Origin of the sequence: Allobosea sp. 47.2.35 (assembly GCF_024655635.1) — a bacterium.
Taxonomy (GTDB): domain Bacteria; phylum Pseudomonadota; class Alphaproteobacteria; order Rhizobiales; family Beijerinckiaceae; genus Allobosea.
In genome coordinates this window covers 53,542-167,379 of sequence record NZ_JANLGI010000010.1, presented here as the reverse complement: position 1 = coordinate 167,379, position 113,838 = coordinate 53,542, and the positions used below count along the sequence as shown (strand labels likewise).

General features: G+C 66.5%; 96 protein-coding genes, 3 tRNA genes, 1 pseudogene and 1 riboswitch (2 of these 101 cut by a window edge). Of the genes and pseudogenes, 47 read left to right on the top strand and 53 right to left on the bottom strand.

Annotated elements, in window-relative coordinates; translation table 11 throughout:
• Together fhuB and NUV79_RS14495 are read left to right on the top strand one after the other, a co-directional pair.
• Nucleotides 1-337, top strand: the final stretch of a protein-coding gene (gene fhuB, locus NUV79_RS14500) for a Fe(3+)-hydroxamate ABC transporter permease FhuB (RefSeq protein WP_257733796.1). 1,667 nt of this gene lie to the left of the window's left edge; 337 of the gene's 2,004 nt are visible here — the last part of the coding sequence; its start codon lies beyond the left edge, outside the window; the stop codon is at nucleotides 335-337.
• Nucleotides 334-1,143, top strand: a complete 810-nt coding sequence (locus tag NUV79_RS14495; protein ID WP_257733795.1) for a siderophore-interacting protein — start codon at nucleotides 334-336, stop codon at nucleotides 1,141-1,143. The genes fhuB and NUV79_RS14495 overlap by 4 nt, the downstream gene beginning before the upstream one ends.
• A 191-nt stretch (nucleotides 1,144-1,334) precedes the next feature.
• Here the strand turns inward: NUV79_RS14495 and NUV79_RS14490 are convergent, their stop codons facing one another.
• From NUV79_RS14490 to NUV79_RS14475, 4 genes are all read right to left on the bottom strand, one after another.
• Nucleotides 1,335-2,681 carry an HlyD family type I secretion periplasmic adaptor subunit gene (locus NUV79_RS14490; RefSeq protein WP_257733794.1) on the bottom strand — a complete coding sequence of 449 codons (1,347 nt, stop codon included), beginning with the start codon at nucleotides 2,679-2,681 and terminating at the stop codon, nucleotides 1,335-1,337.
• Between the two features lie 44 nt (nucleotides 2,682-2,725).
• A complete protein-coding gene (locus tag NUV79_RS14485; RefSeq protein ID WP_257733793.1) occupies nucleotides 2,726-4,864 on the bottom strand; it encodes a calcium-binding protein in 2,139 nt (712 codons plus the stop codon).
• A complete protein-coding gene (locus tag NUV79_RS14480; protein ID WP_257733792.1) occupies nucleotides 4,861-6,708 on the bottom strand; it encodes a type I secretion system permease/ATPase in 1,848 nt (615 codons plus the stop codon). The genes NUV79_RS14485 and NUV79_RS14480 overlap by 4 nt, the downstream gene beginning before the upstream one ends.
• Before the next feature lie 80 nt (nucleotides 6,709-6,788).
• Nucleotides 6,789-15,809: a peroxidase family protein gene (locus tag NUV79_RS14475; protein ID WP_257733791.1), complete on the bottom strand. Its 9,021-nt coding sequence runs from the start codon at nucleotides 15,807-15,809 to the stop codon at nucleotides 6,789-6,791.
• Nucleotides 15,810-16,138: 329 nt separating this feature from the next.
• Between NUV79_RS14475 and NUV79_RS14470 the strand changes: the two genes are divergently transcribed.
• Nucleotides 16,139-17,485 carry a sensor histidine kinase gene (locus tag NUV79_RS14470; protein ID WP_257733790.1) on the top strand — a complete coding sequence of 449 codons (1,347 nt, stop codon included), beginning with the start codon at nucleotides 16,139-16,141 and terminating at the stop codon, nucleotides 17,483-17,485.
• Between the two features lie 24 nt (nucleotides 17,486-17,509).
• On the opposite strand, the gene NUV79_RS14465 is transcribed toward NUV79_RS14470, so the two are convergent.
• Nucleotides 17,510-18,187 carry a response regulator gene (locus NUV79_RS14465; RefSeq protein ID WP_257733789.1) on the bottom strand — a complete coding sequence of 226 codons (678 nt, stop codon included), beginning with the start codon at nucleotides 18,185-18,187 and terminating at the stop codon, nucleotides 17,510-17,512.
• Between the two features lie 737 nt (nucleotides 18,188-18,924).
• Nucleotides 18,925-19,179, bottom strand: coding sequence for a helix-turn-helix domain-containing protein (locus NUV79_RS14455; RefSeq protein WP_257733788.1), 255 nt, complete (start codon nucleotides 19,177-19,179; stop codon nucleotides 18,925-18,927).
• 169 nt (nucleotides 19,180-19,348) lie between these two features.
• Here NUV79_RS14455 and NUV79_RS14450 point away from each other — a divergent pair, with 169 nt between their 5' ends.
• Both NUV79_RS14450 and NUV79_RS14445 read left to right on the top strand, forming a co-directional pair.
• Nucleotides 19,349-20,215 (top strand): hypothetical protein, encoded by an 867-nt coding sequence (locus NUV79_RS14450; protein WP_257733787.1) that lies wholly within the window; start codon nucleotides 19,349-19,351, stop codon nucleotides 20,213-20,215.
• A gap of 68 nt (nucleotides 20,216-20,283) precedes the next feature.
• A complete protein-coding gene (locus NUV79_RS14445; protein ID WP_257733786.1) occupies nucleotides 20,284-20,604 on the top strand; it encodes a hypothetical protein in 321 nt (106 codons plus the stop codon).
• Nucleotides 20,605-20,651: 47 nt separating this feature from the next.
• Here NUV79_RS14445 and NUV79_RS14440 read toward each other — a convergent pair whose 3' ends face one another.
• On the bottom strand, nucleotides 20,652-20,918 hold the full coding sequence (locus tag NUV79_RS14440; RefSeq protein WP_257733785.1) for a hypothetical protein: 267 nt from the start codon (nucleotides 20,916-20,918) through the stop codon (nucleotides 20,652-20,654).
• 102 nt (nucleotides 20,919-21,020) lie between these two features.
• On the opposite strand from NUV79_RS14440, the gene NUV79_RS14435 reads away from it, so the two are divergent.
• The 5 genes from NUV79_RS14435 (at nucleotide 21,021) to ltaE (ending at nucleotide 27,159) form a co-directional block, all read left to right on the top strand.
• Nucleotides 21,021-21,905, top strand: coding sequence for a DUF2971 domain-containing protein (locus NUV79_RS14435; RefSeq protein WP_257733784.1), 885 nt, complete (start codon nucleotides 21,021-21,023; stop codon nucleotides 21,903-21,905).
• 439 nt (nucleotides 21,906-22,344) lie between these two features.
• The gene (locus tag NUV79_RS14430) at nucleotides 22,345-23,817 is read left to right on the top strand and encodes a protein adenylyltransferase SelO (RefSeq protein WP_257733783.1); all 1,473 of its coding nucleotides are present in this window, start codon (nucleotides 22,345-22,347) and stop codon (nucleotides 23,815-23,817) included.
• On the top strand, nucleotides 23,814-24,473 hold the full coding sequence (locus NUV79_RS14425; protein ID WP_257733816.1) for an alpha/beta hydrolase family protein: 660 nt from the start codon (nucleotides 23,814-23,816) through the stop codon (nucleotides 24,471-24,473). The genes NUV79_RS14430 and NUV79_RS14425 overlap by 4 nt, the downstream gene beginning before the upstream one ends.
• A 195-nt stretch (nucleotides 24,474-24,668) precedes the next feature.
• Complete coding sequence (locus NUV79_RS14420; protein WP_257733782.1) at nucleotides 24,669-26,048, top strand: L-serine ammonia-lyase; 1,380 nt, start codon at nucleotides 24,669-24,671, stop codon at nucleotides 26,046-26,048.
• Between the two features lie 79 nt (nucleotides 26,049-26,127).
• Nucleotides 26,128-27,159, top strand: a complete 1,032-nt coding sequence (gene ltaE / locus NUV79_RS14415) for a low-specificity L-threonine aldolase (RefSeq protein ID WP_257733781.1) — start codon at nucleotides 26,128-26,130, stop codon at nucleotides 27,157-27,159.
• A 4-nt stretch (nucleotides 27,160-27,163) separates the two neighbouring features.
• Here ltaE and NUV79_RS14410 read toward each other — a convergent pair whose 3' ends face one another.
• From NUV79_RS14410 to NUV79_RS14370, 9 genes are all read right to left on the bottom strand, one after another.
• Entirely contained in the window at nucleotides 27,164-27,952 is a 789-nt protein-coding gene (locus NUV79_RS14410) for an ABC transporter ATP-binding protein (RefSeq protein ID WP_257733780.1), read from the bottom strand.
• On the bottom strand, nucleotides 27,949-28,992 hold the full coding sequence (locus NUV79_RS14405) for a FecCD family ABC transporter permease (protein WP_257733779.1): 1,044 nt from the start codon (nucleotides 28,990-28,992) through the stop codon (nucleotides 27,949-27,951). Before NUV79_RS14405 ends, NUV79_RS14410 begins: the two co-directional genes overlap by 4 nt.
• Complete coding sequence (locus NUV79_RS14400; protein WP_257733778.1) at nucleotides 28,989-30,026, bottom strand: ABC transporter substrate-binding protein; 1,038 nt, start codon at nucleotides 30,024-30,026, stop codon at nucleotides 28,989-28,991. Before NUV79_RS14400 ends, NUV79_RS14405 begins: the two co-directional genes overlap by 4 nt.
• A gap of 212 nt (nucleotides 30,027-30,238) precedes the next feature.
• A riboswitch (cobalamin riboswitch) is annotated at nucleotides 30,239-30,450 on the bottom strand.
• A 35-nt stretch (nucleotides 30,451-30,485) separates the two neighbouring features.
• Nucleotides 30,486-31,664 carry a mandelate racemase/muconate lactonizing enzyme family protein gene (locus NUV79_RS14395; protein ID WP_257733777.1) on the bottom strand — a complete coding sequence of 393 codons (1,179 nt, stop codon included), beginning with the start codon at nucleotides 31,662-31,664 and terminating at the stop codon, nucleotides 30,486-30,488.
• A gap of 11 nt (nucleotides 31,665-31,675) precedes the next feature.
• Complete coding sequence (locus NUV79_RS14390) at nucleotides 31,676-33,163, bottom strand: M81 family metallopeptidase (RefSeq protein WP_257733776.1); 1,488 nt, start codon at nucleotides 33,161-33,163, stop codon at nucleotides 31,676-31,678.
• A gap of 10 nt (nucleotides 33,164-33,173) precedes the next feature.
• Nucleotides 33,174-34,022, bottom strand: coding sequence for an ABC transporter permease (locus NUV79_RS14385; RefSeq protein WP_257733775.1), 849 nt, complete (start codon nucleotides 34,020-34,022; stop codon nucleotides 33,174-33,176).
• The gene (locus NUV79_RS14380) at nucleotides 34,022-34,966 is read right to left on the bottom strand and encodes an ABC transporter permease (protein ID WP_257733774.1); all 945 of its coding nucleotides are present in this window, start codon (nucleotides 34,964-34,966) and stop codon (nucleotides 34,022-34,024) included. Before NUV79_RS14380 ends, NUV79_RS14385 begins: the two co-directional genes overlap by 1 nt.
• Before the next feature lie 86 nt (nucleotides 34,967-35,052).
• Complete coding sequence (locus tag NUV79_RS14375; protein ID WP_257733773.1) at nucleotides 35,053-36,591, bottom strand: ABC transporter substrate-binding protein; 1,539 nt, start codon at nucleotides 36,589-36,591, stop codon at nucleotides 35,053-35,055.
• Nucleotides 36,592-36,648: 57 nt separating this feature from the next.
• Nucleotides 36,649-37,680 (bottom strand): succinylglutamate desuccinylase/aspartoacylase family protein, encoded by a 1,032-nt coding sequence (locus NUV79_RS14370; RefSeq protein ID WP_257733772.1) that lies wholly within the window; start codon nucleotides 37,678-37,680, stop codon nucleotides 36,649-36,651.
• A 78-nt stretch (nucleotides 37,681-37,758) separates the two neighbouring features.
• On the opposite strand from NUV79_RS14370, the gene NUV79_RS14365 reads away from it, so the two are divergent.
• On the top strand, nucleotides 37,759-38,517 hold the full coding sequence (locus NUV79_RS14365; protein ID WP_257733771.1) for a GntR family transcriptional regulator: 759 nt from the start codon (nucleotides 37,759-37,761) through the stop codon (nucleotides 38,515-38,517).
• A complete protein-coding gene (locus NUV79_RS14360; protein WP_257733770.1) occupies nucleotides 38,514-39,710 on the top strand; it encodes a mandelate racemase/muconate lactonizing enzyme family protein in 1,197 nt (398 codons plus the stop codon). The genes NUV79_RS14365 and NUV79_RS14360 overlap by 4 nt, the downstream gene beginning before the upstream one ends.
• A gap of 7 nt (nucleotides 39,711-39,717) precedes the next feature.
• On the opposite strand, the gene NUV79_RS14355 is transcribed toward NUV79_RS14360, so the two are convergent.
• Both NUV79_RS14355 and NUV79_RS14350 read right to left on the bottom strand, forming a co-directional pair.
• Nucleotides 39,718-41,085: a sigma-54-dependent transcriptional regulator gene (locus tag NUV79_RS14355; RefSeq protein WP_257733769.1), complete on the bottom strand. Its 1,368-nt coding sequence runs from the start codon at nucleotides 41,083-41,085 to the stop codon at nucleotides 39,718-39,720.
• Entirely contained in the window at nucleotides 41,082-42,902 is a 1,821-nt protein-coding gene (locus NUV79_RS14350; protein WP_257733768.1) for a sensor histidine kinase, read from the bottom strand. The genes NUV79_RS14355 and NUV79_RS14350 overlap by 4 nt, the downstream gene beginning before the upstream one ends.
• A 208-nt stretch (nucleotides 42,903-43,110) precedes the next feature.
• Between NUV79_RS14350 and NUV79_RS14345 the strand changes: the two genes are divergently transcribed.
• Nucleotides 43,111-44,445, top strand: a complete 1,335-nt coding sequence (locus NUV79_RS14345) for a dicarboxylate/amino acid:cation symporter (protein ID WP_257733767.1) — start codon at nucleotides 43,111-43,113, stop codon at nucleotides 44,443-44,445.
• A 73-nt stretch (nucleotides 44,446-44,518) separates the two neighbouring features.
• Here NUV79_RS14345 and NUV79_RS14340 read toward each other — a convergent pair whose 3' ends face one another.
• The 3 genes from NUV79_RS14340 to NUV79_RS14330 all read right to left on the bottom strand — a co-directional run bounded on the left by NUV79_RS14340 (nucleotide 44,519) and on the right by NUV79_RS14330 (nucleotide 47,315).
• Nucleotides 44,519-45,718, bottom strand: coding sequence for a mandelate racemase/muconate lactonizing enzyme family protein (locus NUV79_RS14340; RefSeq protein WP_257733766.1), 1,200 nt, complete (start codon nucleotides 45,716-45,718; stop codon nucleotides 44,519-44,521).
• A 71-nt stretch (nucleotides 45,719-45,789) separates the two neighbouring features.
• Nucleotides 45,790-46,554 (bottom strand): SDR family oxidoreductase, encoded by a 765-nt coding sequence (locus tag NUV79_RS14335; RefSeq protein WP_257733765.1) that lies wholly within the window; start codon nucleotides 46,552-46,554, stop codon nucleotides 45,790-45,792.
• Between the two features lie 11 nt (nucleotides 46,555-46,565).
• On the bottom strand, nucleotides 46,566-47,315 hold the full coding sequence (locus NUV79_RS14330) for a FadR/GntR family transcriptional regulator (protein WP_257733764.1): 750 nt from the start codon (nucleotides 47,313-47,315) through the stop codon (nucleotides 46,566-46,568).
• 132 nt (nucleotides 47,316-47,447) lie between these two features.
• Between NUV79_RS14330 and NUV79_RS14325 the strand changes: the two genes are divergently transcribed.
• The 4 genes from NUV79_RS14325 to NUV79_RS14310 all read left to right on the top strand — a co-directional run bounded on the left by NUV79_RS14325 (nucleotide 47,448) and on the right by NUV79_RS14310 (nucleotide 51,512).
• Nucleotides 47,448-48,458 (top strand): DctP family TRAP transporter solute-binding subunit, encoded by a 1,011-nt coding sequence (locus NUV79_RS14325; RefSeq protein ID WP_257733763.1) that lies wholly within the window; start codon nucleotides 47,448-47,450, stop codon nucleotides 48,456-48,458.
• Nucleotides 48,459-48,553: 95 nt separating this feature from the next.
• A complete protein-coding gene (locus tag NUV79_RS14320) occupies nucleotides 48,554-49,567 on the top strand; it encodes a TRAP transporter substrate-binding protein (protein ID WP_257733762.1) in 1,014 nt (337 codons plus the stop codon).
• A 98-nt stretch (nucleotides 49,568-49,665) separates the two neighbouring features.
• Entirely contained in the window at nucleotides 49,666-50,235 is a 570-nt protein-coding gene (locus NUV79_RS14315) for a TRAP transporter small permease (protein WP_257733761.1), read from the top strand.
• On the top strand, nucleotides 50,232-51,512 hold the full coding sequence (locus tag NUV79_RS14310; protein ID WP_257733760.1) for a TRAP transporter large permease: 1,281 nt from the start codon (nucleotides 50,232-50,234) through the stop codon (nucleotides 51,510-51,512). Before NUV79_RS14315 ends, NUV79_RS14310 begins: the two co-directional genes overlap by 4 nt.
• A 19-nt stretch (nucleotides 51,513-51,531) precedes the next feature.
• On the opposite strand, the gene NUV79_RS14305 is transcribed toward NUV79_RS14310, so the two are convergent.
• The 5 genes from NUV79_RS14305 to NUV79_RS14285 are packed head-to-tail and all read right to left on the bottom strand — an operon-like array spanning nucleotide 51,532 to nucleotide 58,265.
• Nucleotides 51,532-53,823, bottom strand: coding sequence for a glycoside hydrolase family 31 protein (locus NUV79_RS14305; RefSeq protein WP_257733759.1), 2,292 nt, complete (start codon nucleotides 53,821-53,823; stop codon nucleotides 51,532-51,534).
• 20 nt (nucleotides 53,824-53,843) lie between these two features.
• Nucleotides 53,844-54,911 carry an ABC transporter ATP-binding protein gene (locus NUV79_RS14300; RefSeq protein ID WP_257733758.1) on the bottom strand — a complete coding sequence of 356 codons (1,068 nt, stop codon included), beginning with the start codon at nucleotides 54,909-54,911 and terminating at the stop codon, nucleotides 53,844-53,846.
• On the bottom strand, nucleotides 54,911-55,963 hold the full coding sequence (locus tag NUV79_RS14295; RefSeq protein WP_257733757.1) for a carbohydrate ABC transporter permease: 1,053 nt from the start codon (nucleotides 55,961-55,963) through the stop codon (nucleotides 54,911-54,913). Before NUV79_RS14295 ends, NUV79_RS14300 begins: the two co-directional genes overlap by 1 nt.
• Nucleotides 55,960-56,982: a carbohydrate ABC transporter permease gene (locus NUV79_RS14290; RefSeq protein ID WP_257733756.1), complete on the bottom strand. Its 1,023-nt coding sequence runs from the start codon at nucleotides 56,980-56,982 to the stop codon at nucleotides 55,960-55,962. The genes NUV79_RS14295 and NUV79_RS14290 overlap by 4 nt, the downstream gene beginning before the upstream one ends.
• Nucleotides 56,983-56,987: 5 nt before the next feature.
• Entirely contained in the window at nucleotides 56,988-58,265 is a 1,278-nt protein-coding gene (locus NUV79_RS14285; protein WP_257733755.1) for an ABC transporter substrate-binding protein, read from the bottom strand.
• Nucleotides 58,266-58,434: 169 nt separating this feature from the next.
• On the opposite strand from NUV79_RS14285, the gene NUV79_RS14280 reads away from it, so the two are divergent.
• From NUV79_RS14280 to NUV79_RS14230, 11 genes and pseudogenes are all read left to right on the top strand, one after another.
• Nucleotides 58,435-59,472, top strand: coding sequence for a LacI family DNA-binding transcriptional regulator (locus NUV79_RS14280; protein WP_257733754.1), 1,038 nt, complete (start codon nucleotides 58,435-58,437; stop codon nucleotides 59,470-59,472).
• Between the two features lie 158 nt (nucleotides 59,473-59,630).
• A complete protein-coding gene (gene fdnG, locus NUV79_RS14275; protein ID WP_257733753.1) occupies nucleotides 59,631-62,714 on the top strand; it encodes a formate dehydrogenase-N subunit alpha in 3,084 nt (1,027 codons plus the stop codon).
• A gap of 10 nt (nucleotides 62,715-62,724) precedes the next feature.
• Nucleotides 62,725-63,642 carry a formate dehydrogenase subunit beta gene (fdxH, locus tag NUV79_RS14270; protein WP_257733752.1) on the top strand — a complete coding sequence of 306 codons (918 nt, stop codon included), beginning with the start codon at nucleotides 62,725-62,727 and terminating at the stop codon, nucleotides 63,640-63,642.
• Entirely contained in the window at nucleotides 63,626-64,321 is a 696-nt protein-coding gene (locus NUV79_RS14265; RefSeq protein ID WP_257733751.1) for a formate dehydrogenase subunit gamma, read from the top strand. Before fdxH ends, NUV79_RS14265 begins: the two co-directional genes overlap by 17 nt.
• A gap of 70 nt (nucleotides 64,322-64,391) precedes the next feature.
• On the top strand, nucleotides 64,392-65,312 hold the full coding sequence (fdhE, locus tag NUV79_RS14260) for a formate dehydrogenase accessory protein FdhE (protein ID WP_257733750.1): 921 nt from the start codon (nucleotides 64,392-64,394) through the stop codon (nucleotides 65,310-65,312).
• 25 nt (nucleotides 65,313-65,337) lie between these two features.
• Complete coding sequence (gene selA, locus NUV79_RS14255) at nucleotides 65,338-66,744, top strand: L-seryl-tRNA(Sec) selenium transferase (RefSeq protein ID WP_257733749.1); 1,407 nt, start codon at nucleotides 65,338-65,340, stop codon at nucleotides 66,742-66,744.
• On the top strand, nucleotides 66,731-67,480 hold the full coding sequence (locus NUV79_RS14250; RefSeq protein WP_257733748.1) for a tetratricopeptide repeat protein: 750 nt from the start codon (nucleotides 66,731-66,733) through the stop codon (nucleotides 67,478-67,480). Before selA ends, NUV79_RS14250 begins: the two co-directional genes overlap by 14 nt.
• Nucleotides 67,477-69,291 (top strand): annotated as a pseudogene (gene selB / locus NUV79_RS14245) (selenocysteine-specific translation elongation factor); the annotation flags it as partial. The gene NUV79_RS14250 and the pseudogene selB, both read left to right, overlap by 4 nt.
• A 105-nt stretch (nucleotides 69,292-69,396) precedes the next feature.
• Nucleotides 69,397-69,492, top strand: a tRNA-Sec gene (locus NUV79_RS14240).
• A 16-nt stretch (nucleotides 69,493-69,508) separates the two neighbouring features.
• Nucleotides 69,509-69,973 carry a hypothetical protein gene (locus NUV79_RS14235; RefSeq protein ID WP_257733747.1) on the top strand — a complete coding sequence of 155 codons (465 nt, stop codon included), beginning with the start codon at nucleotides 69,509-69,511 and terminating at the stop codon, nucleotides 69,971-69,973.
• Nucleotides 69,960-70,343, top strand: coding sequence for a hypothetical protein (locus NUV79_RS14230; RefSeq protein WP_257733746.1), 384 nt, complete (start codon nucleotides 69,960-69,962; stop codon nucleotides 70,341-70,343). The genes NUV79_RS14235 and NUV79_RS14230 overlap by 14 nt, the downstream gene beginning before the upstream one ends.
• Before the next feature lie 6 nt (nucleotides 70,344-70,349).
• Here NUV79_RS14230 and selD read toward each other — a convergent pair whose 3' ends face one another.
• Nucleotides 70,350-71,423, bottom strand: a complete 1,074-nt coding sequence (gene selD / locus NUV79_RS14225; RefSeq protein ID WP_257733745.1) for a selenide, water dikinase SelD — start codon at nucleotides 71,421-71,423, stop codon at nucleotides 70,350-70,352.
• Nucleotides 71,424-71,869: 446 nt separating this feature from the next.
• Between selD and NUV79_RS14220 the strand changes: the two genes are divergently transcribed.
• Nucleotides 71,870-72,196: a hypothetical protein gene (locus NUV79_RS14220; RefSeq protein WP_257733744.1), complete on the top strand. Its 327-nt coding sequence runs from the start codon at nucleotides 71,870-71,872 to the stop codon at nucleotides 72,194-72,196.
• Nucleotides 72,197-72,363: 167 nt separating this feature from the next.
• Nucleotides 72,364-72,439, top strand: a tRNA-Phe gene (locus NUV79_RS14215).
• A gap of 73 nt (nucleotides 72,440-72,512) precedes the next feature.
• Here NUV79_RS14215 and NUV79_RS14210 read toward each other — a convergent pair.
• The 6 genes from NUV79_RS14210 to NUV79_RS14185 form a co-directional block, all read right to left on the bottom strand.
• Entirely contained in the window at nucleotides 72,513-73,793 is a 1,281-nt protein-coding gene (locus NUV79_RS14210) for an NAD(P)/FAD-dependent oxidoreductase (RefSeq protein WP_257733743.1), read from the bottom strand.
• Nucleotides 73,790-74,596: a family 1 encapsulin nanocompartment shell protein gene (locus tag NUV79_RS14205; protein WP_257733742.1), complete on the bottom strand. Its 807-nt coding sequence runs from the start codon at nucleotides 74,594-74,596 to the stop codon at nucleotides 73,790-73,792. Before NUV79_RS14205 ends, NUV79_RS14210 begins: the two co-directional genes overlap by 4 nt.
• The gene (locus NUV79_RS14200) at nucleotides 74,589-75,641 is read right to left on the bottom strand and encodes a Dyp-type peroxidase (protein ID WP_257733741.1); all 1,053 of its coding nucleotides are present in this window, start codon (nucleotides 75,639-75,641) and stop codon (nucleotides 74,589-74,591) included. Before NUV79_RS14200 ends, NUV79_RS14205 begins: the two co-directional genes overlap by 8 nt.
• A 119-nt stretch (nucleotides 75,642-75,760) precedes the next feature.
• The gene (gene yacG, locus NUV79_RS14195) at nucleotides 75,761-75,967 is read right to left on the bottom strand and encodes a DNA gyrase inhibitor YacG (protein ID WP_257733740.1); all 207 of its coding nucleotides are present in this window, start codon (nucleotides 75,965-75,967) and stop codon (nucleotides 75,761-75,763) included.
• A complete protein-coding gene (locus NUV79_RS14190; protein WP_257733739.1) occupies nucleotides 75,960-76,781 on the bottom strand; it encodes an SDR family NAD(P)-dependent oxidoreductase in 822 nt (273 codons plus the stop codon). The genes yacG and NUV79_RS14190 overlap by 8 nt, the downstream gene beginning before the upstream one ends.
• An 82-nt stretch (nucleotides 76,782-76,863) precedes the next feature.
• On the bottom strand, nucleotides 76,864-77,472 hold the full coding sequence (locus tag NUV79_RS14185) for a Maf-like protein (protein ID WP_257733815.1): 609 nt from the start codon (nucleotides 77,470-77,472) through the stop codon (nucleotides 76,864-76,866).
• A gap of 295 nt (nucleotides 77,473-77,767) precedes the next feature.
• Here NUV79_RS14185 and NUV79_RS14180 point away from each other — a divergent pair, with 295 nt between their 5' ends.
• Nucleotides 77,768-78,151: a hypothetical protein gene (locus NUV79_RS14180; protein ID WP_257733737.1), complete on the top strand. Its 384-nt coding sequence runs from the start codon at nucleotides 77,768-77,770 to the stop codon at nucleotides 78,149-78,151.
• A gap of 14 nt (nucleotides 78,152-78,165) precedes the next feature.
• On the opposite strand, the gene NUV79_RS14175 is transcribed toward NUV79_RS14180, so the two are convergent.
• From NUV79_RS14175 to NUV79_RS14160, 4 genes are all read right to left on the bottom strand, one after another.
• The gene (locus NUV79_RS14175) at nucleotides 78,166-79,008 is read right to left on the bottom strand and encodes a CDP-alcohol phosphatidyltransferase family protein (RefSeq protein WP_257733736.1); all 843 of its coding nucleotides are present in this window, start codon (nucleotides 79,006-79,008) and stop codon (nucleotides 78,166-78,168) included.
• 237 nt (nucleotides 79,009-79,245) lie between these two features.
• Nucleotides 79,246-79,995: a phosphatidylserine decarboxylase gene (locus NUV79_RS14170; RefSeq protein WP_257733735.1), complete on the bottom strand. Its 750-nt coding sequence runs from the start codon at nucleotides 79,993-79,995 to the stop codon at nucleotides 79,246-79,248.
• Between the two features lie 112 nt (nucleotides 79,996-80,107).
• Nucleotides 80,108-80,599 (bottom strand): hypothetical protein, encoded by a 492-nt coding sequence (locus NUV79_RS14165; protein WP_257733734.1) that lies wholly within the window; start codon nucleotides 80,597-80,599, stop codon nucleotides 80,108-80,110.
• Between the two features lie 99 nt (nucleotides 80,600-80,698).
• Nucleotides 80,699-82,609 carry an ABCB family ABC transporter ATP-binding protein/permease gene (locus NUV79_RS14160; protein ID WP_257733733.1) on the bottom strand — a complete coding sequence of 637 codons (1,911 nt, stop codon included), beginning with the start codon at nucleotides 82,607-82,609 and terminating at the stop codon, nucleotides 80,699-80,701.
• Between the two features lie 176 nt (nucleotides 82,610-82,785).
• On the opposite strand from NUV79_RS14160, the gene NUV79_RS14155 reads away from it, so the two are divergent.
• On the top strand, nucleotides 82,786-83,124 hold the full coding sequence (locus NUV79_RS14155) for a hypothetical protein (protein WP_257733732.1): 339 nt from the start codon (nucleotides 82,786-82,788) through the stop codon (nucleotides 83,122-83,124).
• Between the two features lie 38 nt (nucleotides 83,125-83,162).
• Here the strand turns inward: NUV79_RS14155 and cimA are convergent, their stop codons facing one another.
• Complete coding sequence (gene cimA / locus NUV79_RS14150) at nucleotides 83,163-84,761, bottom strand: citramalate synthase (protein ID WP_257733731.1); 1,599 nt, start codon at nucleotides 84,759-84,761, stop codon at nucleotides 83,163-83,165.
• A gap of 103 nt (nucleotides 84,762-84,864) precedes the next feature.
• The gene (cysS, locus tag NUV79_RS14145) at nucleotides 84,865-86,325 is read right to left on the bottom strand and encodes a cysteine--tRNA ligase (RefSeq protein ID WP_257733730.1); all 1,461 of its coding nucleotides are present in this window, start codon (nucleotides 86,323-86,325) and stop codon (nucleotides 84,865-84,867) included.
• 329 nt (nucleotides 86,326-86,654) lie between these two features.
• Between cysS and NUV79_RS14140 the strand changes: the two genes are divergently transcribed.
• Complete coding sequence (locus NUV79_RS14140; RefSeq protein WP_257733729.1) at nucleotides 86,655-86,984, top strand: hypothetical protein; 330 nt, start codon at nucleotides 86,655-86,657, stop codon at nucleotides 86,982-86,984.
• A 9-nt stretch (nucleotides 86,985-86,993) separates the two neighbouring features.
• Here NUV79_RS14140 and NUV79_RS14135 read toward each other — a convergent pair whose 3' ends face one another.
• Entirely contained in the window at nucleotides 86,994-87,509 is a 516-nt protein-coding gene (locus tag NUV79_RS14135; protein WP_257733728.1) for a CreA family protein, read from the bottom strand.
• A gap of 102 nt (nucleotides 87,510-87,611) precedes the next feature.
• On the opposite strand from NUV79_RS14135, the gene NUV79_RS14130 reads away from it, so the two are divergent.
• Nucleotides 87,612-88,184, top strand: coding sequence for a GNAT family N-acetyltransferase (locus NUV79_RS14130; RefSeq protein ID WP_257733727.1), 573 nt, complete (start codon nucleotides 87,612-87,614; stop codon nucleotides 88,182-88,184).
• Here NUV79_RS14130 and NUV79_RS14125 read toward each other — a convergent pair.
• Nucleotides 88,165-88,698 carry a hypothetical protein gene (locus NUV79_RS14125; RefSeq protein ID WP_257733726.1) on the bottom strand — a complete coding sequence of 178 codons (534 nt, stop codon included), beginning with the start codon at nucleotides 88,696-88,698 and terminating at the stop codon, nucleotides 88,165-88,167. The genes NUV79_RS14130 and NUV79_RS14125 overlap by 20 nt on opposite strands.
• An 85-nt stretch (nucleotides 88,699-88,783) precedes the next feature.
• Nucleotides 88,784-89,794, bottom strand: a complete 1,011-nt coding sequence (locus NUV79_RS14120; protein ID WP_257733725.1) for a fumarylacetoacetate hydrolase family protein — start codon at nucleotides 89,792-89,794, stop codon at nucleotides 88,784-88,786.
• A gap of 70 nt (nucleotides 89,795-89,864) precedes the next feature.
• On the opposite strand from NUV79_RS14120, the gene NUV79_RS14115 reads away from it, so the two are divergent.
• The gene (locus NUV79_RS14115; RefSeq protein WP_257733724.1) at nucleotides 89,865-90,950 is read left to right on the top strand and encodes a TRAP transporter substrate-binding protein; all 1,086 of its coding nucleotides are present in this window, start codon (nucleotides 89,865-89,867) and stop codon (nucleotides 90,948-90,950) included.
• A gap of 20 nt (nucleotides 90,951-90,970) precedes the next feature.
• Nucleotides 90,971-91,468, top strand: coding sequence for a MarR family winged helix-turn-helix transcriptional regulator (locus NUV79_RS14110; RefSeq protein WP_257733723.1), 498 nt, complete (start codon nucleotides 90,971-90,973; stop codon nucleotides 91,466-91,468).
• A 12-nt stretch (nucleotides 91,469-91,480) separates the two neighbouring features.
• Here NUV79_RS14110 and NUV79_RS14105 read toward each other — a convergent pair whose 3' ends face one another.
• A complete protein-coding gene (locus NUV79_RS14105) occupies nucleotides 91,481-92,431 on the bottom strand; it encodes a phosphoribosylaminoimidazolesuccinocarboxamide synthase (RefSeq protein ID WP_257733722.1) in 951 nt (316 codons plus the stop codon).
• Between the two features lie 278 nt (nucleotides 92,432-92,709).
• Here NUV79_RS14105 and NUV79_RS14100 point away from each other — a divergent pair, with 278 nt between their 5' ends.
• Nucleotides 92,710-93,861 (top strand): DUF2865 domain-containing protein, encoded by a 1,152-nt coding sequence (locus NUV79_RS14100; RefSeq protein ID WP_257733721.1) that lies wholly within the window; start codon nucleotides 92,710-92,712, stop codon nucleotides 93,859-93,861.
• 83 nt (nucleotides 93,862-93,944) lie between these two features.
• Here NUV79_RS14100 and gltX read toward each other — a convergent pair whose 3' ends face one another.
• The gene (gene gltX / locus NUV79_RS14095; RefSeq protein WP_257733720.1) at nucleotides 93,945-95,285 is read right to left on the bottom strand and encodes a glutamate--tRNA ligase; all 1,341 of its coding nucleotides are present in this window, start codon (nucleotides 95,283-95,285) and stop codon (nucleotides 93,945-93,947) included.
• A gap of 89 nt (nucleotides 95,286-95,374) precedes the next feature.
• Nucleotides 95,375-95,881, bottom strand: a complete 507-nt coding sequence (locus NUV79_RS14090; protein WP_257733719.1) for a hypothetical protein — start codon at nucleotides 95,879-95,881, stop codon at nucleotides 95,375-95,377.
• A gap of 231 nt (nucleotides 95,882-96,112) precedes the next feature.
• On the opposite strand from NUV79_RS14090, the gene NUV79_RS14085 reads away from it, so the two are divergent.
• Nucleotides 96,113-96,946: an outer membrane protein gene (locus NUV79_RS14085; RefSeq protein ID WP_257733718.1), complete on the top strand. Its 834-nt coding sequence runs from the start codon at nucleotides 96,113-96,115 to the stop codon at nucleotides 96,944-96,946.
• A 79-nt stretch (nucleotides 96,947-97,025) separates the two neighbouring features.
• On the opposite strand, the gene NUV79_RS14080 is transcribed toward NUV79_RS14085, so the two are convergent.
• From NUV79_RS14080 to NUV79_RS14070, 3 genes are all read right to left on the bottom strand, one after another.
• Complete coding sequence (locus NUV79_RS14080; protein WP_257733717.1) at nucleotides 97,026-98,411, bottom strand: class II 3-deoxy-7-phosphoheptulonate synthase; 1,386 nt, start codon at nucleotides 98,409-98,411, stop codon at nucleotides 97,026-97,028.
• 253 nt (nucleotides 98,412-98,664) lie between these two features.
• Entirely contained in the window at nucleotides 98,665-100,035 is a 1,371-nt protein-coding gene (gene gor, locus NUV79_RS14075; protein ID WP_257733716.1) for a glutathione-disulfide reductase, read from the bottom strand.
• Between the two features lie 9 nt (nucleotides 100,036-100,044).
• Nucleotides 100,045-101,229, bottom strand: a complete 1,185-nt coding sequence (locus NUV79_RS14070) for an O-antigen ligase family protein (protein ID WP_257733715.1) — start codon at nucleotides 101,227-101,229, stop codon at nucleotides 100,045-100,047.
• Between the two features lie 296 nt (nucleotides 101,230-101,525).
• Between NUV79_RS14070 and NUV79_RS14065 the strand changes: the two genes are divergently transcribed.
• The 3 genes from NUV79_RS14065 to NUV79_RS14055 all read left to right on the top strand — a co-directional run bounded on the left by NUV79_RS14065 (nucleotide 101,526) and on the right by NUV79_RS14055 (nucleotide 104,583).
• On the top strand, nucleotides 101,526-102,491 hold the full coding sequence (locus NUV79_RS14065) for a Bug family tripartite tricarboxylate transporter substrate binding protein (protein WP_257733714.1): 966 nt from the start codon (nucleotides 101,526-101,528) through the stop codon (nucleotides 102,489-102,491).
• Between the two features lie 99 nt (nucleotides 102,492-102,590).
• Nucleotides 102,591-103,070, top strand: coding sequence for a tripartite tricarboxylate transporter TctB family protein (locus tag NUV79_RS14060; RefSeq protein WP_257733713.1), 480 nt, complete (start codon nucleotides 102,591-102,593; stop codon nucleotides 103,068-103,070).
• Between the two features lie 13 nt (nucleotides 103,071-103,083).
• Entirely contained in the window at nucleotides 103,084-104,583 is a 1,500-nt protein-coding gene (locus NUV79_RS14055; RefSeq protein WP_257733712.1) for a tripartite tricarboxylate transporter permease, read from the top strand.
• On the opposite strand, the gene NUV79_RS14050 is transcribed toward NUV79_RS14055, so the two are convergent.
• On the bottom strand, nucleotides 104,564-105,607 hold the full coding sequence (locus tag NUV79_RS14050; protein ID WP_257733710.1) for an SDR family oxidoreductase: 1,044 nt from the start codon (nucleotides 105,605-105,607) through the stop codon (nucleotides 104,564-104,566). The genes NUV79_RS14055 and NUV79_RS14050 overlap by 20 nt on opposite strands.
• A 174-nt stretch (nucleotides 105,608-105,781) precedes the next feature.
• On the opposite strand from NUV79_RS14050, the gene NUV79_RS14045 reads away from it, so the two are divergent.
• Nucleotides 105,782-107,212 (top strand): APC family permease, encoded by a 1,431-nt coding sequence (locus tag NUV79_RS14045; protein WP_257733709.1) that lies wholly within the window; start codon nucleotides 105,782-105,784, stop codon nucleotides 107,210-107,212.
• A gap of 87 nt (nucleotides 107,213-107,299) precedes the next feature.
• Here the strand turns inward: NUV79_RS14045 and NUV79_RS14040 are convergent, their stop codons facing one another.
• From NUV79_RS14040 to NUV79_RS14030, 3 genes are all read right to left on the bottom strand, one after another.
• Nucleotides 107,300-107,797 (bottom strand): DUF2059 domain-containing protein, encoded by a 498-nt coding sequence (locus NUV79_RS14040; protein ID WP_257733708.1) that lies wholly within the window; start codon nucleotides 107,795-107,797, stop codon nucleotides 107,300-107,302.
• Nucleotides 107,798-107,893: 96 nt separating this feature from the next.
• Nucleotides 107,894-108,595, bottom strand: a complete 702-nt coding sequence (gene rpiA / locus NUV79_RS14035) for a ribose-5-phosphate isomerase RpiA (protein WP_257733707.1) — start codon at nucleotides 108,593-108,595, stop codon at nucleotides 107,894-107,896.
• 109 nt (nucleotides 108,596-108,704) lie between these two features.
• The gene (locus NUV79_RS14030; protein ID WP_374679273.1) at nucleotides 108,705-109,079 is read right to left on the bottom strand and encodes a hypothetical protein; all 375 of its coding nucleotides are present in this window, start codon (nucleotides 109,077-109,079) and stop codon (nucleotides 108,705-108,707) included.
• 156 nt (nucleotides 109,080-109,235) lie between these two features.
• On the opposite strand from NUV79_RS14030, the gene gph reads away from it, so the two are divergent.
• The gene (gene gph, locus NUV79_RS14025; RefSeq protein WP_257733706.1) at nucleotides 109,236-109,934 is read left to right on the top strand and encodes a phosphoglycolate phosphatase; all 699 of its coding nucleotides are present in this window, start codon (nucleotides 109,236-109,238) and stop codon (nucleotides 109,932-109,934) included.
• A 28-nt stretch (nucleotides 109,935-109,962) separates the two neighbouring features.
• A tRNA-Val gene (locus NUV79_RS14020) sits at nucleotides 109,963-110,037 on the top strand.
• Between the two features lie 333 nt (nucleotides 110,038-110,370).
• Here NUV79_RS14020 and NUV79_RS14015 read toward each other — a convergent pair.
• Nucleotides 110,371-111,429: a hypothetical protein gene (locus NUV79_RS14015; protein WP_257733705.1), complete on the bottom strand. Its 1,059-nt coding sequence runs from the start codon at nucleotides 111,427-111,429 to the stop codon at nucleotides 110,371-110,373.
• A 155-nt stretch (nucleotides 111,430-111,584) separates the two neighbouring features.
• On the opposite strand from NUV79_RS14015, the gene NUV79_RS14010 reads away from it, so the two are divergent.
• The 3 genes from NUV79_RS14010 to kynU all read left to right on the top strand — a co-directional run.
• Entirely contained in the window at nucleotides 111,585-112,517 is a 933-nt protein-coding gene (locus tag NUV79_RS14010; RefSeq protein WP_257733704.1) for a lytic transglycosylase domain-containing protein, read from the top strand.
• A 178-nt stretch (nucleotides 112,518-112,695) separates the two neighbouring features.
• On the top strand, nucleotides 112,696-113,274 hold the full coding sequence (locus NUV79_RS14005) for a L,D-transpeptidase (protein ID WP_257733703.1): 579 nt from the start codon (nucleotides 112,696-112,698) through the stop codon (nucleotides 113,272-113,274).
• A 156-nt stretch (nucleotides 113,275-113,430) separates the two neighbouring features.
• Nucleotides 113,431-113,838, top strand: the start of a protein-coding gene (gene kynU, locus NUV79_RS14000; protein WP_257733702.1) for a kynureninase. 855 nt of this gene lie beyond the right edge of the window; the window shows 408 of its 1,263 coding nt (coding positions 1-408); its start codon is at nucleotides 113,431-113,433; its stop codon lies off the right edge, out of view.

The window sequence follows — 113,838 nt, the reverse complement described above, 5'->3', positions numbered from 1 at the left end:
GCTGGGATTGGCGACGGCAGGCGCTATCGGGGTGTCCGCAAGGCCCGCCCGTGCGCTCATCCTCACCTATTGCGCCGTCGCCACCGCAGCCGCGACCCTGCTGATCGGGCCGCTCGGCTTCGTCGGCCTGATGGCGCCGCATATCGCCAAGCGCTTCGGCTTCACAGCACCAAGCAGCCAGTTCCTCGGCGCTGTGCTTGTTGGGGCCGCGTTGCTCGTCGTCTCCGACTGGATCGGGCGCGTCGCGATCTTCCCCTGGGAGATCCCGGCCGGGCTTGTCTCTGCCTTCGTCGGTGGACCTTACTTCATCTGGTTGATGCAGAGGCGCGGGCCATGACGAGCTTCGGCATAACCCACAACCCCGGCCGCGGGACATTCCGGAGGCTGCAGGTGCTGCGCGCCTGGCGTGTTACACCGAACATGCGCCGGATCGTCCTTACCGGCCCGGAGCTGGCGGGCTTTGCGTTCTACCGGCAGGGCCTCGGACCCTATGTGAAGCTGCTCGTGCCCCCCGCCAATTTCAAGGATCCGGGCTGGCCGCGCTTCGACGCCACCGGAGCGATCGAAGGCGCTACGGATCAGCGGCCGGTCGTGCGGACCTACACGGTTCGGGATTTCGACGAGGCTCTGCAGGAACTTACCATCGATTTCGTGCTGCATGGCGACCGCGGCCCAGCCTCGCGCTGGGCCATCCTGGCGGAGCCCGGCGACAGCATCGCACTCCTCGAACGCGGCTTCTCACAACCCCATGGCGTGGACCGCTATATCTTCATCGGCGACCATACGGCGCTGCCGGCCATTGCCCAGAGCCTGGAGAGCCTGCCGGACGACAGCAAGGGACAAGCGATCATCTACCTGCATGATGCAGCCGACAAGCAACCGCTTTGCGTCCCGCCCGGGATGTCGCTGACCTGGCTGATCGACGAGAGGCCGGTCGGCTTCGCTGCCGTGATGCAGGCATTGTTACGCCCCCTCAACGTCACCGACGAACGTCTATTCCTTTGGGTCGGGGCCGAGGCCGGCCTCGCGAGATCGCTGCTGGCCCACGCGAAGAATGAGCTCGGGCTGCCCCGGGATCAGCACTCGATCCTCAACTACTGGCGCCAGGGATTTGCGGAGGGAGCATTCGAGCGCGGCAGCTAGATTGCCCATGTTGTGGTTGATCAATCCTCCCGACATTCCGCTCGCAGCCGGCTCAGGCGGGAAGTACAGATCGATATGCGCCATTTGCCGACGTTAGCCGCGTGCCTGGAACCCGACATCCGCGCTCGGCACGAAAGCGATTTCTTGTTGGCCATGCCGGGATGGGGGGAGGTTCGATCGCCTGATCGTCCCTACCTTTCGCGGAAGACGCGCTCGGCGTGGTCCATGAGCGGCTTGACGAGATAGGACAGCGCCGTGCGCTCATCGGTCGAGATGAAGACCTCGACGGGCATGCCGGGCAGCAGGCGACGCTCGCCGAGCGCGATGGCGGCTTCCTCGATCTGGACCTCGCCGACATAGAAATTCTGGCCGCTAACGGGGTCCTTGGTGGTCGCCGGCGAGATATGGGTCAGCTTGCCGGAGACCTCGGGAGTGGTGTTGCGATTGAAGGCGGAGAAGCGCATCCGCGCCGTCTGCCCGAGATGGACCTGATCGATATCGTTGGGCGCAATGCGGACTTCGACGACCAGCTTCGCGCTCTGCGGCACGATCGTGGCTAGCCGTGCCGCAGGCGTTATGACGCCGCCGACAGTGAAGATCATCAGCTCGTTGACCGTGCCGGCGATCGGGGCGCGGATTTCCATGCGTGCGAGCCTGTCCTCGTTGGCGACGCGGCGGTCGCTCAGCTCGGAAACCTTGGCCTCGACCTGGCGCAATTCGCGCTGGGCCTCGGTCCGGGCCGTCTCGTCGATGGCGATGATCTGTAGGCGGGCGTCGCTGATACGCAGCTTCGCGCGCGCCAGCGTCGCGTCAATCTCGCCGCGCTCGCCCAGCAGCCGCGCCCATTCGCGGTTGATGTTGAAGACCTTGACGCCGTCGATGAAGCCTTTCTGGAAGAGGCTGAGATATTTGGCGCGCTCGAGATCGACGAGCCTGAGTTCCTCGACCTTCGCGACCTGCCGCGATTCCAGCCCGCGCATCTCCTCGCCCGACTGGACGATCGAAATCTCCAGCTGCTCCTTGCGACTGTCGCGATTGGCCTTGTTGCCCGTGAAGAGACGGGTCTCGCCTTCGTGGATATGGTCGACCTCGTCGGACAGCGCCGTGAGCTCAGCCGGGAAGGTGACGCTTGCCAGATTGTCGCGCTCGGCGATGAGCCTGGCCTTGCGGCCGAGATTCTCGGCAAGCTGGGAGCGGATGATCGACAGTTCGGCCCGGGTCTGGACATCGTCGAGCCGGAAAAGCACCTGACCTTCCTCGACGCGGTCGCCCTGGCGGACGGCGATCGACTGGACGATGCCGCCGTCGCGGTGCTGCACTTCCTTAAGGTTCTGGTCGATCTTGACGGCGCCCTGCGTGACGACGGCGCCATTCAGCGCGGCATTCGCCGCCCAGCCGCCGAAGCCGAGAACCAGCAGGAGAGCGATCGTGGCACCGGCGACGACGTGGCCGCGCAGGCTGAAATTCACCTGGCGGGCTCGGGCCTTCTTGCCGAACTTTCCCGAAGTGGCGGCGAAATCATGATTGTGGGCGTTCATCGGCATTATCCCCTCGCCGGCCGTTCATGCAGCCGGTCCCTGCCTCAGACGTAATAGAGCTTGTGGTTGCCGTAGATCTCGACCGAGAAGTCCGTGGCGTCGCTCTCCTCGACATAGACGTCGACATAGGTGCGTTCGTCCTCGCCGATCTTCTCGATGCGGAAGCGGAACGGGCGATCATCGCCGCTGTCGCCATAGGCGCGCTCGAAGCCGTCGGAATCTTCGCCCTCGTCGCCGTCATCATCATCATCATCGTCGCGCGAACGGAGCTGGTATTGCTTGATGACGATACGATCGCCGGCCTCCAGATCGAGGATCTGATGGACGAGGTCGTCGGTGCGCGTGGCATCGTCATCCACGGCGAAGACGAAGCGGTCATTGCCGCCGCCGCCGGTGAGCGCCGTGGCCTTCTCTCCGACGATGAGGCAATCATCGCCGCTGCCGCCGAGGATGGCCTCGAAATCGATCACGGTGTCATCGCCGATCTCGATGCCGACGGCCTTGCCGCGCTTCAGGTCGACGATGACGCCATGCTCGGTCGCCGAGAGGTCGAGCGTGTCCTGTCCCTCGCCGCCATCGTAGCAGTCGGCCGCGACATCGCTCGTCGCCACGATCCAGTCGTTGCCCTCCCCGCCAAAGACGCGGTCGCTGTCGGCACCGCCGTCGAGCACGTCGTTGCCGGCCTCGCCGTATAGCTCGTCACAGCCCGCATCGCCGAAGACACGGTCGGCTCCAGCGCCGGCCCTGACTTGATCGTTGCCTGCCCCGGCCGCGACGACGTCATTGCCGGCGCCCAGGTCGATATGGTCGTCGCCCGTGCCGGCGAGGACGGTATTGTCGCCGTCGTCGGCCTTGACGATGTCGTCGCCGTCACCGGCATCGACGATGTTGTTGCCGGGGCCGGCATGGATGACATCATTCCCCGGTCCGGCATCGACGATGTCGTCGCCGGGGCCAGCGTCGATGAAGTCGTCGCCAGCCTCGCCGTAGATCGTGTCGTTCCCGCCGCCGCCGTACAGACTGTCATGGCCGGCGCCGCCGCGGATGACGTCGTTGCCGGCGCCGCCGAAGACGATGTCGTTGCCGGCGCCGGCGTCGATTTGGTCGTTGCCGGCCCCACCGACGATGTGGTCGTTACCGGCTCCGGTCACGACGATGTCGTTGCCGCCCCGCGCATCGACCACGTCGTCGCCGCCGAGGCCCGCGATGCGGTCGTTGCATTCGCTGCCGAGCAGCATGTCATCGCCGGGCGTGCCGGTAACGTCGAGGAATTCCAGCACGCGCAGCGTCGCCGTCTGGCGCACGAGAGCCTCGCCGTCGCTGATCCAGTAGGTCAGCGTCACCGTGCCGTGCCAGCCGCTCTGCGGCTTGAAGACCCAGCCGCCCTCGGTTGCGGTCAACTGACCATGGGATGCCTGAACCCCGACGATGGAGAGCGGGTCGGCATCGGCATCGGTCGCGCCGGCCAGCAGGGCGAGGCTGGCGATCATCAGCGTCTGGCAGCCACCGATATCGACGAGCTGGACGGGGCCGGAGACACGCGGGGCGCGGTTGCGCGGCTCTTGCGGCGTTTCGTCGTCATCGTCATCGTCGCCCGGCCCGCCGGGCTCGTTCCCGCCACTCGGGCCGGAACCCGTCGACGAGCCGCCATCGGATGCGCCGCCCGAAACCGCGGTGAAGGAAAAGCCACGCCCACCATTATCGTTGTTGGCCGAGAAGCCCAGCCCCGCCTCAAAGATCGGCGAGGTGTAGCGCGGAAGGGGCAGCTGTTCGTAGTCGATCAGCCGCGAGTCGATGTTCAGGAAATCCGGCAGTCCCTGAACGCCAGGGCCGGGGCCTCCCGTGCCGATGGCCTTGGCCGCGGCAGGCTCCTTGTTCACGGAACCGGTCTCGTCGACGTCCTTCTCCCCGTCCGGCCGCTGCTCCTCGCCTTCGGCGACATTCGGCTTGCGGGGGGCTTCCCCGGCCTGGGCGGTGTCCTCTGCGGCGGGGGGCGCCGACGCATCGGTCTTCGCCTGGCCGGGGAACAGGCTTTTGAGGTAGAGCACGACCGCCGTGAAGGCGAGGGCGAACACGCCCGGCCAGCGCGGCGCCGAGGCCGGTTCATCCTGGAGCTTGCGGTAGATCTGCGCGGCGTCGGGAAGCTGCGGCTCCGCAGGTTTGGTTGCCTTGATCGTGATCATGCCGGCACCCGACGATTAAGGACGCCCGGATATTCGCCAAGGCCGATGGCGCGTGGCATGGAGACGCCGCGGTTGCCGTCAGAGGGAGGCGAAGCCGCAGGGGGAGCAGCCGGGGCCGCCGGATTCGGCGCGGACGCGGCTCCAGCTCGATGTTGGGCCGGCGCGAGGATCTTGTCGCGGGGGCCGAAGGCGACGAGCCTGCCACCCTGGATCAGGCCGACATCGTCGACCGCCTGCAGCGCGCTGGGGCGGTGCGCAACGATGAGGACGATACCGCCGCGTGCCTTGACCTGCTCGATCGCGGCCGTGAGCGCTGCCTCTCCCTCGCCGTCGAGATTGGAGTTGGGCTCGTCCATGATGAGGAGGAAGGGATTGCCGTAGAGCGCCCGCGCCAGGCCGATCCGCTGGCGCTGGCCGGCAGAGAGGGCCGTGCCTTGCGGCCCGAGCTGGGTCTTGTAGCCCAGCGGCAGGCGCAGGATCATCTCATGAATGCCGGCGGCGGTGGCCGCCTCGACGACCTTGGCGGGATCGGAGGTCTCGGCCAGGCGCGAGATATTCTCCTCGACCGTGGCGTCAAGCAGCGCGACCTCCTGCGGGAGATAGCCGAGATGGCGCCCGATCGTCTCCTCCGGCCACTGCTCCAGCTCCGCGCCATCGAGCCGGACGGCGCCGCGCAGGATCGGCCAGATGCCGGTGATCGCCCGGACGAGCGTGGTCTTGCCGCCGCCGCTCGGCCCGATGATGCCGACCGCCTTGCCGGCCTGAACGTCGAAGCTCGCATCGCTCAGCAGCACCTGGCCGCTGCCCGGCGCGGCGACCGTGATCTTGTCGATCTTCAGCGACTGGCGTGGCGCCGGCAGCTCCATCGGCTCGACTGCCTTGCTCAAGGCCGTCATCGTCTCGCGCAGGCGCTGGAAGGCCATGCGCGCCGCGACGAAGGGCTTCCAGTTGGCGATCGCCTGATCGACCGGCGCCAGCGCGCGCGAGGAGGCGACGGAAGCCGCGATGATCGCGCCGGCCGAAAGCTCGCCTTTGATGGTGAGATAGGCGCCAAGCCCCAGCGTCGCCGATTGCAGGATCATGCGCAGCACGCGCGAAATAGCGCCGAAGGTGCCTCCGAGATCGCTGGAGCGGGTCTGAAGGGCGAGGTGCTCGCGATTGACCTCGTCGAAGCGCGCGACCGCGCGCGGCGCGAAGCCCATCGCCTTCAACACCTCGGCGTTGCGGGCGTTGCTGTCGGCGATGGCGCCGCGCGCGACGGCCGCTTGCCGCGTCTCGCTGTTGATGCGGCGGGTCAGGACTTCGCTGAGTAGCGTCAGCGCGGTCAGCACGACCGCGCCGGCCAGCGTCAATCCGCCGAGCCACGGGTGCAGGAAGTAGACGAAGGCGAGATAGAGCGGAATCCAGGGCAGGTCGAACAGGGCGCCCGGACCCTGGCCGCCGAGAAAGCTGCGGACGGTATCGACATCGCGGCCGCGTTCCATCGCCTCCGCCGTCGAGAAGCCCAGGCGCGGCATGTCGATGGTGACGCGATGCGCGATCGGCGCGATCTGGTCGTCGAAGCGCGCGCCGACGCGAACGAGAACCTGCGAGCGAATGACGTCGAAGCAGCCCTGGAACAGATAGAGGCCGATGGCGAGCGCCGAGAGCGCCGCCAGGGTCTGGATGCTGCCGCTCGTCAGGGCGCGGTCGTAGACCTGCATCATGTAGAACGAGCCGGTCAGGGCCAGCAGGTTGATGAGGCCGGAGACCACGAACAGGAAGATGGCGATGCCGCGCAGGCCGCGCGTCAGCCTGGCGGCGTCGCGCTTGCGGGCGGAGAGAAGCGTCTTGGACGGTGCCATTCTGGCCCCCGTAAAATGCTGGTGATGGAGATGGATCGGGTGGGCGGCCCCCTCGGTCCGCCCACCCGCCGCCGGTTCGATCAGACGATGAAGCTGTTGGCCGTCAGGTTGTGACTGCCCTTCAGGTTGATCTGGAACTCGGCATCCGTCGCCGCATCGACATTGCCCTTGACGATGGTGTACTCGCCGTCGGCCCGGGTCTCGTAGGTGACCGTCAGCTGGCCTGCCGTGGTGAAGCTTCCGCCATTGGCCAGAGTGAAGCTCTGGTTGCCGGCCTGGCTGGCATCCGCGTCGACGGCGCTCAGGTCGAGGCGATCGCCCGGCTGGAAGTCGAGGATGGTGTCGCCATCCGCGCCGACCGTGCTGAGGAAGCGGAAGGTATCGTTGCCGGTACCGCCCTCCATCACGTTCACCGCGTCGCTCGCCGTGATCACGTCGCTGCCTGAGCCGGTCGCGACATTCTCGATGCTCCACAATGTGTCGCTGCCGCTCTGGCTGCTCGCCGCGCTGCCGCGCCCGCCGAGGCCGTTGCCGAGGTCGACGGTGAGGTTGGCCGTGATCGCCGAGTAGTCGAGCGTATCGATGCCGTTGCCGCCGTCGATCTCGTCACCGAAATAGGTGTCGTCTCCGTCGCCAGCCGCCGCGACCATGAGATCGTCGCCGCCGCCTGCAACCACCGTGTCGTTGCCGGTGCCGGCATCGATCAGATCGTTGCCCGCGCCGCCGAAGATCCGGTCGTTGCCGGCCTCGCCGTAGAGCATGTCGACCCCGCCGCCGCCGAAGACCTGATCGTCGCCAGCTCCGGCGAAGACGACGTCGCGCCCGTCGCCGGCATCGATGAAGTCCGCTCCCTCGCCAGCCGAGATCGCGTCGGCACCTGCATCGCCGATCAGGGTGTCGTCGCCGGCAAGGCCGATGAGGTTGTCGGCATTGGCCGTGCCGATCAGGACGTCCGCTGCGGCCGTGCCGGTGCGCAGGGCGCCGCCGGTCGACGGGTTCGGGTTGGGTGCCGGCGTGCCGGGGCTGTCATCGTCGTCATCGTCGTCGCAGCCGCAGGACGGATCATCATCGTCCTCGTCGTCGTCACCCTCATCGTCGTCATCGTCATCGTCATCGTCATCGTCGTCGTCGTCTTCGTCGTCGTCTTCGTCGTCATCGCCGGGATTGGTCGGCGTGTCGTCGTCGTCCTCATCGTCATCGTCGTCATCCTCGCCGCCGTTGCCGGCGTCGTCCTCGTCATCCACCTCGAAGATGTGCTCGGCCAGGTCGGTCAGGCCGGTATTGCGGGCGACGATGTCGGAGAATTCCTGACCGTCGATGAAGGCCTCGTAGAAGTCGAAGGCCTCCAGCCGGTCCTTGTAATAGAACCGATCGGCTTCCTGCAGGCGGTCGAACTGCTCGTGCAGGACGACCCAGAAGGTCTGGCCGACGATGCCGCCATTGACGTGCTGCTCGGCGAGGCCGCCCAGCCAGAAATCGACCCGGTCAATGCCCTTCACGGTGTTGCCGTTGACGAGCTGGATGTCCGGGTTGGCGCCGACGAAGGCTGCCAGCTTCTCCGGCGTGTCGAGTACGAGGTCGGGATAGGCCTGCTTGAACTGGGCGATGACCGCATCGCTGAGGCCGTTGCGCTGCTGGAAGTCTTCCCAGGACTGGTAGGCCGACATGTTGCCGGCGAACCCGACCGCTTCCCGGACATAGGAGTTCGTCGAGGTCGCGAGGTCGTTGCGGATCTGATTCAGCGTTCCCAGGCCGACATCGCGGCCCCGGGCCAGGTTGAAGGAGAACAGGTCGGCCTGGATGCGGACGAGGTCGTTGCGGACAGCGTCGACGATGTTGAAGTCGACATCCTCGGCCGGCTGCGTCGCGACCCCCTGCAGGATCGCCCCGACGCCATACTGCGCGTAGCCGGGCTGCGGAACGTAGCCGGGAGGCAGCGGGTTCGGGAAGGCCGAGGCGTCGTTGGTCGGGTTCAGGAAGGCGTCGACAAGGCTGACCTGCTTGGGCTGGCCGTTGGCGTCCATCACCGTCAGGGTCTGGCCGATCAGCGAATGGCCGAAGCGGAAGGCCGCCGCAGCGAACTCGTGGCTGACGCCGGCATCGGCATCGGCATTGTAGCCGTCATGGCCGTGGTCGCCGCCGCTGCCGTCGCGAGACCGCAATCCGCCGAGCAGGGTGTCGGCGTATTCGTTGAACACAACGCGCTGGTACTCGGCTTCGTTGATGATCTTGGCCGCGTCGAAGAGCTCCTGCGCCGTACCCTCGAAGCCTGCGGCTTCGAGCTGGTCGGCATGGAAGTTGTGGTTCCGCGCCCAGATCGTGTGCATCGAGGTCAGCGCGAAGTTCTCGTTGGTGCGGCCGTCGCCGGCCACATAATGGTCGAGCAGGCTGATGAAGGGGTTGCTGTCGAGCAGCAGGGCCTGGCCCGAGCCCATGAAGTCGGACGACACCGACTGGACCATGGCCGGGTTGATGGCGCCGCCGCCATCGACCAGCCCGGCGAAATAGTCGCGGAATGCGATCTGGCCGCCGGGCAGGGACGGGTCGTGGAAGACGGTGTTGTTTGCCCAGTGATGCTGAATCGCCTCGCGCAGCGTCGGCAGCAGGCTGAAGGTCGGGTTCGACGGGTCGGGCACGCCCTTCAACAGATGCGAGGTCAGGCCGCCATTGCCGTCGCCTTCGCGCAGGAACTGCGTGACGAGGTTATGCGAGCCATAGGCCTGATTCTGGTCGACATAGGCAGAGGTCTTGTTGAGGTGTTGCGGCACGCCGCCCTCGATGGCGTAGACCTCGCCACGTGTCAGGTCGGCCGGGTTGCCCTGGCCGGGATGGCCGGTGCCGGGCGCACCGATCTGGATCGTGCCGTTGGCGGCGCTCTTCGGCAGGAAGTCGAGGCCGTGATCGACATATTGGCCGAAGGCCATGAAGAAGATGTTGGCGTCGTTGCCGGCATGCGGCAGGCCTGCTTCCTGGGCACCCAGGATGTTCGAGATCGCCCGGGGGTCGAGCCCGTCATAGATCGGGTTGAGGCCGCGGTTGCCGATCGCGGCGTCGGCCGCGCCGTAGCGCGTATCGGTGAGCCGGATGAAGGGCGTGTCGGCCTGTCCGAAGGACGGGTTCTCCTCGTTGTTGCCGTTGCCGGAGACCTCGCGCGGTCCAAGCGCGCCTTCGGCATCGTCGTCGTCGGGGAAGGGCAATTGGCCGTTGACCAGCTTCTTCAGCCCCTCCAGGTCGCGCGCGGTCATCTCGAAGGCGCCGCGCGGCGTGCCGTCCGGCTCTTCGCCGATCGTCGGTGTTCCCGCCGTCGCGTAGGTGATCGAGTGCGTGCCGTTCGACAGCGTCGTCGTACCGTTCGCATTCACCGTCGCGACATAGTCGGCGAGGTTCGTGCCGTCGGCGACCTGGATCTCGTCCTGCGTGCGCAGCGTGCCCAGGATGGTGTCGTTGCCGCCGTTGGACTTGAAGACGACGCGATGGGCCGAGAGCAGCGAGGACACATCGACCTGATCGTCGCCGGCGCCGCCCTCGATCGTGATCGTGCTGGTCAGCAGGCTGGTTCCGGCGAAGGTGCCGATCGGGATGAAGGTGTCGCCGCCGCCCAGGCCATTGACTACGATCTCCTCGATATTGTCGAGCTCGGCGATGATCGAGGCGTTGTTCGTGCCGTTCCGGGTGATAACGATCTCGGTATTCGCATTGAGACCGGTGATGCCGGCGTTGGTCGCCTCAGTACGGGAATAGATCCGGAATATCTCGGCCGTGGCGTCGCCCATGATGTGGACGGTGTCGACCGTCCCGGCGATGTTGGCAGCGGCAGTGTCCCCATTGATGATGTCGCGGCCATCTCCGACACGCCAGAGTATGAGGTCGTTGCCTGCACCACCGCTGATCGTGTCGTTGCCTGCGCCGCCGACGAGGATGTCGTTGCCGCCGGCGCCGTTGAGGGTATCGGTGCCGCCATGCCCCAGGAGGATATCGGCGCCTGCGGTGCCGTTGGATGTAGCGGCGCCGTTCGTGCCGTTAACCAGAGCGTAGGTTGTACCAGCAAAGCGGAGTTGCTCGATAGTGGTCAGCGTGTCGATGCCTTCGTTGTTAACGCCGGCCACGAGGTCGGTAATGACGAGTTGTCCGGCGCCGTTGAGGCCGAAACCGAAGCTGCGGGCCGTGCCGGCATAGGCGGCGATGTCGCCGTTGCCTGCGCCGCCATCGAGGCGATCGTTACCCGTGCCGCCATTCAGAGTGTCGTTACCGCCATCGCCATTCAGCGTGTCGTCGCCGCCGTTGCCGTTGAGGGTCTCGGCCGCGCCGATCCCGAGGATGCCGTTGCTGCCGGTGGCGATGTCGTCGCCCTCGGTGCCGTTGAAGGTCGCGCCTGTCAGGAGGCTGCGGTTCCACACGTCGCCGACAACGCCGGTGGGGGCCGAGAAAACCGTCTCGAGATTTCCGGCACCGTCAGTGAAGCTGACGGCGACGCGGAGGCGGTCGCCAACCTGCCCGAGACCCAGGAGGTCCACCGGCGTGAAGGTCGGTCCGGTCGCGAGCAGGATGTTGGCCCAGGTCGTGCCGCCGTCCTCGGATACCTGCCACTGAAACGTGAAGGCACTTGCGATGCCGTTGCCGTCCGAGATGCCGCCTGCGGAAGCCGTCAGGGCCTGGCCCTCGGTCGGCGTCAGGTCGTTGATCGTCGGCACGCCCACGGGAAGCTCGTTGAAAAGCTGGCTGATGGCGAACTCGACGGTGCCGCCATCGCCGTCGGAGAAGCGCAGCCGCTCGATGTTCCAGAGCTTGTCGAGGCCGTCGGAGACGAAGTTGGCGCCGTCAGGGACGTTAGCCTGGTCGAAGCCGGTATGCTCGACGAGATAGGAGCCGTCCGCTCCGCGGGTGAAGGTATAGTTGTCGACCACGTCCCAATAGACCGCGACGTCGGTCCCCAGGGCAGCATTGGGACCGCCGGTGCCGTGGTCGAGGATTTCGCGGACGATGTTGAGCTGGACCGGCTTGATGGCGCCGCTCACCATCAACTCGCTGAGCGCCTTGCCGTTCCACTGGTTGTAGAACGGGTGGCCGGTCGGCAAGGAGATTGCCTGCGCCAGGCTGTCGACGGTGGCGAGCTCGTTCCCGGCCGTATCCCTGATACTGATGCGGACATTGAGCCAGGCGTCGCCATCGATGATGTCGTCGCCGCCGCGACCCTCGATCACGTCGCTGCCCTTGCCGCCGAGCAGGATGTTGCCGCGGTCGAAGGCTACGCCGCCCTCGAAGGCTGTCGTGACGGTGGGATCGGCGAAACCGCCGATGATCGGGCGCAGGCCCGTGATCCGATCGACGCCGCCATGTGTCAGCTCATGGCCGGTCATGGTGTTCTCGGCGCCGGCGAGGGCGGGAACCGCCTCGATTTCGCCCGCACTGATATCGCCGCGATTGTCGCCTTTCAGCGAGTCGTTCTTGTCCCAGCCGGAGAGCGCCTCGACCGCGTCGAAGCGGTCACGCAGGATGTCCTGCGCGTCGGTCGTGAAGATCGGGACGAGGAGGTCCGAATCCGCGGCCTGCGGGTTGCCCTTGTGGATCGCCCAGTCGAAGCCGAGCATACCCTCGTTGCGCATCACGCTCTCGCCCTGGACCATGATGTCGTCGCCGGACTCGGCGTCGAAATCATGCTCGTCGGTGCCGGCGAACATCACGTCGTGGCCAAGGATGGTCGAGTTGAAGAACAGCTCGGAATTGTCGCCGGCCGTCGTGTCGAAGCCGCCGCCGCCCTCGATCCAGTCGTCGCCCTCGTTGCCGAGCAGGAAGTCGACGCCCTCGCCGCCGAGGATGAAGTCGTCACCGAGCCCGCCGAAGGCTTCCTTGCCGTCCGGACCGGTGATCAGGACGTCCTTGCCCTCGTTGCCGAAGATCAGCGCCATGCCGCTGCCGCCGTGGATGACGTCGTCGCCGGCCTCGCCATGCAGCATATCGACTTCGCCGATATCGGTGCCGCTATTGGTGATGATGTCGTCGCCGTCGCCACCATGGATCTTGTCGACGCCGTAGCCCGCCTCGATCCGATCGTCGCCGCCGCGGCCCCAGACGGAGTCGTCGCCGCCGCCGGCCACGATGATGTCGTTGTCCATCGTGCCCTGGATCAGGACATGATCGGCCGTGTTGACGCGCACCGAGCGTGCGATCTGCCCGGAGCCGAGGCTGCCGACGGCGAGTACAGCGTTGCCGGCGGCATCCTTGACGAAGGTGCCGTCCGGGTTGCGCTGGTATTCGATGAGGTTGCCGTTGGCGTCGCGGCGCTCGACGAAGGCCGAGAGCGCCTGGAGGAACGGGTCCTCGTGAACGGCCTCGGGCACCCCGAACTTCGCCTGGTCGCGAGCATCCATATAGATGATGTGGTCAGGAACCGAGAAGATATCGCCCGGCAAGGCGTAACCCGTCGCGCCGAGATCGGTGTTGTTCAGCACCATCTTGGCGAAGGAATTGTTCTCGAGTTCGTTGAGGAAGTTCAAGCCCTGGACGCGCGACAGGTAGTAGAAGCGGTCGCCATTCTGCAGGTTCTCGAGCTGCAACTCGAACACGAAGGAGAAGGTCGAGCCGAGCATGCCGCCGAAGGGCATCTTCTTCTCGGCAAGGCCACCGACCCAGAGATCGACGTCGTTCAGGCCGCCGAGCTTCGCGGCGTATTGCCCACGGCCGTTCAGGAAGTCCTGCCGGTCAACCTCGTTCAGCGACGCGTCGCCGAAGACGAGCTTCATCGCCGCGTCGCGCTTTGCGTCCGAGGTCGTCGCGTTCGTGATCGTCTCATGCGTGCCATAGGCCGCGATGAAGTTCACGACGGAGGCGGGGTTCTTCAGGTTGAGGGCGAAGTCGGTCCAGCTCGTATAGGGGTCGAGCTGGCTGTCGCCGTTGGCGATCGCCTTGAACTGCGCGCGCGCCTCGTTCAGCGAGGGGATGCCGGTGTCGCGACCGCGGGCGATATTGATCGCGGCGAGGTCGAGCGGGATGCCGACGAGCTGGTTGCGCAGGACATGCGTGACGAACTCATCGATTTCGTTGCCGACCTGGCTGGTCATGCCGCGCACGATGGCACCGGCCGCCTGGTCGTGATCGAGCACGATCGGCTGACCGTTCGCGCCGAGGATCGGGGTTCCGTTCGCGTCGCGCTGCACGCCGCCGAAGGCGAGCGGATTGAGGAATGCGTCGAACAGGGCGAGGTCGCCCGTCGTGCCGTCGGCATAGGTCTGGGCGACGTCCTCGCGCAGCATAGAATGGCCGAAGCGATAAATGACATGCGCGAACTCGGCGAAAATCGCCGGGTTGATGTCGGTCGAGGGATTGAAGACGAAGGCGTCGATATCCGGCTGGACCTTGCGGGCGAACTCCTCGAAGACGAGGTGCTGGTACTGCATCTCGGTCGTGAAGCGGGCCGCCTGGAACAGGCGCTCGCCGTCCCATTGCAAGGCGGCGATCTCGGCCTGGGTCGCCGGAAGCGCGGTCACGTCGACGCGCAGCCACTCGTTCAGGAAGGTGCGGTCGTTCGCCTCGAGCGCCCTTTGCTTGATCTGCTCGACCATGTGGTTGTGTTCCGAATGGAACACGTGGTGGACCGCCGAGAGGCCGATATTCTCGTTGCCGCGCCCGTCGCCGGTGACGTAATGCGCATCGAGCAGCTCGTCATCATAGGTGAGAGCCACGCCAGCGGCGTTGGGTATGATGGCGTTGCCGGCGACATCGTCTTCGTCGGGTAGCTGCATCACGGAATTGGGCGTGCCGGGATTCCGATCGGGATCGACGAGGCCCTTGAAGACGGCGTTGTGGGCGATGTCGTCGATGAAGGCGTGGCCGGTGCGCAGCGCTCCGGTCGTCGGAACGAGCAGGAGGGGGTTACCCTCGACGAGGACATCGTCGCCGCCACCGAAGGCGCCGTCGCCGCCCAGCCCCATGACGATCTGCGGGAAACCGTTGGCCCCACGCAGAAACTCGCCATACTCGTCCATGGCGAAGAGCGGGATGTTGCCGACATCGGCATCGGTCAGCTCGAAACCGAGCAGCTTCGCCTGATCCTTGACGTCCTTCCAGGTCGCTAGCCCGCTCTCGCCGGAGAGCAGCTTGCCAGTCGCGAGCGGCACGCCCGTCGAGAAATCATACTCGCGCATGAACAGCTGCTTCGACGCCGTCGAGCTGTAGGTCTGGTTCTGGTCGACGAAGGGCGTCGTCAGGTTGTCGGCGCCGGGTGTGGTGCGCGTCAGAACCATGAAGTTGGTCTGGGGCGAGGCCGGGTTGTAGAGCGGGTCGTCCGGGCTCAGCGGGATGTAGATCGTGCCACCCTGCTTGGCGACCAGATCGAGGCCGTGGTCGAAGAACTGGCCGAACAGCGTGAACCAGGAATTGAAGGGCGCCGACAGGCCTTCGTCCGGCGCAACGTTCGGCAGGATGATGGTGTGGGTCGTCTCCTCCATCTCGATACCATAGCCGGCGACAAGGGTCAGAATCCCCGGCATAGCGACGGAGGCAGCTGCCTCGGCGGCGTCGGCCGCGGCATCGAGCGTGGCATCGTTGGGCGCTGCATTGGCCGCCGCCCGCGCGGCCGCTGCGTCCTTGACCGGCTGGTAGGCAGTGTTGATCGCGGACAGCGCCAGGCTGAGCGCGTTGCCGCTCAGGCCGGCATGCGCGAGGGCGGCGTAGACGGCTGCGGGATTGCCGAGGGTCTGATCGACGATCAGGTTCGAGATCAGCCGCGGATCGGCGTCGACGACGGAACCGGAGGAACCATAGTTCGTGTTGGTGAGGAGCGGGCCATTCTGGCCGAGAGGAATGCTGTCACCGTCCAGGTCGTTGCGATAGGATGGGTCGGTCAGGTGGACGAAAGGATTGTCGGCCGCGCCCCATTGGTCGCGGCCCGCGACCATGTTGTTGTAGCTGCCGTCGATAGTCCGCAAGCCGAAGGGTGCGAGCGGGTGGCTGATGGCCAGGACGGATCCAGGAGTCCCCTGAGGCACGACATTGCCGCTGGCGTCGACGTAGACCTGGTCGAGCGGAGTTCCGCCCGAATGCGCCTCTGCGATCTTGATCTGGCGCAGGATGAACTCGAGATCGTGCCTGACGATATTGACCATAGCCTTGATCCTCAAAAATCGACGCACAAAGACTGGCCACGGAAATCATTTCCCGCAGCGATGTCGTGAAGACAATCGACAAAAGATTCTGTATTGATGCCTTTCAGGCGGCATCTAGCCTTGCGTAGTCAGTGCGTAATGATGACGGCGGTTCCCCGGTTTAATCATTCGTTAATCATCAGAGTGCCTGCGCCATGCCAACCGCGGTAGATGGAAAGGTCGAGGAAGAATCAGCGGCAAAAGACAGGGCTGCCGCATCGACCTTGGGCTGGGCCGGATACGGACCAAGGTCGGTACGCTTCCTTGACGGCTTACGGGCGCGCTGGGCTGTGCAGAGCCTGGAGCGCCGCTTCACCATCGCCGCATCGCTCGTCGTCGGGCTGTCGATGCTCACGCTGGGGTACTGGGTCGAGCGCCGCATCCGCATCGGCTGGGAACAGGGCATGGCCGAGATCGGCGCCCATTATCTCCAGGCTCTCCTGGCTCCGCATGTCCTCGAACTCGAACATGCCGATACGCTGTCGGAGGACAGCAAGAACAGGATCAAGGCGCAGATCACGGATAGCCGCCTCGGCCAGCGCGTTACAAAGATCAAGATCTGGAGCCGGACGGGAAAGCTGATCTACAGCACCGACAAGGCGAAGGAGGGCGCGCAGCTTCAGCCGTCGCGGCTCGAACAGCTATCTCGAGGGCAGGTCGTCGTCTCTCCGCATGGCAACAGTCATGACGATGAGGAGCCCGGCCAGCACTCGCTGGAAACCTATGCACCTATCCACAAGCCGGGCACAAACACGATTCTCGGCTTCGGCGAGTTCTATGAAGTCAGCCTTTCGCTCGACCGTGAGATTCAGCAACTGCGCTATGCGACCTGGTTCCTGATCCTCAATGTCGCGATCATCATTGGATTCCTGCTCTATCTGACGATCCGCCGCGCCAGCCACATCATCAGCTCCCAGCAAGCAGAGCTTGAGGCCAACCTCGCACGCGCATCGGCGCTGGCAAAGCGCAACAACACGCTGCGACGCGCGGCCGATCGGGCCCGGCTCGATGCCGCCGTCTCGAACGAGATCTATCTCGCCCGCATCGGAGCCGACCTGCATGATGGCCCCATCCAGATGCTGAGCCTGCTGATGCTGCGGCTTCCCGACGAGCCGGCGGAACTCCGAGGCCAGCTGGAGCGGCTGATCCAGCAGACCTTGGCCGAGCTGCGCAATCTCTCGGCCGGCCTGGTTCTGCCCGAGATCCGGGATCTCTCGCCATCCGACACGATCGAGGCCGCGATCAAGCGGCATGAGCAGCAGACCGGGACGGGCGTTATGCGCAGCATCGGCATCTTGCCGGACCAGATGCCCGAAGCGATCCGTTTCTGCGCGTTTCGCGTCGTCCAGGAGGCGTTGATGAACGCCTACAAGCATGCGCACGGCCGTGGCCAGCATGTCGCGACCCGCTTTGCCGCAGAGACGCTGGAGATTCTCGTTTCGGATGACGGCCCGGGAGGCGAGGCAGCGCCGCCGGACGTGCCGCAGCCGCGGCCGCGCCTGGGTCTTCGGGGTCTGGAGACCCGCGTGAAGGCCTTGCGCGGCAGCCTGACGATCACGCAACAACCGCAGGGCGGTTTACTCCTCACAGTGTCGCTGCCCGTGCGCCGTCGCTCTCTGCGGACGAAGGTGGAGTGAGCTGTACTTTCGGCAGCGCCTGTTTCAGCGGCCGGTGGAGGAGAAGTCGGTCGGCTTCAGTTTCTGTGCGGCGATGACGACTTCAAGCCGGTTGCGAGCGCGGAGCTTGGTCATCAGGTTGGTCATATAGCTTTTGACCGTCTTCTCGCTGAGATCGAGGCTGTGCGCGATCTCGCGGTTCTGCTTGCCGCAGAGCAGCAGACGAACGATCTGCTCCTCGCGGACGCTCAGCTTCGTGCTGATAACCGCTTGCTTTTCCGTCGCCTTGTTGTTGAGGGCGCCGATCACCTTCGCGGCGAAGGATGGCGTGATGTAGACTTCGCCGCGCAGCACCGCATCGACCGCCTCGATCAATTCGCCGGCGCTGCTTCCCTTCAGCACGTAACCGGCTGCCCCGGCGCCGAGCGCCTTGACGGCATGCTCCGTTTCGGTCGAGGCAGTGAAGACCACTACCCTGCAGGCTGGCGCAGTTTCCCGCAACTCCGCGATCGCGGCGAAGACGTCGCCGGGCATGTTCAAATCGGCGATCATGACGTCGCAAATCCGCCGGACGGGAATACCGGCGACATCCGCGGCGCTTACGCCGGTTTCGACAACAGTATAGTTGCTGCGGCGCAACAAAACTGTTGCGATCCCTTCCGCTAGGAGCGGGTGGTCATCAACGATAGCGATGCTGATATGATGGCCGCTTACACCTTTCATACCCTAAACGTCACTCATATTAGAACTTGAGTAAATACACGTCTTAAGGAATAGTTAATAAACAGGGACCTGTCGATCAGCATGCGCTTGAGACCGTAAGCTGTGATGATGCGGGCCGAGCTGGCTCGGAAAGTTGGACAGTCCGGATACGTGGAGCTTCTGCCTGAGGGCGGCATGATGGCCGCGACAGGAGAGCCCATTGCGAAACAACCGCGGCGAAGCCACACGCTAGCCTTCAAGGCGAAGGTAGCCCTTGCAGCGTGAGAGGCGAGAAGACGATCGTTGAGCTGGCGTAACAGTTTGACGCGCCCCCGAACCAGATCACGCAATGGCGCAATCAGCTTCTCGAACGCCTCTGGAAATCAGTGGAATACGAGGAGGTCTATCTAAGCGCCTGCGCCAACGTTTCGGAGCCTGTACCTCGATTGGCCGGTGTCTCGAATTCTTCAACACCCTTAGGTCTCACCAGGGCCTGGGACGCCGGACGCCCGGCCAAGCTTGCTTCAACGCGCTGCTGCAATCCCGGCGGCGGCATAACCAAGTAGGAAACCTGTTTAGCGACAGCGCCAAAACTGTTCAGATCACCCGATCCGGCTCTGCAGGGCCCGCCTAGGCGAGAGGATGCGCTCTGATTGCTCCAGTGCATGTCGCGCGCTCCTAGGCTGCTGTGCTCATTGCCCAACAGCGGACGCTCCAGACGTCAGGAATGGGCCAAGATCGGACGCTATAGACGTTGGCTAGGGACCATTTTTAGCGGCTGGGCCGCTGTTGCGCCCGGTCGAGCGTATTAAGCGCAGAAGTTCGCTGGGCTCGACACTCAAGGCGTCCGCGATGCGGCCAAGGATCGTAACGCTCACAGAAACGTCTGCTCGCTCAACAGCTCCGACGTAGCGGCTACTGATCGCTGCTCGTTCGGCGAGTTCCTCCTGCGTCAACCGCCGTTCATGCCGCAGGCGGCGCAGATTCGCGGCCAGGACGTCTTTGAGATCCATGCCACCACAAGCGGCGCGCAGGAACGATCGATCTAGGAACGATCATTCCTATTCGCCGTTCGGCATGATATTCCTTTTGATCAGCGATCTTCCAACGCTCGACCGCGGACGCAGTACCTCATGACGAGTTGCCTCTATCGGAACAGCAAAGGACTGCCTGGAGAGTGATGTGGCATTGAATGGCTGGCACCGCCTTGGGATCGTCATGGCGATCGGATGGGTGATCGGCGTGATTAGCTTCGCCATGCTGGAGCATAACGGCACGCAGGGTGAGCTCCGCGATGGCTTCTTCACATGCGGGGACCCCATCCGCCCGCCAATGCCACCCACATTACGCTATTGGGATCGCGACTGCGGCCTATTTCCGCGAAAATGGGTGGCCACGGATCTGTTCGATGGTCTGCCTCCCTATCAACGGCACCTAAATTTCTCACGTTTCCTGCTGGTATTGCTTGGCCCAATCGTCTTCGTCAGTCTATGCATCGCGGCGGTTTGCTGGATCGCGAGCGGCTTCCGATTGGAAGCCATGAGAAGCGACGGTTCTGAGCCGAAGGCCGCGAGCCGGCCGCAGCTGGCGGCTCAGTCGGAACTGCCTTCGCTGAGCCATACCGACCGATGGCTTCATCAATTGCGCCGACGGTGGGCGCGCAATGTCGCGATCGGTGGAGGAGCGCTGGCGGCACTCTCGATTGTGCCCCTGCTATCGACAAGTGATGCTTCCTCTACCGCGCTCATGCTGGTCGGGCTTGCCGTGGTCGCGCTCGGTACCGCCGGAACGGGATACGTCTGTGGCCGATGGGCGCGTTACAGCCTGAAGGCCCCGTTCCTGTTGAGCCCGACATCTGCGGTCACTCGGATAATGCCGAATTGGCTGACCGGGGCCATCCTGCTCGGGGCGATCGTCCTCGCCTCGGACGTCCTGTTCGGTTGGCGGAGGACCGACTTGAAGAGAAGAAGCGGCGCCGGGCGCGGGGGCTCAAGGATTGAGCTGGACGCCATGCCAAGCGCGCATGGCCGTCAACCGCTCCTTGTCTGAATTGCCTACGACCGCCCGCCAATAAGATCGGTGTCAGCACCTTCGCTGACGGAAAGAGAGACGCTCAGGTGCCCCACAATCTCAAGACGAACATCGCCTACATCGAGAACGACCGCTTCCACGCTCTGGTCGAAGCCCTGAAGAAGATCGACGAGAACGACGACGAGCCCCGCGACAAGGCCATTGCGAATGCCTTGGTTGAGATCGGTGGTGTTACTCCGGCTAGCTGGAAGCCGATGCACGAAGCGAGCCGGAGGGCTTACCCCGGCCATGAAGCCGCTTCGAATGTCATTCCCCTTCGCGACGCCGCGTCCCGAATGAGCTTCGAAGAGGCGGAAGCTGAGCTTCAGCGGCTTGAGGCGGAAGCGGCGACGCAGCACACCGCCTGAGGCCCAGGGCGATTTGCGACAATGGCCCGCCGAGGAGATCGGCGGGCTTATTCGTCTTCGTCGCGGTCGGGGCGGTCGAATGCGTTCAAGCTGACTTCACGCAGATACTCGCCCTCCCGCAAGCCCAGCGCTTTAAGAGGGGCCGGATCGTTCCCACGGTCGAAACTGACAAAATAGCCGTAGTGCGCCCCATCATGCCCATCGCGGCTCTGAAGCTCCCAGTGAGCGGAGTTTAGGAGATCGACTTCAACGCCCCATTCCTTGGCGATGGCGTCAGCCTCATCCTCGCCGTCATACATCGCCTCGCCACCCATTATTTCCTCCCGGTGCAGCCCATTCGGCCCCATCGCCGATCCATCTAGCGGCCGAATCGCTGTATTTCTCCAGCCGAAGCAGGTGATTTGATGGATCGGATCATGGCGCTTCCGCCTCTCTACAAGTATTTTGATGCGCGCGGGGCCAAGCTCACACTCGGCAACGGTCGATTCAGGCACGCGAAGCCGTCAGACTTCAACGACATTGAAGACTTTACGATCCGCAGCCTATTTTCAGAGCCCCTAGAGGAGGCAGGGCGAATATCGCAGAATTTCCACGAGATTCTTTATGAGAATAGGCACCGGGAAATTCGGGCCGATAACGCGACGCTGCGTAAGGCGGCAGTTATACAACACGCATTTCGTGTTATCCTCGACGCAATAAGGGTCTTGAGGGAAGAACTTGTCAATGTAGACGAAGTCGCGCTCGAATTAGATAGAATGTCTGCATTTGCTCAGGCTCAAGTGGACGATTTCAATCGTCAACTTCAAGGATACAGAGCTCTTTATGTCACCACAGAATTCAACTCAAAATACATGTGGGACAATTACGCAGCAAAAAACACTGGAGCCATGGTAAGAATTTCCCCGTTATACGAGAAAGACTCAAAGTTCAAGCTTTTCAAACCAGTTAAGTATTCAGAACGACACCCGTCCCTTTACGATCACGCTGATCAATTCGTATTTGACGCCCTATTCGGAGATAGGGAAAATACAATGTCTGAGATACTTGATCGAGCAATTTATTCTAAAACCAACGAATGGAAGTTCGAGTCGGAGTACCGATTGGCGATACCGATATTCGAGCATGAGGAGGCATGGGATACTCTGCCGTTTCACCCTGAAGAAGTCGATCAGCTCTACCTAGGGCACGCGATGACAGCCGCAGATGCGGAGGAGATAATCGCCAAGGCCATACGACTCAATCCAGCGATCGAGATTTATCGCCCCAATGCAAATGGGAACGGCGACTTCAACCGCGTCTAACTGCCTTCGAAGCCGAACAGCGCGCCGTGAAGCCTATCGAAGCTGATAGCCACCGCCGATGTTACCCTTATGGGGTTACACTGCTGTTACACCTTGTCTACCCCATACCATTATAAGATGATGATATTGCTAAGATATTTTTCGTGTCGCGGTTTCCCTACCGTCTCCGCCACTTCCCCTCTTGGCATTCTGAATCCGATCGAATGTCCAAAGGCTTAGGCTCGCGCAGCCGCGCTCTCGGCTCTCGGCTCTCGGCTCTCGGCCATATCCGGCCTGCCACTGACCTGAGGCAATGTGAACCCACGGCAAGGCGCAACTCCAAAAACCAAGAGAATCGCCCCCACCCTTGTCGCATTTCGCCGGGCCTGCTGCCTGGGCTCGCCGCTTGCCTCAATCTCGTCCGTGTTGCGCCTGGGCCGGCCGGGTATATCTATGGCCGATGGTCGCGATCCCCTTCGATAATTCCTATGCGCGCCTGCCTGAGCGCTTCTACGCCACGGTCGCCCCAACGCGGGTTCCGGCGCCGCGTCTGCTGCGGCAGAACGAGCCGCTGGCCGCGCAGCTCGGGCTCGACGCGGATTGGCTGAAAAGCCCGGACGGCATGGCGATGCTGGCCGGCAATGACGTGCCCGCCGGTGCCGCCTCGATCGCCACGGCCTATGCCGGCCACCAGTTCGGCGGGTTCAGCCCCCAGCTCGGCGACGGCCGCGCCATCCTGCTCGGAGAAATCCTCGACCGGGACGGCAGGCGCCAGGATATCCAGCTCAAGGGCGCGGGCCCGACGCCGTTCTCGCGCCGGGGCGATGGCCGCGCCGCGCTCGGCCCGGTGCTGCGCGAATATATCGTCAGCGAGGCAATGGCGGCGCTCGGCATCCCGACCACGCGCGCGCTGGCCGCCGTCCTGACGGGCGATTGGGTCCGGCGCGAGACGCTGCTGCCCGGCGCCATCCTCACCCGCGTCGCCTCCAGCCATATCCGGATCGGAACCTTCCAGTTCTTCGCCGCGCGGGGCGATCACGAGGGCCTGCGCCTGCTCGCCGACCATGTCATCAGCAGGCATTATCCAGCCTGCACCGGCGACGCGCGCTATCTGGCCCTTCTGGAGGCGGTGATCGCCGCGCAGGCCGCGCTCGTCGCGCAATGGATGACGATCGGCTTCATCCATGGCGTGATGAACACCGACAACATGTCGATCGCCGGCGAGACCATCGATTACGGCCCCTGCGCCTTCATGGATACCTATCACCCGACGACGGTGTTCAGCTCGATCGACGAACGCGGGCGCTATGCCTATGCCAACCAGCCGCCGATCGCCCGCTGGAACCTGACCCGCTTCGCCGAGACGCTGCTGCCGCTGCTGGCCGAGGACCAGGACAATGCCGTTGCGATCGCGCAGGAGGCGATCGACCGGTTCGACCCGCAATTCCAGGCCCGTCTGATCGCCGGATTCCGCCGGAAGCTCGGCCTTGCGAGCGAGGAAGCGGAAGATGTCGATCTCATCAGGACGCTGCTCGAGGCGATGCAGCAGGGCGAAGCCGATTTCACGTTGGTCTTCCGCCGGCTGAGCGAGGCGGCCGGGTCGGCGAACAATTCCGATGCCTGCCGCAGCCTTTTCGGCAGTCCTTCCGCCTTCGATGCCTGGGAAGAGCGGTGGCGCCAGCGCCTGCTGCGAGAGGCGGAGCCTCCCAAGGCGCGGCAAGATGCGATGCTGCGCGCCAACCCCTTGTTCATAGCGCGTAACCACCAGGTCGAGGCGGTGATCGAGGCCGCCGTCGAACGCAACGATCTCGCGCCGTTCGAGACGCTTCTGGAGGTCCTCGCCCGGCCCTTCGACGCGCAACCCGGCCGTGAGGACTATGCGCGCCCGCCGGCCCTGCATGAGCGCGTGCTGGCGACGTTCTGCGGGACCTGAAGCCGATGTTTCTGTTCGATGGCCCCGAGCAGGCCGAAGTCACGATCCTGCTGGCGCATGGAGCCGGCGCGCCGATGGACTCGGCATCGATGACCGCGGCGGTCAAAGCGCTGGCCGGGGCCGGCTTTCGCGTCGCCCGCTTCGAGTTCGACTACATGGCGGCGAGGCGAACCGGAACGGCGCGCACACCGCCGCCAAAGGCCGAGAAGCTCAATCCGGAATATCTCGCCGCGATCGAGGCGCTCGGTGCCAAGGGCACGCTTGTCATCGGCGGCAAGTCGATGGGCGGGCGCGTCGCCAGCATGGTGGCCGATTCCCTGTTCGAGGCCGGACGCGTCCAGGGCCTGCTCTGCCTCGGCTATCCCTTCCACCCGCCCGGCAAACCCGCGCAACTGCGCACCGCGCATCTCGCCAACCTGAAGACACCGGCGCTGATCGTGCAGGGCACACGGGACGAATTCGGCACGCGCGAAGAGGTCTCGGCCTACACGCTTTCACCGGCGATCGCGCTACTCTGGCTGGAAGATGGCGATCACGACCTGAAGCCACGCAAGCGGGTATCCGGCTTTTCGGCCGCCGACCATCTCAAGACCGTGGCCGAGGCCGTCTCCAGCTGGGTCGGAAAGCTCGGTGCTCACCCGACTGGCAGTGCGTGAAGCGGCGACACAGCGCCCCGGCAAAAGAGATATGACGACAAAGCCCCTGCCCGGACATTCCCTTTCACCGCCCGTCATGCCATCGGAGTCGGTGATGGCCCGCGCGCGGATGCAGGCAATCCAAAGCGTAACGGCGTGACGAATTCCCTACGGGATTCGAACCCCGCATAAGAAACGATTCGACAGGGGGCGGGGATGTTCCTGAGCGTATTCGACGTCTTCAAGATCGGCATCGGTCCGTCGTCCTCGCATACGATGGGGCCGATGACGGCGGCGGGGCACTTCCTCGAACTGCTGCGACAGGCCTCGTCGCGCGACCGCGCCGCGGCGATCCGCGCGACGCTCTACGGTTCGCTCGCCTTCACCGGAAAGGGCCACGCCACCGACCGCGCGGTGGCGCTCGGCCTGCTCGGCTGGACGCCGGCCGCCTTCGATTTCGACGCGGCCGAACGTGGGCTCGACGAGCTCGGCCGCAGCCATCTCCTGCGCCATGACGGCCTGCCGCCGCTGGTCTTCGACCCCGCGACCGACATCGTCTTCGACTACGGGCCGCCCCTGCCCGGCCATGCCAACGGGCTTGTCTTCAGCGCCCGCGATTCCGCCGGGGCGGAGCTTCTCTCCGAGACCTATTATTCGATCGGCGGCGGCTTCGTGGTGACAGCGCAGGAGCGCGAGGCGCCGGCCACCGCGACCGAGGCGGCGTCCTGGCCCTATCCGTTCGCCAATGCGGCGGCGATGCTGCGCATGGCCCGGGAAAGCGGCCTCTCCATCGCGGAGATGAAGCGCGCCAACGAGGTCCATCGCCTGTCGCCGGAAGAGGTCGATAGCGGCCTCGCGCGGCTCTGGTCGGTGATGAACGACTGCATCGAGCGCGGCATGAGCCAGGAGGGCGAGCTGCCCGGCGGCCTGCGCGTGCGGCGCCGGGCGGCGCGCATCCATCAGCAGCTGGCGGCGGAGAAGCTTGCCAATCGCGCCCAGCCCCATGCCTCGACGGACTGGCTCAGCGTCTATGCCATGGCGGTGAACGAGGAGAACGCGGCCGGCGGCCGGGTGGTGACCTCGCCGACAAACGGCGCGGCCGGCGTCGTGCCTGCCGTGCTGCGCTATTATCTCGACCATTGCACCGGCGCGGAGCCGGAGAAGGTCGCCGATTTCCTGCTGACCGCTGCGGCGATCGGCGGGTTGATCAAGCACAATGCCTCGATCTCCGGGGCCGAGGCCGGCTGCCAGGGCGAGGTCGGCTCCGCCGCCGCCATGGCCGCGGCCGGGCTCTGCGCCGTGCTCGGCGGCACCCCCGCCCAGATCGAGAATGCCGCGGAAATCGCGCTGGAGCACCATCTCGGCATGACCTGCGATCCCGCGGCGGGCCTCGTCCAGGTGCCCTGCATCGAGCGCAACGGCATCGGCGCGATCAAGGCGGTGGCGGCCGCATCGCTGGCGCTGCGCGGCGACGGCTCGCATTTCATGCCGCTGGATAATTGCATAGAGGCGATGCGCCAGACCGGCGAAGCCATGAATGAGCGCTTCAAGGAGACCAGCCTTGGTGGGCTCGCGGTCAACCTGCCGGAATGCTGAGCCCTCCCCCGTCAATTTTGCATGATGGCTCGGGCAAGTGCCGGATAGTGTGGCCGCATAGCCCGCAAGGATCGGATCGATGATCGTGGATGATTTCCGCTCGGATACGGTGACGCGCCCCGGCGAAGGGATGCGCGCCGCCATGGCGGCAGCGGAGGTCGGCGACGCCGTCTATGACGATTGCCAGACGACCAAGCGGCTGGAAGCCATGACCGCCGAGCGGCTCGGCAAGGAAGCCGCCCTGTTCTTCCCCACCGGCACGCAGGCCAATCTCGCCGGGCTGATGGCCCATTGCGAGCGCGGCGAGGAGTACATCGTCGGCCAGATGGCTCATACCTATCGGCTGGAAGGCGGCGGCGCGGCCGTGCTCGGCTCGATCCAGCCGCAGCCTTTACCCAACGAGCCGGACGGCACGATCGCGCTCGACGCCATTGCCAATGCGATCAAGCCGAACGATTTCCATTTCGCGATGACGCGCCTGCTGGCGCTGGAGAACACCTTCAACGGCCTCGTCCTGCCCGATGCCTATCTGGAGGCCGCGACCGGGCTCGCCCGTTCGCGCGGGCTCGCCACCCATCTCGACGGTGCCCGCCTGATGAATGCGGCTGCGGCGAGTAACCGCGACGCGGCCTGGATCGCCGGGCAGTTCGACACGGTATCACTCTGCCTGTCCAAGGGGCTGGGTGCGCCGATCGGCTCCATCCTCGTCGGCCCGAAGGACTTCATCGCGAAGGCCCGCCGCATCCGCAAGATGCTCGGCGGCGGAATGCGTCAGACCGGTGTGATCGCGGCGGCGGCGATCTACGCGCTGGAGCATAATGTCATCAGGCTTGGCGAGGATCACCGGCGAGCCACGGCGCTCGCCGAGGTGCTCGGGCGTTTCCCGGAGCTTGGTGCCGGGCCAGCTCGCACGAACATGGTGTTCATGTCGCCGAAGGCGCTCGATACCGCAGCGTTCGCCGCCTTCCTGCGCGAGCGCGGCATCTCCGTCAGCGGGCGCTACGGCACCTTGCGCTGGGTGACCCATCTCGACGTGAACGACGCCTCCGTGGCGCGCGTCGCCGAGGCGTGCGAGCGCTTCTTCGACAAGCGGCAACAGGCTGCGGAGTAGCGCCTTAAACTGAAGCGCCTTTCCGCGGCTCGGCCTCGATCAGGTATTCGATGTGACGCCGTCCGGAGGCTCCCGGGCGGATCGAGACCGCGACGCCGAAGATGCGCTGGATCGCTTCGGCCGTCAGGACATCCTCCGGCGCACCGGCTGCCTGTAGGCGTCCGTCATGCAATAGCGCGATCTCGTCGCAGAACATGGCGGCGAGGTTGAGATCGTGCAGCGCCATGATGCAGGTGATGCCGAGGCGGCGGACGAGGCTCAGGATCGAGAGCTGATGCTGGATGTCGAGATGATTGGTCGGCTCGTCGAGGATCAGCTCGCTCGGCTCCTGCGCGAGCGCACGTGCGATATGGACACGCTGGCGCTCGCCGCCTGAGAGCGTGTGCCAGAACTGGTCGTGGCGCTCGGTGAGGCCGACCCGCGCCAGCGCTTCGTTGACCGCGGCTTCGTCGGCATCGTTCCAGGAGGCTAGCGCGGCGCGGTGCGGCGTGCGGCCGAGGCGAACGACATCGCAGACGGAGAGCTGGATGTCCGTCGTCGCCTGCTGCTCGACGAAAGCGAGGCGGCGGGCGAGCTCGCGGCGCGGCACGGCGGCGATGTCGTTGCCGTCGAGCGTGACGACACCGCTCGCGACATTGCGCAACCGGCAGAGCAACCGGAGCAGGCTCGACTTCCCGGAGCCGTTGGGGCCAATCAGGCCGAGCACCCGGCCGGGCGCGGCTTCCAGCGTCACGCCATCGACGATCATCCGGCCGCCGGCACCCCAGCGAACCTCGCGGGTCGCGAGCGTCATGCCGGCCTCCGGGCGCGATAGAGGATGAGCGCGAAGACCGGCGCGCCGAACAGGGCCGTGACCACGCCGATCGGCAGGATCTGCTGCGGGATCAGGATGCGGGAGAGGATGTCGGCGAGGATCATGAAGATCGCGCCGATCACGAGGCACGCCGGCAGCAGGCGGGCATGGCCGGAGCCGACGAGGAAGCGCGCCGCATGGGGAATGATCAGCCCGACGAAGCCGACCGTGCCGACGATCGAGACCATCACCGCCGTCATCACCGCCGTCGTCGCGAAGAGCACGACCTTCACCCGCTTCACCGCGACGCCGAGCGAGGCCGCGGCATCGACGCCGAAGGCGAAGGCGTCGAGCGCCTTGGCGTGCAGCATGCAGATGCCGAAGCCGATGAAGGCGACCGGGGCCGCCATCCAGATGTCGGGCCAGCGCACGCCACCGAAATTGCCTAGAAGCCAGAACATGACGCCGCGCGCCTGCTCGGCACTGGCAAGCGTGGTCACGATCGTCGCGGTCGCGGCGTTGAAGAGCTGCGAGGTGGCGACACCGGCGAGAATGACGCGATCGCTTGCTCCGCCCGCCCCTGCCGCCAGCAGGGCGACGACGACGAGCGCGGCGCAGGAGCCGATGAAGGCGCCGGCCGAGACCGAGAGCACCGCGCCGCCGATGCTGATACCGAGGATCAGCACCGCGACGGCGCCGGTCGAGGCGCCGGCCGAGATGCCGAGGATATAGGGCTCGGCCAGCGGATTGCGCAGCAGCGCCTGCAGGATCGCCCCCGACAGGGCGAGCGCACCGCCACACAGGCCCGCCATCAGCGCGCGGCTCAGGCGATAATCGAAGATCACGCCCTGCTGGATCGCGCTGACGGGAAAGTCGAGATCGAACAGCCCGTTGCCGAGCGCCTTCAGGGCCGTGCCGAACGGGATGCGCATCTCGCCGATCGTCACCGCCAGCGCGACCGAGACGATCAGCGCCAGCAGCGAGGCCAGCGCGATACCGATCCGCGCCGGCCAGTTCGGCCCATGGGCGGCGTGGCTCAACGCGAGATCCCGAAGCCGGCGATCGCCTTGGCCAGGGTCTCGATGCCGTCGACCGTGTCGAGCCCGGCGCGGGTCGCGCCCACATCCAGGATGACGACGCGGTTGTTCCTGACCGCATCGAGCTTGCTGGCGACCGGGTCGGTCTTGAGGAATTCCAGCTTCTTCTCGATATCGTCAGCCGGGAAGCGGCGGCGGTCCATCTTCACGGTGACGATCACGGCCGGGTTGGCGGCGGCGATGCTCTCCCAGCCGACCAGCGGCCATTCCTCATTGGTCGCGATGATGTTGCGGGCGCCGAGCTTGGACAGGATATAGGCGGGCACGCCGTTCTTGCCGGCCATGAAGCCGTCGCCCTTGATGTCCTTGCTGGAGAACCAGACGACGACCGGCACGTCCTGCGCCTTGAGCTTCGCGACCTGCTCGACGGCCTTGTCCTCGCGCGCCTTGAGCTCGGCGACGAGCTTCTCGGCCCGGTCGGCGACGTCGAAGATTTCGCCGAACTCGCGGATGTTGCGATAGACCAGATCCATCGTGAACATCTGGGTGCGCACGCCGTCGCCGGCACCGGAGTTGTCCTTGCCGACGCAATCGGTCGGGGAGACGTAAGCCGGCACCTTCACCTTGGCGAACTGATCGCGCTTGCCGACGATGCCGTTCGGTCCGACATGCCATTCGAACATCGCGGTGACGAGGTCGGGCTCCTGCGCCAGCACCGCCTCGAAACTCGGATCGTTGTCGGCGAGGCGCTTCACCTTGGCATTGACAGCCTCATAAGGCTTGGCCACCGGCGAGAACCAGACCGCCGTGCCGACGAGGCGGTCGCCGAGGCCGAGCGCGTAGAGGATTTCCGTCTGGGTCTGACCGATCGCGACGACGCGCTTGGGCGCGGCGTTGAAGGTGATCGTCTCGCGGCAATTCTCAAGGGTCAGCGGATATTTGGTTGGCGCCGCAGTGGCCGTGCCGGCGGCGAGAGCGCCGAACAGCGCGGCGGCCGAGAGGCGAAGCAGGGAATTGAACGGGCGCGCAGCCGGCATCGAGGCCATCCGAAATGTAACAATGTTGCATTTCTGATAGAGTGTGCGACAGGCGGCCGTCAAGCCGCCCCGAGCGGCCTGTGTGTTGGTCTTCGTGAACATGGGTTTCATCGCTCCCCGAGATGACGGCCGGGGCAGCTTTGGGCATGTGAGGCGGACAAGCGGCGCAGGGCCGCCATCGACACACAGCTTCGGAACACCCCGTCCGAAAGACGTCTTCGACGACCGGGGCAGGTCTCCTGGCTCGCGGGTCAATGCCGCTTCCGCCCGGCCTTCCCGGCGCGTCGGGCGCCAGTGGACGATGGGTGGAGAGCTCGCCGCTTACAGTTGCGGGGGCAGCCTCGGCTTTGATGCGGGTCGCATCTCACCGAATTCCCTCTTAGCTCCGGGAGCAAACCGGAGAACCTCGATCGGCGCACACCCTATAAGGGCGCGGCGCGCCGTCAAGCGGACATCGCGTCAGAGGCTCGGCGTGCTGTAGAGCCGCTTGCCGCCGACCGAAATCTCGACCTCCTGCAGATAGCCATGCAGCGCCGTGGTCGCGACCGCGATGCCGAGGCCGGGAGCATCGGGCGCCGCGACCTGCCCATTCGCGTCGCGCTCCAGATGATTAGCGGAGATCGCGGTCGCGAGCGGCTTCGGCATCGCCGGATATTCGCAGATCTCATGGCCGGCCAAGCCGGCATAGGGCTGGAGCGAAGCCGACAGCGCCAGATGCGAGGTGAAGGTGTGGTTGACGAAGGTCACGCCCTTCGCGACCGCGTAATCCGCCACGGCCTTGGACGGGCCGATGCCGCCGATCCGGCCGCAATCGATCTGGACATAGCCGATGCCGCCATAATCGATGAGCTGCCGGGCCATGGATTCGTTATGCGCGCCCTCCCCGCCGGCCAGCCGAACCTTGGGGCTGCGTTTGGCGAGCGTGCCATAGGCTTCGAGCGCGCTGGCGTGGAACGGCTCCTCGAACCAGAGCACATTGGCCTTTTCCATCGCGGGCAAGCGGGCGGCGGCGCGCGCGACATCCTCGATGAAGATCTGGCCGGTATCGACCAGCAGGATACCGTCCTGCCCCAGCCCTTCGCGGGCCGCGACGAAATGCTCGGCATCGGCTTCGACGCTGCCGCGGCCGATCGGCCCCCAACCGAACTTGGCGGCGCGGAAGCTGCGCTTTCGGGCATCGCGGGCGCGTTCGAGGGTTTCCTGCGCCGTGTCCCCGAAGAGCACCGAGGCATAGGGCGTCTTGGGATGGCTCTTGCCGTAGCCGAGCAGATGCCAGACCGGCTCGGAGCGCATCTTGCCGAGGATATCCCACAGCGCCATCTCGACACCCGAGAAGGTATGCGGCGCCTGCAGCAGGTCCATCGAGTTATAGGCGACGGCGGCAGCGATGCGAGCGATGTCCTCAGGGCTTTCCAGAGTCTGGCCGAGCACGGAATCGGCCACCGGCCGGCAGACGCCATGCGACATCGGGCAGATGAACGCGGCGATGGAGGGCAGCGGCGCCGCCTCGCATTCGCCCCAGCCGACATGGCCGCCAGCGGCGACCCTGACCAGCAGCGCATCCTGGCTGCCATCGGCCTCGTCGGTGACGACGGGCATGGCGAGATAGAAGAAATCGACGGCCTCGATCCTGGGCACAGGTCCTCTCCTCACAGTTCGTAGATCGTGGCGAGGGGCGTGAAGGTGACGCCTTCGTCGAGCGGGTAGATCGGCCGGGCGCAGATGGTGTGGCCGAGGCTTTTCAGGTTCGCGGAGGTCGCGCCGGGCGCGTCAATATTGAAGTTCCGCGCGCACCACTGGTCGAACATGTGGAACTCGGTGTGCGGCGACTTCACCACGATCAGGTCGAAATCGGTCGGGTCGATGCCGTTGGCGTAGTACATCGCGCGGTCGAACAGGCTGACCGAACGGCTCATCACGACGACGGTGACGTTGTCCCAGGTCAGCACCGCGGTCGGCCCGGCTCTCAAGGGCGCCTTCATCGTCTCCAGCGCGGCCTCGCCATCGGAGAGCAGCTTGACCTTGGCTGTCACCTTCATCGGCGGGAAGCGGGCGGGATCGATCGAGCCGCCGAGCGTGACCGAGATCGTCGCACCGACCCCGGCCTTGTGCGCGGCGGCGGCAGCCGGTGCGTCGACGATCTGGGCCAGCACCCGCTTGCCGTAGCCGGCCGCGCGCAAGGCCGCGAGGATCACGTTGCTGTCGCCGGAGGCGCCGGAGGAGGTCGCGTCGGCGGCGTCGGTGAAGATCACCGGGCCGTCGATGCTGCGGGCCTGCGCGATGGCACGATCGAGCGGCACGAGCTTGCCCTGCATGCGGAAGCGTAAGGGCCAGAATTCCTCGGCCAGCCGGATCGCCTCGCGCTCGGCCGTCGCCTTGTCGCCATCGGTGAGGATCAGCACCTGCGAGCACAGCTCGGGCACATCGGTGAAGGGGTTGCCGATCATGATGCCGGCCGCGAGCGCCCGCCCCTCCTCCTCCAGCCGGCGGCATTCGGCCAGAAGCTCGCCGTAGCAGCCGGTCTTGGTGATCAGTTCGTCGCCGCGCACCAGAGCGGGAATGACGACGCGGGCGGCAACGGGCTTGATCCCGCCGGCCATCAGCTTCAGCAGCAGTTCGGCTGCGCGCCGGCCTGTATCGGCGAAATCGACATGCGGATAGGTCCAGTAGATCGCGAAACCGTCGACGTTTCGGAGCATGCGGTCGGTCAGGATGCCGTGCAGGTCGAGCGAGATGACGATCGGCATGTCCGGGCCTACATGCTGGCGCAGCCTCTCCAGCAGGTAACCTTCCGGATCGAGTTCGCCATCGGCGCCCATCGCGCCATGCAGCGAGACATAGATGCCGTCGATGCAGTCGAGCTTCGCGAAGATCGCGGCGAGGATTTCTTCGGAGAGCTTCTTCCAGCCTGCCGCCGAGAGCGGGCCGGCGCTGCCGGAGCGTGCGCAGATCGTCGGCACGATCTCGATATCGGGCCTCGCCTCGAAGACGGCGAGCGCGCCGCCCAGTTCCTGGTTCTGGCCGCGCTGGACGTAGAGCCCGTCGCCATGGTGGATCAGGAAGTTCTCGTAATGCGACGGCAGCGGATTGAAGGAGGAGATCTCCTGCTTGCAGTCGGCGATCAGGATTCGCTTCATCGGGAGGCTCCTAGAATTTCAGGCGGGGGTCGAGCACGTCGCGCAGGCCGTCGCCGAGCAGGTTGAGGCCGAGCACGCAGGCGATGATCCCAAGGCCCGGAAACACCGTGATCCACGGGGCTTCGCGCATGAAGTCGCGCCCCTGGGCGATGATCGAGCCGAAGGAGGCCGCCGGCGGCGGCGGACCGGCGCCGACGAAGGAGAGCGCGGCCTCGGCCAGAACCGCGATGGCGAAGACATAGGTCAGGCGCACGATCAGCGGGCCGGCGACATTGCGCAGCACATGCTTGAACAGGATGGTCCATTCGCCGACGCCGATGGAGCGGGCGGCGGCGATGTATTCCTGCTCCTTTTCGAGGAGGACCGAGGCGCGGACGATGCGGGCGGTGTGCGGCGTCGTGGCGATGGCGAGCGCGATGACGACATTGGTGAGCGAGGCGCCGAGCACCGCCGAGACGACCATGGCGAGCACGATCGAGGGGAAGGCCATCAGAGCGTCCATGATCCGCATGATCGGCTGGTCAAGATGGTAGAAATAGCCGGCGATGGCACCGCTCAGCGTGCCGGCGATGCCGGCCAGCACCACCGTGAAAGCACCGATCGCGAGCGAGATGCGGGCGCCGATCATGACGCGGGAGAGGATGTCGCGGCCGAAATGGTCGGTGCCGAACCAGTGCACGGCGCTGGGCGCCGCGAGCCGGGCGCGGACATTGCTCTTCAGCGGATCGAAGGGCGTGAGCCAGTCGGCCGCGAGCGCGACCGCGACCATGAGCAGAACCAGCACGGCCCCGATCACGAAGGAGCGGTTGCGCAGCAGTCGCGCCCAGACGGCGCGACCGATGAGTGGCGTGCCCTGCATCAGGCCAGCCTCACCCGCGGATCGACCACGGCGTAGAGGATATCGACGACGAGATTGATCGCGAGATAGACGACCGCGAGGAAGAGCAAGCCGCCCTGCAGCACCGGGAAATCGCGCGAGGCGATGGCGCCAACGATCAGGCGGCCAATGCCGGGGATCGAGAAGACCTGCTCGACGATGACGGCGCCGCCGAGCAGAGCGCCGGAGACGATGCCGATGACGGTGAGGATCGGGATCATCGCGTTCGGCAACGCATGGCGCAGGACGACATGGAGCTTGGCCAGCCCCTTGGCATCGGCCGTACGGACATAGTCCTGCGAGAGCGTATCCAGCATCGAAGCGCGCGCCATACGGGCGATGAAGCCGACCTGCACCAGCCCCAGCGTCAATGCCGGCAGGACCATGCCGCGCAGCCATTCGGTGGGCGATTGCAGGAAAGGCGTGAAGCCGCCGCTCGGCAGCCAGCCGAGCGAAACCGCGAAGACCAGCACCATGACGAGTCCGAGCCAGAAATCCGGCACCGAGAGGCCGAGCAGAGCCGTGGTCATCACCGCCTGATCGGGCCAGCGGTTGTGATTGACCGCCGCGACGATGCCGGCCGCGACGCCGAAGAACACGGCGAAGGCCAGCGCCAGCGCAGCCAGCGAGAGCGTGACCGGCAAGCGCTCGATCAGGGCTGCGGTGACTGAACGGTTGAGCAGGATCGACTGGCCGAGATCGCCGCTGAGGATGCGACCATACCAGCCGAACATCTGTTGCGGCAGCGAGAGGTCGAGGCCGAGCGCGCTGCGCAGCTTGGCGACCTGATCGGGGGTCGCCGAGGCATCGAGGAATGCCGCCGCCGGATCGCCCGGCACCAGCCAGATCAACGCGAAGGACATCAGCGAGACCAGGACGAGCACGAGAAAGGCGCCCGCGAGCCGGCGGATCAGGAAATGTCCCATGCCGCTCCTCGTCGAGTGAAAGGTGAAGGCGCCGCCGCCGGACGGCCCGCAGGATCAGACCCGCGGGCCGGGTTTCGCCTCTGGGCTCAAGGGTCCAGCCAGACACCCCACATGCGGGGGATACGGTAGGGCTTGAAGTTCTTGAGCTTGGCCGTGGAAGCCTGGAAGATGCCGTAATTGCCGGCCTTCATCGCCACCGCCGCATCGTACATATGCTTCTGGAAGGCTTCGAAGAGGGCCTTGCGCTTGGCTTCGTCCATCTCGGCATTGAAGGCGGCAGCGATGCGGTCGATCTCCGGGTCCTTCGCCTGCTGCGAGAGACCGTTGACCCAGGGCGCCATCACCGAACCCGGCCCCTCATAGGGCTCGATGCCGAAGCCATGCGTCCAGAAGGTCCAGCCGGTGGGCGTGAAGCCGATCTTCGAGACGGTCGGCCAGTCGGCGACTGAGATATCAACCTCGACGCCGATCTCCTTCAGCTTCTGCTGGACCAGCGTCGCAGTGTCGACATTGGGGCGCAGGTTGTCGGTGATGAAGGTGATCTTGCCGCCCTTGTAAGAGGATTTGGCGAGCAGCTCCTTGGCGAGCTTGATGTCGGACTTGTTGTACTTGTCGCTGCCGACGGTCGAGTGGAAGGCCGCGCCCGGATAGAGCCAGCTCGGGTCCATCTGGTAGATATCGGCATAGGAGATCGCCATGATCTCCTCCATGTCGAGCGCCGCCTGGACGGCGAGGCGGAAGTTCACGTCATTGGCCGGGGCCTGAGCCTGGTTGAACTTGATGACCTGCAGGCCGAACGGCACCATCTTGTGGATGGTGAAGCGGTTGTCGGTGCCGAGCCGCTTCGCGGTCGGGCCGTCGACGGTCTCGTTGAACTGGATCTGGCCTGCTTCGAGCGCCGCCGTGCGGGCGCCGCCCTCCGGCATGAAGCGGAAGGTCACGGTGTCCAGGAAGGCTTCCTTCTTGCCGGCGAAGCCGTCGCGGCCGGTGCCCTTCGGATTGGGGGCGTAGCCGTCATAGCGCGCCAGCTTGACGTGACTGTCGGGCCTGTACTCGACGAATTTGTAGGGGCCGGTGCCGATGACCTCGATCTTGCCGGCTTCCTTGGCGGCCTCGCTCGCCGGATAGATCGCGATCGGCGCACGCGGCGAGGAGAGATTGTCGAGGAAGGTCGATTGCGCCTGCTTCAGCGTGACCGTGACCTCGTGCTCGCCGCTCGCCTTGATCGTGTCGATGGCGGCGACCAGAGCCGGCGAGGCGCCGATCTTGCGGTAGCGCTCCAGCGAGGCGACGACATCGGCCGCATCGAGCTTCTTGCCGTTATGGAAGGTCACGTCCTTGCGGATCGGGAAGACATAGGTCTTGCCGTCGGGCGAGACGGTCACGCCCTCGGCCAGTTCCGGCACGGGCTTGGCGTTCTCGTCGCGGGCGTAGAGCGTCTCGAAGATATGAAGCGTGACGTTGCGCGAGGCCTGCGCCGAGGTGATCTGCGCATCGAGCGAGGGCGGCGCCTGGCTGATGCCGATGACGACGTCGCCGCCCTTGCGCTGGGCCAGCGCGGACTGCGCTCCTCCCAGCATGAGCGCCGCCGCGAGCGCGGCGCCGAAGATGATGTGCTTTGCCATGTTCTTGTCCCCTCAGGATTGATGGTCAGGCACGTTGTGGTTCAGGCGTAAGCTTGGTCAGGCGGCAGCGCGCACCGCGTCGTAATCCTCCATCAGCACGGCAACCGCGTCGCCGCGCTGGACGCGGCCGGGGCCGGCGGACATCCAGAGCACACCGTCGCGGCGGTAGCGCACCTCCAGCGGGTCGCGGTCGATGTCCTCGACGAAATGCAGGTAGCCGGCGAGATCGCCCGCCCGGCAGATGTCGCCGACGACGTTGCGCGGCTCGAACAAGCCGCCGGCCGGCGCGAAGGAATAGCCGTCGGCATCGCGCACCATCATGTGGCGGGTGCCGGGCGAGCCGTCGCGCTGCGTCGTGTCCGGCTTGCCGTCCATCAGGCCGCAATGCTTGAGGATGTTGGTCAGCGCCCGATCGGCGATGCGCACGCCCTCGACATTGACCCTCCCCCAGCCGCCGAGCTCGGTGCCGAGCGAGAGAATGCCACGTCGCTCGACCGAGGATGTCAGGGTCGCGCCCTCGTCGACACCCCAGAACACGACATTGTAGGGCGCCCCGAAGGCGGCCGCCGCCGCCATGGTGCGCTCGCGCAATTTGGCGTCGGCGACGTAGTGCATGTTGGTCGAGAGCGCCGAGTCGCCGGAATGCCCGGCGGTGTGGAGATCGACGGAGACATCGACCAGCGGCAACACCACCGTATCGACGAAATGCGCCAGCATCTCCGAGAAGGTGCCGCGCGGATTGCCGGGGAAGCAGCGGTTCATATCGCGGTTGTCGACCGGCGAGAGCCTGGTGTCGTTGAGCACCGCCGGCATGTTGAGCGCCGGGATCATGATCACCCTGCCCTGCACCTTGGCCGGATCGAGGCTGCGGGCGAGGCGCGAGACGGCGATCTGGCCCTCGTATTCGTCGCCATGCACGCCGCCGGTGAACAGGATCGTCGGGCCGGAGCCGTTCTTCACGCTGATGACGGGGATTTCGACGACGCCCCAGCCGGAGGTGTTGCGCGACAAGGGCGCCCGCAGATAGCCGGCCTGCCGCCCCGCTGCCTCGAAGTCGATCTCGCACCGAACCCGACTTTCCGACGCCATGGCGAACCCCTCTCGCTCTTGCGTTTCGTATGGTTGTATACGATCATACGACCTGTCAAGCGAAGGGCAGAGAGCCGGATGACGGATACGGGCGAGCGAGTGCGGGCAACCGAAGCAGTGGCGCAGGAGCGGGCAAAAGGCTCGGGGCCCGACTGGCAGCCCTTGCAGCCGCAGACGCTCGTCGACCATGCCATCGAGGCGATCATCGCCGGCGCCGCGGCGGGGCTGATCCTGCCAGGAGACCGGATCGTCGAGGTCGATCTCGCCCGCAAGCTCGGCGTCAGCCGCGTGCCCGTGCGCGAGGCGTTGCGCCTGCTGGAAAGCCAGGGCGTCGTGGTCAGCGAACCCTATAAGGGCATTCGGCTCCGCCCCGTGACGAACGAACGCGTCTCGGACCTGATCGAGGCGCGCATCGCGCTCGAAGCCAGCGCCGTCGTGCGTGCCGTCGCCGCCGGGCGCAACCGCGGCGCCCATCTCGACGAGTTACGCGCGGCCGTGGCGGAGATGGAGCTGATGGCGGCGCGCGGCAGCGCCTATGGCGTCGCCGTCGCCGATACCGGCTTCCACCGCGCGCTCTGCCGGCTCGGCGGCAACAGCGTCACCTTCGACCTGTGGGAGACGCTGGCCCCGCAATGCACGATCATCTTCGGCCTCGCCACGTTCGGCAAGCCGATGGCCGGCGTGGTCGAGGAGCATGTCGACCTGCTCGCAGCCTTCGAGGCCGGTGATATCGCGGTGATCACGCGCACGCTCGACGAGCACATCACCGTCATGAACCACGCGATGGATTACGAGGCCATCGTCACCCAGCGCCGCAGGGAAAGGGACATGCCGTGAACGATCAGCCCATCCAGACACGCGCGGCCGGCCGCGCGGCGGGGTTGCCGCCCTTCCGCATCACCCGCATCGAGGCCGCTCCCCTCTTCGGCGAAAGCCCGAAGGGCGGCTGGTCGGCCGAGATCCGGCCGGAGGATTCGATCCATGCGCTGATCGCGGTGCATACCGACCAGGGCCTGACCGGCTATGGCAGCGTCTTCACCGATGGCCGCCTCGTCCAGGCGGGCCTCAAGGTGCTGGAGCCGCTCTTCCTCGGGGCCGATGCGCTCTCGCCCGATTTCGTCAGTGAGAAGCTTCATCAGAACACCTTTTGGATGGGCCGCGGCGGCACGCTGACCCATACGATCAGCGGCATCGACATCGCGCTCTGGGACATTCTCGGCCAGGCGACAGGCTTGAGCGTCGGGCGGCTGCTCGGCGGACGCTATCGCGAGCGCGTGCAGCCCTATTGCTCGCTGCTGATGGAAGAGCCGGCGGCGATGAAGGATGTCGTCGCGAGCTACCGCGACAAGGGCTTCAGCGCCTTCAAGATCGGCTGGGGGCCGTTCGGTCGGGCGCTCGACGTCAAGCTCGACGAGGCGATCGTGCGAGCCGCGCGCGAGGCGGCGGGCGAGAAATCCAGGCTCTTCGTCGATGCCGGCGCCAGCGATGCGCTCTGGCCACATGGGCTGAAATGGGCCAAGCGCACAGCCGAGATGCTGGCCGATTACGAGGTCGGCTGGTTCGAGGAGCCGGTCAGGCCCGATGCCATCGACGATTATCGCGAGTTGCGTCGCTCCTCGCCGGTGCCGATCGCCGGCTGCGAGGTCCTGACCCGGCGCCAGAGCTTCATTCCCTGGCTGACGACCGGCGCGCTCGACATCGTCCAGCCCGACGTCACCAAAGTCGGCGGCATCTCCGAGCAGCGTCGCATCGCCTGGATGGCCTATGATCTCGGCATCAAATATGTCGGCCATGGCTGGAACACGGCGCTCGGCCTCGCCGCCGACCTGCAGATGGCCGCAGCCTTCCCGGATGCCGATCTCGTCGAGTTCATCGGCGGCAGCCCCTATGTCGACGGCATCCTGGCCAGCCCCTTCGCGCTCGATGCCGAGGGCTGGCTGACGATTCCGGACCTGCCGGGGCTCGGCGTCACGATCGATCGCGACAAGCTGGGGCGGTATACCCCTGATCCGCAGGCGTTGTTCGGGTGAGCCTCGCTCACTCCGCTATCGCATAGGCGGCCCGATCGATGCCGTGGCGGGTGAGCTTGTCGTAGAAGGTCTTGCGGGGGATGCCGAGCATCTCCAGCGTCGCGCGGACATCGCCGCGATTGGCCTCCAGCGCCTCGCGGATCAGGTTGGCCTCGATCGCATTGAGGCGGTCGGGCAAGCTTGCTACCGGGGCATCCGCGCGGGCCGATTGCGCCGGCAGATCACTGGACAGGCCGAGCGCGACACGTTCGGCGAAATGGACGAGTTCGCGGACATTGCCCGGCCAATCGTTCTCGACCAGATGGCGTTCGACGGCCCGATCCAGCGCGGGTACCGGCCTGCGATATTTCTCGGCTGCGCGTGCCAGGAAACGGGTGAACAACAGCGGGATATCGCGGCGGCGCTCGCGCAGGGGCGGGATGCGCAGCGTCACGACGTTGAGTCGATAATAGAGGTCTTCGCGAAAGTCGCGGCGCTGGGCGGGGTCGCCGAGATCGGCCTTGGTCGCGGCCACGACCCTGAGATCGACGCGGCGCAGGTCGTTCGAGCCGAGCGGCGCGATCTCGCGCATTTCCAGCACGCGCAAGAGCTTGACCTGGGCGGAAAGCGGCATGCTCTCCAATTCGTCGAGGAAAAGCGTGCCGCCGCTGGAATGCTCGATGCGGCCGATCCGCTTCTTCTGCGCGCCGGTGAAGGCGCCGGGCTCGTAGCCGAACAATTCGCTCTCGATCACGCTGTCGGGCAGCGCGCCGCAGTTCAGCGCGACGAAGGGCTTTTCACGGCGACGCCCGAGCCGGTGCAGCAGGCCGGCGACGACCTCCTTGCCGGTCCCGGTCTCGCCGAGCACGAGCACGTCGACATCGACATCGGCAAGCTCGCGGATCGTCTGGCGCAGGCGCGTGATCGCGGCGGTCTCGCCGATCAGCGCGGTCTCCTCCACACCCTGCCCGGCCAGCGCCCGCAGACGCCGGTTCTCGAGAACGAGCGCACGCTTTTCGGCCGCACGCCTCAAGGTCTCGACGAGGCGCTCGCCGGCATAGGGCTTGGCGATGAAGTCATAGGCGCCCTCGCTCATCGCGCCGACGGCGGTGGCGATATCGGCATGGCCGGAGATCATGATCACCGGGATGTCGGGATCGAGCGCCCGCAGGCGCCGGAACAGTTCGATCCCGTCCATGCCGGGCATGCGAATATCGGTGACGACGATGCCGGCGTAATCCGGCCCGATCCGCTCCAATGCCGCCTCCCCCGACGGCAACGCCGCCGCCCGGAAGCCGGCGAGGCGCAAAGCCTGGACATTGGCGTCGCGCAGGTCAGGATCGTCATCGACGAAGGAGACCTCGATTGCGGCGATGGAGTCTGCGGAATCGCTCATGCCGCCGCCCTTTCGAGAGTGATGACGAAGCTGGCGCCGGCGCCGGGGACGCTCGTCGCGGTCAAGGTACCGCCGAAGGAGACGATCATGTCCTGCGAGATCACCAGCCCGAGGCCGAGCCCCTTGGGCTTCGAGGTGCTGAACGGAACGAAGAGCTGCGCCAGCGCCTGTTCCGACAGGCCGGGGCCGCGATCCTTGATCGCGATCTCGACGCGCTCGTCGCTTGGCGTGACCGTGATAGCCAGCGCAGGCTCGCCACCTTGCCCGCCCTCCATCAGCGCCTCGATGGCATTGCGCAACAGGTTGACGAAGACCTGCTCCAGCTCGATCGGACGGGCGATGACATGGACCGGCTCCGGCGGAACGGTGACGAGCGGCGTCACGCCGGCCTGATGCAAGGGGCCTTCGAGCAAGGTCAGTGCGCCGTCGATGATCGTACCGATCGGAACCGGGGCGGGCGGTTCCTTGCTGCGGCGGGCGAAACCGCGCAAAGCCTCGGTGATCGCGCCGATCCGGTCCGTCAGCGAGACGATGCGGACCAGCGCCCCGTCGGCATCCGCAGGCTCGCCGCGCTTGAGGAAGGTGCGGGCGTTCTCGGTATAGGTGCGTAAGGCAGCGAGCGGCTGGTTCACTTCATGCGCGACGCCGGCCGTGATCTGGCCGAGCGTCGCGAGGCGGTTGGCCTTGGCCAGTTCCTCACGGAGATTGGACAGCCGCTCCTGCGCGCGGGTGCGCTTCGCCATCTCGGCGACGAGGCGCTCGTTGGCGCCGGCCAGTTCCGCGGTGCGCTCGGCGACGCGCTCCTCAAGCTCGGCCTTGGAGCGGGCGTCGGCCTCCTGCCGGACGAGATTGCGTTGGCGGCGATAGAGCGCGAAGCCGGCCAGCGCCGCCCCCGGCATGAGAAGTAACGCGGCCAGCGCCTGCGATTGCGAGCGCCCCGCCGTGATCGCGGGATCGACAGGCTGGAGCACTTCCAAAAGCCAGTCAGTCGTCGCGACAGGCTGGCGGATGCGGACGTAGCGGCCGGCGAAGGCGCCTGTGCCCTGAACAAGATCGCCGCGTTCCTGCAAAGGCAGCATGGTCAGCGGCGCGGTGCCGAACTGGAGCGAATCCCGGATCGTGGCTATGGTGGCCGGATCGAGCGGCGTCTCGACGCGGAAGCGCCAATCCTCGACCGTCGAGAGCAGCACGACGCCGCGCTTGTCGATGACATAGGTCTGGCCGCCGAGCGCGCGCCAACCCGCCTCGACACGGTCGAACTCGGCCTTGACGACGACGACGCCGAGGCTGCGGCCGCCCTCCTCGATCCGCCGGGTGATGTAGAGACCGGGGCGCTGGCTGACCGTGCCAAGCGCGAACTGCTCGGCCGCACCATTGGCGACGGCGCCCCTGAAATATTCGCGGAAGCTGTAGTCGCTGCCGACGAAGCTCGTCGGCTCGCTCCAGTTGCTGGCCGCGATCGCGACGCCGTCCGGGCCGAGCAGATAGATCACGGCCGTGCGGGCTTCCTTCGCGATCGCCTCCAGCTTGAGGTCGAGCCCGTGGCGGCTGCCGCCGGTCAGCGCCTGCCGCACGTCAGGATCGCGGGCCAGGATGACCGGCAGCGCGCGCTGCTTCTCCAGCTCGCCACGCAGGATAGCGAGCGCCAGCGTGCCGCCATCGGTCGCACGGCTTTCGGTCGCGGCGACGGCGCGGCTGCGGCCGATCTCACCGGCGGCGAAAAGCGAGGCGACAGCCAGCGCCGCCACGACCAGCCCGAAGACCAGCCAGCGCTGCGTCGCGGCATTCTTCCATGGATCACTCCCGGAACGGCTCATCTCCGAAGTCGTTGTGCGGAATTCCGCACAAGTCAAGAGGCAGCGTGCGGAATTCCGCCCGACACGTTCGCAAACTGATTCAGCTGGGAATCGCAACTCATTGGTTTCGTTTGATTTCTGTAGTTCCGGCCGGTTGGCACGCCGGTTGCGAAAGAGGGGCAGCGGTTTCGAACAAAACCAAGACGACCGCCGACCCAAGGAGCAGAACATGGCGACCCCGATCGACATCGCGCCCGCTCAGCCGGCGCGCCCGAAGAAGTTTTACCAGCATCTCTATGTGCAGGTGCTGTTCGCCATCGCGGCGGGCATCCTGCTCGGCCATTTCTGGCCGGAACAGGGCGCCGCCCTGAAGCCGCTCGGCGATTCCTTCATCAGGCTGGTGAAGATGATCATCGCGCCGGTGATCTTCCTGACGGTCTCGACCGGCATCGCCGGCATGACCGACATGAAGAAGGTCGGGCGCGTCGCCGGCAAGGCAATGATCTATTTCCTGTGCTTCTCGACGCTGGCGCTGATCGTTGGCCTCGTCATCGGCAACCTGATCCAGCCCGGCGCCGGCCTGCACATCAATCCCGCCAGCCTCGACGCCAAGGCCGTGCAGGGCTATGCCGCCAAGGCGCATGACACCAGCATCGTCGGCTTCCTGCAGAACATCATCCCGGAGACGATCGTCGGCGCCTTCGCCTCGGGCGACATCCTGCAGGTGCTGTTCTTCTCGGTGCTGTTCGGCCTGTCGCTGGCGATGGTCGGCGAGCGCGGCAAGCCGGTGCTCGACTTCCTGCAGGCGCTCTCGACCCCGATCTTCAAGCTGGTGGCGATCCTGATGAAGGCCGCCCCCATCGGCGCCTTCGGCGCGATGGCCTTCACCATCGGCCGCTACGGCATCGGCTCGGTCGCCAATCTCGCCTTCCTGATCCTGACCTTCTACATCACGGCGGCGGTCTTCGTGCTGGTCGTGCTCGGCGCCGTCGCCCGCTACAACGGCTTCTCGATCCTGGCGCTGATCCGCTACATCAAGGACGAGATTCTCCTCGTCATCGGCACCTCCTCCTCGGAAGCGGCGCTGCCGAGCCTAATGGAGAAGATGGAAGCCGCCGGCTGCAAGCGCTCAGTCGTCGGGCTCGTCATTCCGACCGGCTATTCCTTCAACCTCGATGGCACCAATATCTACATGACGCTGGCGGCGCTGTTCATCGCCCAGGCGATGGATATCCATTTGCCGCTCGGCGACCAGATCCTGCTGCTGCTGGTCGCGATGCTGTCCTCGAAGGGCGCGGCCGGCATCACCGGCGCGGGCTTCATCACGCTCGCCGCCACGCTCTCGGTCGTCCCGGCCGTGCCGGTCGCCGGCATGGCGCTGATCCTCGGCATCGATCGCTTCATGTCGGAATGCCGCGCGGTCACCAACTTCATCGGCAATGCCGTCGCCACGATCGTGGTTGCGCGCTGGGAAGGCGAGCTTGACGAGAACCGGCTGAAGGCCGCGCTCGCCGGCGAATTGCCGGATTTCCTCGACGAGCCCCTGATGGCCCCGGCCGAATAAGCCGGACAGCACCAAACAGAAAGCCGCCGCCGGCATCCCGGCGGCGGCACTTGTGTTTCCGAACGCTGCGTTTTCAGAGCGTCGAGCGGCGCACGGTCAGGTCGGAGCGCTCGTAGACGGCCGGCAGCAGGTCGATGCCGAGGCCCGGCGCCTCCATCGGATAGACATAGCCGCCCTCGATGCGCGGCATCTCGGTGACCAGTTCCAGATACCAGCCGCGATAGAAGGCGCGCACCGATTCCTGGATCAGCGTGTTCGGCTGGCTGAAGGAGGTATGGACCGCCGCGACGAAGCCGACCGGGCCGATGCAGTCATGCGGGGCGAAGGGGCGGTGCCAGGTCTCGGCCAACGCCGCGATCTTGCGGCCTTCGGTCAGGCCGCCGGTCCAGCAGAGATCGACCATCACGACATGGGCGGCGTCGCGCTCCAGCATGTCCTTGTAGGGCCAGCGCGAGCCGAGCGTCTCGCTGGCGCAGACCCAGACATCGGTCGAGCGGGCGTATTCGGCCAGCGCCTGCGGCGAGTTCATCCGGATCGGATCCTCGTACCAGGTCGGCTTGTAGGGCTCGAGCACGCGGGCGATCTGCTTGGCGGTCGGCAGGTTCCAGAGCGAGTGGAACTCGACCATGATCTCCATCTTGTCGCCGACGGCCTTGCGAATCTTTTCAAAGGGCTCGACCGCCTTCTTCATCTGCTCGGCGGTGATGTAGAGGCCCTGGTTCTCGATCGCGGGCGGATCGAACGGCCAGATCTTCATCGCGGTGATGCCCTGCTCCAGCAGGTTCTCGGCCAGCGCGTCGGCGCGGTTCATGAAGCCGTCGAGATCCTCATAGGGGCTGCCCTCGTCGCCCAGGCTCCAGTTCGAGACCGGTTTGATGTTGCTGGAGCGCACGTAACGGGTGCCGGCGCAGGTGTTGTAGATGCGCTGCTTGTCGCGGCAGAGCCCGCCCAACATCTGGTGCACCGGCAGGCCGCAGACCTTGCCGAAATGGTCCCAGAGCGCGATGTCGATCGCCGAGGTCGCGCGGGATTCAGCCCCCGTCGAGGACTGCGCCATCGGCAGGTTGGTCATCTCGCGATGCAACGCCTCGATATGCAGCGGGTTCTTTCCGAGCAGGCGCCCGGCCAGCGTGTCATGGATATGCGCCTCGACGGATGCAGCGCCGTAGAAGGTCTCGCCGAGCCCGATATGGCCGGAATCGGTGTGGACGCGGACCCAGAGCACGTTGCCGAACTCCTCGGCGCGCAGGGTTTCGATGGCGGTGATCTTCATGGCGTTTCGTCCTGTTCAATCTGTTCGGGCGCGGGCGCGAAGCCCCCTCGCCGCTTGTTGGTTCTTGGGGCTCACAGCACCGAGATCATGCCGCCATCGACATAGATGATCTGGCCGCTGACATAGTCGGACGCCGAGGAGGCGAGATAGACGCAGGTGCCGGCGAGCTCGCCCGGGCGGCCCCAGCGGCGGGCCGGCGTGCGGCCCTTCACCCAGGCATCGAAGCTCGGGTTCTCGATCAGCGCCTGGTTCATGTCGGTGAGCATGTAGCCGGGGCCGATCGCATTGGCCTGGATGCCGAGCTCGCCCCATTCGGCCGCCATGGCCTTGGTCAGCATCTTGATGCCGCCTTTCGCCACCGTATAGGGCGCGACGGTCGCACGGGCGAGTTCGCTGGTCAGCGAGCCGATATTGATGACCTTGCCATGGCCGCGCTTCGCCATGCGGCGGGCGGCCTCGCGGCCGACCATGAAGGCACTGGTCAGGTTGGTGTCGAGCACGCGGCGCCAGTCGGCCGTCTCCAGCTCCAGCATCGGCTTGCGGAACTGGATGCCGGCATTGTTGACGAGAATGTCGACCGCGACGCCCTCGGCATCGAGCGCGGCAAATGCGGCGACGACCGCCTGCTCATCCGTCACGTCGAAGTTGAGGCCGCGTGCGGTATGGCCGGCCGCGCTCATCGCCGCGACGGCCTCGGTGAGGCGGCCGGCGTCGGCGCCGTTGAGGATGATGCTCGCGCCCGCGGCCGCGAGCCCTTCGGCCATGGCACGGCCGAGCCCGCGCGAGGAACCGGTCACGAGCGCGGTGCGCCCCGAGAGATCGAAGGGAGAGGTCAAGCTTGAAGGTCCTATTTCGGCGTGGACTGAAGGGCCGGATGGGCCGGCATCGTGCCGCTCGCGGCAAGCTGAGCGGCGTAGCGGCGATAGGATTCGCCGATATGCTTGCGCATCGCCTCGCCGGCGCCGGCCGGGTCGCGGGCGCGGATACGGCCGAGGATGGCGGCATGGTCGGCGCGGCGGATCGCGATGTTGGAATCCTCGCCGCGATCCTTGTCGCGCATGCTGCGGATCGAGTTGAGCAGCGGGCTCGATACGAACTGGAGCACGGTCAGGAAGAGCGGGTTGTGCGCGGCCGTGGCGATGGCGAGATGGAGCGCGAGATCATGGGCGGCGCTGTCCTCCCCCGCATCATCGGCGGCGTTGAGCGCGGCCTCGGCCGCGTTCATCCGGGCGAGGTCCTCCGGTGTATGGCGTAGCGAGGCCAGTTGCGCGGCCTCGACCTCAAGCCCGAGGCGGAATTCCAGGAATTGCAGGATCGACTGCTCGGAGGCGGCGATCTCGGCGCGGCGCAGCCGCAGGGAATCCTGCTGGTTGACGAAGAGCCCGAGGCCGCGCCGGCTTTCGACGATGCCGTCGGCCTTGAGATAGGCGATCGCCTCGCGCACCACCGGCCGGCTGACGCCGAGCTGGCGGGCCAACTCCGTCTCCGAGGGCAGCCGCGCGCCCGGCTGCAAGGCGCCCGAACGGATCGAGGTCGCCAGCGCGGTGGCGGCATCGCTCGCGAGATTGGGCCGTGATCCGATGGATGAGAGCTGCATGGCGGGTTCCTGCTGGGTCATCATTGTCACGTTGTCAGTTGTTTGACAACCTGACTTCTACCGCGTTATGGGTGCCGCAACGGCGCCCGCCCCCAGAGCGACACAATGCGCCAAGCACAGGGAAGGCTCGATATGTTCAACGGAACCCGCCGGACGCTGCTCGCTGCCGGAGCGGCGCTTGCCGCCACAGGCCTTGCGCCCGCAAGCGCGCAGGGCGTGAAGACCGCCAAGCTCGGCCACTCCTTCGCCGATTCCCATCCCCGCGCCACCGCGATGCGCCGCTTCGCGGAAGAGGTCGCCAAGGCGACGAATGGCAGCGTCAAGATCGACGTCTTCGCCAATGCCGCGCTCGGCTCCGAGGAGAAGATGCTGATCGCGACGCAGGCCGGCACGATCGACTTCTACATGGGCGCGCTCTCGCCGATCGCGGCGCGCAAGAAAGAGCTGCAGATCTTCGATTTCCCGTTCCTGTTCGCGACCGATGCCGAGGCTGCCGCCGTGCTCGACGGTCCCGCCGGCAAGCGCCTGCTGGACGGGCTCGCCGACATGAACCTGCAGGGCCTCGCCTGGTCGGGCGGCGCCTTCCGCAATCTCTCGAACAGCAAGAGGCCGATCGCGTCGCTCGCCGACATGAAGGGCCTCAAGGTCCGCGTCATGCAGAGCCCGATGGCGCTGGCGAGCTTCAACGCGATGGGCATGAACGCCGTGCCGATGGCGTTTACCGAGGTCTACACGGCTCTGGAGACAAAGGCGCTCGACGGCTACGAGCACCCGTTCGTCGACATGTACGCGAACAAGATGTTCGAGGTGCAGAAGTACCTGACCGTCACCAACCACGTCTACACGCCGGTCGCGCTGGTGGCCTCGAGGAAGTTCTGGGCCTCGCTTTCGCCCGAGCAGCAGGCGGCCGTGCAGAAGGCGGCCGAGACGACCCGCGCGTTCCAGCGCGAGGCGGAGCTGCGCGAGGCGGGCGAGGTGCTCGGCGAGCTCAAGGCCAAGGGCATGGCGACCACCGAGATGCCGGCAGCCGAACTCGACGCCATCCGCAAGGCGATCCAGCCGGTGATCGAGAAGAATACAGAGACGATCGGCGCCGCCTTCGTCAACGACTTCTACGCCGAGATCAAAAAGAACCGGAAATGAGCCCCTGCCCTCGGCGGTGGAAAACGCCGCCGAGCGGTTGAGCCTGCCTTCGTTCGATGACACATCCCGCAGCAACTGTTCCGGAGACGAGTATCGTGACCAAGACCCATCCGACACGCTTCGCTTTCATCGCCGCGCTGACAGCAGCCCTTCTGGGCTCGACGGTGGCCATGGCCGAGGTCAAGGCCAAGATCGGCCATGCCATGCCGGACACGCATCCGCAGGCGACCGCCGTCGCCAAGTTCGCGGAGCTCGCCGGCACCTACACCAATGGCAACGTCAAGATTCAGGCGTTCCACTCGGCCATGCTCGGCAGCGACGAGAAGCAGCTCCAGGCGACCCAGGCCGGCACGCAGGAATTCTACATCGGCACGCTGGCGCCGCTCTCGACCCGCGTGAAGGAAGTCCAGGTCTGGGACCTGCCCTTCCTGTTCCAGAACGAGAAGGAGGTCTACGCGGTCCTCGACGGCGCCTCGGTCAAGAAGATCTTCGACAAGATCGAGCCGAGCGGCCTCGTCGGCCTGACCTGGACCGGCATGGGCTTCCGCAACCTCTCGAACAGCCGCCGCGCCGTGAAGACGGCCGAGGACGTGAACGGCCTGAAGCTGCGCGTGATGGCGAACCCGGTCGCGCTCGACACCTGGAAGTCGATCGGCGCCAACGCCGTGCCGATGGCCTTCTCGGAGGTGTTCACCGCGCTCGAGGTCAAGGCTCTCGACGGGCAGGAGAACCCGCTCCAGCACATGTGGGCGAACAAGATGCAGGAAGTGCAGAAGCACATCTCCATCACCAACCACGTCTACACGCCGGTGGCGCTCGTCGCCTCCAAGAAGTTCTGGGACTCGCTCTCGGCCGCTGACAAGGCCGGCGTCCAGAAGGCCGCGACCGAGGCTGGCCTGCTGCAGCGCAAGCTGCTCGACGAGGGCGACCGCGACGTCATCACCAAGTTCAAGGCTGCCGGCGTGTCGGTGGACGAGGTCTCGGCCGACGACCTGCGCAAGGTGCAGGCCAAGGTTCAGCCGGTGGTCGACAAGTTCAAGGGCCAGATCGGCGAGGAGTTTGTGAACGGCTTCGTCGCCGAGATCGAGAAGGCACGCGCCGCCAAGTAAGGCACGCGACGGCAGCCGGCCCCAGCGGCCGGCTGCCTTTTTCGTCTACCGGCGCCGAGCCGGCGTTCCCCTTCACAATGCCGCCGGCGAGGTGACCGATGACCAGCCTGCTCAAGATCGCGACGGACGGTTTCTACCGTCTGATCGAGATCATCCTCGTGATCTGCATGGCCGTGATGCTGGTCATGGTCTTCGGCAACGTGATGCTGCGGATATTCTTCAACACCGGCATCGACCTCTCCGAGGAAATCCCGCGCTTCGCCTTCGTCTGGATGACCTTCCTCGGCGGCATCATCGGCCTGCACCGGCGCAGCCATCTCGGCGTCGACATGGTGGTCCAGGCGCTGCCCATCCTCGGCCGCAAGGTCTGCTGGGCGATCAGCCAGGTCATCATGCTGATCTGCGCGCTGCTCATCTTCTACGGCACTTACCTTCAGCACGACATCATCGCCGGCAATTCCTCGCCGGTCGCGCAGCTCAGCATGATCTGGGTCTATGGCGTGAGCTATGTCACCGGCGCCGCGATCGCGCTGATCTGCCTGTCGAACCTGATCCGCCTCGCGCTGGGGCAGGTTGCCGACGACGAGCTGATCGACGTGCATGAAGAGGGAATGACTGAGGGCCTCGAAGCCGAGCGCGACATGAAGGCGCAGGGAGCCAAGCCGTGATCGTTTTCGTCTTCATCACGTCGCTGCTCGGCCTGATGGCGCTGGGCATGCCGGTCGCCTTCGCTCTGATCGGCTGCGGCCTCGCCATGATGCTCTACATGGGCATCTCGGACCCGCAGATCATCATCCAGAACATGTGGGACGGCGCCAATTCCTTCCCGCTGCTGGCCGTGCCCTTCTTCATGCTGGCCGGCGAATTGATGAATGCCGGCGGAATGACACGCCGGATCATCACCATGGCGATGGCCTGGATCGGCCATATCCGCGGCGGCCTCGGCTATGTCGCGGTCATCGCCGCAGTCATCATGGCCTCGCTCTCGGGCTCTGCCGTCGCCGACACGGCCGCGCTCGCCTCGGTGCTCGTGCCGCTGATGCGCAATGCCGGCTACGACATCAATCGCTCCTGCGGCCTGATCGCCTGCGGCGGCATCATCGCGCCGGTGATCCCGCCTTCGATCGGCATGATCATCTTCGGCGTCACCGGCGGCGTCTCGATCACGAAGCTGTTCATCGCCGGCATCGTGCCGGGCGTGATGATGGGTATCGCGATCATGCTGGCCTGGCGCTGGAGCATCAAGCGCGACAATCCTCGCGTCGAGCCCAAGCGCAGCATGCGCGAGCGGCTGGTCGAAACCCGCAATGCCGGCTGGGCGCTGGTGCTGCCCGTGGTCATCATCGGCGGCCTCAAGGTCGGCTGGTTCACCCCGACAGAAGCGGCGGTCATCGCTGCCGCCTATTCGCTTTTCGTCGGCGTCTTCATCTACCGCGAGATCAAGATCCCCGACCTGTTCGGCCTGATGTACCGGGCGGCCGAGACCACCGCCGTCATCATGTTCCTGGTCGCGGCGGCCGGTGTTTCGGCCTGGCTGATCACCACGGCCAACATTCCCCAGCAGGTCGCCGACATGGTCGCGCCCTTCATGGAGAACAAGATCCTGCTGATGGCCATCCTGATGGTGATGGTCTTCATCGTCGGCACGGCGCTGGACTTCACGCCGACGGTGCTGATCCTGACACCGGTGCTGATGCCGGTCGTCAAGCAGGCGGGCATCGACCCGGTCTATTTCGGCGTGCTGTTCATCATGAACAACGCCATCGGCCTGGTGACGCCGCCGGTCGGCACCGTGCTGAACGTGGTCTGCGGTGTCGCCAAGGTGCCGATGACAGGCGTGATCAAGGGCGTGACGCCCTTCATGGTCGCACAGCTCATCGTGCTGACCCTGCTGGTGATCTTCCCGCAGATCGTGATGTGGCCGCTGCAGATGATGTCACGCTGAGACGCGCGACGCGCGGGGGCTAGCTGGCCCCCGCTCCCTCCGTGATGTTGCGGATCGCGATGCGGTCAAAGAACGGCTCGCGATCCCCTTCCTGATCGACCGCGATCTCGCCGTCCCTCACACGGAAGCGGATGACGGTCGCCCCAGCGCCGCGCCAGTCGGCGGTGTCGCCGTCGTCCTCGTAGAGCTCGCCCGACGCCCCCTCGACGAGGCCACAGACCAGGATCTCGCGGAGATCGTCGATGCCCTCGGGGTTGCCGAGCGGGATCAGCGCGCCGGCCCGGACGAAAACGGGAAGGCGGCCGAGCGGGGCCGCGACCGTCACGACCACGCCGCCGTCGACATGCCGGCCGGTATGCCAATCATACCAACCGCCATCATGCTCCGGCAGATAGACGCTGCGCTCGCGGGCGCCCTCCTCCAGCACCGGCGCGACCAGCACGTCCGGCCCGAGCATGAAGGCGTCATCGGTCTTCACGGCGGTGGCATCCTGCGGGAAATCCCACAGCAATGGCCGGATCGCCGGCGTGCCGTCGCGGCTCGCGCGCCACATCAGCGTGTAGAGATAGGGCATCAGCCGGTAGCGCAGCGAGATCGCCTCGCGCACCTGCGGCACCATCTCCGGATACATCCAGGGCAGGTTGACGACGCCATCGTCGTTCCAGGAGTTCATCACCATGCGCGGCCAGAGCGAGCAGAACTCGTTGAAGCGCACGAAGAGCTCGGGGCCGGGCGTCGGGCCGTGGAAGCCGCCGACATCGTGGCCAATCGAGAACATGCCCGACAGGCTCATGTTGAGCCCTTGGGTCAGGTTGTAGCGCAGCGTCTTCCAGGCGGTTTCGTTGTCGCCCGACCAGGTCTGGGCATAGCGCGAGATGCCGGCGCAGCCGCCGCGCGTGATCGCATATTGGCGCTTGCCGGGCTGGCGATCGGCCTGCGCTTCATAAGAGAGCTTGGTCATCAGGAGCGGCTGGGCCGGGCGCGCCAGGGCCTGCCGGAACGGGCGGCCGTCGCCGTCGCAAAGCGCGTCCTCGTCCCAGATCTCGTACTCGTTGTTGTCGTTCCAGACGGTGGTGAAGCCATAATCGAGCAATGCGGTCTCGATGCCGTTCCGCCACCACGCGCGGCCCTTGGGGTTGGTGTAGTCGAGATGGAAGCCGAGCCCGTCCCAGAACTGTGCGACGGCCGGCTTGCCGCTGTCGCCGTCGCGAACGAGGAAATCGCCGTCGAGCGCCTCCTTCAGGCGCGGATGGTCATCGAGCAGGCAGGGCTTGAGGTTCGCGACGGTGAAGATGCCGACATCGTTCAGGCGCTGCATCGTCGCCTTCGGGTCCGGGAACTTCTGCCGGTTCCAGTTGAAGGCGTAGCGGCGATGGCCGATCTGCGTATAGCCCGAACCGAAATGGAAGCTATCGCAGGGAATGCGATGCGTCGTGAGCTTGGCAATGAAATCGCTGATGCGGGCATCGGCATCGGGCGCATCGGCGATCGCCATCGAGGTGACGCCGAAGCCGAAGGACCAGAGCGGCGCGAAAGCCTGCCCGCCGGTCAGCCAGGAGAAGCGCCGGACCACATCCGGCACGGTCGGGCCGGCCATGACGTAATAATCGAGGTCGCCATCATCGCCTTTCCAGGAGCGGAACAGGCCATGGTAATTGTCGAGCGTGCAGCCGAAATCGACGCTGCCCGTCGAGAGGTTGTCGTAATAGACGCCGTGGGCTCCCGCCGGCCCGGCGACGATGAAGAAGGGCAGCATCTTGTAGAGCGGATCGGAGAGTTCCGCGTCGAAGCCGCAGGGGTCGACCGCGTCGATGGCGAAGCGGCGGCCGGTGCGATCGAGCGGACCGGCCTTGTCGCCGAGGCCGTAGTGGCGCTCCGCATAGTCGCGCGCCATGAAATGGGCGAGCGCGCCAGTGCGCGGCGAGACGAGATAGGCCTGCGTCGTGCGGTCCTGCAGGAAGGGCTTGTCCTCGCCGTCGCGGCGCCAGGCGATACCGAAGGGCGAGAGCGTGACTTCAGCGATCAATCCGCCAGCGGCGATGACGACCTTGTCGGCACCCGCCCGGATATCCGTCTTCGGGCAGGCGAAGCCGTCCAGGCTGTCGCGCGGGCGCCCTTCATAGGGCGGCTCCAATCCGCCCGGCGCGATCGACCAGCCGCGGTCGAGGCGGTAGCCATCCTGCGGCTTCAGCGTGACGCGGCCGATATCGCCGTCGAGGATGCGCACGGTGAGCGTATGGCCGAGCCCGAGATCGAACAGGGCGGCTTCGCCATCGCGGCCGAGATAGCGGCCTTGGCTGAGGGCTTTCATGAAATCTCTCTCGGCAGTCGTTAAGGCCGGATCGCCCGGCCCGTTTCGTCGAACAGGTGCAGGCTCTGCTGCGGGAAGGCGAGCGCGACGCTATGGCCGCGCTCATGCTCGCTCTGGCCGTCGAGCCGTAGCGTGATCTGGGGCAAGCCGGCGGCGGTCCCGTAAAGATAGCTCTCGCCGCCGAGCCGCTCGACGAGGTCGATGGCAAGCGACAACCCCTGCCCTTCCGGCGCCAGCGCCAGATGCTCGGGGCGGATGCCGAGCGTGACCTTGCTGCCAACGGCGAGATGACCGGTGGCGCAGGCGACCTCATGACCGCCCTCGCCCAGCTCGACCTTTCCGGAAGCGGTGACGCGACCGGGCAGCAGATTCATGCGCGGCGAGCCGATGAAGCCGGCGACGAAGAGGTTGTCGGGCCGGTTGTAGAGCTCCAGCGGCGTGCCGACCTGCTCGATCCGCCCGCCTTGCAACACGACGATGCGGTCGGCCAGCGTCATCGCCTCGACCTGATCATGGGTGACGTAGATCATCGTGCCGCCGATCTCGGCATGGAGCGCGGCGAGCTCCTTGCGGGTGGCGACACGCAATTCCGCGTCGAGGTTCGAGAGCGGTTCGTCGAACAGGAAGATTTTCGGATCGCGCACGATCGCGCGGCCGATGGCGACGCGCTGGCGCTGGCCGCCGGAGAGCGCTTTGGGCTTGCGCTCGAGATAATCGGTGAGGCGCAGCATCTCGGCCGCGCGCTTCACGCGCCTGTCGATCTCGTCGCGCTTGAATCCCATGTTCTCCAGCGCGAAGGCCATATTCGCCCGGACGGTCATATGCGGATAGAGCGCATAGGACTGGAAGACCATCGCAAGACCGCGCTCGGAGGCCGGCAGATGGGTCGCGTCAGCGCCGTCGATCGCGATCGTGCCGCCGGTGATCTCCTCCAGCCCCGCGATCGAGCGCAGCAGGGTCGACTTGCCGCAGCCGGAGGGGCCGACGAAGACGACGAACTCGCCATCGGCGACGTCGAGATCGATGCCGTGCAGCACGGTCGTCGCACCATAGGCCTTGCGGACCCCGGAAAGCTTCAGGCCGGCCATTATTTCATTCCCGTATTGGCGATGCCGGTGGTGATGAAGCGCTGCAGGAAGACGAAGACCAGCGCGACCGGCAGCAGCGTCACCACCGTCATCGCGAGCAGATAGTGCCACTGCGTCTGCAACTCGCCCTGGAAGGCGTTGAGGCCGATCTGCAGCGTGTAGGATTCCGTCTTGGTCAGCACCGCCAACGGCCAGAGGAACTCGTTCCAGCGCCACATGATCGAGAAGATCGCGAGCACGGCCAGAGCCGGCATGGCGAGCGGCATGACGATGCGCCAGTAGATCTGCCATTCCGAGGCCTTGTCCATGCGCGCGGCCTCGATCAAGTCGCGCGGCAAGGTCAGCATGTATTGCCTCAGCAGGAAGACGCCGGTTGGCGTCGCGGCGCCTGGCAAGATCACCGCCCAGAGCGAGTTCACCAGCCCGAGCTTGGTAATGACGAGATAGACCGGCACGAGGATGATGGTGATCGGGATCATCAGCGTGCCGATGACCATCAGCATCACCGCCGTCTTGCCTTTGAATTCGTAGATCGAGAGCGCATAGGCCGCCATCGAGTTGATGATCAGCGTAATGATCGTCGCGACCAGCGTGACGAAGACCGAGTTCCAGAGGAAGCGCGTGAAGGCGAAGCGCTCCAGCGGTTCGGTATAGTTCTCGGTCGCGAGCTTGAACTCACGCACCGGCGTGCGCTTATCGATGGGCACACGGATCGTCTCGCCGGGCTTTTCCGGGTCGATCATCTGCGCCTGGATGCCGACGCGGCGGACCTGCGCCAGCACGCGCTTGGTGCCGTCGGGCATCTCGACCTCGAAGAGCGGCAGCTTCTGCGACTGGCCGGGCACCGCCACCTCCTTCTGCGACATCGGCAGCAGCGAGGGCGGAAATTCGAGCAGGCCGGCCTGCGTCTTGAACGAGGATAGGCCGAGCCAGAGCACGGGGCCGAACATCAGAACGACGCCGAACGCGAGATAGGCATAGGCCGCGATATCGGTCCAATGCCAGCGGCCGGGCCTGCGGCGGGCGGTCATCATGCGTGTCGCGAGACTCATGCGGCCCCCTTGCGGTGGCTCGCCGCGAGCTGGGCCAGCGTCAGTGCGAAGAGCACGATGCCGAGCACGACGGAGGCCGCCGCCGCCAGGCCGAAATTCTGGACCTGATTGGCGAAGGCGGTCTCGTAGATGTAGTGCACGATCATCAGCGTCGCCGTGCCCGGTCCGCCGCCGGTCAGCACGAAGACCTCGTCGAAGGTCTGCACGCCCTTGATCAGCGCGAGCACGATCACGACGATCATGTTCGGCCAGAGCAGCGGCAGGGTGATGCGCCAGAACACGCGCCAGCGCGGCGTCGCATCCATCTCGGCGGCTTCGTAGAGATCGGCGGGGATCGCCTGCAGGCCGGCAAGCAGGATCAGCGTGTAGAAGCCCATATGGGCCCAGACCGAGACGAAGACGATCCAGAACATCGCCCAGCTCGGATCGACCAGGAACAGGATGCGCTCGCCGCCGATCGAGGTGATCGCTGCGTTGAGCAGGCCGTCGCGCTGGAGAATCCATTTCCAGGTCAGCGCCACCACGACCGGCGAGAGCAGGACCGGGAAGAAATAGACGGCGCGGAAGAAGCCGCGCGCCCGGATCTTCATGTTGAGGACGATCGCGGTCAGCAGCGAGAACAGCACCATCGCCGTGACCTGGAAGACGGTGAAGCGGGCGGTGTTGGACACGCCTCGCCAGAAATGATCCTCGCGGCAGGAGGACGGTTCGAGGAAGGAGCCGCAATCGAAGAGATAGCCGTATTGCTGCGCCCCAACGAAAGGCCGCTCGCTTGGGAACAGCCCTGCCCCGCCCGTCACCGAGAAGACGACATTGATGACGAGCGGCAGGAAGACGAAGAGCGAGAAGAAGGCGAGGTTCGGCAGGATGAAGACATAGGCCATCCGCCGCTCGCCGATCAGGCGCTGGAGCGCCCGCATCGGCCCGTCGACGAGGCGCATCAGGAGCGCGAGCGGCGCGGCGAGAAGGCCGGCGACGCCCGCGCCTTCCGGCTGCGGCTTTGTCTCGACGGAGGCCATCGGCCTTACTTCTTGCGCTCGGCGATCTGCTGGGCGATGTCGGATTCGATCCGCTTATAGGCCTCGTCGAGCGTGCCCTCGCCCGAGATCGCCTGGCCGAGCCGGCTGATCACCGCGTTGAAGATGACGCGGTTATTGACATAGCCCTGCAGCTTGTAGGCGACCGGCGAAAGCTCGGCGACCTGATCCGAGAAGACCTTGAGCGCGGCCTTGGCCTGCGGGCCCGCATCCTTGTAATCGAGTCCCTTGGCGGCGATGCCGAGATGGCCGGGCACGAAGAGCGAGCGGGCATAGAACTCGCTGAGCACCGGCTCGCTGGCGAGGTAATCCATCACCTTGGCGACGGCTTCCGGGCTCTTGGTCGTCTTGATCGCGACGAGGCCGGCACCGCCCGGCATGCCCGAGCAATTGCCGACGCCGCAGGGCGACGGCACAGCCACCCAGTCGAAGGCATCGCCGACGGTCTTGTCGAACTGGGCGATCTGCCAGGAACCGGAATGGTACAGCACGACCTGGGCGTTCTTGAACTCGTCATTGGCGCCGCGATAGGCCGTGCCGGAGACCGAGCCCCAGAGTTCCTTCTTCATCACGCCGCTCTGGTGCCAGTCATAGACCCGTCTGGCGGCGCGCTTGAAACCGTCGTCGATGACGGCCGGCTCGCCCTTGTCGTCGAGCACCTTGGCGCCTTCCGAGACCGCGACCGAGAAGAAGCGGTGACCGGAGCGGTCCATGGCGAGCGGAAACGGCGCCTGCACCTTGGCCGCGACGTCCTTCGCGGCCTTGCCCCAGTCCTCCCAGGTCGCCTTGGCGCCGGGCATGGCGATGCCGGCCTGCTCGAACAGCGTCTTGTTGACGAAGGGGCCGGTGACGGTGAGCTGCGTCATGAAGCCGGTAATCGCGCTGGAATCGCCCTCGGGCCGCATCCAGGGCAGGAAGGGTCCGAAATTCTTTTCCCAGTAGGCGGCGTCCTTGAGATAGGGCCGCATGTCGAGCGCATAGCGCGCGATGCCGCCGAGATCGACGACGCGGGCAATGTCCGGCCCCTGCCCCGAGGCGAGCTGGACGGGCAGGTTCTCGGTGATCGCCTTGTAGGGCACCTGGTCGAGCACGACCTTGATGTCCCTGTTCTGGGCCTCGAAGCGCTTGAGCAGGTCGGAGACGACCTCGCCCTCGTTGCCATCGGAATACCAGGCGATGCGCACCGTCGTCTGGGCGAAGGCCGCGCCGCCGATAGTGAGGCCAGCCGTCAGCGCGAGCGCGGAAATCCAGTGCTTCCCCTGCATCTGCGTTCCATCCCTGTAACAGTCACGGCGCCTCATCGAGCGCCTTGACAATCACTAAGGCAAACGTTTGCCTTACTTGTCAACGGGCAGGCGAACCGGCATGGCTGCACCATAGTCTTTTGAGCCGGCTTCGGATTCACCGGATTGGCGCGGCACCCTGGGGAGGGCCATGACGGCAAAAGCCGCAAGACCGCCGAAGGACGGCGTTTCGCTGGCGACGGTCGCGCGGGAGACCGGCGTATCGGTCGCGACCGTCTCGCGCATCGTCAACGGCAAGAGCGGGCGAGCCTCGCCGGATACGGTCGCCCGCGTCGAGCAGGCGATCGCGCGACTCGGCTACCGGCCCAACCCGGTGGGGCGCGCGCTCAAACGCCGGGCCAGCCGGGTGGTGGCGATGCTATCGCCCAATCTCGACAATCCCGCGATGGCGGCGATCGCGGTCTCGACCGAAGCGGCGCTGCGCGACGCCGGCTACGTCATGATCCTCTGCGACACGCATGACCGCGCCGACCTGCAGGACGACTACTTGCGCGCGATGCGCGACCAGTTCGTCGCGGGCTACGTCATGGTCAGCGCCGTCGCCAGCGCCGGCCTTGCCGATACGCTGTCGCGCGGCGATCCGATGGTCTTCGTCGCAAGGCGCAATCCGCTCGGCGGCGGCGCCTATGTCGGCATCGACAACCGCAAGGCCGGCGCCGACGCCGCCGACCACCTGCTGGCGCAGGGCATCAAGCGCCCGGCCGTACTGATGGCGACGCAGAACGCCTCCAGCACCGCCGAGCGGGCGGAGGGCTTCATCCGCCGGCTCGTCGCGCAGGGCGTCCCGGAAGCCGATATCCGCCAGGCGAGCGCGCCCGGCCTGTCGCATATCGAGATCGGCTACGCGGCCGCGAAAAGCCTGGAGGAGAGCTTCGGCTGGCCCGACGGTGCCCTCTGCGTCAGCGACATGATCGCCTATGGCGCCTATCGTCGCGCCACGGAAGCCGGCATCGCCATCCCCGAACGCAGCACCCTCGTCGGCATCGACGGCAACGCCATCAACCACTGGATCGCGCCCTGGCTGACCTCGATCCGCATTCCCTATGAGAGCTTCGGCCGGCATGTCGTCGCCCAGCTCTCATCGGCCTGGGGCGGCGGCGCGGCCGCCGATATCAACGTGGCCCATGAGCCGCTTGCGGCCGCCCCCGTGCCGCCCCTTCGCGGCTGACCACCTCGCTGCGGCGAACCGCGCAAGGCCGCACCAATCGTAGATCGAAAGTCTAAGAACCCGCCGGTCCGGCCGCGGGGACCGCGCCTTGACGCCCCCTGCCTAGAGTTTCACTATTCCAAATCGAACGACGCTTCGTCGTCGCCTGGGAGGTTGAGATGCTGCATGAGCTCTCGCGTCGCCAGTTTCTGAAAGCCGCAGGTGCGGGTGTCGCCGGTTCTGCCGTCGCCGCGCTTGGGTTTGGCGGTGCCGAGGAGGCACTTGCCCAGGCCGTGCGGCCCTTCAAGCTGGCCCGCACCACGGAAACACGAAATACCTGTCCGTACTGTTCCGTCGCCTGCGGCGTCATCATGTACAGCCTGGGCGACAAGTCGAAGAACGCCCATCCGGCGATCATCCATATCGAGGGCGACCCGGACCATCCGACCAATCGCGGCACGCTCTGCCCGAAAGGCTCCGCCCTCCTCGACTTCGTCCATTCCGAGACGCGCACCAAGGTGCCGCAATATCGCGGCCCGGGCGAGAAGGCCTTCCGCCAGATCAGCTGGAACGAGGCGCTCGACCGCATCGCGCGATTGATGAAGGACGATCGCGACAAGAACTTCGTCGCCAAGAACCAGGACGGCGTCACGGTCAACCGCTGGCTGACCACGGGCTTCCTGGCCGCATCGGCCACCACCAACGAGACGGCCTTCCTGACCTACAAGGTCGTGCGAAGCACCGGGATACTGGCGTTCGACAACCAGGCGCGCGTTTGACACGGACCGACGGTGGCCAGTCTGGCCCCAACATTCGGTCGCGGTGCGATGACCAACTCCTGGACGGACATCAAGAACACCGACCTCGTCATCATCATGGGCGGCAACGCCGCCGAAGCGCATCCGTGCGGCTTCAAATGGGTCACTGAGGCGAAAGCCCAGCGTGGCGCCAAGCTGATCGTCGTCGATCCGCGCTTCACGCGCTCGGCCTCGGTCGCGGATTTCTACGCGCCGATCCGGCAAGGCACCGACATCGCCTTCCTGCTCGGGGCGATGAAGTACTGCATCGACAACGACAAGATCCAGCACGACTACGTGCGCGCCTTCACCAACGCGCCCTATATCGTGAAGGAGGGCTTCGGCTATCAGGACGGCCTGTTCACCGGCTATGACGAGGCCAAGCGCGACTATGACCGTTCGAGCTGGGAATACGAGCTCGGGCCGGACGGCTATGTCCAGATCGACGAGACGCTGCAGCATCCGCGTTGCGTCTACCAGCTCCTGAAGAAGCACATCGCGGCCTATACGCCGGAGATGGTCGAGCGCATCTGCGGCACGCCGAAGGACAAGTTCCTGGCGATCTGCAAGATGATCTCGGAGACCTCCGCGCGCGACAAGGTCATGACCTCGATGTACGCGCTCGGCTGGACGCAGCACTCCAAGGGCTCGCAGAACATCCGCTCGATGGCGATGCTGCAATTGCTGCTCGGCAACATCGGCGTGCGCGGCGGCGGCATGAACGCGCTGCGCGGGCACTCCAACATCCAGGGTCTGACCGATATCGGCCTGATGTCGAACCTGATCCCGGGCTATCTCACGCTGGGGACCGACAGGGAGGTCGATTTCCAGACCTACATGTCGACGCGCGGCTTCAAGCCGCTGCGGCCGAACCAGATGAGCTACTGGCAGAACTACAAGAAGTTCATGGTGAGCTTCCTGAAGTCGATGTGGGGCAAGGCCGCGACGCCGGAGAACGACTTCTCCTACCAGTGGCTGCCGAAGCTCGACGTGCCCGGTTACGACATGCTCCGGTACTTCGACATGATGCACCAGGGCAAGGTGAACGGCTATTTCTGCCAGGGCTTCAACCCGCTGCTCTCCCTGTCCAATCGCGGCAAAGTCTCAGCATCGCTGTCGAAGCTGAAATTCCTAGTGGTGATGGACCCGCTGCAGACCGAGACCGCGCGGTTCTGGAAGGACGAGGGCGTCCATAACGACGTCAAGCCCGAAGCGATCCAGACCGAGGTCTTCGAGCTGCCGACGACCTGCTTTGCCGAGGACGAGGGCTCGCTGGTCAATTCCGGCCGCTGGCTGCAATGGCACTGGCCGGGACAGGAACCTCCGGGCGAGGCCAAGCCGGACACCTGGATCATGGCGCAGATCCATCAGCGCCTACGCGCGCTCTACGCCAAGGAGGGCGGGGCCTTCCCGGACCCGATCCTCAATCTCCACTGGCCCTATCGCCTGCCGGACGATCCGCAGCCGGACGAGATGGCCAAGGAGATGAACGGCTATGTCGTCTCGACGGTGACCGACCCGGTCGATCCGACCAAGGTGCTCCTGGAGAGGGGCAAGCAGGTCGATACCTTCGGGCAGTTGCGCGACGACGGTTCAACGGCCTGCGGCTGCTGGATCTATTCCGGCAGCTGGACCGAACGGGGCAACATGATGGCCCGGCGCGACACCAACGACCCGGCCAATACCGGCGCCTATTCCAACTGGGCCTTCTCCTGGCCAGCCAACCGGCGCATCCTCTACAACCGCGCCTCGGCCGATATCGACGGCAAGCCCTGGGATCCCAAGCGCAAGCTGATCGAGTGGAACGGCGCGGCCTGGACCGGCTACGACGTGCCGGACATCGCGGTCACGGCGAAGCCGCAGGATGTCGGCCCGTTCATCATGAACCCTGAGGGAACGGCGCGGCTGTTCTCGCGCGGCATGATGAAGGACGGCCCCTTCCCGGCTCATTACGAGCCGTTCGAAAGCCCGGTCGCCAACGTCATGGCGCCCAAGATCCGCGGCAATCCCGCCGCGCGCATCTTCAAGGACGACCTCGCCGCGCTCGGGACCTCCGACAAGTTCCCTTATGCGGCGACCTCCTACCGCCTGACCGAGCACTTCCATTACTGGACCAAGCATGTCTGGGTGAATGCGGTGCTCCAGCCGGAGTTCTTCGTCGAGATCAGCGAGCAGCTGGCCGCGGAGAAGAACATCCAGAAGGGCGGCTGGGTGAAGGTCTCCTCGGCCCGCGGCACGGTCTATGCCAAGGCGGTGGTGACCAAGCGCATCAAGCCGCTGATCTGCGACGGCAAGACCGTCCATGTCGTCGGCATCCCGCTCCACTGGGGCTTCACCGGTGCGGCACGCAAGGGCTTCGGCCCCAACAGCCTCACCCCGTTCGTCGGCGACGCCAACATCGAGACGCCCGAGTTCAAGGCGTTCCTGGTGAATGTCGAGCCGTCCAACGGTCCGGCGACGAGCTAGGAGGGCGATCATGGGACTGCAGAGTCAGGATTTCGCCCGCATCTCGGCGACCAATTTCAGGCCGCCGGATGTCCGCCATGATTTCGAGGTGGCGAAGCTCATCGACGTCTCCAAATGCATCGGATGCAAGGCGTGCCAGGCGGCCTGCCTGGAGTGGAACAACCTGCGCGAGGAGGTCGGCATCAACCGGGGCGTCTACGACAACCCGCATGACCTGACGGAGAACAGCTGGACGCTGATGCGGTTCACCGAATGGGAGAACCCGGAAAGCGGCAATCTCGAATGGCTGATCCGCAAGGACGGCTGCATGCATTGCGCCGATCCGGGCTGCCTCAAGGCCTGCCCCTCCCCCGGCGCGATCGTGCAGTACAATAACGGCATCGTCGATTTCGTCTCGGAGAACTGCATCGGCTGCGGCTATTGCGTGAAGGGCTGCCCCTTCAACATCCCGCGCATCAGCAAGGCCGACCACAAGGCCTATAAATGCACGCTCTGCTCGGACCGGGTCTCGGTCGGCCAGGCACCGGCCTGCGCCAAAGCCTGCCCGACCGGCGCGATCGTGTTCGGCACCAAGCAGGCCATGCTCGACCATGCCCAGGGCCGCATCACCGACCTGAAGTCGCGCGGCTTCAAGAATGCCGGCATCTACGACCCGCCCGGCGTCGGCGGCACGCATGTGATGTATGTTCTGCATCACGCCGACAAGCCACAGCTCTATGCCAACCTGCCGAACAATCCGCGGATCAGCCAGGTCGTCGAGCTCTGGAAGGGGCTGACCAAATATGCCGGCATGGCGGTCGTGGGCTTCGCCGCCGCCTTCGCCTTCGTCCATGCGACGGTGGCACGACGCAACGATGTCAGCCGCGCCGAGGATCGCGAGGCCGAGCATCTGATCGACGAGGAGGCTTCCCGTGGCCGTCAGGCGTGAAGAGGAGCGCACGACCGTCGACCGCTATCCCGGCCGCGTGCGCGTCAATCACTGGGTCACCGCGATCTCGCTCATCCTGCTCACGCTGAGCGGGGCCGCGCTGTTCCACCCGTCGCTGTTCTTTCTGTCGAGCCTGTTCGGCGGCGGCTCCAACACGCGGGCGCTGCATCCCTGGATCGGCGTCGTGCTGCTGGCGAGCTTCGCGATCCTGTTCGTCCAGATGGTCAAGTACAATTTCTGGACGAAGGCCGACACCAAATGGATGGGCCATATCGGCGAGGTGATGTCGGGCCGCGAGGAGAACCTGCCCGAGATCGGCAAGTACAACGGCGCTCAGAAGATCGTCTTCTGGCTGATGACCCTGCTCATCATTGTCCTGTTCGGGACGGGCATCGTGATCTGGTACGAGTATTTCGGCGCGAGCTTCACCATAGAGCAGCAGCGCCTCGGCCATATCGTCCATGCACTGGCGGCGATCGCCATGCTGCTGATCGTGATCGTCCATATCTATGCCGGCTTCTATGTCCGTGGCACGATCAGCGCCATGACCGAGGGCAAGGTGACGGGCGGCTGGGCCTTCCGCCACCACCGGCTCTGGCTGCGGCAGGAGGCGCGGGAGGGCGTGATCGACGAACGCCAGACGCCGCCGCGCCGCCATAGCCCCGGCCCAGCCGAATGAATTCGATGGCCTGCGGTGCGGCCCCGGCCACGCCGCCTCCCGTGACCCGTGCGGTTCGAGAGGACACGAGATGAGTGACGATCCGGGCTTTGCGGCCCTCGAAGAGGTCGGCATTGCCGAGCGCGACAAGCCGCCTTTCGTGCGACTGCCGGACCCTGCGACACTGTTCGACCGGCGGGCGGCGCGGTTCGCCGCGCTCGCGCCGGGCCATCAGCTCGAAGCCTATCTCGCCTTCCTCGGCGGCGTGAGCCAGGCGCAGGCGACGCTCGCGGCAGTGGTCGGCGCCCCCGATATGCCCTCCCCCGGCGATCTCAGGGTGCGTGCCGGCAATGCGATGCCGCTGCTGCCGCGCGAGGAGCTGGCGCCCGATCCCGCCGTTTCCGAGGCCTTCGACAGGCTCGCCATGCTGCTGGCCGATGTCGCCATGCCGGATCTGGCGCGCGAGGCCCTCGCCCGCGCCGTCGCAGCGGGCCCGGAGGTGCGGCAAGCGATGCTCGCCGCCGTGCTGGCCGATGCGGTCCCTGTCGAAGCCGTCGCCGAGCACATCTTCGCCGCCGCCGCGCTGCAGGTCGTCGCGGCGCGGCGCAGCGCCCTGCTCGACCCCGCCCTGCCCCAGCCGGTCGCCGACGGCGTCTGCCCCTGCTGCGGGGGGCCGCCGGTGGCTAGCGCTGTGGTCGCCGACCTCCATGTCGAGGGGGTGCGCTATGTCCAGTGCTCGCTCTGCGCCGCGCAATGGAACCATGTCCGGGTGAAATGCGTCTCCTGCGGCTCGACCAAGGGCATCGCCTATCAGGAGATCGAGGGCATCGCCGACACGATCAAGGCCGAGACCTGCGACGAATGCCGGACCTATGTGAAGATCATGAACCGTCGCAAGGCGCCCGAGCTGGAAGCCGTGGCCGACGATGTCGCGAGCCTCGGGCTCGACCTCTTGGTGACGGAAGCCGGCTGGCGGCGCGCGGGAGTGAACCCATTCCTGCTCGGATACTGATCAAGCGTCTCCCGGAGGGAGCCTGATGAACAAGCCCGAACGCTTCCGCCCGCCATCGGTCGATACGGTGTTGCGCAGCGCCAACGGCGAGCTCGCCATCGCGCGCCATGGCCGGACGGCCGCGACCGATGCGATCCGGCAAGCGATCGAGCGCTTGCGTGCCGGTGGCCAGCCGGCGGCCGCCTCCGTCGAGCAGGTCGGCCGCATGGCGCTGGACCGGCTCGAAGAGCGCGAACGCCCTTCGCAGCGCCCGCTGATCAATCTCACCGGCACGGTGCTGCATACCAATCTCGGCCGCGCGCTGCTGGCCGAGGAGGCGATCGAGGCCGTGGTCGCGGCGATGCGCGCGCCGACCAATCTCGAATACGAGATCGAAGCCGGGCAGCGCGGCGAACGCGACGCGCATGTCCGCGATCTCGTGCGGGAACTGACCGGGGCCGAGGATGCGATCCTCGTCAACAACAACGCCTCCGGCGTGCTGCTCGTGCTCAACACCCTCGCGAGAGGCCGCGAGGCCATCGTCTCGCGCGGCGAATTGATCGAGATCGGCGGCGCCTTCCGCATGCCGGATATCATGGCGCGAGCCGGCGCGAGTTTGCGCGAGATCGGCACGACCAACCGCACCCATCTAAAGGACTATGCCGAGGCCATCGGCCCCGAAACCGGCCTGCTGATGAAGGTCCATACCTCGAATTATGTGGTGCAGGGCTTCACCGCCGAGGTCGAGCCGGCGGAGCTCGCGAAGCTCGCGCGCCAGCATGAGTTGCCGTTCGTCGACGATCTCGGCTCAGGCACGCTGATCGACCTCTCGCGCTGGGGCCTGCGCAAGGAAAAGACGGTTCAGGACGCGCTGAAGGGCGGCGCCGATCTCGTCACCTTCTCCGGCGACAAGCTGCTTGGCGGGCCGCAGGCCGGCATCGTCGCCGGCCGGAAGGATCTGATCGCGAAGCTCGTCAAGAACCCGCTGAAGCGGGCGCTGCGTCTCGACAAGCTCCGGCTCGCGGCGCTGGAGGCAACGCTCAGGCTCTATCGCGACCCCGACCGGCTGGCGCAACGCCTGCCGACGCTCCGGCTGTTCACGCGGACGGCCGACGATTTGCGCGCGCTGGCGGAACGCCTTCAGCCGCAGGTCGCGGCTGCGCTCGGTCCAGATTGGGTCGTCGAGATCATCGATTGCGCCAGCCAGATCGGCTCCGGCGCCCTGCCGCTGGAAACGCTGCCGAGCGCGGGTCTCGCGCTGCGCCCCGCCGGCAAGGCGACCGGCTCTGCGGTCGAGAAACTGGCGGCGGCCTTCCGCGCGGTACAGGTGCCGATGATCGGGCGAATCGCCCAGGGCGCACTCGTCTTCGACCTGCGCTGCCTGGAGGACGAGGCACTATTTGCGGCGCAGCTTGATGCCCTGAAACCCGAGCGGCCCGATGCGCTGGCTTGAGCGCCTTTTCGGTCGGGATCAACCTGCCGATGACGGTGTCTCCGCCAAAATGGCCGCGGCCACGGCGGCGGTCGAGCGCGGCGATCACGTGGCCGCGCTCGCGCTCTGGGGCCCGCTCGCCCATGCCGGTATCGGGCGGGCGCAGAACAATATCGGCGCCTGCTTCGCCGAGGGGCTCGGCGTCGAGCGCGACCCGGCCCTGGCCCTGCGTTGGCTGAGCCTGTCTGCCGAAAGCGGCGACCCGGTCGGCCAGCGCAATCTCGCGGCGCTGCATTTCAAGGGCGAAGGCATCGAGCAGAGCGATGCCGAGGCAATGCGGCTCTATCGGCTCGCCGCCGAGCAGGGCGACGCTCCCGCGCAGGACATGCTGTCCTGGATGCTGCTGGAAGGCGGAGACCCTGCCGACCGGATCGAGGCCCTGCGCTGGGCGCAGGCCGCCGCCGAGGCCGGCATCGCCACCAGCATGACCCGGCTCGGCATGATGCATCACGATGCGCTCGGCGTGGATCGCGATGCCGACACGGCCGCGCAATGGTGGCAGCGCGGCATGGCGGCCGGCGACCCGGATTCCGAGGCCATGCTCGGTGCCGCGACCTTGCTCGGCCAGGGCGTGCCTGTTGATGCGGAACGCGCGCTGGCGCTGCTGCTCTCGGCCGAAGGCAAGGGCAGCCCGCTCGCGGCGCCCTTCATCAAGGCCGCGCGCGCGGCAGTCTCTCCCGCAGGGACAGCGCCATGATCATCGGCACCGCCGGCCATATCGACCATGGCAAGACCTCGCTGGTCCGGCGATTGACCGGCGTCGATACCAACCGCTTGAAGGAGGAGAAGGCGCGCGGCATCTCGATCGCGCTCGGCTTCGCCTATTGGCCGCAAGTGGACGGCTCGGTCGTCGGCTTCATCGACGTGCCCGGCCACGAGAAATTCGTGCACACGATGCTGGCCGGCGCCGCCGGCATCGACCTCATGCTGCTGGTCGTCGCCGCCGATGACGGCGTGATGCCGCAGACGCGCGAGCATGTCGCCATCGCTCGCCTGCTCGGCATCAGCGAGGCCGTCGTCGCGATCACCAAGGTCGATCTGGTCGAGCCTGCGCAGATCGAGGCGGTCGAGGGCGAGATTGCGGCGCTGCTCGCGTCCGGCCCCTTCACCGGGGCGCCGATGCTGCTCGTCTCGACGCTGACCGGAGAAGGCCTGCCGGAGCTCGCCGATCTGCTCGCGTCGCGCGCACGGGATTCACAGACACGGCAAGGCGACGGCGCCTTCCGGCTCGCGGTCGATCGCTGCTTCACCTTGCAGGGTGCCGGGACGGTGGTGACGGGGACCGTCCTGTCCGGCAGCGTGGCAGTCGGCGACAACGTCATCGTTTCTCCGAGTGGGCTGCCGGCACGGGTGCGCTCGATCCATGCCCAGAACCGCCCGGCCGAGCAAGGCCTCGCCGGCGAGCGCTGCGCTCTCAATCTCAGCGGCCCCGGCGTCTCGAAGGAGGCGGTTCGGCACGGCGACATGGTGGTGGCGCCGGCGCTGCATGCACCTACGGCGCGGATCGATGCGGAGGTTTCGCTGCTGCCCGGCGAGAAAGCGCTGACGATGTGGCAGCCGGTGCGGCTGCACCACGCTGCAGCGGAAATCGGCGCACGCGTCGTGCTTCTCGGCGATGACATTGCCGCCGGCGCGGATGGATTGATCCAGCTCGTGCTCGACGAGCCGCTCGCCGCCGCAGCCCTCGACCGTTTCGTGCTGCGCGACGCCAGCGCCTCGCGCACGATCGGTGGCGGGCGCTTCCTCGACCTGCGCGCGCCGGAACGCCGGCGCCGCAGCCCGGAGCGCCTCGCCCAGCTCGCCACACTCCGCCTGCCCGATCCTGCGGAGGCGCTGCAGACCCTGCTCGCGGTGCCGCCTTATCACGCCGATCTCGACGGCTTCGTTCGCGACCGCGCACTCGGTCCCGGTGTGGCGGAAAACCTTACGAACCGGCTGGACCTCGTCAGGATCGGCCCGCTCGCGCTGCTGCCCGCGCATTGGCAGGCATTGGCGCAGGCCGCGACCGAGAGGCTCGATGCGTTCCATGCCGAGCACCCGGACCTGCCGGGGATCGGGCAGGCTCGGTTGCGCTTCGCCATCGCGCCGCGCTGGCCGGCGCCGCTGTTCCGGCAGGCGCTCGCCCGGTTCGAGGATGACGGCGTGCTGGTGCCGGCCGGATCATGGCTCAGGCGGCCCGGCCATGAAGCCCGGCTCCTGCCTGAGGATGAGGCGCTCTGGGCCAGGGTTTTGCCATTGATCGCCGGGAGCGAGCGCTTCCGCCCGCCGCGCGTGCGCGATATCGGCCATCTACTCGGGCGGCCCGAGGAGGAAATCCGGCGCCTGCTGCGACTCACCGGCCGGCGCGGCGATGTCCATGAGGTCGCGCTCGACCATTTCTTCCTGCGCGACACGCTGGCCGAGATGGTCGGCATATCGGCCGCGCTTGCGGGGCTGCATCCGGCCGGCTTCAATGCGGCGCAGTTCCGTGACAGGCTCGACAACGGCCGAAAGGTCGCTATCCAGATTCTCGAGTTCTTCGATCGCCATGGCGTCACCATCCGCCGCGGCGACCTGAGGCGCATCAACCGGCGGCGGCTCGACCTGTTTGGCCCGCCGCCCGGCTTGAGCGATGGAGGAGAAACGTCCCCGGTGGGGCGTCCGGACTTCAAATCCGGGAGGGGCCGTCAGACGGTCTCTGGTGGGTTCGACTCCCATTCTCTTCCGCCAGTTCACTGAGGGTCGTATGACGGACGCCGAAACAGCCGCCATCGACCTGATCGCCCGCTTCGAACAGGCAGCGGACGCCGCGCGCGAGGCCGAGGATGCCTATCGCCGAGAGGCTGCAGGGCGGATCGAGGCCCTCGCGCAGGCGCGCAGCCGGGCCTTCCGGCGCCTCAACCTGCTGCGACAGGCAAGCACGACACTCGCGACAGCCGAGGAGCCGAGCGAGGCGATCGCGCGCGCACGGCTCACCGTCGCCCAATCGCTGGGCTGGGATGAGATCGGGCCGCGACAGGAGCTGGTCCTGACACAGCTGACGCCTGTCCTCGAAGCCCTCCAGGCCGCCATGGACGATGATCGCAACAACCCAGACGCCGTGGAGGAGGCTCTCGTCGCCTTCGAAGACTGGTACGGCGCCGAGACCGGCAGCGATTTCTACGCCCTGTTCGACCGCTACATGCCCGAGACGCCGCGTGTCGACTTCTAGGGGGCTGGGCACCGATTTCGACCGCTGGCTCGGCAAGCTCTTTCGCAAGGGCCCGTTCACGGCGCTGATCGTGCTGGTGAAGATCGCCGAGCCCAAGGTCGAGCCGCTGCGCTCGACCTTCGTCCATGTCGTCGGCAACGAGATCGACTGGGGCGACATCGTGCTGATGCTGCGGGGTGCCGGCGTCAGCTGGGACGGCGCTGCCTTCTTCCCGACGCGCGACGACGATGGCGGGCTCGTGCCGGACGCGACCGCCCGCAGCCGCCTGCGCGAGTTGGAAGCGGCACTGCGCGAGGACCGGCTCACCCTCAACAAGGGCGCTTTTTTCGACGTCTGGGGCCGGAATCTCGAAGTGCAGGAGACGCGTTGACGCGTCTCAGCTCACCACGACCTGCACCGGCCCGGCCTCGACTGAACCGATGATCCGCGCCGCCGGACAGCCGGCCGCCTTGATCTGCGCGAGCACGGCCTCGGCCTGCTCCGCCGCGCAGGAGACCAGCAGCCCGCCCGAGGTCTGCGGATCGGTCAAGAGATGGCGCTGCCAGTCCGGCAGCCCCGCAGGCAGGACCGCGCCCTCGCCATAGCTCGCCCAGTTGCGATGGGAGGCGCCGGTCACCCTGCCCTCCTGCGCGAGACGCTCGGCCTGCGACAGAAACGGCAGGTCGGCGAGCCGGAGCTTCAACGTGACCTCCGAACCGCGTGCCATTTCAAGGCCATGGCCGAGAATGCCGAAGCCGGTGACGTCGGTAATGGCGTGGATGGCCTCGTCCTGCGCCAGCTCGGCACCGATCCGGTTGAGCAGCGTCGTCGAGGCGATCATCTCGTCATAGGCGGCGGTAGAGAGTTCGCCCTTCTTAAAGGCGGCGGAATAGATGCCGACGCCCAGCCCCTTGGTCAGGATCAATGCATCGCCCGGCTTCGCACCACTGTTGCGGCGCAGATTCGCGGGCTTGAGCAGGCCGATCACCGCGAGCCCGTAGATCGGCTCGGGCGCGTCGATCGAATGGCCGCCCGCGACCGGGATGCCGGCCTCGGCGCAGATCGAGGCGCCGCCCGTCAATATCTCGCGGGTCACCTCGATGGGCAATTTGTCGAGCGGCATGCCGAGGATCGCCAGCGCCATGATCGGCTTGCCGCCCATCGCATAGACGTCGGAGATCGCATTGGTCGCGGCGATGCGGCCGAAATCGCGGGGATCGTCGACGACCGGCATGAAGAAATCGGTGGTCGCGACGACGCAGGTCTCGTCATCGACCTGCCAGACGGCGGCATCGTCTCCGGTCTCGGTGCCGACGAGAAGCTGGCTGTAGGGGCCAGCAGCGGGGTGCCCAGCCAGCAATTGCTGGAGCACGGCCGGCGCCAGCTTGCAGCCGCAGCCACCGCCATGGGCCAGGCTGGTGAGGCGCAGCGGCGCAGCCGCCTCCACCGCGAGCGGACTCGTCTGGTTCATCGTCGAGGACTCCTGGGAATCGAGGCTTGGCGGCGCTGCGGCAAAGCGGGAGCGATCACGCGAATGCGTTCACACCATCCTCCCGGCCGATAAGGACCCCGGCACGCGGGAGCCGCAGCAGCAAGCATGGCCCATCGTTCCCGCATCGGCCGGCGGCGTCAACGCCGCGTTTCGCACAGCGGCCGTCGTGATCGCGCCGCGCTTGGCGTAGCCGATCGACGATGAGCGTCGAAACCAAAGATGAACCGCGTTTGCCGGCTGAACTTGCCTGATCCGGCCGAGACGCCGATCGCGCAGGATTCGGAGAAGCGAGCGGCTTCTTTGCGCGTATCACGTCCATGGAAAGAAGCGACTAACCAAAGGGCAGTCTTTCCGCTGCCGCCCGCGCGTTTCGATGGTAGTCTGACCTCTGGCTGACCGGGGCAACCTCCTTCGAAGGAGCGGCGATGGCTGACTGTATCCAGGACCTGCTCGCGCGCGACATCGAGACGCTGCGTGTCGATGTGCTCAAGGCCGGCGTCCTCAATGCCAAGGCCCTGCAGGAAAGCGCGGAAATCCATGTCGCGCATCTCCACGATGTGCTGCGTGCATCGAGCGAGCTGCAGGAGGCCTCGTTCCATGTGATGAACAACGTGATCGGCTTCGCCAGGCTGCTCTACAGCCAGGCGGCAATCGCCGAATCGGAACGCGCCCGTCATGCAGCGCTCACGGCCATCGATCGCCTGGCCGCCGTGCTCGGAGACTGCGAGTCGCGGCAGGCGGCGGCGTCCTGAAGCGCTTTCGTGCGATGCGTGGCGCCAGGTTGAGGGGGCTTCAATCCACAGGTTCAGGGCCAGTTGACGCCGCGATGAAGAAAGCCGGCTGAAGTGACTGGACAGGCCGAGCGCCTGCCTCTATATCGCCCCCACCAACACGGACGGTCTCGCGCCGCTCCCGGTTCGCCCAGGTAGCTCAGTTGGTAGAGCATGCGACTGAAAATCGCAGTGTCGGCGGTTCGACTCCGTCCCTGGGCACCATTCTTCCTTCCAAGTGGCCAGTCACACGAACAAGCCAAAATGACCTGCGCCTCCTCGGCCGGCAGACGATGCTTCATCGCGGCTCGCGTGACCCTGCCGGATCGCGCTGCGTGATGAGGCGGGCGCTGCGGTGGCCGCTGACATAGATCCAGAGCCAGTTGAGCGCGACGGCGAGCCGGTTGCGCAGGCCGATCAGGAAGAAGATGTGGGCGATGCCCCAGATCCACCAGGCCAGGCGCCCGCGCAGCTTGATCCAGCCGAAATCGACGATGGCCGCGCGCTTGCCGATCGTCGCGAGATTGCCGGCATTCCGATAGGCGAAAGGCGGCGGGGCTGGCTTGCCTCCTAGCCGCGCCTTGACGAGATCGGCGACATAGCGCCCCTGTTGCTTGGCCGCCGGCGCGATGCCTGGCACCGGCTTGCCGTCCGCGCCCGCGACGAAGGCGGTGTCGCCGATGACGAAGATATCGGGCTCGCCCGGCACCGTGAGATCGGGCTCGACACGGAGGCGCCCCGCACGATCGGCCGAGGCTTCAAGCCATTCCGCCGCCGGTGAAGCGGCAACGCCCGCCGCCCACAGGGTGGTTCGGGCCGGCAGAAGCTCGCCGCCAAGCACGATGCCGTCGGCGCGGCATTCGGAGACCGGCTGCCCCAGCCTGACCTCGACGCCGAGGCGGTTCAGCGCCCGCTCGGCATAGGCCGAGAGATCCTCGCTGAAGCCGGCGAGGATACGCGGGCCGGCCTCGACCAGGATCACGCGGGCGCTGCGCGTGTCGATATTGCGGAAATCGCCGCGCAGCGTGTCATGCGCCAGTTCGGCGATGGTGCCGGCGAGCTCGACGCCGGTCGGTCCCGCCCCGATGATCACGAAGGTGAGCCATTGCGCGCGCCGCTCCGGATCGGTCTCCCATTCCGCCTGCTCGAAGGCCGAGAGGATGCGGCGCCGGATGCGCGTCGCATCCTCCAGCGTCTTCACGCCCGGCGCATAGGGCTCCCATTCGTCATGGCCGAAATAGGCGTGGCGGGCGCCGGTCGCGAGGATCAGCGTGTCGAAGCCGATCGGCCGCTCGCCCTCCAGCAGCACCTGCCTGTTCGTCCGGTCGACGCCGATGACCGTGCCGAGCAGGGTCGTGACGTTCTTGTGGCCGCGCAGCAGAAAGCGGATCGGCCAGGCAATCTCGGAGGTCGGCAGCGAAGCCGTCGCGACCTGATAGAGCAGCGGCTGGAACAGGTGATGGTTGCGCTGGTCGATCATTGTGATCCGAACCGGCACGTCAGCGAGATTGCGCGCGGCTTCGAGCCCGCCGAAGCCCGCGCCGACAATGACGACGTGATGTTCCGCCGGGGCGGTCATTTGCTCTGCGGCGCGAGCGCGACAGCAGCCTCGGCGGTGAGCATGCGGAAGGTGAAGCTCTCCTGCAGGTAGAGATCGACCGTCGTCGCGCTGTGGCTGAGATAGCCGATCGAGATGTCCTGGCCGAGATCGAGCTCGAAATCGCCGCCGCGCGTGGTCACGAGGACGCCGCCCTCGATCGCCGGCGCCCAGATCACCCCGCCATCGACGATTCGCTCGAGATGATGGAAGATCGGATAGCCCTCCTCGTTGCCGCCGCAGGCGGCCCGGTAGGCATCCTCGCCCAGCACCAGCGCATAGGGGCCGTTGCAGCCGGCAAGCTTGAGGTCGTTCAGAGCCCTGGCGACCGCCTCGGGATAATCGTCGAGATCGGCCGGCAGCGGCACCGCGGCGTTGCTGCTGCCTTCACGGATACCGGTGATCCCGGCTGCGGCATAGCCTTCGAAGACGGCGCGATCCTCGGCGAAGGCGATCATCTTCGCGGCATCCTTGAGCGGCTGCCAGTCGGAATCGTCCGAGCCGCGCTCGACATCGTCGATCGCCTCACGCGTCAGCGTGAAGGGCACGCGCAGTTCGACCAGCGGCTGGGCTTGGCGCAGCAGCGAGCGGATACCCTCGCCCGGCGCCTCGATCGGGCGGGTATGGCCAGTCCCGACAGCCGAGAAAGCAGTTCCCTTCGGTCCGTCCACGTCAACGATGCGGCGCGCCGCGAGGTAGCGCTTCAGCGTGCGCGAGGCCTCTTCCTCGATCTGCGCCCAGGCGGCATCCGAGATGGGAGCGAGCTCCCGGTGCAGATTATTCATGGCCTGCCTCTTCCTTCAGGGAGCCGATGCCGAGCGAGCCGTCACCGGAAAATCTGGATGGAGCCGATGCGACCGGACCGGACGTCGCGGGAGCCTGTTCCATCTCGGCCTTCTCCGGCGCGACGCCATCCAGGAAGGTCGCGCTCGGCACGAAGAACAGCGAACCCGTGACAGCGCAGCTGAAATCGAGCAGCCGGTCGTAGTTGCCCGGCGGGGAGCCGACGAACATATTCTCCAGCATGCGCTCGATCCGACGGGCGGTGCGCGAATAGCCGATGAAGTAAGTGCCGGCCTCGCCTGTTCCAGCCTGGCCGAAGGGCATGTTGACGCGCAGGATGTCCACCGGCTCGCCATCTTCGGTGATGCTGGTCAGGACGTTGTGGGCATAGGGCTTCTTCAGCGCGTCGGGCTGCTCGATATCGGAGAGCTTGTAACGGCCGACGATGTTCTCCTGCTCCTCGACCGGCACTTTGTCCCAGCGCGCGATGTCGTGCAGGTATTTCTGGACGATGACATAGCTGCCGCCCGCGAAGGCGGCATCCTCGTCGCCGATCAGGGTGGCAGCGGCAGGGTCCGGCCCGGCCGGGTTCTCGGTGCCATCGACGAATCCGATCAGGTCGCGATCGTCGAAATAGCCGAAGCCATGGACCTCATCGACCGTGGTGACCGCGCCGTCGAGCCGGGCCATGATCTGCCGTGCCAGCTCGAAGCAGAGGTCCATCCGGCTGGCGGCACGGATGTGGAACAGCAGGTCGCCCGGCGTCGAGACCGCATGATGCACGCCACGGATCTCGCGGAACGGGTGCAATTCCCTCGGCCGCGGTCCGTCGAAGAGACGATCCCAGGCTTGCGAACCGATCCCCATGACGCAGGACAGGTTGCCCTCGAGATCGCGGAAGCCGACGGCCCGCAACAGCGACGACAGCTCGGCGCAGAGGGCCCGCACGGCCAACTCAGGCCCACTACCGGGACTGATCGTCACGACCAGGAAGATCGCCGAACGCGTCAGCCCCGCCGCGACCGGCTGCGAGACGATGGAGGGCATGCCTGTATCCATGGACGACCGTTCGATAGCCTCGACGCGAGCCTGCAACCGTCCGGCGCCAGGCAGGCGCCCCAGCTTGCACTGACGCAGGGGTGGAACTCAATCCATGTCGTGGCGCTTCAGTCCTCGCGTTCGCGCTGTCGCGGGGCGCCCTCTTCCGCCTCGTCGACAGGTTCGCCGGGGATCACGTAGCTGCCCTTGAGCCAGCGGCCGAGATCGATATCGGCGCAGCGCGACGAGCAGAACGGCTTGAAGCGCGCGACCGCCGGCTTGCCGCAGATCGGGCAGGGTTTTGCGGGCGGCGGTGCGTTGTCGGTCTCAGTCATATTTGAGCGTGATGCCTCCATCGACGACGAGCTCGATACCGGTGACGTAGCGCGCCTCGTCGCTGGCGAGGAAGAGCGCGGCATTGGCCACGTCCCAGGCCTCGCCCATATGCCCCATCGGGACCTGCGCGGCCCGCGCAGCCCACATCGCATCGACGTCACCCTTGCCGTAGACGTCGGCGAGGCCGGCCGAATGCTCGACCATCGGCGTCTTCATCAGGCCGGGCAGGATCGCGTTCACGCGGACCCTTTGCGGGGCGTATTGCACCGCCGTCGTGCGGGTGAGCTGGTTCAACGCCGCCTTGGTCGCGGAATAGCTGGCATAGGGCACGCCGGTGTGGCGGATCGAGGCGATCGACGAGATGTTGATGATCGAGCCGCCCTCGCCCGCCTCCTCGAACTGGCGCTGCATCACCGGGATGACATGCTTCATCGCCAGGAAGGCGCCGGTGAGGTTGACCCGGAAGACCCGCTCCCAGATCTCCTCGGAGAGATCGACGACGCTGCCGACCTCGGCGATGCCGACATTGTTGTCGAGGATGTCGATTCGGCCGTAGCGGCCGAGCGCCTGGGCGACGAGCCCGGCGACCTGCTCCGCCTTGGTGACATCCGCCTGCAGGGCGAAGGCCTCGCCGCCCTCGTTGCGGATGATTCCGGCGGTCTCCTCGGCTGCGTCGCGGTTGATGTCGGCGCAGACGACCCTGGCGCCCTCGCGGGCAAAGATCGTCGCCGTCGCCTTGCCGTTGCCCCAGCCCGGCCCGATCGACCCGGCTCCGGCCACGATCGCGACCTTGCCGCTCAGACGTCCCGTCATCTCAGCTTCCCTCTCATCGACGCGTTTCCCGGCCGCAAGATCAGCCGCGAGGCGCGATCAGGCAACCCGCATCGGCGCCGTGTCAGGCTGCGTTCATCCAGCCGAAGCGGATGGGGAAGCCTTCGCCGCCCAGGAGATTGACCGTCTCGTAGAGCGGCAGGCCGACGACGCCTGTATAGGAGCCGACGAGCTTGACGACGAAGGAGCCGGCAATGCCCTGCACAGCATAACCGCCGGCCTTGCCGCGCCATTCACCGGAGGCGAGATAGGTCTCGATGTCCTCGGTGGAAAGGCGCTTGAAGCGCAGGCGCGTCTCGACGATGCGGTCCCGGATCGCGCCCGAGGGCGTCACCAGCGCGACGCCGGTATAGACGCGGTGCGCCCGGCCCGAGAGCAGGCGCAGGCAAGCGGCGGCCTCATCGACGATCTCGGCCTTGGGCAGGATGCGCCGGCCGACGGCGACCACCGTGTCGGCGGCGAGGATATAGCAGCCTTCGAGATCGGCGCGGGCCTTGGCGCCCTCGCGCGCGGCCTGCGCCTTCTCGCGCGCCAGCCGGCGAGCGAGGTCGCGCGGGCGCTCACCCTTCAGCGGGGTCTCGTCGAGATCGGCGGGCAGGAGCGCGTCCGGCCTCAGTCCCGCCTGCTCCAGCAAAGCGAGGCGGCGCGGCGAGGCCGATGCGAGAACCAGCATCGGCCGCCAGCCGGGATGCTTGGGAGAGGAGAAAAGGCTCAACAGGCTGCTCGACAGGATTGGGGCGCCGGGATCGGCACCGGATCAGCCTTTAGAGCATTTCCGCCGCCCGATAAATCCACCCGGAAACACGGAGCCAACGAAGTGCTCCCCATTTGAGCAGCCGGCCGGGCTGCCTGAAATCCGTGCGGGTCACTGGTATACCAGGCATTGCCAAGCCGCGCCGTTGACGGCAGACTTCCCTCCCCTCGGCGCTCCGCTCTCTGGTGGCGCCGATCTACCGGAGTTTCCCTCAATGGCCCGCACGCGCAAATCGACGGGCTCCGCCCTTGCGACCGGGGCGGAGGCGCAGGTTCTCGCGGCCCGACTGATGTCCATGCATGCCGACGCCGGGCTGACCATCGCGATGCGGATGCCGCTGCTGATGAAGGGTGCCTTCGGCGACAGCCGCGGTCAGCGCGAGGCGACCAAGGCCGTGACGGAAAAGGTGTCGGCTGTACTCGAGAGCAGCTTTGCCGCGACGCAGGCGACGACGGCCTTCTGGTGGGGGCTGGCCCTCAACCCGCTTGGCCAGCTCGATCTCGCGACAGCGGCCGTCAAGGCCGCCGACAGCACGCTGGAGCCCTTCGCCCGGCGCACCCGCGCCAATGCGGCGCGCCTCAGCGGCTATCGCCGCTAAGCTTCAGCTGACGATCAGATCTGGCTTTCGGGCGCGGTTTCCGTCGCGGGAACCGGCGCCTGCTGCGCATGCGCGCGCTCCAGCTTGCGGTAGCGCGCGACACTGACCGGAATCAGCGCGAGATAGGCGATCACGACGACCGCCAGCACTTCGAAGGTGTAGGCGAAGAGCAGCCCGGCGACGATCACCACAGCAACGAAGATCGGCAGGACCTGATTGCGCGGAACACGCGTGCCGAGTGTCTTGCCGGCATAGCAGGGGATGCGCGAGATCGTCAGGAAGGCGATGAACAGGATGTAGATGCCCACGGGCAGCGCGCCGTATTCCTGCACGGGCACGCCGATCATGTGCAGATAGACCGGCAGCATCGCCGTGATCGCGCCGGCCGGGGCCGGCATGCCGACGAAGAAATCCTTCTGCCAGTCGGGCCGGTCGGGATCGTCGATCATCACGTTGAAGCGCGCGAGCCGAAGCGCCATGGCGCAGGCCAGCGTCAACACGATGATCCAGCCGAACGATTTCAGATCGTGCAAGACGAAGATCCACAGGACGTAGCCGGTGGCGACGCCGAAATTGACGAAGTCGGAGAGCGAATCGAGCTCGGCGCCGAAGCGCGAGGTGCCCTTGAGCATGCGCGCCAGACGGCCGTCGACGCCGTCGAGCGCCGCGGCGATCAGGATGCAGATCGTCGCCGTCTCCAGCTTGCCCTCGACGACGAGGCGCATGGCGGTGAGGCCAAGGCAGAGCGCCAGCAGCGTGATGACGTTCGGCGCCAGCAGCCGGAAGGGAATCGGCTTGAAGCGGGCGCGCTTAGATTCGGCGCGCTCGGGCTCGAAGGGAGGAAACAGGTCGCTCATGTCAGCCGGAATACGCGGTTTTGGGGGCGCAGGCTAGGCGCCCATGCGTGTCATCCCGCACGCGCTGCGGCACAAAGTGCCGCTGCGCAGATGCGAGGTCGTTGTCAGGAGAAGGCGCTTTTCTCGGCGCTATTCGAGAAAGAAGCCCCTTTCGGGGGACGGTCCCGTGTCTGCGCAGCAGCATTTCATGCCGCAGCGCGCACGGGATGACACCGCCTCTCAGGCGCCCTTCAACCCTCAGATGTCGCGGAAGCTGCGCGCCACCGGCTCGTTGCCGGTCAGGTCGGCCAGCACGGTCTCGCCAGCGATCGCGGTCTGGCCTTCGCCGACCAGCGGCACGACATGGGACGGCAGGTAGACATCGACGCGTGAGCCAAAGCGGATCAGGCCGAAGCGCTCGCCGGTGCCGAGCACATCGCCTTCCTTGACGAAGGGCACGATGCGGCGCGCGATCAGGCCCGCGATCTGGACGACGCCGACGATGCCGGACTTGGTTTCGATCGCCAGCGCATTGCGCTCGTTGTCGTCGCTCGCCTTGTCGAGCTCGGCATTGAGGAAGAGGCCGGGCGTATAGGCGATCTTGGCGATGCGGCCGGGCACGGGCGCGCGGTTCACATGGCAGTCGAAGACGTTCATGAAGATCGAGATGCGGGTCATCGGCTCGGCCGGCAGCTCAAGCTCCGGCGGCGGCAGCGACTGCGCGATCTGACTGATGCGGCCGTCGGCCGGCGAGATCACCAGCCCATCCCGTTGCGGCGTGACGCGGACGGGATCGCGGAAGAAGTAGCAGATCCAGATCGTGATGATCGCGCCGATCCAGCCGAACGGCGACCAGAGATTGGCGAGGATGATCGTCGACACGAGGCCGATCGCGATGAAGACATAGCCCTCCTTGTGGATCGGCACGATCACCTTGCGGACGGAATCGACGAGGGACATGAGGCGGTTTCCGTTGGGCTGCCGGCGCCGGGCGCACGGGAATGGCATGGTCGCCGCCGAAGACCGGCTGCGAACGTTGCGCTGATTTAGGAGGTTCCGGCGCGAAGGGAAAGCCCCGCCGCGCGCCGGTCATCGGCGCGCGATGTCGCGGCCGGCCCCGTCAGGCTGTCCGGTGCGGCACCTGGACGAAGCGGACAGCCGCCTTCCAGGTCAGCAGCGCGAAGACGACGAGGACGATGCCCTGGGCGATGCCGAAGGGCGGCTCGGACTGCGTCGGCGCCAGCGCATGCAAGGCCGGGACTTTGCCGAAGAGCTGCGCGACGAGCACGAAGATCAGCAGGTAGAAGGAGAGCACGGCCATGATCGCGTAGATGCGACGCCAGCTGCCTTCAAGCCGTTGCCCATAGAGCGCGTAGGCCGCGATCGCGACCAGCACGATATGGATCGCGCCGACGACGTGGGAGGGCAGCACGCCGTTGAACGGAAAGCCGAAGCCGGTCGCGCTGGTGGCGAAGGCCGTGGAGAGGAAGGTTCCGGTCCAGCCCGGCCGCGTATGCCCGTGAAGCAGCCCCATCGTGACCGGAAAACCGGCGGCGATGGCCACCAGGCTCAGCCAGGTGTGAAAACCTACGAATGTGGTCGGATCGAACATGGCAGCCCCCCAGCTTTACCCTGCCGGCGCAGCATGGAGGAAACGGATCGCAGTTGCGAGCGGTTTCAAACTGGCCGACAAGTGCCGCCGGCCGGGCTTCTACGACAATGTCACCCGGACGCTCTCGCCCTCGGCCTCTGTCGCGCGCTGGAGCGTGGCCTTGGCCTCGTCGACCTCGCGCTGGCGGTTCCACATCGCGGCGTAGACGCCGTTCGCCGCCAGCAGGTCGCGATGGTGGCCGCGCTCGACGATCTGGCCCTTGTCGAGCACGATGATCTCATCGGCATTGACCACGGTCGAGAGCCGGTGCGCGATGACCAGCGTGGTGCGGCCCTCACTGACCCGGTCGAGCGCGTCCTGGATTTCCTTCTCGGTGAAGGAATCGAGCGCCGAGGTCGCCTCGTCGAGGACGAGCACCGGCGGCCCCTTCAGGATGGTGCGGGCGATGGCAACGCGCTGCTTCTCGCCGCCGGAGAGCTTCAGCCCGCGCTCGCCGACCGAGGTGGCATAGCCTTCCGGCAGCAGGCGGATGAAGCGGTCGATCTGGGCGAGGCGAGCGGCTTCCTCGACCTCGGCCGTCGTCGCCTCGGGGCGACCGTAGAGGATGTTGTACTCGATGGTGTCGTTGAACAGCACGGTATCCTGCGGGACCATGCCGATCGCGGCGCGCAACGAGACCTGCTGGACATCGGCGATAGGCTGACCGTCGATCAGGATGCGGCCTGCCTGCGGCTCGTAGAAACGGAAGAGCAGCCGCGAGATCGTCGACTTGCCGGCACCGGACGGGCCGACGATGGCGACGGTCTGCCCCGGCAGGACCTTGAACGAGACGCCGCGCAGGATCGGCCGCTCCGGCACATAGGCGAAATGCACGTCCTCGAACGCGACTTCGCCGGCCGAAACCGCGAGCGGCAAGGCGCCGGGCTTGTCCTGAATCTCGGGATCGCGGCCGATCAGCGAGAACATCTGGGCGATGTCGAGCGTCGCCTGCTTGATCTCGCGATAGACCGTGCCCATGAAATTCAACGGCAGGTAGAGCTGGATCAGCATGGCGTTGATCAGGATGAGGTCGCCGACCGTGTTGGTGCCGGCCTGGAAGCCGCGCACCGCCATCACCATCGACAGCGTCAATCCCACCGCGAAGATCGCGGCCTGGCCGAAATTGAGCCAGGCGAGCGAGGTGTAGGACTTGATCGAATTGCGCTCGTAGCGCGCCATCGACTGGTCGTAGCGCGCGGTTTCGCGGGCCTCGGCGCCGAAATACTTCACGGTCTCGTAGTTCAGCAGCGAGTCGATCGCCTTGGCATTGGCGTCGGTGTCGGACTCGTTCATCGCCGAGCGGATGGCGATGCGCCACTCCGTCGCCTTGATGGTGTAGGTCATATAGGCCGTGACCATCGTGACGAGCACGACGACATAGCGCCAGTCGAACAGATAGAGCAGCACGGCGATGATCAGGGCGACCTCGATGATCACCGGCACAAGCTGGTTGAGGCCGAGGCGCACCATCTCCTCGATGCCGTTCCGCCCGCGCTCCAGCACGCGGGTGAGACCGCCGGTCTTGCGCTCCAGATGGAAGCGCAGCGAGAGATGGTGGAGATGGCCAAAGGTCTGGAGCGCGAGCGTCCGCACCGCATGCATGAAGACCGGCGCGAAAATCGCGTCGCGCATCTGGACGAAGGCGGCCGCGCCGACGCGGGCGAGGCCGTAAAGCACCGTCAGTGCCAGCGGCGCGCCGACGAGCCAGGGCAGCCATTTCTCAAGGTTCGAATAGGAACCGGCCAGTGCGTCCGTCACCCATTTGAAGGTGAAGGGCACGCCCATCAGCACGAGGCGCCCACACACCATCAGCGCAAAGGCCGCGACGACGCGGCCGCGCAGATCGGCACGCTCCGCCGGCCAGAGATAGGGCCAGAGCGCGTGGAAAGTGGCGAAGAAGCCAGAACCCGGCTGGATCACGGCAGAGCGATGGAAACTCGGCGCCGGGGGCGGCGCTGACGGCGCGGACATTTTCAAACGATTCCAGTTAGAGCGCCCATATAGACGCATTCAAACGCCGTTGCATGGGAATGTCGTTGCGTGGGGAGCATGCGGCAGGCTGCCCGAAAGCTGCCTTGCCATCGCCCCATCACGGGTATCTGATCCCCAGCAGAGCGCGCGACGCTCGAGATGGGGAAGGAAATATCATGAAGGTTCAACAGCTTGCAGTTGCCGGGACCGGCATTGCCGCCGCGCTCCTCCTCGCCCTGCCCGCCCTGGCGCAGAGTTCCCGGCCGCATCCTCAGATCACGATCACCAATCAGCGCACCGTGCCGCTCAGCAATTTCGCGATCGCGACGCCGGGCGACCAGCCCCGCCTCGTCGCCAAGCTCGCCAAGCCGCTGGCGCCCGGCAAGAGCGTCGCGCTCAAGCTCAACAAGCCGCAGGGCTGCGCCTATACGGTGCAGGCGCGGTTCGACGATGAAGCCGAGAGCGACGCCGATATGGATCTCTGCAAGGACCGGGTGATCCGCCTGACGGAGTGAGCGGATTTCCCTTCTCCCCTCGGGGGAGAAGGGCAAGATCAAGCCGTCGCGCCGGCCTTGACCAGCTTGTAGGTGATCGAGTCGACCAGCGCCTGGAACGAGGCGTCGATGATGTTGGCGCTGACGCCGACCGTGGTCCAGCGCTCGCCGGTCTCGTCGCCTGACTCGATCAGCACGCGCGTCACCGCATCGGTGCCGCCCTGAAAGATGCGGACCTTGTAGTCCACGAGGCGCAAGCCGCCGATCAGCGACTGGTAGCGGCCGAGATCCTTGCGCAAGGCGATGTCGAGCGCGTTGACCGGGCCGGCATCGCCCTCGGCAGCCGAGATCAGCAGGTCGTCGCCGACCTTCACCTTCACGATCGCCTCGGAGAAGGTGACGAGTTCGCCCAGCGCATTGTAGCGGCGCTCGACATTCACGGCGAAGCGCTCGACCGCGAAATAGTCCGGGACCTCGCCGAGAATGCGCTTCACCAGCAGGAAGAACGAGGCATCGGCACCCTCGAAGGCGTAGCCCTGCGCCTCCTTGTCCTTGACCTCCTGCAGCACGCGGTTGAGGCGCGGATCGTCACGGCCGAGCGTGACGCCGATGCGCTCCAATTCGGCGACGAGGTTCGACTTGCCGCCCTGGTCGGAGATCAGCACCTTGCGGGTGTTGCCGGTCGCCTCGGGGGCGACATGCTCATAGGTGCGCGGGTCCTTCAGCACGGCCGAGGCATGGATGCCGGCCTTGGTGGCGAAGGCCGAGGCGCCGACGAAGGGCGCGTGCCGGTTCGGCGCGCGGTTCAGCATCTCGTCGAGCGCGCGCGAGACATGAGTGAGCTCGCCGAGCTGATCCTCGCTGACGCCGAGCTCGAAGCGGCCGCGATAACGCTCCTTGAGCTTCAGCGCGCCGATCAGCGTGACGAGATTGGCATTGCCGCAGCGCTCGCCGAGCCCGTTGAGCGTGCCCTGGATCTGGCGGGCGCCAGCCTCGACCGCCGCCAGCGAATTGGCGACGGCACAGCCGCAATCGTCATGGGCGTGGATACCGAGATTGCCGCCCGGCACGGTCTTCGCGACCTCGCGCACGATCGCGCCGACCTCGTCGGGCAGCGTGCCGCCATTGGTGTCGCAGAGCACGACCCAGCGGGCGCCGGCCTCGTAAGCGGTTCGGGCACAGGCGAGCGCGTAGTCGGGATTGGCCTTGTAACCGTCGAAGAAATGCTCGCAGTCGAGCATCACCTCGCGGCCGGCCGCCTTCGCGGTTTCGACGCTCTCGGCAATGCCGGCGAGGTTCTCCTCCAGCGAAATCTCCAAGGCGACATGGACGTGATAGTCCCAGCTCTTGGCGACGAAGACGATGGCGTCGGCCTTCGCCTCCAATAGCGCGGCGATGCCGGGATCGTTGGCGGCCGAGCGCCCTGCCCGCTTGGTCATGCCGAAAGCAGCGAATTTCGCCTGCTTGGTCGCCTTCTGCTCGAAGAAGGCGGTATCCAACGGATTGGCGCCAGGATAGCCGCCCTCGACATAGTCGACGCCAAGCCGGTCGAGCAGGCTTGCTACCGCGCGCTTGTCGTCGAGCGAGAAATCGACGCCCGTGGTCTGGGCGCCGTCGCGCAGCGTCGTATCGAAGAGATGGACGCGTGCCGCGCTCATCGCTCCCGCCTCAATTTGAAGCGGACGACGCGCGGCACGACCATGGCCAACATGACCAGCTTGATGGCGAAGGAGAGCGAGCCCGCCGGGCGGATCTTCGGGCTCATCGCTTCACCTCCCAGCTGGTCGTCGGCTCGCCGGTCGCCGGGTCCTTGCCATCCTTGAGCGCGATGCCCATCGCCGCGAGTTCGTCGCGGAGACGGTCGGACTCGGCGAAGTTCTTCGCGCGGCGGGCGTCGAGGCGGGCGGCGACCAGACGCTCGACCTCGGGCGCGACGACGGCAGGCCCCGCCACCTCCGGCAAGGCGATGCCGAGCAGGTCGAGGCCGGCCAACAGCGCCGACAGGTCGCCAGCCTTGCGCAGGGCATGCAGCTCGGCCAGCACGCGGGCGGTGTTGAGATCGTCCGCCAGCGCGTCGAGCAGTTCGGCCGAAGGCTGGGATGCCTTCGAGCCCTGCGCGGCTTCCGCCCAGTCCTGCAGCGTCTTCTCCGCTTCCTCCAGCGCCTTCACCGTCCAGTCGATCGGCTGGCGGTAATGCGTCTTGAGCATCGCAAGGCGCAGCACCTCGCCCGGCCAGGTCCGGCCGCCGAAGACATCCGTCTGCAGCAGTTCGTTGATGGTGACGAAGTTGCCGAGCGATTTCGACATCTTCTCGCCTTCGACCTGCAGGAAGCCGTTATGCATCCAGATATTGGCCATGAGCGGCTGCCCCTCGCCATCGCCGAAGGCGCAGCAGGACTGGGCGATCTCGTTCTCGTGGTGCGGGAAGACGAGATCGATGCCGCCGCCATGGATATCGAAGGCATTCTTCTCGGGGTCGTCGCAGGCGAGCCCGCCGCCGAAGGGGGTCAGCAGCTTCGCCATCGACATGGCGGAGCATTCGATATGCCAGCCGGGGCGGCCGGGCGTCGCGATGCCGGCCGGCGACGGCCAACCGGGATCGATGCCGTCGCGGCTCGGCTTCCACAGCACGAAATCCATGGCGTCGCGCTTATAGGGGGCGACATCGACGCGGGCGCCGGCCAGCATCTCGTCGAGCGAGCGGCGGGCGAGCGTGCCGTATTTCGGCACCTTCTTGAGATGGGCGACGGCCGGGACGTGGAAGAGCACATGCTCCTCGGCGACATAGGCGACGCCGCGCGCGATCAGGCGCTCGATGATCGCCCTCATCTCCTCGATATGCTCGGTGGCGCGCGGCTCCGTCGAGGGCCTGAGCGTACCGAGCGCGTCGATATCGGCGTGGAATTGCGCCGTCGTGGTCTCGGTGACCTTGGCGATCGCCGCGTTCAGCGGCAAGCCGGGATAGTCACGCGCCGCGCGGGCGTTGATCTTGTCGTCGACGTCCGTGAGGTTGCGGGCATAGGTGACGTGTTCGGCGCCGTAGATATGGCGCAGCAGCCGGTAGAGCACGTCGAAGACGATGACCGGGCGGGCATTGCCGATATGGGCGTAGTCGTAGACCGTCGGGCCGCAGACATACATGCGGACATTCGACGGATCGATCGGCACGAAGTCCTGCTTCGTCCGCGTCAGCGTGTTGTAGAGCCTCAGGGTCGGCGACATCGGGGCTAATTCCTGGGAAACGAACGGCAAAATACGAAAGGGCGACCTGGCCGCTGGCCGGGGGCGCTTTTGTCGGTTCGTTTTTCAGGACGAGGACGTGAGCAGCCGGCCAGCGAAAGCTAGCGGCAAATAATGCAAGTGCTGTTGATGGCGGCTCGCGTCATGGTCCGACCTGATTGCCTTTCCGCGGGCTTTCCGTCAAGAGGGCGCCCGATTGCTGCAACGCAGCATTGCCTCAAGGTTGCCGCGGTTCACTCAAATTTAACCGGCCGGAACCATCCTCCCGATTCGCGGGTTCTGCGCCCGCAACCCATCAGGAAACAGATTTCATGCGCCGCGCCGTGGCCCTCGTCGGACTGTTCGGGATCGCCGCCGCCGGCATCTCGCTGTCGATCATGCCGACCAGCCGCTCGATCGCGGCCGCCAACGAGCCCCGCACCTTCCTGATCCCGGCCAGCGACGGCTACGGCGTGGCCGACTGCATCTCGACCAAGGCCGAATGCGGCAAGATCGTCGCCAATGCCTGGTGCGAATCGCAGGGCTTCGGCAAAGCGGTCGCCTTCGGCGTCGCCGCTCGCGAGGACTTCACCGGCTCCGTGACCAAGCAGAGCCCGGCGCAGGCAGCCGAGCAGCCGCTCAGCATCACCTGCGGCGAGTAGCTTTCAGGCTCAGCGAATCCATTCCGAGCATTTCGGCGGCTCGCTCGATGTGCCCCAGGGCATGATCGGGACGGTCGAGGTCGAATTCTGCGGCGAGCCGTCGATCAGCTTGTCGGTATAGACGAGATAGACCAGCACGTTGCGTTTGGCATCGCAGCCGCGGACGATCTGCATCTTCTTCCAGATCAGCGAACGGCGCTCGCGGAAGACGACATCCCCTTGCTCCGCCTTCTCCTTGAACTTGATCGGGCCGATCTGGCGGCAGGCGAGCGAGACCTCGGAAACCTCCTCGGCCAAGCCGAACATGCCGGAAACACCACCCTTCTCGGGCACGGTGTAATGGCAGGCGACGCCTTCGACGATGGGATCATCGACGCCGTAGACGGCGAGCTTGTCGTTCGGCGTCAGCATCTTCCAGACGGTCGATTTCCTGAAGATCAGGTCTTCCTGCGCAGAGGCCGGCGACAGCATCATTCCCGACAGGGTGAGGGCCAGCGCGGCCAGGACCCGACGACGAAGCAGCATTCCCATTCTCCAGGCGCGTTCCAGCTTGGCGCCGGTCAGGATATGGGAAGCCGAACGGCGGCGCACCAGAGCTTTGCGCCGCACACGATCGATTTTCGGATCATGACCGGGACGAGCCACGCCATGCTGCCGGAACTGGAGAGCGAAAGGCTGCTGCTGCGCCCGCGCAGTCTCGCGGACCTCGACGCCATCGTCAGCATGAATGCCGATCCGCAGGTGATGAAGCATATCGCCGCCGTCGGCGACCCTGCGATGGGCCGCGACGCCGTCGCGGCACGCAGCTTCAGCCATGTCGATCGCGGGCTGGGCTACTGGTCTGTGTTCGCGAAGGCCGAGCCGACCAGCTTCCTTGGCTATGTCGGGCTTATTCCTGACGGCGACTCGGCCGAGGACGTCCAGCTCAGCTACCGATTCATCGTCGCAAGCTGGGGCCAGGGGTATGCGCGGGAGGCTGCGGCGCGCCTGCTCCGGCATGGCTTCGAGACGCTCGCGCTGCCAAGCATCGCCGTGACCACGCATCCGCTCAATCTGGGCTCGCTGCGTCTCGCCGAACGACTGGGTTTCCAGCCTGCGCCGATGGACCCGACGATCCTGATCGGCGAGCCGACCGTGATCGCCACGCGTTTCCGCCTGACCGGCGAAGCGTGGCGCGGCCTCAACCCGCCAGCGGCTTGAAGACGAGATAGGCGGCGACAAGCGCGCCGATCACACCGAGCGCAAACAGGACAAGCTTCAACCGCGTCATCGTGCTGGCGAAGGCGACATTGCCGCCATCGACCTGCGGATAGCGGTCGAGCATGCGCGCCAGCGCGAAATTCTCGGCCACGTCGCAGAGCCCACCGATGAGCCAGCCGCCGCCGCAAAGCGCAGCCACCCACCAGGGCTGACCACGCATCGCGAGACCGGCGACGATCAGCGCGCCGACGATCGCATAGGTGAAAGCGCAGGCGACATCGGCCGGCAGCACGCGGTTGCGATAACGCGCGCGCTTGTCCTCGCCATAGATCGTGAAGAGCTTCTCGACATCGGCGACATTATAGCCGTCCCAGTCGCCTTCCAGCATGCGCGGCACGCCCTGCCGGTTCGACCAGAGGCCGACCGCCCAGAACAGCAGCACCACCAGCACCGGCCCCCAGACGAAGAAGGCCAGCGGAATGGCAGTGGAATAGAACGGCACGGTCTCGGTCATGGCGTCTTGAGTCTCGCGTCTGGCGTCGGCGCTTCGGCGATGACGTTATCCGGCCGCCCGGCTGCCGCCAAGCCGCCGGTCAGCGTCAGGCCTGCGGCAGGATCTCCTGCTCGATCGCGCCGAAGATCGAATGCCCGGAAGCATCCTTCATCTCGATGCGGACGGTGTCGCCGAAGCGCAGGAAGGGCGTCTTCGGCTGGCCAGCCCGGATCGCCTCGACCATGCGCTGCTCGGCGATGCAGGCATAACCCTGCCCGCCATCCGCAACCGACCGGCCCGGCCCGCCATCGGCATCGCGATTCGAGACCGTGCCGGCGCCGACGATCGTCCCGGCCGAGAGGCGGCGCGTCGCGGCGGCATGGGCGATCAGCGTGCCGAAATCGAAGGTCATGTCGGTGCCGGCATCGGGCTTGCCGAAGAGCGTACCGTTGACCTGCGCGAGCAGCGGCAGATGCAAACGGCCGTCGCGCCAGGCGGCGCCGAGTTCGTCCGGCGTCACCGCAACCGGCGAATAGGCCGAGGACGGCTTCGACTGAACGAATCCAAATCCTTTCGCCAATTCGCTGGGAATCCGATTCCGCAAGCTCACGTCGTTGACGAGCATGACGAGGCGGATCGCCCCGAGCGCCTCCTCGCGGCTCGCGCCCATCGGCACGTCGCCGGTAACGACCGCGATCTCGGCCTCGAAATCGATGCCGTCCTCCTCGCTGCGGGCCTGCACGGCCTGGCGCGGGCCGAGCGAGGCGTCGCTGCCGCCCTGGTACATCAGCGGGTCGGTCCAGAAGCTCTCCGGCATGGTGGCGCCCCTCGCCTTCCGGACGAGATCGACATGGTTCACATAGGCCGAGCCGTCGAGCCACTGATAGGCGCGTGGCAGCGGCGCGGCGCAATCGTGCTCGTGGAAGCGGAAGGACGGGACCGAGCCGTGCTCCAGCCCCTCGGCGAGATCGGCGAGGCGCGGCGCATTCCGCTCCCAGTCGTCGAGGGCCGCCTGCAGCGTCGGGACGACAGGAAAGGCATCGGTGGCGCGGGTCAGGTCCCGCGAGACGACGACGAGGCGGCCGTCACGGCCATGCGCGAGCGAGGCAAGCTTCATGTCTTTTCATTCCTTCCCGGACGCGCCAATAAGGGCATAAAGGCATAACAATCCCTCGGGAGAAAACCATATGGAACGTCGCAGCTTTTTGAAATCGGGGGCGCTGGCCGCCGCCGCGACGACCGTCGCGATGCCTGCGGTCGCGCAGTCGCAGCCCGAGGTGAAATGGCGCCTGACGTCGAGCTTCCCGAAGTCGCTCGACACGATTTTCGGCACGGCGCAGCAGTTCTCGAAATATGTCTCCGAGGCGACCGATGGCAAATTCGAGATCCAGGTCTTCGCGCCCGGCGAGATCGTGCCCGGCCTGCAGGCGCTCGACGCGGTCTCGTCCGGCACGGTCGAATGCGCGCATTCGCCGACCTATTTCTATGTCGGCAAGGACCCGACGCTGGGTCTCGGCACCGGCATCCCGTTCGGGCTCAACGCCCGCCAGCAGCATAGCTGGTGGTATTTCGGCGGCGGCGAGCAGATCGTGAACGGCGTGCTCGACCGCTTCAACGCCTATTCGATCCCGTGCGGCAATTCCGGCTGCCAGATGGGCGGCTTCTTCCGCAACGAATTGAAGAGCGTCGATGACCTCAAGGGCCTGAAATTCCGCATCGGCGGCATGGGCGGCGCGGTGCTGTCCAAGCTCGGCGTGGTGCCGACCCAGATCGCGCCGGGCGACGTCTACCCGGCGCTGGAGCGCGGCGCGATCGACGCGGCCGAGTTCGTCGGCCCCTATGACGACGAGAAGCTCGGCTTCATCCGCGTCGCCAAGTACTACTACTATCCCGGCTGGTGGGAGGGCGGCGCGATGCTACACCTGATCATCGGCAAGGACGCCTGGAACAAGCTGCCGAAGCACTATCAGGCGATCGTCCAGCATGCCTGCGAGGCGGCTAATAACTGGATGCTGGCAAAGTATGACGCGGTCAATCCGGGCGGCCTGCGCCGGCTGGTGGCGCAGGGCGCGCAATTGCGCGGCTTCCCGCTGCCGGTGATGGAAGCGGCGCTGAAGGCGGCGGAGGAATACTACGCCGAGACCAGCGCCAAGAGCCCGGATTTCAAGAAGGGCTACGATTCGATGGTCGCCTTCCGCGGTGAGAACCTGCTCTGGTGGCAGGTCGCGGAGTTGTCCTACGACTCCTTCATGAACAGGCTGAAGGCGCGCTGAGGCGCGCCTTTCTCACCGTCATGACGAAGAAGCCAGCCACCGACACGCAAGACCAGGCGCTCCATCTGGAGCGCTTCCTGCCCTATCGCCTCAATGTCGTCGGCACGCTCGGCGGCCGCGCGCTCGGCCGCATCTATGGCGAGCATTTCGGGATCGGCATCCCGGAATGGCGCGTGGTGGCGCAGCTCGGCGAGTTCGGCAAGCTAACCTCGCGCGATATCGGCGAGCTCGCCCAGATGCACAAGACCAAGGTCTCGCGCGCCGTCGGCGAGCTGGAGAAGCGCGGCCTCGTCTCGCGCTCCGAGAACCGGCAGGACCGGCGCGAATCCTTTGTCACGCTAACGGCGGCGGGCAAGCGCATCTACGACCAGATCGTGCCGCTGGCGCTCGGCTTCGAGGCGCGCTGGATCGAGGGCATCGCGCCCGACGAGCTCAAGGTGTTCGAGCGCGTGCTCTCGACGCTGACCGAGCGCGGCCGGCACCTCGCCGGGAATTATCGCGAGGAAGACGGGGCCTGAGCGCCCCGCCCCTCAGAAATACGTCGCCAGATTGCGCCGGATCCGCTCAGCCGGGTCCTCGCCCTTCGGTGGAAAGGCGAACGGCGCCCCGGTGATCGCCTCATAAGCCCGCACATAGACCGCAGAGGTCTCGTCGATCAGCTCCTGCGGGATCGGCGGCAGGTCCTGCGTATAGGGATCGCAGCGGGCGACGACCCAGTTGCGCACGAAATCCTTGTCGAAGGATTCGGGCTTGCCGCCGGCGGCGAAACGCTCGGGATAGCTTTCGGCGAACCAGTAGCGGCTCGAATCCGGCGTATGGATCTCGTCGGCCAGCACGATCCTGCCCTCGGCATCGGTGCCGAACTCGTATTTCGTGTCGGCGAGGATCAGGCCACGCTCGCGGGCGAGCTTCTGGCCATGGGCGAAGAGAGCCAGCGCGTAGGTCGAGACCTCGTCCCATTGCTTTTGAGTCAACAGCCCTTCGCCCACGATCTGTGCGGCCGAGAGCGGCTCGTCATGGCCGCCATCGAACGCCTTGCTCGTCGGAGTGATGATCGCCTGCGGCAGCGCCTCGTTGTCGCGCAGGCCGTCGGGCAGCATCATGCCATACATCTCGCGCCGGCCCTGCTTGTACATCGTCAGGATCGAGGTGCCGGTCGTGCCGGCGAGATAGCCGCGCACCACCATCTCGACGGGCAGGATCTCCAGCCGCTTGCCGACGACGACGTTCGGGTCCGGATATTCCAGGACATGGTTGGGACAGATATCGGCGGTCTGCTCGAACCAGTAGCGCGCCGTCTGCGTCAGCACCTGGCCCTTCAACGGAATCGAGGCGATCGCGCGATCGAAGGCCGAGAGCCGGTCAGTCGAGATCAGGATACGGCGGTTGTCGGGCAGGTCGTAATTCTCGCGGACCTTGCCGCGATAATAGTTCGGCAGCTCCGGGATGACGGCTTCGTGAAGAGGCAGATAGTCGGACATGGGACGGGCTTGCCTCTTTGGCGCTGCACGGAAGGCCGGCGCGGACAGGCCGCTGCCGCAGGTCTTCTAACCAAAGCGGAAGTTTTCCACCACCGGCGCGGCGCATGCGTCCCCGGATTGCTGCGCTCGGCCGGATGTGGCATGCGATGCGCTCGCGATGGAGCATCCGCGCGGCCTGCCAGAAGCGCGGTTCCGCTCCATAGTTCCGTCGTGTTTGGCGGGTGTTCTAGACCACAGCTCCCGAACAGAGCCGGCCCGCCGGCGCGACTATGGATGACGTGACCCGACCTGCGATGATGCTGCGACTTACCAGACGCTTCGGCATGGCCCTCGTGATGCTGGCGGCCCTCGGCGGCACCGCCCTCGCGCAGTCGGCGTCCTGCAATGCCTGGCGCGCCGAGCTCGACAGCCTGCAGGGCCAGAGCGGCAGCGATCCGCGCGCGGGCCAGGCCGCGCAACGCGTCGGCGCGCAGCTCGCGCAATTGAGCAACCAGTATCGTTCACTGGGCTGCGATCGCGGCTTCAGCTTCTTCGATTCGCCGCCGCCTCAGTGCAACTTCATGCGCCAGCAGCTCGGCCAGCTGCAGAACCAGTACGGCGCGCTGCAACGGCAGGCGCAGGGCGGCGGCATCGAGCAGCGCCGGGCTCAGCTCGTCGCCGCGATCAACACCAATTGCCGGGCACAGCCGCGCGGCTTCTTCGATACGATCTTCGGTCGCGATCCCGCCCCCGGCACGCTTGATTCGACCCTGCCCGAGCTTGATCCAGAACAGCCGGTCGAGCCGGCGAAGCCGCGCCTCGGCGGCCCGCAGACCGTCTGCGTGCGCACCTGCGACGGCTACTTCTTCCCGCTCGCCAACAATGCCGGCAATGGCGACGAGATGTGCCAGGCGCTCTGCCCGGGCACCGAGACGCTGGCCTATGGCATGAGCGCGGGCGGCGACATCCAGAATTCAGCCTCCCGCTCGACCGGCCAGCCTTACTCCTCGCTGGCCAATGCCGGGAAATACACCCGCAGCTTCGACGCCGCCTGCACCTGCCGTGGCCAGGGGCAGAGCTGGTCGGCCGCCCTCAAGGACGCTGAATACCTGCTCGACAAGCGCAAGGGCGACGTCATCCTGACCGAGCAGCGCGCGGCCGAACTGTCCCGCCCGAAGGCCGATCCCAAGCGCAAGGGCGCCGCGACCCAGACGGCTGCACCGGCGCCGGTTCCGGCGGTGCCTGACGAGAAGCCGATGCCATCGGAGGATTCACCGACGGCAGGCACCGAGTCGGCCGGCGTCGGCCCCGATATCGTCGGCGAGAAGGTGCTCGACAAGAAGGACGGGCTGAAGAGCGAATCGGGCAGCGCCTCGGGTGAGCGCCGGACGGTGCGGATCGTCGCGCCCAATCTCGCACCGAACCTCGGCCCGCAGGCCGCGCGGCCCTAAGCGCGACCTGCCACCAGCCGCCATTCGTCATGGTCGCGCGCGGCGAGCATGACGAGAGCTGGAACAAGCGCGAGGCGGTGAGCTCAGGCGCTCTCGCCACCCAGCCGCTTCAGCGCCTTCTCCCGGCCGATCAGCGGCAGCAGGGCCGCCAGCTCCGGCCCGTGATCAAACCCCGTCAGGGCCTGGCGCAGCGGCATGAACAGGGCCTTGCCCTTGGCGCCCGTCGCGGCCGAGACGGCCTGCGTCCAGCTCTTCCAGGTCGTCGCGTCGAAGGGCTCCGCCGGCAGAAGACCGGCCGCACCCGCGGCAAAGCTTGGATCGGCGATCACGGGCGAGAGCGGCCCCTGCACCACGCGCCACCACTGAACCGCCTCATCGAGCTTGGCGAGATTGCCGCGCACGGCCTGCCAGAACGCTTCGTCGGCCGCGACGCCAAGCGCCGTCAGCCGCTCCGACACCGCCGCTAGCGGCAACTGATGCAGCGTGCGGGCGCTCAGCGTCTCCAGCTCGTGCTCGTCGAACTTGGCCGGGGCGCGCGAGACATGGGCGAGCTCGACGAGGCCTGCGAGCTCGTCGAGGCTCGCGACCGGGCGCACGGCGTCGGAGGTACCGACCAGCGTCGCCAGCGCCGCCACGGCCAGCGCCTCGACACCGGTCTCGCGCAGGCCCCGCAGCGAAAGATGGCCGAGACGCTTGGACAGCCCCTCGCCGCTCGCGGTGGTCAGCAGGTTGTGGTGGCCGAAGGTGGGCAGGCCCGCGCCCAGCGCTTCGAAGATCTGGGCCTGCACCGCCGTGTTGGTGACGTGGTCCTCGCCGCGGATGACATGGGTCACACCGGTCTCGATATCGTCGACGACGGAGGGCAGCGTGTAGAGATAGCTGCCATCCTCGCGGACCAGGACCGGGTCGGAGAGCGATGCGCAATCGACATGGGAGGCGCCGCGCACGAGATCGTCCCAGGCGACCTCGCGCGGCTCCAGCAGGAAGCGCCAATGGGGCTTCCGCCCCTCCGCCGCGAAGGCCGCCTTCTGTTCGTCGGTCAGCTTCAGCGCGGCACGATCATAGATCGGCGGCAGGCCACGGGCGAGCTGGCGCTTGCGGCGGCGATCCAGCTCGTCGGCCGTCTCGTAGCAGGCATAGAGCCGCCCTGCCCCACGCAGCTTGTCGGCAGCGGCGTCATAGATCGCGAGGCGCGCGGACTGCTTGATCACCTGATCGGGCACGATGTCGAGCCAACCCAGGTCCTCCGCGATGGCATCGGCATATTCCGCCTTCGAGCGGGCGATGTCGGTATCGTCGTAGCGCAGCAGGAAGCGACCGCTATGCCGGCGCGCGAACAGCCAGTTGAACAGCGCCGGCCGGGCGTTGCCGATATGGAGATAGCCGGTGGGCGACGGCGCGAAGCGAACGAGTGGCGAGGTCATGGCCCGGCTTATGGCGCGTTTGCCGGCAGGCGACAATCATGCCGTTGCGCCTGGAGCCTCCTCGGTCTTCCGCCGCCCTGACGCAGCTCCTACAGCCTGGCCGCGCAAGACAGGGCCAGCGTGGCTCCCTGCCCACCGACATAGTTGCTCGCCGTCGCCGCCTGGTAGTCGATCAGCTTCCCGTTCCTCGCTCTCGGCAATTCACGCGGCACCTCGCCCGGCGAGGCCACGACCTCGATGATCTCGTCGAAATGCCCGTCCGTGATTCCGACCAAGGGCGTGCCGACGCGGATGCGCACGATGCTCCCTTTCCCGAGATGCTTGCCGGGAGGAACGACCGCATTGCCTTCATGCCAGGAGATGTCGTCCATCGCGCAGCTGACGCGAACGAGATCCCTGGCCGTCAGGCTGCGGTTCGGGTAGCGCGCCCGCGCCGCGGTGAGCGCTTGCGCCGGGTTCGATAACTCGGCGGGCCCCTTGACCCAGGCGATCGCCGTGCTGCCGACCGGGGGCGGAAGAGAGCCGCAGGCCGCAAGCCCAAGCGTCCCCGCCGCGACCAGGAGCCAGAGCCACACCCGACCAAGGGTTGCACACATGCTTGTTGCCTCCGTCAGCGCGCGGCAAAAACTGGACCGCTCTCGCAGATATGAAACAGCCGAGCCGGCAAGGACCCTCCGGCGTTGTCTCCATCAAGGCGCCCAGGCACCGATAACATAAGCTGCGACGGCAATGGCGCCGTTAACCCGACATTAGGGTTACCAAGGCATGAATTGTCCCCAGAGCGGGGTGAAACGGGTGGAACCGGACCGTCGCTCGGGGAGATCAGGATGCGCATCCGTTCCATCGCGCTCATGCTTGGGTCGACGGCCCTTGCCACCAGCCTTTTTGCCGCGCCGACACTTGCGGCCGACTATCCCGTGCTGCGCGGTTCGCAGGTCGAGGACGCACCGCCGGCGCCCGACAGGTTTTCGTGGGACGGCTTCTATGTCGGCGGCTTCGCCGGGCAGGCGCAGTCCCGCTTCGAGCGGGACCGCAGCGTCGATCACCTCGTCAACTATGCGCTGCTGAACACGACGATCGCGGCCACCGCCAATGTCCGCGATATGACGATCACCATGCCGCGCCGTGACAGCGGCAGCATCTTCGGCGGCTATGCCGGCTATAACTGGGCCTTCGGCGAGGTGGTCGTGGGCCTGGAGGCCGACTATTCGCGCATCGACCAGGAAGCGATGTCCTCCCGCATCGAGTCACGGCGCATCGGCAACGAATTCCTCACCGTCGGTTCGACCCAGAACGCCCGCATCAACGACTATATCTCGCTGCGGGCGCGCTTCGGCTATGCCTATGGCCGCCTGATGCCTTATTTCACGCTCGGTGCCGCGGCGGGGCGCTTCGACACCAATGTCTCGATCTACACCGACTGGGGTCCGACCGACGTCAACGGCGTGGCGCTGGGCAGCTATGTCGGCTGGCCGCGCACGGTCGGCGGCCCGAAAAAGGATGTCTGGGGCTATGGCGGCGTGATCGGCGGCGGTATCGAAGCGGCGCTGACCGACAACCTGATCGTCCGCGCCGAATATCTCTATACCCGCTTCAACGATGTCGAGGGCGTCACCACGAGCCTCAATCAGGCCCGCGTCGGCGCCGCCCTGAAGTTCTGACAGACAGCGACAGCAAAAATGAAAAGGGCCGGTGCGGATTGCACCGGCCCTTTTCATTTTGCTCAGGGGCGACGCCGATTTACTCGGCCGCCTCGACCTCGGGCCGCACCCGGCCGGCGCGCTGGCGCTTGACCAGCTCGGCGACGATGAAGGCCAGCTCCAGCGCCTGCTCCGCGTTGAGGCGCGGATCGCAGAAGGTGTGGTAACGGTCGTTGAGGTCCGCATCGGTCATGCCGCGCGCGCCACCGGTGCATTCGGTGACGTTCTTGCCGGTCATCTCCAGATGCAGGCCGCCGGCATGCGTGCCCTCGGCCTGATGGACGGCGAAGAAGTTCTTCACCTCGCCCAGGATCAGGTCGAAGGGTCGGGTCTTGTAGCCGCTGGCGGCCTTGACCGTGTTGCCGTGCATCGGGTCGCAGGACCAGACGACATTGCGGCCTTCGCGCTTCGTCGCCCGCACCAGCGCCGGCAGATGGTCGAAGACCTTGTCGGCACCGAAACGCGCGATCAGCGTCAGGCGGCCCGCCTGGTTCTGCGGATCGAGCACGTCGATCACCTTGAGCAGGCCGTCGATCGTGGTCGAGGGACCGCATTTCAGGCCGATCGGGTTCTTGATGCCGCGGAAGAACTCGACATGGGCATGGTCGATCTGGCGCGTGCGATCGCCGATCCAGAGCATGTGGCCTGAGGTGTCGTACCACTCGCCGGTCGTCGAATCCGTGCGCGTCATCGCCTGCTCGTAGCCGAGCAGCAGCGCCTCGTGGCTGGTGTAGAAATCGGTCGTGCGCATCTCCGGATGGGTCTCCGGGTCGATGCCGATGGCGCGCATGAATTCCAGCGCCTCGGTGATGCGCTCGGCCACCTCCTGGTAGCGATGCGACTGCGGTGAGTCCTTGACGAAGCCGAGCATCCAGCGATGCGCGTTGTCGAGATTGGCGTAGCCGCCGGTCGCGAAGGCGCGGATCAGGTTCAGCGTCGCCGCCGACTGGCGATAGCCTTCGAGCTGGCGGCGCGGATCGGGGATGCGCGCCTCGGCCGTGAACTCATTGTCGTTGACGATGTCGCCCTTATAGCTCGGCAGCTCGACGCCGCCGATCGTCTCGGTCGGGGCCGAGCGCGGCTTGGCGAACTGGCCGGCGATGCGGCCGACCTTCACCACCGGCGAGCCGCCGGCGAAGGTCAGGACGACCGCCATCTGCAGGAACAGACGGAAGAAGTCGCGGATATTGTCGGCCGAATGCTCGGCGAAGCTCTCGGCGCAATCGCCCCCCTGCAGCAGGAAGGCCTCACCGGCGGCGACCTTGCTCAACGCCCGTTTGAGCTTGCGCGCCTCGCCTGCAAAAACGAGCGGCGGAAAGCCGGCGAGCTGCTGCTCGACCGCCTTCAAGGCTGCCTGGTCCGGATATTCCGGAATCTGCTGGACGGGCTTGGCCCTCCAGCTCTCTGGCGTCCACCGCTCGGACATGGGACTACGTGCTCCTGACTGTGAGATCGCGCATCGTTAACCTCTTGGTAGCGCGAAGGGGCGGCTATACACCTATGAGGGGGGAATGGCCACCGTCCGAGGGAAGCCCTCGCAGCGGGTCGCCCTACCCGCCGCCGCAAGCTATCGAAAAGCCGATTTCCGGCAACGGGATAGCGGCCATCGTTGCGCTATCGCGGCAACGACCTGCCATCCTGATTCAAGCGCTTCACAGGCTGATTCAACGCACGCAGCGTCAGCTCGCGCGCGGCGTTCGCATCGTCACCAGCTCCTCCGCCGCGCTCGGATGCAGCGCGACGGTGCGGTCGAAATCGGCCTTGGTCGCGCCCATCGTCACGGCAATCCCGACCGCCTGGACGATCTCGCCGGCATCGTGCCCGAGGATGTGGACGCCGAGCACCTTATCGGTCTGAGCATCGACCACGAGCTTCATGTAGATGCGCTCCTGACGGCCGGAGATCGTCGCCTTCATCGGGCGGAAGCCGGATTCGAAGACTTTGACCTCATGGCCGGCAGCAACCGCCTGCGCTTCCGACAGGCCGACGGTGCCGACCTCCGGCGTCGTGAAGACGGCCGAGGCGATGGTGGCGTGATCGACCGTCCAGTTGCGGCTGCCGAAGGTCGTGTCGGCGAAGGCATGGCCCTCGCGGATCGCGACCGGCGTCAGGTTGACCCGGTTGGTGACGTCGCCGACGGCATGGATCGAGGGCACGCTGCTCGCTGATGCCGCGTCGACCTTGATCTCGCCGAGCGGGCCCATCGCGACGCCGGCCTTGTCCAGGCCGAGCCCCTTCGTATTGGGCCGGCGGCCGGTGGCGACGAGGATGACGTCGGCATCGATCGGCTCGCCCTTGGCGCAATGGGCGCGGCGGGTGCCATCGGCCAGCTCCTCGATCCGGTCGATCGTGCAGCCGAGCCGCAAGGTGATGCCGGCATGGAGCAGCGCGTCGCGTAGGCGGGTGCGGATATCCTCGTCGAAGCCGCGCAGGATGTTGTCGCCCCGGTGCAGCACGGTCACCGCGACGCCGAGCCGCGCGAAGAGGCTGGCGAATTCAAGCGCGATATAGCCGCCGCCGACGACCAGAAGGCGCTTCGGCAGCGCCGGCAGGTTGAAGACCTCGTTCGAGGAAATGCCGAGTTCGCCACCTGGGATCGGCGGATCGAAGGAAGGCCAGCCGCCGGTCGCGACCAGGATATGGCGGGCGCGGGCCACCTCCCCGCTCTTCACCAGCCGGACCTGATGCGGGCCTTCGACAACGGCGCGCTCCTCGCGAATCTGGACCTTGGCGCCCTCGAGCCCCTTGCGATAGAGGCCGGAGAGGCGGGTGACCTCGTTGGCCACCGCATCCCGCAGGGTCGCCCAGTCGAAGACCGGCGCCTGCGGCAAGGTCCAGCCGAAGCCGGCGGCGTCCTCGAAATCCTCGGCGAAGCGGCTGGCATAGACGAAGAGCTTCTTCGGCACGCAGCCGCGGATCACGCAGGTGCCGCCGATGCGGTCCTCCTCGGCGATCATGACGCGGGCGCCGTGGCCGGCGGCGATGCGCGCGGCGCGCGTCCCGCCAGAGCCTGCACCGATGACGAAGAGATCGACGTCGAACTCAGCCATGATACCCTCTCAACCGTCCTTGTCGGCGGACGACAAGCCGCAGAACAACCAGATGGACGCCAGCGCCAGCGCGGCGATCCACCATCCCTGCCAGGCCCCATGCGCCACCGTGGCGACACCGAAGGCACTGGCAGCCAGCGCCAGACGTGGCGCGAGATCGCGCGCCGCCAGATGCCTCAGGCGCCACAGGAGCATGAGACCGGCCAGCGTCAGCAGCGCCGCACCGACGACGCCCGTCTCGACCCAGGCCTGGACGGGCGCGCTGTGCGGGTGACCGACCGCGAGCAATTGGCGGCGCGGCGGCGAAACTTCAAGCGCCACAGGATGCCGATCCAGCGTGGGCGAAGTCCCGAAGCCGGAGCCCAGCAGGGGCCGCGCGCGGATCGCCTCGCCGAAGCTCAGCCAGATATCGATCCGGTCGCGCGAGTGCGAATTGGCGAGGCGCTCGTGCAGCGATTGCGGCAGCGCCTCGTCGCCGAGGCGCCCGATCACCGGTGCGAGCATCATCGTCGCGACGAAGCCGAGCGCGACCAGCACGAGCATCAGGCGCGGCAGCAGCCGGGCCGCAAGCCAGGTCAGCGCAAGAATGAGAAAGCCGAGCCCGGCCGCGCCGCTCTCGGAATCGAAGGAGATTATCGCCACGGCGACGACGCAGACCGCCGCCAGCAACCAGTCCAGCGCGCCGCCCTTTCGCCGTAGCGACAGGCCCGCAACCGCCGCCGGCAGCAGCACGAGGCAGACCAGCACCGGGCGGTTGAAGATGTAGGTGACCTGCTTGCCGATATCGAGCGCGATGCGCAGGGAGAGGCCTGTGGCCAGTTCGGCCATCATGAACACGGCCGCAAGCGCTATCGCGAGCGCCAGCGCCCGACTTTCCGATCGCCCCGGCTGGAAGCGACCGCTCGCGGCAATGGCGAAGCCGCTGGCCGTCGGCAGGGCCAGTTCGCCCCACATCGACATGCTCGCTCCGATGCGATGGCTCCAGGCTATGGAGATCAGCGACCAGAGCAGGAAACCACCGAGCGCCAGCCCGATGGGAGTAGCGATGCCTTTCCGCAGGCGCTGCAGAAGCGGCGCCCAGCCCTCGACCGCAACCGCCGAAGTGAGGAAGCACAGGGCAGCCAATCCGAGGAAAAGCGGCGCCGAGCGATTGGCAACCCACATGCCCAGAGGCAATGCGATCAACAGGCCCATGCCAAGTCGAGCGAGACGCCGAGGCAGAATCGGCTCAAAAGACAGGGTGCCTGAGGTGGTCGGGTCGCTCATGTCCTGCGCTTACGCGATCACGCCGGACGCGGCCAGTGGCGGACTGGAACATTCGAGCGAGTCGTAGAACCAAAGATATAGAAGATGCGGCGAAAGCGGCCTGTCGTCGAAAATTCTTGACTTCCGATTATGCAATCAGGCGCAATTGACGACCGGCGCGGCAAGGTGCCACAGGCGAACCGCCCAAGAAACCCGTGGGCCAAAGCCCGCAAGCGGAGGAATTCATGCTGACATCCATCCTGAAGCGCACGGCCCTGACAGCGGTGGCGCTGGCTGCCCTCTCCACCGCCGCCTTCGCCCAGCTCAGCGAGCTGAAGATCATGGCTCCCGCCGCGCCCGGCGGCGGCTGGGACGGCACGGCCCGCTCGATGCAGCAGGCGCTGACTTCGGCCGGCATCGTCAAGAGCGTCCAGGTCAACAACGTGACCGGCGCGGGCGGCACCATCGGCCTCGCCCAGCTGATCGGCGCCAAGGGCGCCGGCGACCAGCTGATGGTCAACGGCTTCGTCATGGTCGGCGCCATCCTGCTCAACAAATCGCCGGTCAACCTGACCCAGATCACGCCGATCGCGCGCCTGACCGCCGAGGCCGAAGTCATCGTCGTCCCGACGGAATCGCCGCTCAAGACCGCCAAGGACCTGGCCGAGCGCCTGAAGGCCGACCCGGCCAAGGTGACCTGGGCCGGCGGCTCGGCCGGCGGCACCGACCACATCCTCGCCGCGCTCTTCGCGCAGGCCGTCGGCGCAGATGCCAAGAAGATCAACTACATCCCGTTCTCGGGCGGCGGCGAGGCTCTGGCTGCCATGCTCGGCGGGCGCGTCACGGCCGGCGTCTCCGGCTATGGCGAGTTCGAGGGCCAGATCAAGGCCGGCAAGCTGCGCGTGCTCGCCGTCTCCTCCTCGAAGCGCCTCGCGAACGCCCCGGACGCCCCGACGCTCAAGGAGCAGGGCATCGATCTCGAGCTGCTGAACTGGCGCTCGGTCGTCGCCCCTCCCGGCCTCTCGGCCGACCAGACCAAGGCCCTGATCGACACGGTCGAGAAGATGGTCAAGTCGAAGGAATGGCAGGAAATCCTCAAGGCCCGCGGCTGGGACGACTCCTTCCTGGCCGGCGCCGCCTTCGACACCTTCCTGAAGGCCGAGATCGAGCGCGTCTCGAAGGTGATGACCGAAGTCGGGCTGGTGAAGTAAGCCAGCCAGAACGCTACAATCTGCAGGGGTCGGGAAACCGGCCCCTTTTCCGACCGCCAGAAGCGCCCCAAAGGCGCCGGACAAGACTGCGGGAACGCCATGACCAACGACACACGCACGCAAGGTGCCAACAAGCCGGCCCTGGTGGTGGGCATCCTGCTGCTGATCGTCGCCTTCCTCGTCGGCTATGACGCCTCGCAGCAGACCATCACCTCAACCTACGGCGTCGGCCCGACGGCCATGCCTTATGTCGTGGCGGCGGGCCTCGTGATCCTCGGCCTCTCGCATTTCCTGGTCGCGTTCCGCGAAGGGCTGCCGCAGCCCGACGAAGCCGACAACTCCGCCCTGCTCTGGATCGCCGGCGGCCTGATCTTCCTGATCGCCTGCATTGGGCTCGGCGGCGGCTTCATCATCGCAATCGCGGCCGTTTTCGCCTGCACGGCCCGCGGCATGGGCCGCCGGGCCCTGGCTGTCGATGCCGTGATCGGCTTCGTGCTCGGCCTCGTGATCTATCTCGTCTTCGCCAAGCTCCTGACGCTGATCCTGCCGTCGGGCCCGCTCGAGCGCCTGTTCCTCTGAGGAGAGCACGACCATGGATACCCTGCTCTCCCTCGTCCAAGGCTTCGGCGTCGCGCTCGAGCCCTCCAAGCTGATGTTCTGCCTGATCGGCGTGTTCCTGGGCACGGCCGTCGGCGTTCTGCCCGGCATCGGCCCGGCACTGACCGTCGCGCTCCTGCTGCCGGTCACATTCAAGCTCGACCCGGCGGGCTCGCTGATCATGTTCGCCGGCATCTACTATGGCGGCATGTATGGCGGCTCGACCACCGCGATCCTGCTCAATGCGCCCGGCGAAAGCGCCTCGCTCGCCACAGCGCTCGAAGGCTCCAAGATGGCCAAGGCCGGCCGCGGCGGGCCAGCGCTCGCGACCGCCGCGATCGGCTCCTTCGTCGCCGGCCTGATCGCGACGATCGGGCTCGCCTTCCTCGCGCCCTGGCTCGTCCAGATCGCAGTGAAATTCGGACCCTGGGACTATTTCGCGCTGATGATCGTCGCCTTCGTCACGGTCTCCGCGACCTTCGGCGACTCGCCCTTGCGCGGCCTCACCAGCCTGTTCCTCGGCATCGCGCTCGGCCTCGTCGGCATCGACAAGCTGACCGGCCAGGCGCGCCTGACCTTCGGCGTGCCGGAACTGCTCAACGGCATCGAGGTCACGACGCTGGCGGTCGGCCTGTTCGCGGTGGGCGAGGCCTTCTACGTCGCTTCCAAGCGCACCCGCGATCCCGAGGAGATCATCCCGATCAAGGGCTCGCTGTGGATGAACAAGCAGGACTGGAAGCGCTCCTGGGCGCCCTGGCTGCGCGGCACCGCCTTCGGCTTCCCGATCGGCGCCCTGCCCGCCGGCGGCGCGGAAGTGCCGACCTTCCTGAGCTATTCGACCGAGCGCAAGCTCTGCAAATACCCGGAAGAGTTCGGCAAGGGCGCGATCGAGGGCGTCGCAGGTCCAGAGGCCGCCAACAACGCCTCGGCCGCCGGCACGCTGGTGCCATTGCTGACGCTCGGCCTGCCGACCTCGGCAACCGCGGCGATCATGCTCGCCGGCTTCCAGCAATACGGCCTCAACCCCGGCCCGCTGCTCTTCGCCGAGAAGCCGGACCTGGTCTGGGGCCTGATCGCCTCGCTCTTCGTCGCCAACGTCATGCTGGTGATCCTGAACCTGCCGCTGATCGGGCTCTGGGTCCGTCTGCTGGCGATCCCGCAGCCCTGGCTCTATGCCGGCATCCTTGTCTTCGCGACGATGGGCACGCTCGCGGTCAACAGTTCGCCGGTGGAGCTCGGGATGCTCTTCGCCTTCGGCTTCATGGGCTATCTGATGCGCCGCTACGATTATCCGGTCGCGCCGATGGTGGTCGGCCTGATCCTCGGGCCGATGGCGGAACAGCAATTGCGCCGCGCGCTGCAGATCAGCCTCGGCGATCCGATGATCCTGCTGGAGAATCCGATCTCGGCGACGCTGCTCGGCATCGCCTTCATCGCGCTGGTCGCGCCCTTCGCGATGAAGGGGCTGAACAAATTCAAGGCTGCCGAGGACTGACCAGTCCGAGCCGAATGAGGCTCTCGCCCGTGGCGACGAGAGCCTCCGCCGCCGGGCGCGGCTGCCAGCCGAGCATGGCCTGCGCCTTCGCGCTCGTCGCCGTCTTGCTGCGGCCGAGTTCGGGCGTCGCCGCCTGACGTGCAGTTGCGCTGAAGCGCGCGGCAAAGCGCATCAGCCAATCCGGCAACACGCGGGTCGAGACCCGCTCCGCATTCGCGCCGAGGCCGTCCTTCAGCGCCTGGGCAATCGCCTGCATCGTCATGAAGTCGCCGGCCGTGGCGAGGAAGCGCTCGCCGGCCGCCGCCACATCGGTCATGGCGCGCAGGTGCAGCTCGGCGACGTCGCGCACGTCCACAACCCCGAACATCAGGCGCGGCACCGCCCAGAGCCTGCCGTCCAGCATGGTCTTGACCAGCAGGATCGAAGCCGAGAGATCTGGCCCCAGCAAGGGGCCGAAGATGCCGACCGGGTTCACGACTGAAAGCTCCAGCCCCTGCCCTTCGCTATCGACGAAATCCCAGGCCGCGCGCTCGGCCAGCGTCTTGGATTTCGGATAGGCAGCTAGATCCGGCGCGTCCGCATTCGTCCAGTCACGCTCGTCATAGGGGCGCTTCACCACCCGGCCATAGCCGATCGCAGCGAAGGAAGAGGTCAGCACGACGCGCCTCACCCCGGCCCGATGCGCAGCGCGCAGGACGCGCAGCGTACCCTCCCGCGCCGGGCGGATCAGCTCGTCCTCGTCCTTCGGCGCAGCGGCTGCGAGCGGTGACGCGACATGAAGGACATAGGCGCAGCCGGTCGCTGCCTCGTCCCAGCCCTCGTCGCGCATCAGGTCGGCGACAACGACCTGCAGCCGGTCACCAGCCTCCGTTCCGGCACCGCGCAGGGCGTCCCTGAGCGCGCCTTCGCGGGCCGGATCGCGCAGCGTCGTGCGGACATCATAGCCCGCGGTGAGCAGTGACAGGATGCAGTGCCCTGCGAGGAAGCCAGAGCCTCCGGTCACGAGAACAAGGTCACGGGTCATGTCGCCGGCTCCGCCATTTCAGTTCAGCCGTCCGGCCATAGCGTCGGTTTCGGCATGACGCCAGTGCGCGGCAGACGGGTGGACAGAGCAGGCCAGCCAATGAACAATTGCGGCGGAACTGTGTTGTCCCAGAGCCGGCATCGGCAGCGATGCCGCGGCAAAGGGAGACTATCGATGAGCGATACCATGCTTGGCGGGCAGGCCGGCACCGGTCAGCCAGCCGCCGCAGAACCCAGCCTGCACCGTGTCATGGGGCCTTGGCTGCTGCTTCTCTTCATCGTCGGCGACATCCTCGGCACGGGCATCTACGCCCTGACCGGCCAGGTCGCCAACCAGGTCGGCGGCATCGTCTGGCTGCCCTTCCTCGTCGCCTTCGCCGTCGCGATGGTGACGGCCTTCAGCTATCTCGAACTCGTCACGAAATATCCGCAAGCCGCCGGCGCCGCGCTCTACACGCACAAGGCCTTCGGCGTGCATTTCATCACCTTCATCGTCGCCTTCGCGGTGATGTGCTCAGGGATAACCTCGGCCTCGACCGCCTCGCGCGCCTTCGCCGCCAACATGTCCAACGCCTTCGGACTCGGCCTCTCCGGCGGCGTCGGCATCACGCTGATCGGGCTGGGCTTCATGGCGATCGTCGCGATCGTGAACCTGCGCGGCGTCGGCGAGAGCGTGAAGGCCAATGTCGTGCTGACCTGCGTCGAGCTGACCGGCCTGCTGATCATCATCACCATCGGCATGATGGCGATCGCGGCCGGACAGGGCGACGTCTCGCGCGTCATGCAGTTCAAGACGACGGCGGATGGCGGCATGTTCTGGCCGGTGATCGCGGCGACGACGCTCGCCTTCTTCGCCATGGTCGGCTTCGAGGACTCGGTCAACATGGCCGAGGAGACCAAGGACCCGAGCCGCATCTTCCCGAAGATCCTGCTCATCGGCCTGTTCATCACCGGCGTGATCTATGTGCTGGTCTCGATCTCGGCGATCACGCTCGTCCCGCCCGAGCAGCTCGGCGAAGGCGAGACGCCGCTGCTCAAGGTGGTGCAGGCCGGGGCGCCGAACTTCCCGATCTGGATTTTCGGCTTCATCACCATGTTCGCGGTCGCCAACAGCGCTCTGATCAACATGCTGATGGCGAGCCGGCTGGTCTATGGCATGAGCCGCGAGCATGTGCTGCCGCCCATCCTCGGCAAGGTCCACGCCACGCGGCGCACGCCCTATGTCGCGATCGGTTTCACCAGCCTGCTCGCCTTCGCGCTGATCACCTTCGTCGGCGAGGTGCCCGCGCTCGGCGGCACGACGGCGCTGCTGCTGCTTTGCGTCTTCACAGTGGTTAACATCGCCGTGCTGGTGCTGCGCAAGGACACCGTCGGCCACGAGCATTTCCGCACGCCCACCTTCCTGCCGATCATCGGCGCCCTCTCCTGCGCCTTCCTGGCCGGTCCCTGGACCGGGCGCGCCTCGGTCCAGTACACGATCGCCGGCGTCCTGATCGGCATCGGCGTGCTGCTTTGGGTTGTCACGGTCATCGTCAACCGCAGGACCGGCACAGCGCTCAGCGACCCGCTGATGGAGGACATCGGCGGGCGCGGCCCGGTCAACTGACCGCAACCAACGCAGAGGCAACAAAAAAGGGCCGGCGAACGCTCGCCGGCCCTTTCCGAGACCCTGAAGCTCAGGTGGCGCGTCGGCTCAGAAAGTATGGCCGCGCTTGCGCATTTCCTGCGAGAAGCGGTCGAAGAGATACTGGCTGGTCTGGACGGACCAGGGCTGAAGGACGTTCAGCAGGTCGTCCATCGCCTCGCGCCGCAGCGTGTTGTAGCGCTGACCGACCGGGGACTTGAAGAACGTGGCGATCTCCTTGAGATCGGCTTCGGTCATCTTCCGGGCGAAGACCTCGGTGGCCGTCCGGGTCATCTCCTCGGCGCGCTTGTCGGCCTCCGGCTTCAGCGCCGCGACGACGGCGTCTGTGTCCTTCTTCATCTCGGGCCGGGTCGCGATGAGCTCCTGCACGCTCTTCTCGAACTCGTTGTAGATGTTCGTGATGCCAGACGTGATGCCGGTCGCGTCCGCGACCTCGCGCGCCACCTGAAGATGGCTCTGCGTCAGCGCCGGCGCCTGGGCGAAGGCGGGAGCGGCGCAGACGAGCGCCAGACCAAGGGCGGCCCGGACGAGAGAACGACGGATCATGCGTTGAAACCCCTTTATCAGCGAGCCGCTGGCCGGAGGCCATGACGGATCGGTCATTGTGGCGCGTTCCTTAGCGTGTCTTGCGCCGGAATGGAATCATTCGATCCTGCCGATGAGCTTGAGGCCATCGGCCCCCGCCAGGATGGCGCCGGTGGCGAGCCCGATGAACAGACCGTGCTCGACGACGCCGGGCACGATGTTCAGCGCTTGCGCCAGCAATTCCGGGCGTTCGATCGTGCCGAGATGGGCGTCGAGGATGTAATGGCCACCATCGGTGACCAGTGTCGCACCGTCAGGTCGCTGGCGCAGCGACAACTTGCCTTCGGCCCCGGAAGCAACGATGGCCGCTGCCACGGCCCGGCGCGTCGCCTCCAGCCCGAAGGGCACAACCTCGATCGGCAGCGGGAAGCGGCCGAGCGCCTGCACCAGCTTGCCGTCATCGGCGATCACGATCATGCGCGCGGAAGCGGCTGCGACGATCTTTTCGCGCAGCAGCGCCGCGCCGCCGCCCTTGATCAGGCGCAGTTGCGGATCGACCTCGTCGGCGCCATCGACGGTGAGGTCGAGTTCCGGCGTCTCGTCGAGCGTCGACATCGGGATGCCCAGCGAAACCGCCTGAGCCTGTGTCGCCTCGGAGGTCGAGACGCAGAGCACTTCGAAACCGGCGGCAACCTTGGCGCCGAGCAGATCGACGAAATGCTTCGCCGTGGAGCCGGTGCCGAGGCCGAGCCGCATGCCCGGCTGCACGAGTTCGAGCGCGCGGGCGGCAGCCTGCTTCTTCAGGTCGTCGGCATTCATGAGATCTGTCCGGCTCAGGTTGTGGAAAACGCCTGCCGCCCAGGCCGGACGACGGCGCTCTCCTGCCCCGGCAAGGCCGGCGAGTCCAGCGCGCGGAGGCCTTCCGGGGTCATTTCGTCTGGGGCGTGCACACCGTCTTGTCGTCGAAGACGTAGCAGATGCTCATCTCGCCGGTGCGGATATTGACCCGGAAGATGCCGCCCTCCTTCTCATGGCGCGATGGCATCAGGCCGTAATCGCTCGGCGCCTGCGGGCCGGCCCCCTCGCCCGACGGGAAGCAGACGGTCAGGCCGACGCCGCCCTCCTTCAACTGGAACTGGCAGGCGCCAACCTCACCCGTCGCCTTGTCGATCCGATAGACGCGATTGAGGTCGGTCTGCGGCGCAGGCGCGAATTCGAACGGTCCGGCCCAGGCCGGCACCGCACCCGTCATCGCCAGCAACAGCCCTGCGATTCCCGCCCGTCTTCCGATGAAATTCGACATGATGATCTTCCCTGCCGCCGGCCGCGCGACGAATCGTGCGCACGATACCACCTCGCGCGGCAAATTTGGGGAGGCGCACGCGCGGGACTTGCCAGCCCGGCCGCAACGACCTTTAACCGAATCTCGCCCGGCCGAATCACCCCGAAGGTCCCGACCATGAGTCTGCCCCCGATCGTCGTCTTCGATCTCGACGGAACCCTCGCCGAGACCGCGCCGGACATCATGCGGGTCCTCAACCTGATCCTGGTTCGCGAGGGACTGGCGGCGCTGCCGCTCGAGCGGGCGCGCGAACTCGTCGGCGCGGGGGTGCGCGTCCTGATCGAGCGCGGCTTCAAGGTCTCCGGCCAGCCGCTCGATCCGGAAAGGCTGGAGCGGCTCTTCCTGGAGTTCATGGATATCTATGCGCAGGATACGGCCGGCAGCAGCCATCTCTATGACGGCGTGCTCGGCGCGCTCGACGTGCTGGCCGGGCAAGGCTACGCGCTCGCGGTCTGCACCAACAAGCCGATCCTGCACACGCGGCTGATCCTCGACCATTTCGGCATCGCGGACCGCTTCGCGGCGGTGGCCGGGCGCGACAGCTTTCCCTATTTCAAGCCCGATCCGCGCCATCTCACCCTGACGATCGCCGCGGCGAAGGCCGATCCGGCGCGGGCCGTGATGATCGGCGATTCCCGCACGGACATCGCGACCGCGCGCGCGGCCGGCATCCCCTCGATCTGCGTGCCCTTCGGCTATACCGACGTGCCGATAGAGACGCTGGAGCCGGATTTCATCATCCAGCATTTCGACGAGCTGGCCGGCGCGGTCGACCGCGTGTTCAAATCTCCTCCCCGGACGTCCTTGACGGCATGAGGCGCGCCGACTAGGAGAGGCCGGGTCCGGGCGATTAGCTCAGCGGTAGAGCACTCCCTTCACACGGGAGGGGTCACAGGTTCGATCCCTGTATCGCCCACCATTTTCCCGGATTTTCCAATCGTCCTGACACGCGAGCCCGCAATCTGGCGCAGCTTGCTGGAACAGCGCGCCTTCCGGCTATGCCAACTTGCTTGGAAAGGGAGCGCACCGCCTCCCAACGGTGCGCCCCCTTCCCGCGGGTGCCAGCCCGCATCGCGCCGAGTGCCATGTTCTGCTGGCCCATTCCGAGGCGAGTGAACGGGCTTTATCCGGAAGCGCCCCGCGAACCGATTACGGGCGGATTAAGAGAGCGACAGACAGGTCAGGCCGCGCCCAAGGAATGGCGCCGCAGCGACCAGCCACACCGCCTCATCAGGGCGTTTCGCTGCCTGCGTCAGCGCAGCACGACCGCCGCGCCATCGTCCTGCGGCGCGCCACCCTTACCGATCCGGGCGAGCTCCTCGCCGAAGCGGGCCGCGATCGCCAGCCGGAAATGCAGCGGGTCCCAGTAATTGGCGTCCTGCGAGGTGATCGGCGAGGCATGGGCGTAGTCGACCACCGCCGCACCTTGGCGGCGCGCCAGCGCAGCGATCTCGGCTTTGCAGCGGGCATAGCGCTGCCAGGCAGCCGAACCCTCGCGCGGATAGGCCATCAGATGGGCGGGCGGCAGGACCAGCATCACCTGCGTGGTCTTGGGGAGGGCCGCGATGTTCTCTTCCAGCCATGACAAGGCCGGGAATCGCCAGCCTGCGCTCTCGGCCGGGGCGACGGCCGCCGGTGGCGACAGAGGCGCAAGGTCGGGAATGACCCCGCCATTGCTGGCATAGATGTGCCAGCGCGCCCGGGCAAGATCGTAGCTCCCCTCCGGCGGCGTGAAGACCTCGTAGCCGTCGCCGCGGATGCGTTCGCGCGACCAGCCAAGCCGATGGGCCATGAGCCGGCCAGCGATCTCCAGGTTGGTCAGATTGAGGAGCTTGGGCCAGTCGCTCCAGCCGACCTCGCGGGACAGCCATGCGGGCACCGGGCGCGGCGTCAGGCGCTTGGTCTCATCGGTGGCGTCGGCCTCGCACCAGGTCGTGTCGATGCCCCAGATCAGGCGTTTCGGCGCCGAGACATGCTCCCGGACGAGCCGCGCCATCTGCGTCTGCTCCCAGGGCGTCGCAGCGTTCATCGCGAGATTGACGAAGCGGGCATCAAGACCGCGCGAGAGGAGTTCGGGATCGAGCAGGCGCATCGTCGAGGTGCCGATCACCGCCGCGTCGAAGCGCCCGGAGCGGACGAGCTGCGGGTACATGAAGCGCTGGTTGATATCCATGATCGGCCGCGCCGCCTGCCCGGCATGGACGCGCATGCCGAAGGGGTCGAGCACCGCGACGAAGGCGAAGAGCAGGCCGGCACTGATCGCCGCCGCCCCGACAAACCATCGCGACCACTTGTTCCAGGCTTTCGCCATTCCCGCCTTCCGCTCCGACGCCTGATCCAACCGAGACGCGGCCACCGATGAGCCGGCGGCGGCGCGGCGTCCTCATCGCACAGGCCGGCGCTTCGTCACAACGCGAAAGGCACGGCCGCATGGCCGCAGGCCACCGAACATGGCAGAGAAGGCCGATGATGCCAGGCCGCGTCCACCACCCCATCAGCCTGCTGCAAGGGCTTGCCGTGCTGCTGCTCGGCCTCGTGTTGTCCGCCCCGGCGCAGGCGGCGGAGGAGCCGATGCCGGCCTCGTCGGGCATTCAGGATGCGCTCTGCAAGCTGATCGACGATGCGGCGAGAGCCGAGGGCGTACCCGCCGCCTTCCTGACCCGGTTGATCTTCCAGGAATCGAGCTTCCGGCCAGGCGTCACCAGCCCGGCCGGCGCGCAGGGCGTCGCCCAGTTCATGCCCGGGACGGCGCGCGAGCTCGGCCTGATCGACCCGTTCGACCCCGAACAGGCCGTGCCCAAGGCGGCGCATTTCCTGGCGGAACTGCGCGACCGCTTCGGCAATTGGGGCCTTGCAGCGGCCGCTTACAATGGCGGGCCGAACCGCGTCGCGGGCTGGCTTGCGGCGCGCAAAGCCGGACAGACGCGCTTCCTGCCGAGCGAGACCGAGAACTACGTCCTCGCCATCACCGGCCGGACCGCGGACGACTGGGCCGAAGAGGCGATCGACCGCGCCAATGGCGACGGGCGCTCGCCGCCCATACCACCGGCGACCAGCGACGGCGATCCGCAGGCGAGTTGCGCGCCGACGCTCGTGGCGATCCGTCAGTCGCGCCCTGCCCTGCCCGCGATCGCGGAAGCGCCCTTCGCGCCCTGGGGCGTGCAGCTCGCCGGCAATTTCTCGAAGGCACGGGCGCTCGCCACATTCCAGCGAGCCGGCGCACGCCATCGCGCGATCATTGGGACGCTGCCGCCGATGGTGATCGGAACACGCCTGCGCAGCCGCGGCACGCGCGCCTTCTACAGGGTGCGCCTGCCGGCGGCGACGCGCGCCGAGGCCGCCGCCTTATGCCGCCGCATCCAGGCGGATCGCGGCGCCTGCGTCGTGCTTAGAAGCTGACGGCTCGGGAGCGATGTTGCATGCGCGCAACGCAGCACGGCAAAGCTCGACCGCTCCCGGCGATGTGATTGCGGCTGGATTGCACGACCCTGGGGAAGCTGACAGGACGTTGAGGAGACGTTGACTTTTCTGCGTCATTTTCGCGACCAGCCGTCCCGACCTGCCCGAGGTTCCTCCGATGATCCGCTCCACCCGCCTGGCCTTGCTCGCCGGCCTTGGCCTGCTCGCTCTGGGCTCCGCCGCCCGAGCCGAAATCGACCCTCTGACCCGCCAGCCGCTCGTCCAGTACGTGGACCCGGCCAAGGCGCAGGCTACCGCCATTCCGCGTGAGATCGTCGACTATCCGACGAAGCAGAGGCCCGGCACGATTGTGATCGATTCGACCGAGCGCCGGCTCTACTACGTCATGCCGGACGGCAAGGCGATGCGCTACGGCGTCGGCGTCGGCCGCCCCGGCTTCGACTGGGCGGGCACCCAGACCATCTCGCGCAAGCAGGAATGGCCGACCTGGACGCCGCCGGCCCAGATGCTGAAGCGCCGCCCCGACCTGCCGCGCTTCATGCCCGGCGGCCCGGACAACCCGATGGGCGCCCGCGCGCTTTATCTCGGCTCGACCCTTTACCGCATCCACGGCTCGAACGAGCCGGAGACGATCGGCCAGGCCGTATCCTCGGGCTGCATCCGCATGCTCAACGAGGACGTGATCGACCTCTACGAGCGCGCCAAGGTCGGCACCCGCGTCGTCGTCGCGCGCTGAGCCATCCAAGATATTCCGATGACAAGGCCGGCGGAAACGCCGGCCTTTATCGTTGGAGCGGTATCGCCTGCTTGGCCATGGTGCCGATGCCTGACTAAGCTGCCGAGCGGCCCGCATGAGGAGCGAGGCCCGCACGGCTTGCGGCAGGGGGCAGGAATGGAACTGGCATCGCTCAACACAGCAGCACTGACCGCCGAAATGATACGACGCGACGCGGCCGACCCGCTGCGGCATCTGCGAGAGCGTTTTCATGTCCCCGCCGGCATGGTCTATCTCGCCGGCAATTCGCTCGGCCCGGCACCGGTCGCCGCCTTCCGCGACATGGAAGCCGCGATGCGGCAGGAATGGGCGGAAGGGCTGGTGAAGAGCTGGAACGATGCCGGCTGGTTCGCGCTGGTCGGCACGCTGGGCGACCGGCTCGGCCGTCTGGTCGGCGCCGCGCCCGGCCAGACCGTGGCCTGCGATTCCGTCTCCGTGAACATCTACAAGGCCCTGCACGCCGCGCTGGCCTTGCGCCCCGGCCGCAACGCGATCGTGGCCGAGGGCGGCAGCTTCCCGACTGAT

Excerpts from the sequence above, each read along its gene's own strand:
- NUV79_RS14495 (WP_257733795.1), top strand. The coding sequence starts at position 334 with ATGACGAGCTTCGGCATAACCCACAACCCCGGCCGCGGGACATTCCGG.
- NUV79_RS14490 (WP_257733794.1), bottom strand. The coding sequence starts at position 2,681 with ATGAACGCCCACAATCATGATTTCGCCGCCACTTCGGGAAAGTTCGGC.
- NUV79_RS14485 (WP_257733793.1), bottom strand. The coding sequence starts at position 4,864 with ATGATCACGATCAAGGCAACCAAACCTGCGGAGCCGCAGCTTCCCGAC.
- NUV79_RS14480 (WP_257733792.1), bottom strand. The coding sequence starts at position 6,708 with ATGGCACCGTCCAAGACGCTTCTCTCCGCCCGCAAGCGCGACGCCGCC.
- NUV79_RS14475 (WP_257733791.1), bottom strand. The coding sequence starts at position 15,809 with ATGGTCAATATCGTCAGGCACGATCTCGAGTTCATCCTGCGCCAGATC.
- NUV79_RS14465 (WP_257733789.1), bottom strand. The coding sequence starts at position 18,187 with ATGAAAGGTGTAAGCGGCCATCATATCAGCATCGCTATCGTTGATGAC.
- NUV79_RS14455 (WP_257733788.1), bottom strand. The coding sequence starts at position 19,179 with ATGGATCTCAAAGACGTCCTGGCCGCGAATCTGCGCCGCCTGCGGCAT.
- NUV79_RS14440 (WP_257733785.1), bottom strand. The coding sequence starts at position 20,918 with ATGGGTGGCGAGGCGATGTATGACGGCGAGGATGAGGCTGACGCCATC.
- NUV79_RS14435 (WP_257733784.1), top strand. The coding sequence starts at position 21,021 with ATGGCGCTTCCGCCTCTCTACAAGTATTTTGATGCGCGCGGGGCCAAG.
- NUV79_RS14430 (WP_257733783.1), top strand. The coding sequence starts at position 22,345 with ATGGTCGCGATCCCCTTCGATAATTCCTATGCGCGCCTGCCTGAGCGC.
- NUV79_RS14420 (WP_257733782.1), top strand. The coding sequence starts at position 24,669 with ATGTTCCTGAGCGTATTCGACGTCTTCAAGATCGGCATCGGTCCGTCG.
- ltaE (WP_257733781.1), top strand. The coding sequence starts at position 26,128 with ATGATCGTGGATGATTTCCGCTCGGATACGGTGACGCGCCCCGGCGAA.
- NUV79_RS14410 (WP_257733780.1), bottom strand. The coding sequence starts at position 27,952 with ATGACGCTCGCGACCCGCGAGGTTCGCTGGGGTGCCGGCGGCCGGATG.
- NUV79_RS14400 (WP_257733778.1), bottom strand. The coding sequence starts at position 30,026 with ATGCCGGCTGCGCGCCCGTTCAATTCCCTGCTTCGCCTCTCGGCCGCC.
- NUV79_RS14390 (WP_257733776.1), bottom strand. The coding sequence starts at position 33,163 with ATGAAGCGAATCCTGATCGCCGACTGCAAGCAGGAGATCTCCTCCTTC.
- NUV79_RS14385 (WP_257733775.1), bottom strand. The coding sequence starts at position 34,022 with ATGCAGGGCACGCCACTCATCGGTCGCGCCGTCTGGGCGCGACTGCTG.
- NUV79_RS14380 (WP_257733774.1), bottom strand. The coding sequence starts at position 34,966 with ATGGGACATTTCCTGATCCGCCGGCTCGCGGGCGCCTTTCTCGTGCTC.
- NUV79_RS14375 (WP_257733773.1), bottom strand. The coding sequence starts at position 36,591 with ATGGCAAAGCACATCATCTTCGGCGCCGCGCTCGCGGCGGCGCTCATG.
- NUV79_RS14370 (WP_257733772.1), bottom strand. The coding sequence starts at position 37,680 with ATGGCGTCGGAAAGTCGGGTTCGGTGCGAGATCGACTTCGAGGCAGCG.
- NUV79_RS14365 (WP_257733771.1), top strand. The coding sequence starts at position 37,759 with ATGACGGATACGGGCGAGCGAGTGCGGGCAACCGAAGCAGTGGCGCAG.
- NUV79_RS14355 (WP_257733769.1), bottom strand. The coding sequence starts at position 41,085 with ATGAGCGATTCCGCAGACTCCATCGCCGCAATCGAGGTCTCCTTCGTC.
- NUV79_RS14350 (WP_257733768.1), bottom strand. The coding sequence starts at position 42,902 with ATGAGCCGTTCCGGGAGTGATCCATGGAAGAATGCCGCGACGCAGCGC.
- NUV79_RS14345 (WP_257733767.1), top strand. The coding sequence starts at position 43,111 with ATGGCGACCCCGATCGACATCGCGCCCGCTCAGCCGGCGCGCCCGAAG.
- NUV79_RS14340 (WP_257733766.1), bottom strand. The coding sequence starts at position 45,718 with ATGAAGATCACCGCCATCGAAACCCTGCGCGCCGAGGAGTTCGGCAAC.
- NUV79_RS14330 (WP_257733764.1), bottom strand. The coding sequence starts at position 47,315 with ATGCAGCTCTCATCCATCGGATCACGGCCCAATCTCGCGAGCGATGCC.
- NUV79_RS14325 (WP_257733763.1), top strand. The coding sequence starts at position 47,448 with ATGTTCAACGGAACCCGCCGGACGCTGCTCGCTGCCGGAGCGGCGCTT.
- NUV79_RS14315 (WP_257733761.1), top strand. The coding sequence starts at position 49,666 with ATGACCAGCCTGCTCAAGATCGCGACGGACGGTTTCTACCGTCTGATC.
- NUV79_RS14305 (WP_257733759.1), bottom strand. The coding sequence starts at position 53,823 with ATGAAAGCCCTCAGCCAAGGCCGCTATCTCGGCCGCGATGGCGAAGCC.
- NUV79_RS14300 (WP_257733758.1), bottom strand. The coding sequence starts at position 54,911 with ATGGCCGGCCTGAAGCTTTCCGGGGTCCGCAAGGCCTATGGTGCGACG.
- NUV79_RS14295 (WP_257733757.1), bottom strand. The coding sequence starts at position 55,963 with ATGAGTCTCGCGACACGCATGATGACCGCCCGCCGCAGGCCCGGCCGC.
- NUV79_RS14290 (WP_257733756.1), bottom strand. The coding sequence starts at position 56,982 with ATGGCCTCCGTCGAGACAAAGCCGCAGCCGGAAGGCGCGGGCGTCGCC.
- NUV79_RS14285 (WP_257733755.1), bottom strand. The coding sequence starts at position 58,265 with ATGCAGGGGAAGCACTGGATTTCCGCGCTCGCGCTGACGGCTGGCCTC.
- NUV79_RS14280 (WP_257733754.1), top strand. The coding sequence starts at position 58,435 with ATGACGGCAAAAGCCGCAAGACCGCCGAAGGACGGCGTTTCGCTGGCG.
- fdxH (WP_257733752.1), top strand. The coding sequence starts at position 62,725 with ATGGGACTGCAGAGTCAGGATTTCGCCCGCATCTCGGCGACCAATTTC.
- fdhE (WP_257733750.1), top strand. The coding sequence starts at position 64,392 with ATGAGTGACGATCCGGGCTTTGCGGCCCTCGAAGAGGTCGGCATTGCC.
- selA (WP_257733749.1), top strand. The coding sequence starts at position 65,338 with ATGAACAAGCCCGAACGCTTCCGCCCGCCATCGGTCGATACGGTGTTG.
- NUV79_RS14250 (WP_257733748.1), top strand. The coding sequence starts at position 66,731 with ATGCGCTGGCTTGAGCGCCTTTTCGGTCGGGATCAACCTGCCGATGAC.
- NUV79_RS14235 (WP_257733747.1), top strand. The coding sequence starts at position 69,509 with ATGACGGACGCCGAAACAGCCGCCATCGACCTGATCGCCCGCTTCGAA.
- selD (WP_257733745.1), bottom strand. The coding sequence starts at position 71,423 with ATGAACCAGACGAGTCCGCTCGCGGTGGAGGCGGCTGCGCCGCTGCGC.
- NUV79_RS14220 (WP_257733744.1), top strand. The coding sequence starts at position 71,870 with ATGGCTGACTGTATCCAGGACCTGCTCGCGCGCGACATCGAGACGCTG.
- NUV79_RS14210 (WP_257733743.1), bottom strand. The coding sequence starts at position 73,793 with ATGACCGCCCCGGCGGAACATCACGTCGTCATTGTCGGCGCGGGCTTC.
- NUV79_RS14205 (WP_257733742.1), bottom strand. The coding sequence starts at position 74,596 with ATGAATAATCTGCACCGGGAGCTCGCTCCCATCTCGGATGCCGCCTGG.
- NUV79_RS14200 (WP_257733741.1), bottom strand. The coding sequence starts at position 75,641 with ATGCCCTCCATCGTCTCGCAGCCGGTCGCGGCGGGGCTGACGCGTTCG.
- yacG (WP_257733740.1), bottom strand. The coding sequence starts at position 75,967 with ATGACTGAGACCGACAACGCACCGCCGCCCGCAAAACCCTGCCCGATC.
- NUV79_RS14190 (WP_257733739.1), bottom strand. The coding sequence starts at position 76,781 with ATGACGGGACGTCTGAGCGGCAAGGTCGCGATCGTGGCCGGAGCCGGG.
- NUV79_RS14185 (WP_257733815.1), bottom strand. The coding sequence starts at position 77,472 with ATGCTGGTTCTCGCATCGGCCTCGCCGCGCCGCCTCGCTTTGCTGGAG.
- NUV79_RS14180 (WP_257733737.1), top strand. The coding sequence starts at position 77,768 with ATGGCCCGCACGCGCAAATCGACGGGCTCCGCCCTTGCGACCGGGGCG.
- NUV79_RS14175 (WP_257733736.1), bottom strand. The coding sequence starts at position 79,008 with ATGAGCGACCTGTTTCCTCCCTTCGAGCCCGAGCGCGCCGAATCTAAG.
- NUV79_RS14170 (WP_257733735.1), bottom strand. The coding sequence starts at position 79,995 with ATGCCATTCCCGTGCGCCCGGCGCCGGCAGCCCAACGGAAACCGCCTC.
- NUV79_RS14165 (WP_257733734.1), bottom strand. The coding sequence starts at position 80,599 with ATGTTCGATCCGACCACATTCGTAGGTTTTCACACCTGGCTGAGCCTG.
- NUV79_RS14160 (WP_257733733.1), bottom strand. The coding sequence starts at position 82,609 with ATGTCCGCGCCGTCAGCGCCGCCCCCGGCGCCGAGTTTCCATCGCTCT.
- NUV79_RS14155 (WP_257733732.1), top strand. The coding sequence starts at position 82,786 with ATGAAGGTTCAACAGCTTGCAGTTGCCGGGACCGGCATTGCCGCCGCG.
- cimA (WP_257733731.1), bottom strand. The coding sequence starts at position 84,761 with ATGAGCGCGGCACGCGTCCATCTCTTCGATACGACGCTGCGCGACGGC.
- cysS (WP_257733730.1), bottom strand. The coding sequence starts at position 86,325 with ATGTCGCCGACCCTGAGGCTCTACAACACGCTGACGCGGACGAAGCAG.
- NUV79_RS14140 (WP_257733729.1), top strand. The coding sequence starts at position 86,655 with ATGCGCCGCGCCGTGGCCCTCGTCGGACTGTTCGGGATCGCCGCCGCC.
- NUV79_RS14135 (WP_257733728.1), bottom strand. The coding sequence starts at position 87,509 with ATGCTGCTTCGTCGTCGGGTCCTGGCCGCGCTGGCCCTCACCCTGTCG.
- NUV79_RS14130 (WP_257733727.1), top strand. The coding sequence starts at position 87,612 with ATGACCGGGACGAGCCACGCCATGCTGCCGGAACTGGAGAGCGAAAGG.
- NUV79_RS14125 (WP_257733726.1), bottom strand. The coding sequence starts at position 88,698 with ATGACCGAGACCGTGCCGTTCTATTCCACTGCCATTCCGCTGGCCTTC.
- NUV79_RS14120 (WP_257733725.1), bottom strand. The coding sequence starts at position 89,794 with ATGAAGCTTGCCTCGCTCGCGCATGGCCGTGACGGCCGCCTCGTCGTC.
- NUV79_RS14115 (WP_257733724.1), top strand. The coding sequence starts at position 89,865 with ATGGAACGTCGCAGCTTTTTGAAATCGGGGGCGCTGGCCGCCGCCGCG.
- NUV79_RS14110 (WP_257733723.1), top strand. The coding sequence starts at position 90,971 with ATGACGAAGAAGCCAGCCACCGACACGCAAGACCAGGCGCTCCATCTG.
- NUV79_RS14105 (WP_257733722.1), bottom strand. The coding sequence starts at position 92,431 with ATGTCCGACTATCTGCCTCTTCACGAAGCCGTCATCCCGGAGCTGCCG.
- gltX (WP_257733720.1), bottom strand. The coding sequence starts at position 95,285 with ATGACCTCGCCACTCGTTCGCTTCGCGCCGTCGCCCACCGGCTATCTC.
- NUV79_RS14090 (WP_257733719.1), bottom strand. The coding sequence starts at position 95,881 with ATGTGTGCAACCCTTGGTCGGGTGTGGCTCTGGCTCCTGGTCGCGGCG.
- NUV79_RS14085 (WP_257733718.1), top strand. The coding sequence starts at position 96,113 with ATGCGCATCCGTTCCATCGCGCTCATGCTTGGGTCGACGGCCCTTGCC.
- NUV79_RS14080 (WP_257733717.1), bottom strand. The coding sequence starts at position 98,411 with ATGTCCGAGCGGTGGACGCCAGAGAGCTGGAGGGCCAAGCCCGTCCAG.
- gor (WP_257733716.1), bottom strand. The coding sequence starts at position 100,035 with ATGGCTGAGTTCGACGTCGATCTCTTCGTCATCGGTGCAGGCTCTGGC.
- NUV79_RS14070 (WP_257733715.1), bottom strand. The coding sequence starts at position 101,229 with ATGGGCCTGTTGATCGCATTGCCTCTGGGCATGTGGGTTGCCAATCGC.
- NUV79_RS14065 (WP_257733714.1), top strand. The coding sequence starts at position 101,526 with ATGCTGACATCCATCCTGAAGCGCACGGCCCTGACAGCGGTGGCGCTG.
- NUV79_RS14060 (WP_257733713.1), top strand. The coding sequence starts at position 102,591 with ATGACCAACGACACACGCACGCAAGGTGCCAACAAGCCGGCCCTGGTG.
- NUV79_RS14055 (WP_257733712.1), top strand. The coding sequence starts at position 103,084 with ATGGATACCCTGCTCTCCCTCGTCCAAGGCTTCGGCGTCGCGCTCGAG.
- NUV79_RS14050 (WP_257733710.1), bottom strand. The coding sequence starts at position 105,607 with ATGACCCGTGACCTTGTTCTCGTGACCGGAGGCTCTGGCTTCCTCGCA.
- NUV79_RS14045 (WP_257733709.1), top strand. The coding sequence starts at position 105,782 with ATGAGCGATACCATGCTTGGCGGGCAGGCCGGCACCGGTCAGCCAGCC.
- NUV79_RS14040 (WP_257733708.1), bottom strand. The coding sequence starts at position 107,797 with ATGATCCGTCGTTCTCTCGTCCGGGCCGCCCTTGGTCTGGCGCTCGTC.
- rpiA (WP_257733707.1), bottom strand. The coding sequence starts at position 108,595 with ATGAATGCCGACGACCTGAAGAAGCAGGCTGCCGCCCGCGCGCTCGAA.
- NUV79_RS14030 (WP_374679273.1), bottom strand. The coding sequence starts at position 109,079 with ATGTCGAATTTCATCGGAAGACGGGCGGGAATCGCAGGGCTGTTGCTG.
- gph (WP_257733706.1), top strand. The coding sequence starts at position 109,236 with ATGAGTCTGCCCCCGATCGTCGTCTTCGATCTCGACGGAACCCTCGCC.
- NUV79_RS14015 (WP_257733705.1), bottom strand. The coding sequence starts at position 111,429 with ATGGCGAAAGCCTGGAACAAGTGGTCGCGATGGTTTGTCGGGGCGGCG.
- NUV79_RS14010 (WP_257733704.1), top strand. The coding sequence starts at position 111,585 with ATGATGCCAGGCCGCGTCCACCACCCCATCAGCCTGCTGCAAGGGCTT.
- NUV79_RS14005 (WP_257733703.1), top strand. The coding sequence starts at position 112,696 with ATGATCCGCTCCACCCGCCTGGCCTTGCTCGCCGGCCTTGGCCTGCTC.